The 107,580-nt window shown below is 64.8% G+C and carries 83 protein-coding genes; 40 read left to right on the top strand and 43 right to left on the bottom strand.

From position 1 onward, the window contains the following. The first annotated feature begins 180 nt into the window (after positions 1-180). On the top strand, positions 181-2,646 hold the full coding sequence (locus NCCP691_RS18900) for a sensor domain-containing protein (RefSeq protein WP_220810120.1): 2,466 nt from the start codon (positions 181-183) through the stop codon (positions 2,644-2,646). Positions 2,647-2,713: 67 nt separating this feature from the next. On the opposite strand, the gene NCCP691_RS18895 is transcribed toward NCCP691_RS18900, so the two are convergent. Then, a complete protein-coding gene (locus NCCP691_RS18895; RefSeq protein WP_220810119.1) occupies positions 2,714-4,192 on the bottom strand; it encodes a sensor domain-containing diguanylate cyclase in 1,479 nt (492 codons plus the stop codon). A gap of 345 nt (positions 4,193-4,537) precedes the next feature. Between NCCP691_RS18895 and NCCP691_RS18890 the strand changes: the two genes are divergently transcribed. After that, positions 4,538-7,231, top strand: coding sequence for a bifunctional diguanylate cyclase/phosphodiesterase (locus tag NCCP691_RS18890; RefSeq protein WP_220810118.1), 2,694 nt, complete (start codon positions 4,538-4,540; stop codon positions 7,229-7,231). A gap of 20 nt (positions 7,232-7,251) precedes the next feature. Here the strand turns inward: NCCP691_RS18890 and NCCP691_RS18885 are convergent, their stop codons facing one another. Next, on the bottom strand, positions 7,252-7,722 hold the full coding sequence (locus NCCP691_RS18885; RefSeq protein WP_220810117.1) for a response regulator: 471 nt from the start codon (positions 7,720-7,722) through the stop codon (positions 7,252-7,254). Positions 7,723-7,765: 43 nt separating this feature from the next. Then, on the bottom strand, positions 7,766-9,331 hold the full coding sequence (locus tag NCCP691_RS18880; RefSeq protein WP_220810116.1) for a hybrid sensor histidine kinase/response regulator: 1,566 nt from the start codon (positions 9,329-9,331) through the stop codon (positions 7,766-7,768). Between the two features lie 119 nt (positions 9,332-9,450). Here NCCP691_RS18880 and NCCP691_RS18875 point away from each other — a divergent pair, with 119 nt between their 5' ends. Then, positions 9,451-9,822 (top strand): DNA-binding transcriptional response regulator, encoded by a 372-nt coding sequence (locus NCCP691_RS18875; protein WP_220810115.1) that lies wholly within the window; start codon positions 9,451-9,453, stop codon positions 9,820-9,822. A 364-nt stretch (positions 9,823-10,186) separates the two neighbouring features. On the opposite strand, the gene NCCP691_RS18870 is transcribed toward NCCP691_RS18875, so the two are convergent. Further along, the gene (locus tag NCCP691_RS18870) at positions 10,187-10,465 is read right to left on the bottom strand and encodes a hypothetical protein (RefSeq protein WP_220810114.1); all 279 of its coding nucleotides are present in this window, start codon (positions 10,463-10,465) and stop codon (positions 10,187-10,189) included. A gap of 361 nt (positions 10,466-10,826) precedes the next feature. Here NCCP691_RS18870 and NCCP691_RS18865 point away from each other — a divergent pair, with 361 nt between their 5' ends. The 4 genes from NCCP691_RS18865 to NCCP691_RS18850 all read left to right on the top strand — a co-directional run bounded on the left by NCCP691_RS18865 (position 10,827) and on the right by NCCP691_RS18850 (position 22,925). Next, entirely contained in the window at positions 10,827-13,184 is a 2,358-nt protein-coding gene (locus tag NCCP691_RS18865) for a hybrid sensor histidine kinase/response regulator (RefSeq protein WP_220810113.1), read from the top strand. A 165-nt stretch (positions 13,185-13,349) separates the two neighbouring features. Beyond that, complete coding sequence (gene proA / locus NCCP691_RS18860) at positions 13,350-19,340, top strand: anti-phage protein ProA (protein WP_220810112.1); 5,991 nt, start codon at positions 13,350-13,352, stop codon at positions 19,338-19,340. Between the two features lie 269 nt (positions 19,341-19,609). Beyond that, positions 19,610-22,687, top strand: coding sequence for an anti-phage protein (locus NCCP691_RS18855; protein ID WP_220810111.1), 3,078 nt, complete (start codon positions 19,610-19,612; stop codon positions 22,685-22,687). A gap of 40 nt (positions 22,688-22,727) precedes the next feature. Continuing rightward, positions 22,728-22,925: a hypothetical protein gene (locus tag NCCP691_RS18850; RefSeq protein WP_220810110.1), complete on the top strand. Its 198-nt coding sequence runs from the start codon at positions 22,728-22,730 to the stop codon at positions 22,923-22,925. Between the two features lie 261 nt (positions 22,926-23,186). Here NCCP691_RS18850 and NCCP691_RS21640 read toward each other — a convergent pair whose 3' ends face one another. Then, positions 23,187-23,636, bottom strand: coding sequence for an HAD domain-containing protein (locus NCCP691_RS21640; protein ID WP_220810109.1), 450 nt, complete (start codon positions 23,634-23,636; stop codon positions 23,187-23,189). 380 nt (positions 23,637-24,016) lie between these two features. Between NCCP691_RS21640 and NCCP691_RS18840 the strand changes: the two genes are divergently transcribed. Next, positions 24,017-24,466: an HAD domain-containing protein gene (locus tag NCCP691_RS18840; RefSeq protein WP_220810108.1), complete on the top strand. Its 450-nt coding sequence runs from the start codon at positions 24,017-24,019 to the stop codon at positions 24,464-24,466. Positions 24,467-25,032: 566 nt separating this feature from the next. Beyond that, positions 25,033-25,932 (top strand): YihY/virulence factor BrkB family protein, encoded by a 900-nt coding sequence (locus tag NCCP691_RS18835; protein WP_220810107.1) that lies wholly within the window; start codon positions 25,033-25,035, stop codon positions 25,930-25,932. Between the two features lie 33 nt (positions 25,933-25,965). Here the strand turns inward: NCCP691_RS18835 and NCCP691_RS18830 are convergent, their stop codons facing one another. Next, positions 25,966-26,571, bottom strand: a complete 606-nt coding sequence (locus NCCP691_RS18830; RefSeq protein ID WP_220810106.1) for a hypothetical protein — start codon at positions 26,569-26,571, stop codon at positions 25,966-25,968. A gap of 35 nt (positions 26,572-26,606) precedes the next feature. Then, positions 26,607-27,776, bottom strand: coding sequence for a zinc-dependent alcohol dehydrogenase (locus NCCP691_RS18825; protein ID WP_220810105.1), 1,170 nt, complete (start codon positions 27,774-27,776; stop codon positions 26,607-26,609). Between the two features lie 264 nt (positions 27,777-28,040). On the opposite strand from NCCP691_RS18825, the gene recC reads away from it, so the two are divergent. Genes recC through recD form a run of 3 tightly spaced genes read left to right on the top strand, consistent with a single transcriptional unit; the run spans position 28,041 to position 37,095 of the window. Beyond that, entirely contained in the window at positions 28,041-31,517 is a 3,477-nt protein-coding gene (gene recC, locus NCCP691_RS18820; RefSeq protein WP_309295128.1) for an exodeoxyribonuclease V subunit gamma, read from the top strand. Continuing rightward, on the top strand, positions 31,514-35,149 hold the full coding sequence (gene recB, locus NCCP691_RS18815) for an exodeoxyribonuclease V subunit beta (protein ID WP_220810104.1): 3,636 nt from the start codon (positions 31,514-31,516) through the stop codon (positions 35,147-35,149). Before recC ends, recB begins: the two co-directional genes overlap by 4 nt. Further along, positions 35,146-37,095, top strand: a complete 1,950-nt coding sequence (gene recD, locus NCCP691_RS18810; protein WP_220810103.1) for an exodeoxyribonuclease V subunit alpha — start codon at positions 35,146-35,148, stop codon at positions 37,093-37,095. Before recB ends, recD begins: the two co-directional genes overlap by 4 nt. 46 nt (positions 37,096-37,141) lie before the next feature. Here the strand turns inward: recD and NCCP691_RS18805 are convergent, their stop codons facing one another. The 7 genes from NCCP691_RS18805 to NCCP691_RS18775 form a co-directional block, all read right to left on the bottom strand. After that, entirely contained in the window at positions 37,142-39,676 is a 2,535-nt protein-coding gene (locus NCCP691_RS18805) for a serine/threonine-protein kinase (protein ID WP_220810102.1), read from the bottom strand. Between the two features lie 191 nt (positions 39,677-39,867). Beyond that, positions 39,868-40,659 carry a PP2C family protein-serine/threonine phosphatase gene (locus NCCP691_RS18800; protein WP_220810101.1) on the bottom strand — a complete coding sequence of 264 codons (792 nt, stop codon included), beginning with the start codon at positions 40,657-40,659 and terminating at the stop codon, positions 39,868-39,870. A 68-nt stretch (positions 40,660-40,727) separates the two neighbouring features. Continuing rightward, positions 40,728-41,009, bottom strand: coding sequence for a hypothetical protein (locus tag NCCP691_RS18795; RefSeq protein WP_220810100.1), 282 nt, complete (start codon positions 41,007-41,009; stop codon positions 40,728-40,730). A 265-nt stretch (positions 41,010-41,274) separates the two neighbouring features. Continuing rightward, the gene (locus NCCP691_RS18790) at positions 41,275-41,484 is read right to left on the bottom strand and encodes a hypothetical protein (protein WP_220810127.1); all 210 of its coding nucleotides are present in this window, start codon (positions 41,482-41,484) and stop codon (positions 41,275-41,277) included. Between the two features lie 138 nt (positions 41,485-41,622). Continuing rightward, a complete protein-coding gene (locus NCCP691_RS18785; protein ID WP_220810099.1) occupies positions 41,623-41,886 on the bottom strand; it encodes a hypothetical protein in 264 nt (87 codons plus the stop codon). A gap of 56 nt (positions 41,887-41,942) precedes the next feature. Continuing rightward, positions 41,943-42,236 (bottom strand): hypothetical protein, encoded by a 294-nt coding sequence (locus NCCP691_RS18780; RefSeq protein WP_220810098.1) that lies wholly within the window; start codon positions 42,234-42,236, stop codon positions 41,943-41,945. Between the two features lie 42 nt (positions 42,237-42,278). Beyond that, complete coding sequence (locus NCCP691_RS18775) at positions 42,279-42,569, bottom strand: hypothetical protein (RefSeq protein WP_220810097.1); 291 nt, start codon at positions 42,567-42,569, stop codon at positions 42,279-42,281. A 348-nt stretch (positions 42,570-42,917) separates the two neighbouring features. Here NCCP691_RS18775 and NCCP691_RS18770 point away from each other — a divergent pair, with 348 nt between their 5' ends. The 3 genes from NCCP691_RS18770 to NCCP691_RS18760 all read left to right on the top strand — a co-directional run bounded on the left by NCCP691_RS18770 (position 42,918) and on the right by NCCP691_RS18760 (position 50,241). Beyond that, a complete protein-coding gene (locus NCCP691_RS18770; protein ID WP_220810096.1) occupies positions 42,918-45,170 on the top strand; it encodes an F-box protein in 2,253 nt (750 codons plus the stop codon). Between the two features lie 239 nt (positions 45,171-45,409). Beyond that, positions 45,410-47,530 carry an F-box protein gene (locus NCCP691_RS18765; protein ID WP_220810095.1) on the top strand — a complete coding sequence of 707 codons (2,121 nt, stop codon included), beginning with the start codon at positions 45,410-45,412 and terminating at the stop codon, positions 47,528-47,530. Positions 47,531-47,814: 284 nt separating this feature from the next. Next, entirely contained in the window at positions 47,815-50,241 is a 2,427-nt protein-coding gene (locus NCCP691_RS18760) for a hypothetical protein (protein WP_220810094.1), read from the top strand. A gap of 215 nt (positions 50,242-50,456) precedes the next feature. On the opposite strand, the gene NCCP691_RS18755 is transcribed toward NCCP691_RS18760, so the two are convergent. The 4 genes from NCCP691_RS18755 to NCCP691_RS18740 form a co-directional block, all read right to left on the bottom strand. Further along, complete coding sequence (locus NCCP691_RS18755) at positions 50,457-50,720, bottom strand: hypothetical protein (RefSeq protein WP_220810093.1); 264 nt, start codon at positions 50,718-50,720, stop codon at positions 50,457-50,459. Between the two features lie 37 nt (positions 50,721-50,757). Beyond that, complete coding sequence (locus NCCP691_RS18750) at positions 50,758-51,039, bottom strand: hypothetical protein (RefSeq protein ID WP_220810092.1); 282 nt, start codon at positions 51,037-51,039, stop codon at positions 50,758-50,760. 36 nt (positions 51,040-51,075) lie between these two features. Then, positions 51,076-51,366, bottom strand: a complete 291-nt coding sequence (locus tag NCCP691_RS18745; protein ID WP_220810091.1) for a hypothetical protein — start codon at positions 51,364-51,366, stop codon at positions 51,076-51,078. A 507-nt stretch (positions 51,367-51,873) separates the two neighbouring features. Then, the gene (locus NCCP691_RS18740) at positions 51,874-52,176 is read right to left on the bottom strand and encodes a hypothetical protein (protein ID WP_220810090.1); all 303 of its coding nucleotides are present in this window, start codon (positions 52,174-52,176) and stop codon (positions 51,874-51,876) included. A gap of 326 nt (positions 52,177-52,502) precedes the next feature. Here NCCP691_RS18740 and NCCP691_RS18735 point away from each other — a divergent pair, with 326 nt between their 5' ends. Beyond that, a complete protein-coding gene (locus NCCP691_RS18735; protein WP_309295127.1) occupies positions 52,503-54,500 on the top strand; it encodes a serine/threonine protein kinase in 1,998 nt (665 codons plus the stop codon). Between the two features lie 197 nt (positions 54,501-54,697). Here NCCP691_RS18735 and NCCP691_RS18730 read toward each other — a convergent pair whose 3' ends face one another. Continuing rightward, positions 54,698-55,870 (bottom strand): formylglycine-generating enzyme family protein, encoded by a 1,173-nt coding sequence (locus NCCP691_RS18730; RefSeq protein ID WP_220810089.1) that lies wholly within the window; start codon positions 55,868-55,870, stop codon positions 54,698-54,700. Between the two features lie 168 nt (positions 55,871-56,038). Between NCCP691_RS18730 and NCCP691_RS18725 the strand changes: the two genes are divergently transcribed. Genes NCCP691_RS18725 through NCCP691_RS18700 form a run of 6 tightly spaced genes read left to right on the top strand, consistent with a single transcriptional unit; the run spans position 56,039 to position 64,175 of the window. Continuing rightward, a complete protein-coding gene (locus tag NCCP691_RS18725) occupies positions 56,039-56,473 on the top strand; it encodes a DUF4399 domain-containing protein (RefSeq protein ID WP_220810088.1) in 435 nt (144 codons plus the stop codon). 14 nt (positions 56,474-56,487) lie between these two features. After that, the gene (locus NCCP691_RS18720) at positions 56,488-56,904 is read left to right on the top strand and encodes a DUF4399 domain-containing protein (protein WP_220810087.1); all 417 of its coding nucleotides are present in this window, start codon (positions 56,488-56,490) and stop codon (positions 56,902-56,904) included. A 5-nt stretch (positions 56,905-56,909) separates the two neighbouring features. Beyond that, positions 56,910-58,844, top strand: coding sequence for an HD domain-containing phosphohydrolase (locus NCCP691_RS18715; RefSeq protein WP_220810086.1), 1,935 nt, complete (start codon positions 56,910-56,912; stop codon positions 58,842-58,844). Between the two features lie 23 nt (positions 58,845-58,867). Beyond that, complete coding sequence (locus tag NCCP691_RS18710) at positions 58,868-60,271, top strand: efflux transporter outer membrane subunit (RefSeq protein ID WP_238482501.1); 1,404 nt, start codon at positions 58,868-58,870, stop codon at positions 60,269-60,271. A 12-nt stretch (positions 60,272-60,283) separates the two neighbouring features. Continuing rightward, a complete protein-coding gene (locus tag NCCP691_RS18705; protein WP_220810085.1) occupies positions 60,284-62,815 on the top strand; it encodes an FHA domain-containing protein in 2,532 nt (843 codons plus the stop codon). Then, positions 62,805-64,175, top strand: coding sequence for a beta-barrel domain-containing protein (locus NCCP691_RS18700; protein WP_220810084.1), 1,371 nt, complete (start codon positions 62,805-62,807; stop codon positions 64,173-64,175). The genes NCCP691_RS18705 and NCCP691_RS18700 overlap by 11 nt, the downstream gene beginning before the upstream one ends. An 86-nt stretch (positions 64,176-64,261) precedes the next feature. On the opposite strand, the gene NCCP691_RS18695 is transcribed toward NCCP691_RS18700, so the two are convergent. The 4 genes from NCCP691_RS18695 to NCCP691_RS18680 form a co-directional block, all read right to left on the bottom strand. Beyond that, a complete protein-coding gene (locus NCCP691_RS18695; protein ID WP_238482500.1) occupies positions 64,262-66,262 on the bottom strand; it encodes a methyl-accepting chemotaxis protein in 2,001 nt (666 codons plus the stop codon). A 131-nt stretch (positions 66,263-66,393) separates the two neighbouring features. Next, complete coding sequence (locus NCCP691_RS18690; RefSeq protein ID WP_220810083.1) at positions 66,394-66,594, bottom strand: hypothetical protein; 201 nt, start codon at positions 66,592-66,594, stop codon at positions 66,394-66,396. Between the two features lie 80 nt (positions 66,595-66,674). Continuing rightward, on the bottom strand, positions 66,675-67,376 hold the full coding sequence (locus NCCP691_RS18685; RefSeq protein WP_220810082.1) for a type 1 glutamine amidotransferase domain-containing protein: 702 nt from the start codon (positions 67,374-67,376) through the stop codon (positions 66,675-66,677). 59 nt (positions 67,377-67,435) lie between these two features. Continuing rightward, positions 67,436-69,607 carry a sensor histidine kinase gene (locus NCCP691_RS18680; protein WP_220810081.1) on the bottom strand — a complete coding sequence of 724 codons (2,172 nt, stop codon included), beginning with the start codon at positions 69,605-69,607 and terminating at the stop codon, positions 67,436-67,438. 210 nt (positions 69,608-69,817) lie between these two features. Between NCCP691_RS18680 and NCCP691_RS18675 the strand changes: the two genes are divergently transcribed. Then, positions 69,818-71,083 (top strand): glycerate kinase type-2 family protein, encoded by a 1,266-nt coding sequence (locus NCCP691_RS18675; RefSeq protein WP_220810080.1) that lies wholly within the window; start codon positions 69,818-69,820, stop codon positions 71,081-71,083. 9 nt (positions 71,084-71,092) lie between these two features. On the opposite strand, the gene NCCP691_RS18670 is transcribed toward NCCP691_RS18675, so the two are convergent. From NCCP691_RS18670 to NCCP691_RS18650, 5 genes are all read right to left on the bottom strand, one after another. Next, positions 71,093-71,335, bottom strand: coding sequence for a hypothetical protein (locus NCCP691_RS18670; RefSeq protein WP_220810079.1), 243 nt, complete (start codon positions 71,333-71,335; stop codon positions 71,093-71,095). A gap of 79 nt (positions 71,336-71,414) precedes the next feature. Then, entirely contained in the window at positions 71,415-72,767 is a 1,353-nt protein-coding gene (locus tag NCCP691_RS18665) for an 8-oxoguanine deaminase (RefSeq protein WP_220810078.1), read from the bottom strand. Beyond that, entirely contained in the window at positions 72,767-74,521 is a 1,755-nt protein-coding gene (locus tag NCCP691_RS18660; RefSeq protein ID WP_220810077.1) for an allantoate amidohydrolase, read from the bottom strand. The genes NCCP691_RS18665 and NCCP691_RS18660 overlap by 1 nt, the downstream gene beginning before the upstream one ends. Beyond that, complete coding sequence (gene puuE / locus NCCP691_RS18655; RefSeq protein ID WP_220810076.1) at positions 74,518-75,483, bottom strand: allantoinase PuuE; 966 nt, start codon at positions 75,481-75,483, stop codon at positions 74,518-74,520. Before puuE ends, NCCP691_RS18660 begins: the two co-directional genes overlap by 4 nt. A 125-nt stretch (positions 75,484-75,608) precedes the next feature. Continuing rightward, a complete protein-coding gene (locus tag NCCP691_RS18650) occupies positions 75,609-76,547 on the bottom strand; it encodes a LysR family transcriptional regulator (protein WP_220810075.1) in 939 nt (312 codons plus the stop codon). Positions 76,548-76,753: 206 nt separating this feature from the next. Between NCCP691_RS18650 and NCCP691_RS18645 the strand changes: the two genes are divergently transcribed. The 4 genes from NCCP691_RS18645 to NCCP691_RS18630 all read left to right on the top strand — a co-directional run bounded on the left by NCCP691_RS18645 (position 76,754) and on the right by NCCP691_RS18630 (position 80,680). Next, positions 76,754-77,959, top strand: a complete 1,206-nt coding sequence (locus NCCP691_RS18645; RefSeq protein ID WP_220810074.1) for a urate hydroxylase PuuD — start codon at positions 76,754-76,756, stop codon at positions 77,957-77,959. A 21-nt stretch (positions 77,960-77,980) separates the two neighbouring features. After that, on the top strand, positions 77,981-79,606 hold the full coding sequence (locus tag NCCP691_RS18640; RefSeq protein WP_220810122.1) for an HAL/PAL/TAL family ammonia-lyase: 1,626 nt from the start codon (positions 77,981-77,983) through the stop codon (positions 79,604-79,606). 76 nt (positions 79,607-79,682) lie between these two features. Then, a complete protein-coding gene (locus NCCP691_RS18635) occupies positions 79,683-80,219 on the top strand; it encodes an Xre family toxin-antitoxin system antitoxin (protein ID WP_220810073.1) in 537 nt (178 codons plus the stop codon). Further along, positions 80,219-80,680 (top strand): RES family NAD+ phosphorylase, encoded by a 462-nt coding sequence (locus NCCP691_RS18630; RefSeq protein WP_220810072.1) that lies wholly within the window; start codon positions 80,219-80,221, stop codon positions 80,678-80,680. The genes NCCP691_RS18635 and NCCP691_RS18630 overlap by 1 nt, the downstream gene beginning before the upstream one ends. A 64-nt stretch (positions 80,681-80,744) precedes the next feature. Here the strand turns inward: NCCP691_RS18630 and NCCP691_RS18625 are convergent, their stop codons facing one another. From NCCP691_RS18625 to NCCP691_RS18615, 3 genes are all read right to left on the bottom strand, one after another. Beyond that, positions 80,745-81,449: a glutathione S-transferase N-terminal domain-containing protein gene (locus NCCP691_RS18625; protein WP_220810071.1), complete on the bottom strand. Its 705-nt coding sequence runs from the start codon at positions 81,447-81,449 to the stop codon at positions 80,745-80,747. 72 nt (positions 81,450-81,521) lie between these two features. Beyond that, entirely contained in the window at positions 81,522-81,896 is a 375-nt protein-coding gene (locus NCCP691_RS18620; protein WP_220810070.1) for a tautomerase family protein, read from the bottom strand. Positions 81,897-81,918: 22 nt separating this feature from the next. Beyond that, positions 81,919-82,077, bottom strand: coding sequence for a hypothetical protein (locus NCCP691_RS18615; protein WP_220810069.1), 159 nt, complete (start codon positions 82,075-82,077; stop codon positions 81,919-81,921). Positions 82,078-82,175: 98 nt separating this feature from the next. On the opposite strand from NCCP691_RS18615, the gene NCCP691_RS18610 reads away from it, so the two are divergent. Continuing rightward, positions 82,176-83,084, top strand: coding sequence for a LysR substrate-binding domain-containing protein (locus NCCP691_RS18610; RefSeq protein WP_220810068.1), 909 nt, complete (start codon positions 82,176-82,178; stop codon positions 83,082-83,084). 102 nt (positions 83,085-83,186) lie between these two features. On the opposite strand, the gene NCCP691_RS18605 is transcribed toward NCCP691_RS18610, so the two are convergent. Next, on the bottom strand, positions 83,187-83,870 hold the full coding sequence (locus NCCP691_RS18605; protein ID WP_220810067.1) for an intradiol ring-cleavage dioxygenase: 684 nt from the start codon (positions 83,868-83,870) through the stop codon (positions 83,187-83,189). A 30-nt stretch (positions 83,871-83,900) separates the two neighbouring features. Further along, on the bottom strand, positions 83,901-84,368 hold the full coding sequence (locus tag NCCP691_RS18600; protein WP_220810066.1) for a hypothetical protein: 468 nt from the start codon (positions 84,366-84,368) through the stop codon (positions 83,901-83,903). Positions 84,369-84,488: 120 nt separating this feature from the next. Here NCCP691_RS18600 and NCCP691_RS18595 point away from each other — a divergent pair, with 120 nt between their 5' ends. Both NCCP691_RS18595 and NCCP691_RS18590 read left to right on the top strand, forming a co-directional pair. Further along, positions 84,489-85,772 carry an NAD(P)H-binding protein gene (locus tag NCCP691_RS18595; protein ID WP_220810065.1) on the top strand — a complete coding sequence of 428 codons (1,284 nt, stop codon included), beginning with the start codon at positions 84,489-84,491 and terminating at the stop codon, positions 85,770-85,772. Beyond that, positions 85,772-86,236 carry a DUF2269 family protein gene (locus NCCP691_RS18590; RefSeq protein WP_220810064.1) on the top strand — a complete coding sequence of 155 codons (465 nt, stop codon included), beginning with the start codon at positions 85,772-85,774 and terminating at the stop codon, positions 86,234-86,236. The genes NCCP691_RS18595 and NCCP691_RS18590 overlap by 1 nt, the downstream gene beginning before the upstream one ends. A gap of 8 nt (positions 86,237-86,244) precedes the next feature. Here NCCP691_RS18590 and NCCP691_RS18585 read toward each other — a convergent pair whose 3' ends face one another. Then, the gene (locus NCCP691_RS18585) at positions 86,245-86,565 is read right to left on the bottom strand and encodes a Dabb family protein (RefSeq protein ID WP_220810063.1); all 321 of its coding nucleotides are present in this window, start codon (positions 86,563-86,565) and stop codon (positions 86,245-86,247) included. 182 nt (positions 86,566-86,747) lie between these two features. On the opposite strand from NCCP691_RS18585, the gene NCCP691_RS18580 reads away from it, so the two are divergent. After that, on the top strand, positions 86,748-87,377 hold the full coding sequence (locus NCCP691_RS18580; protein ID WP_220810062.1) for an FABP family protein: 630 nt from the start codon (positions 86,748-86,750) through the stop codon (positions 87,375-87,377). Between the two features lie 11 nt (positions 87,378-87,388). Beyond that, positions 87,389-87,784, top strand: coding sequence for a hypothetical protein (locus NCCP691_RS18575; protein WP_220810061.1), 396 nt, complete (start codon positions 87,389-87,391; stop codon positions 87,782-87,784). On the opposite strand, the gene NCCP691_RS18570 is transcribed toward NCCP691_RS18575, so the two are convergent. The 5 genes from NCCP691_RS18570 to xdhA form a co-directional block, all read right to left on the bottom strand. Continuing rightward, positions 87,765-88,427 carry a hypothetical protein gene (locus tag NCCP691_RS18570; RefSeq protein WP_220810060.1) on the bottom strand — a complete coding sequence of 221 codons (663 nt, stop codon included), beginning with the start codon at positions 88,425-88,427 and terminating at the stop codon, positions 87,765-87,767. The two genes, NCCP691_RS18575 and NCCP691_RS18570, sit on opposite strands and share 20 nt — an antisense overlap. Positions 88,428-88,553: 126 nt before the next feature. Further along, positions 88,554-89,870 (bottom strand): guanine deaminase, encoded by a 1,317-nt coding sequence (gene guaD / locus NCCP691_RS18565; protein ID WP_220810059.1) that lies wholly within the window; start codon positions 89,868-89,870, stop codon positions 88,554-88,556. A gap of 22 nt (positions 89,871-89,892) precedes the next feature. Further along, on the bottom strand, positions 89,893-90,927 hold the full coding sequence (gene xdhC, locus NCCP691_RS18560; RefSeq protein WP_220810058.1) for a xanthine dehydrogenase accessory protein XdhC: 1,035 nt from the start codon (positions 90,925-90,927) through the stop codon (positions 89,893-89,895). Next, on the bottom strand, positions 90,924-93,272 hold the full coding sequence (gene xdhB / locus NCCP691_RS18555) for a xanthine dehydrogenase molybdopterin binding subunit (RefSeq protein ID WP_220810057.1): 2,349 nt from the start codon (positions 93,270-93,272) through the stop codon (positions 90,924-90,926). The genes xdhC and xdhB overlap by 4 nt, the downstream gene beginning before the upstream one ends. Before the next feature lie 10 nt (positions 93,273-93,282). Continuing rightward, positions 93,283-94,749 (bottom strand): xanthine dehydrogenase small subunit, encoded by a 1,467-nt coding sequence (xdhA, locus tag NCCP691_RS18550; protein WP_220810056.1) that lies wholly within the window; start codon positions 94,747-94,749, stop codon positions 93,283-93,285. 306 nt (positions 94,750-95,055) lie between these two features. Between xdhA and uraH the strand changes: the two genes are divergently transcribed. Together uraH and NCCP691_RS18540 are read left to right on the top strand one after the other, a co-directional pair. Next, the gene (uraH, locus tag NCCP691_RS18545) at positions 95,056-95,409 is read left to right on the top strand and encodes a hydroxyisourate hydrolase (protein WP_220810055.1); all 354 of its coding nucleotides are present in this window, start codon (positions 95,056-95,058) and stop codon (positions 95,407-95,409) included. A gap of 294 nt (positions 95,410-95,703) precedes the next feature. After that, a complete protein-coding gene (locus tag NCCP691_RS18540) occupies positions 95,704-95,976 on the top strand; it encodes a hypothetical protein (protein WP_220810054.1) in 273 nt (90 codons plus the stop codon). A 58-nt stretch (positions 95,977-96,034) separates the two neighbouring features. Here NCCP691_RS18540 and NCCP691_RS18535 read toward each other — a convergent pair whose 3' ends face one another. The 3 genes from NCCP691_RS18535 to NCCP691_RS18525 form a co-directional block, all read right to left on the bottom strand. Then, positions 96,035-98,164, bottom strand: coding sequence for a peptidase domain-containing ABC transporter (locus tag NCCP691_RS18535; protein ID WP_238482499.1), 2,130 nt, complete (start codon positions 98,162-98,164; stop codon positions 96,035-96,037). A gap of 8 nt (positions 98,165-98,172) precedes the next feature. After that, complete coding sequence (locus tag NCCP691_RS18530) at positions 98,173-99,432, bottom strand: HlyD family secretion protein (protein WP_220810052.1); 1,260 nt, start codon at positions 99,430-99,432, stop codon at positions 98,173-98,175. A 109-nt stretch (positions 99,433-99,541) separates the two neighbouring features. Continuing rightward, entirely contained in the window at positions 99,542-100,171 is a 630-nt protein-coding gene (locus NCCP691_RS18525) for a response regulator transcription factor (protein ID WP_220810051.1), read from the bottom strand. 377 nt (positions 100,172-100,548) lie between these two features. On the opposite strand from NCCP691_RS18525, the gene NCCP691_RS18520 reads away from it, so the two are divergent. Beyond that, entirely contained in the window at positions 100,549-100,782 is a 234-nt protein-coding gene (locus tag NCCP691_RS18520) for a hypothetical protein (protein ID WP_220810050.1), read from the top strand. 86 nt (positions 100,783-100,868) lie between these two features. Further along, a complete protein-coding gene (locus NCCP691_RS18515; protein WP_220810049.1) occupies positions 100,869-101,066 on the top strand; it encodes a hypothetical protein in 198 nt (65 codons plus the stop codon). Positions 101,067-101,134: 68 nt separating this feature from the next. Here NCCP691_RS18515 and NCCP691_RS18510 read toward each other — a convergent pair whose 3' ends face one another. Continuing rightward, the gene (locus NCCP691_RS18510; RefSeq protein WP_220810048.1) at positions 101,135-102,436 is read right to left on the bottom strand and encodes an NCS2 family permease; all 1,302 of its coding nucleotides are present in this window, start codon (positions 102,434-102,436) and stop codon (positions 101,135-101,137) included. A gap of 318 nt (positions 102,437-102,754) precedes the next feature. Here NCCP691_RS18510 and NCCP691_RS18505 point away from each other — a divergent pair, with 318 nt between their 5' ends. From NCCP691_RS18505 to NCCP691_RS18490, 4 genes are all read left to right on the top strand, one after another. Further along, positions 102,755-104,281 (top strand): ABC transporter ATP-binding protein, encoded by a 1,527-nt coding sequence (locus NCCP691_RS18505; protein WP_220810047.1) that lies wholly within the window; start codon positions 102,755-102,757, stop codon positions 104,279-104,281. Continuing rightward, positions 104,274-105,335, top strand: coding sequence for an ABC transporter permease (locus NCCP691_RS18500; protein WP_220810046.1), 1,062 nt, complete (start codon positions 104,274-104,276; stop codon positions 105,333-105,335). Before NCCP691_RS18505 ends, NCCP691_RS18500 begins: the two co-directional genes overlap by 8 nt. Then, complete coding sequence (locus NCCP691_RS18495) at positions 105,335-106,249, top strand: ABC transporter permease (RefSeq protein ID WP_220810045.1); 915 nt, start codon at positions 105,335-105,337, stop codon at positions 106,247-106,249. Before NCCP691_RS18500 ends, NCCP691_RS18495 begins: the two co-directional genes overlap by 1 nt. 112 nt (positions 106,250-106,361) lie before the next feature. Next, the gene (locus tag NCCP691_RS18490; RefSeq protein WP_238482497.1) at positions 106,362-107,444 is read left to right on the top strand and encodes a BMP family ABC transporter substrate-binding protein; all 1,083 of its coding nucleotides are present in this window, start codon (positions 106,362-106,364) and stop codon (positions 107,442-107,444) included. Positions 107,445-107,580: the final 136 nt, after the last annotated feature.

Genomic DNA, 107,580 nt, shown 5'->3' with positions numbered 1-107,580 from the left:
CCTTCGCGCCTGCCTCGGCTTCCTTCAGGATGCCTATGATTTGTTCTTCTGTGAAACGCTTCTTCATGCTACCTCCCACGGAGGCAGACTCTACATCATTGCCGTACTAATCTCGGGGAGCAGGTCAAAGCAATATTCGCCATTCGGGTGCAATTCTCTTTGTGCCCTTCCTGTTTTGCCATGCCCTCCAATTGCCCGTCCTGCAATCACTGCACCCTGCGCGACCTCGCCGATACAGCAACGATGCTAGTTTGGATGTCGGATGAGTCTGGAACATGTACGTATGTCAGTGCCTGCGATACCTCATCGAGAGATACGACAGGCTTCAAGATATCCGATTGGCTCAATTTTGTTCATCCGGACGACAGACTCCGGCTAGGTAAGCATTTTACTGCTGCCTACCAACAACGCGAAAAATACGAGTTCGAATACCGCCTTGTCCGTCAGGACGGTTCGGTCCGCTGGATGCGAAGTTCAGCCGCCCCCCGTTTTTCAGAATCGGGAGAGTTTGTCGGATACGTGGGAGCCATAGCTGAAGCATCGCCATACCATGAGGTGCAGATAAGCCTAGCAAGAAGTGAGGCAGTGCTTCGAATGATGATGGAGCACAGCTCAGACCTCATCACGCATCACGCGCCGGACTCCGGCGTTTACTTGTACGTATCCCCGTCCTCCGAGCTGCTCCTGGGTTACAAGCCAGAAGAGCTTTTGGGGAGAAGCTGCTACGAAGACTTTCATCCTGATGACCGAGCTTTAGTACGCTCCGAAATCCAGCGCCAGGCGCAAGGAGATATGAGCAGCAGGCTACTCGAGTTTCGTGTTCGAAATAAAGAGGGCCACTATATTTGGGTAGGCGCCAACATACGGGTGCTTATTGACCCATTGACAGGTGAAAAGCTTGGCTCAGTCGTCGTCTCGCGAGATATCCAGGCGCAACGCGATGCACGCGAAGAGCTTATTAGGAGCGAGGCACGCTTTCGTAGCCTAACTAACCTATCGTCGGATTGGTTCTGGGAAACCGATGAACAGGGGCGCTTTACGTATGTCTCTGACGGCCTTTACAGGCTATTTGGCATTCGACCGGAAGAAGTGATTGGAAGAACCAGAACGGAACGCGCAGCGGACAGAACGGAGCCAGGACTGCTTGAGTACCTCGCGAAAGTCGAACGACGTGAGCCGTTTCGCGACTTACCGTACTCCGTCTTCGTGCCCGAGAAAGGCACTATAGGTTGCGCAGCGCTTTCGGGTGAACCTATTTACGATGGCAATCGCTTTATTGGATATCGTGGCGTCGGGCGGGATATCACCGATAGCATGCAGGCTCAGAAGCGTTTGCAGGACTTGGCGAATCACGACGCGTTAACTGGCCTGCCGAATCGTGCTCACTTATCGGAGCGTCTCAGGACTTTGTTGGATAACTGTGGCAGTGATGACCGAGTAGCCGTTCTCTTCATTGACCTCGACCGCTTTAAGGAGGTCAATGACACGCTTGGCCACGCGAGAGGCGATGAACTTTTAAGCGAAGTAGCGCAACGCTTGAGGCAAAGTATCGCCGCGTCCGACATTGTCGCACGCTTAGGAGGAGATGAATTCGTAGTTGTATCTCAATGTATCAACGGTGCGCAGTCCGCAATGCAGCTTGTGGAGAAACTGAGATACGCGCTAGACGCTCCAATAGAGTTAGCGGCACACGAAGTTTTCGTACGTTCGTCAATCGGGATTAGCATGTTCCCTCAGGACGGACGCTCGGAAGAGGATTTACTCCAACATGCCGACATAGCAATGTATCGTGCAAAAGAGGAGGGGCGAAACGGATACCGGTTCTACACGGAGGAGATGGGGATACAGGTCCGGGAGCGAATGACCATTGATAATTCGCTGCACCGGGCACTCGAGAGGAATGAGTTCGAGCTGTACTATCAGCCCAAGTTCGACTTAAGCTCTCTGCGTGTCGTCGGAATGGAAGCCCTTATCCGATGGAACCACCCGCAATTAGGGCGTGTGTCACCACTCGATTTCATCCCTATGGCAGAGGAGCGAGGCTTTATCTCTGAAATCGGAAAATGGGTACTAGAAGAGGCGTGTCGGTTCACAGCGCGGCTGATGGCGGCACAAGGTCAAGAACTTAAGGTTTCCGTGAATTTGTCGGCAAGGCAAGTGCAGGAAGGCCTGCTGATTCGACACGTGGTTGAGGCACTTGAACGTTCGGCTCTAACACCGGGCAGCTTGGAGCTCGAGCTGACAGAGACGGCGATGATTGCAAACTTGGCCGCTTCGGCCGATGTCTTCACTGAGTTGAAATCCCTGGGTGTGTCACTGGCTGTGGACGACTTTGGCACAGGGTATTCTGGTCTCGCCTATCTCGGACAACTTCCTTTCGACGTACTCAAGCTTGACCGTTCCTTTATCAACCAAAAGGAGAAGAATGGTCTGGGTAACCGAAAGATAATCCGCGCCTTTATTCGGATGGCCCAGAGCCTGAATTTATCGGTTGTTGCTGAAGGTGTAGAGACGTCAGAGATACTGAGCTTCTTACGCGAGGTTGGCTGCAATGAAGCTCAGGGCTACCTCTTTTCTCGGCCACTCCCCGCCGACGAGTTCGAAACGTTTATTGCGACGCACGAAGCGCGATTGCTGGTCTTATAAGTTGAACGTCCGCTACTCAAAACCAAAAAAAGGTCAACTACCGGACGCAGTAAACGGTAATGACGTTTCAAAACGTCTTTTTGTTCTCGTCTAAGCTCAGTTTACTCGCGGCAACGACACGGTGTTTTCCTCGTGCTTTAGCAACATACATGGCTGTATCTGCTTTCTGTAGTAGTGCTTCAGTCGTTATACCGTCGAGGGGATAAGTTGCTACACCAATGCTTGCCGACACCAAGCATGATTGACCACTGATGCGATAGGGGAAAGAGATGGCGTCCAGCAGTCCTTCCGCGACTTGCACGCCATCGTCCGAACCGGCACCAAAAAGCAAGACTGCAAATTCGTCACCGCCATGTCTCGATACAGCGTCTGCGGCCCGTGTTTGGGTCCGCATACGCTGCGCCACTTGTATCAGGAGTTCGTCGCCTGCTTGGTGGCCTAGCGAATCGTTCACTTTTTTGAAGCCGTCCAAATCAATAAAAAGCACAGAAAAGGGTGCGTTGGTCCGCTGGGCGACTGCAAGCTGCTGGTCGGTCAAATGCTTGAAAAGAACACGATTTGGTAGGCCAGTGAGGGCGTCATGGTTTGCGCGATGTTGGGCACTCTGTAGTAAGTCCGCTGCGCGCAATAATTCGCTTCCAACTTCCTCGGCTTCCTTGAAGTAAAACTGCGGTAGCGCCGGAGTCTCCCCTCGTCCTAAAGCAAGAGCAGGTGTCCGTAACTCACGGACAGTCAGTGCAATCTTCCGAGCCACTACCCACACCGCGACCACGGCAACTGCTGTTGCAAGCAATAAGGCGATACTCGACAGTACGAGTCGCAGGCGCAGTTCGGTCGCTAGGTCTTCTGCAGGTATTCCGATGGCCACAACCCACCGGGAAGACGCTGCTCGACTGAAGACACCGAGTACACGTCGCCCGTCCACGGTTGCCCCGTTGAACAAACCTTCATCACTGCCACCCATTGCACTCAGAAGGCTTGCATTTCCGGGCATGCGGAAGTACTGAGGAAGATTCGTCGTTCTACTAATGATGTGCCCGTGCTCGTCCACAATGGAGACCAACCAGGAATCCGGCACCGGCAAGGCAAGGTGCAGCTTCGTAAATTCCTGCACGCGAACCAGTCCCGTCAAGTTCAGCACATGCTCCCCTCTGACTTCTACAGGCACCGTCACGGCGACTACCGGCTCTTGTGCAAAGCCTCCGAGGTAGGGTTCTGAAATCTTCGGCACCGTAGGTACATCAACGTAGTATTTGCGGTCCCAAGATGCCCACTCGTAATTTCGGTGGGTCGAGTCGTACAAAACCCTGCCCTTCAAATCGGTTACAGCGAGGCCGGCGAGCCACTCCGGGGGCCCCCCATGAATACTATCCAACAAGAAATTGTCTAGGTTCCCGCTGCGTAGAGAGGGTAAAACGGCGAGGGCCTCAAGTACCGCCACGGCCGTCTGGAGTTTGGCATCTACTAGCTGAGCTAAGTGGCGAGTCGTGGAAATGGTGCCTTGCACTAATGAGCGTCGTTCTAGCGTGTAGTTGTGCCAGTACATGCCACCTGATACAAGGAGCGTCGGCAGAGTGCACAAGACGACGAGCAAGCCCAGGCGCCTTCGAATGGAGGGAGAATGGGAAAATCTCATTCCAGAGGTAAAAGAGTGTGAAAACGAATGATGCATGACATTATGGCTAGAAAACTGGAATGTTGTTACCTCACAACAATAGCCACACGAGGAGCATGGGAGTTGGCTGGCCCGAAGTTCTCGAATTCGCGCCTGATTCCACACGGCACAGGGTGTCATTGAGCTAGGACACGACATCGCGCTACCAAGTTGTAACATCGCGTTCTCCCGGCAGTCCAATAGGAACGGCACTGCGAAACCCTTCCGGGAGAAAGAATGCGGCCCGCCTACTCAGGCCTGTCTCGACATCACAACTTACACGAGCCAAAGCGCTTCGTCGTCTTTTGCATTCCCTATTTTGTCGTCGCTTGTATCGCGGTAGCTGTGCTGTCGACAGTGGCGTGGTCGGTTTTTTTGGCGGAATTGGACAAGGACCACGACAGCACAGAGGCCAGTGCATTTCGAACCACACGTGCAGTATCTGAAGCATACGCGGGCCACCTATACCGGATGCTTGAGAGCGTTGACCAGTTGACGATGCATGTACGGCACGGATGGCAGGCCGGGCAAAGCAACTACCGACTCAACCAAGACGGAGCAGTAAATATCTTCCCTACACGTTCGGGCTTTGACGCGACTATCCTCGACAGAGATGGAAATGTAGTCACGAGCACTATCTCCAACATAGAAGGACCGAGTGCGAAAGGCGAGCCATTTTTTCTAGCACACAAGCAGGACGCCGGTGACTTCCTATACATTGGGCCGCCTAGAGAAGGAATCTTCAAGAAAGCCACAGTAGTTCAATTTTCAAGGAAGCTGAATACTGGTGAGCAGTCCTTTTCCGGTATTGTCCTAGTCAGTGTAATCCCCGATTACTTCATCGCAGGGTTCGGCGAGGGGGTCTTGGGCCAGAAGGGACTACTGGCCATCCTGGATTCAGATATGGTTACTCGGATTACCCGAGTTGGGGCCGACGTACAGCCTCCTGATGCCCCAGCCATTCGAGCCCGTGTGCCGTTACCCGAGCTCAGTGGTACTCAGATAGTTCGCGGCGAAGATATTTTTGTGGACAAACGCACGCGATACGTCAGTTGGCACCCGACCGACAATTACTCAATGGTGGTCTTAGCAGGCCTTGACCAGGAAGAAGTGCTGGCTCCCTTCCTGGCTTATCGGGCTACAGCTCTGCGAAACGGACAGATGTTGACGTTAGTCGTTCTAGCCGCGGCTCTTCTGTCCGCACTTGCAGTGTCGCGACTAGCGTGGAGAAAGACACAAGTCGATGCTCTTCAAATGACCTACAGGACAGCGACAGAAAGCGGAGCGGACGGTTTCATCATTGCTAGACCACTGCTAATGAATGATGGTACACCTGCAGACTTCCTGGTGTTGGACTGCAATCAAAAAGCTGCTGAGCTGTTGGGACGCAACCGTAAGGACTTACTGGGACAGTCGGTAACGAATGCCTACAAAGGTAGTGCACTTAGCCGCATTATCGAAGTATTTCGTCATGCTACTAAGTCTGGGTTCCATGAAGGAGAGCTTGAGATTGAAGACTGCAGCAGAGGCGGTTCCAAGTGGTTAGAGCTGAAGATAGCAAGGCCAGATGGCGACCTTGCTATCACAGTTCGAGATATCACCCATCACAAGATGCACCTAAAAGAACTGGAGCGGCTTGGTAGCGAGGATGCTTTAACCGGCTTGCTTAATCGCCATTGGCTCAATCAGAACTTGCCACTGGCTGTTATGCGTGCAAGGAAAAACCAACAGAGGCTGAGTCTCCTTTTCATAGATTTGGATGGATTCAAAGCCGTGAATGACACTCTTGGGCATGAGGCGGGAGACGAGTTGTTACGTACTGCAGGCAAAAGACTGAAAGAAGCGGTACGGCCACAGGACAGCGTGGTGCGAATTGGGGGTGATGAATTTGTCATTCTCCTCGAAAATGTTCAATCCACTGCGGACTCAGCACAGGTCGCAGAACGAATTCTGTATGCATTCCAACAGCCCTTTCGTTTGCAAAAAGGAATACGGTCAATTGCCACGTCGATTGGAATAAGTTTGTTCCCCGATGATGCTGATGCCGCTGACGTACTGATACAAAACGCAGACATGGCGATGTACGCGGTGAAGACGAGTGGCAAGAACGACTATCGTTTTTTTGATGCAGGCTTCGCTCAAGAGGTCCAGAGCAAGCATCAGCGCGAGCTGGAACTAAAGCACGCTCTACAACACGGCGAGATTGGGATTCACTTCCAGCCCCGTGTATCCCTTCAAACCGGAGAGACGTGCAGTATGGAGGCTTTAGCACGCTGGCACCACCCCTCCAGGGGTCTTGTTCAGCCAGATGAGTTCATACCGCTCGCCGAGGAAACGGGCCTCATAGTGCAGGTGGGAGAGATAGTCCTGCAGCAGGTATGCGCTCAGTTGGCGACGTGGACCCGTGCAGGGCAGAAGGTCGTACCTGTGTCAATCAACATCGCAGCAAGACATTTCAAAGATGCTGACGTAGTAGCCCTTATTGAGGCCGCGCTCGAGCGCTATGACTTGTGTCCGGGTTTGCTGGAGGTAGAGATTACAGAGTCGACAATGATGAGCAATCTGGAAAACGTGTACGCCGCGTTAGATAAGTTGCAGAAGTTGGGCGTTACGTTGCTAGTGGACGATTTTGGCACTGGTTACTCGTCTCTTTCACTTCTTCAGGAACTTGACTTCGATGTCCTCAAGGTAGACATGGCATTTACGCGACAGCTAGGCCAGAAGGAGTCGGGAGTGACGCTTTTCAGCACCATCATCGCCATGGCTCATTCCTTGGGGATGAAGGTCGTTGCGGAGGGTGTTGAGACCCAAGAACAGGCCAGGCGACTACGGGATATGAAGTGTGACGAGATTCAAGGCTTCCTCATTTCTCCCGCAGTTCAAGCAGAAGCATGCGAGCCTTTCGTGTCAAAGGTATTCCACCTTCACTAACGTCGGTGTTATGCCAAAGCTCAGTTCAACTTGGAGAGCACGCGCAGGACTTCCGTGATTCGGTAAGGTTTTTTCAGGAACTCAAATTCGTGTACGTCACGTTTGCCATCCTCGTCTGCGGAGTTCGGATACCCCGAAACCAAAACTATTTTGAGACCTGGGAGTATCTTTCGCGCCTCCGTACCCAACTCTATTCCGCTCATTCCTGGCATAACGACGTCTGTTAGCATCGCGGAAATGTCGGTTTGACTCGTGAGGATACGCAGAGCTTCTTCTCCACTTTCAGCAGTAATGACTTCAAACCCGATGTCCTGGAGTAGCGCCTCGGCCATCTCCAATAGGTCGACGTTGTCGTCCACAAGCAGAACCTTGCCTATAACGCTGGTCTGCTTCTGAGCAGTACTTAAGAGCGTCTCGCCTAGCTCTTGTCCTAGGGGCTTCGGGTCCTCGTTGCTAAGACGTCTGTGGGGTGAAGGACAGGAGCTAGACATTACTGTTGATGAACGGCAAGTGCAGTCTGCACGGCTTATTATTTTACTCCGCTTTCCCACTTTCGAGACTATTGTCGACGGGAAGATATACGGAAATTGACGTACCTTGGCCGGGGGCAGAGTGAATCGTAAGGTCACCGTCTGATTGCTTAACGAAGCCAAATACTTGGCTAAGTCCCATCCCGGTTCCTTCGCCAACCGGTTTCGTGGTGAAGAAGGGTTCGAAGGCCCTGGCAGCCACCTCTGCTGTCATTCCATCGCCATCGTCGGATACTGTGACCTTCGCGTATCGGCCTGCAGGCAGACTTGGTATTTCTCCTGGACGCAAGATTACCTCCTCAGTGCTGACGGTGAGGTTTCCGCCCTTTGGCATCGCATCGCGCGAGTTTGTCATCAGGTTCAGTATGGCGACTTCAAATTGGGTGGCGTCGACCATTACTTCGCCCAGGGTAGCCGCGAGATTGAAGTGCACTCGTACGGTGCGGTCAGTAACCTGTTGGAGAACCGGGTCGAACGTTCGGAGCAGCTCGTTGAGATTATGTCTCTCGCGCTTCAGTGGTTGCTTTCGCGCGAACGCTAGTAGTTGCTCTGTCAAACTTGATGCGCGGTTAGCAGCCCGCTCCATACTTGCCAAAACCTTGGGGTTTGGTGCGTCATCTGGCCTGGATTTTAGTCTTTCGAGCCCACTCACGATAACCGCCAACAAATTGTTGAAGTCGTGAGCGATTCCTCCTGTTAGCTTGCCAATGGCATCCATTTTTTGCGCCTGGAAGAGAGCTTCACGAGCTTGTTCGAGAGCGCGCGCCGTCTCCATCCTCTCGGTGATATCTCTCGTAATTTTCGCGAAGCCTATCAGGTCGCCCATGTCGTTGCGTATGGCGTCGATAATGACGTGCGCCCAGAAACGAGTTCCGTCCTTTCTTACTCGCCATCCCTCCATTTCAGTCCGGCCATCATCAGCTGCTTTCCTGAGAGCAGCTGCTGGGATGCCCGCCTCTTGGTCTTCTGGCGTGTAAAACCGGGAGAAACTGGTGCCTAGAACCTCATTCTCTGTATAGCCCTTTATGCGTTGCGCCCCCTGGTTCCAGTTTGTGACCTGGCCGGATGGCGACAACATGTAAATGGCGTAATCAGTGACACCTTGGACAAGCAGGCGGAACCGCTCTTCACTTGCTCGCAAAGCCTCCTGTGCCTGCCGACGTTCTGTCACATCCCTGGTGATTTTTGCGAAGCCAATCAACTGGCCGGCGTCGTCTCTGATAGGGTCAAGGACCACACTCGCCCAGAACCTCCGACCGTTCTTGTGAACACGCCAGCCTTCCTCTTCGTATTTGCCCTGCTCGGCCGCTATGCGTAACGCTCGGGACGGTTTTCCGCTCTCTTGGTCTTCCGCCGGATAGAATTTGGAAAAATGTTGCCCGATAATCTCTTCTGCTGTGTAGCCCTTGAAGCGTTGGGCGCCTGCGTTCCAGCTATTGACAATCCCCTCTGGGGATAGCATGTACACGGCGTAGTCCGTGACACTGGAGAGAAAAAGTCGAAACTGTTCCGTGGAAACATTGCTCCAGGGATTGGTGGTAATCGGTGCAACAGTACTCGAGGTGCTCATGCGCGCAGTTTAACAGCCAGCCCAGATTTAGGTTCGAGTGATTACAGATAGAAAATAAAAGAAAAGCTTGGTGTATTTCCCGCATACAATGAATTCTTGCTCTTCACAGGTGCCCGGAAATGCTCCAAAACCAAGTTGCACTTGTCGCCGACCCCGACCCGCAAATTTCGGAACTGCTTTCCGAAATGCTTCGAATAATGAAGTGCACGGCCATTCCCGTCATGAATGCACATGAGGCTTCACGCATTACGAATGGCGTGATATTCGACTTCGCGGTAATGTCAGTCGACCCGCATAGCTCTCAGTTGGACCTTTCGCTCATCGTCTCAACCAGGGCCAAACAGCCGCACGTGAAGGTCATTGGGATTAGCAGCGATATCAACGAACCGACAAACGCTACAAAAACCCAAGTGGACATCTTCTTGAGGAAACCTTTCAATTTCGAACAGCTCGACAGTGCCATTCGCTCAGTCATTGATGTGGGAAGCTAGTGGGAGGCGAGTGCTTGCCGAAGAATCGGCTCGCCTCAGGAAGAATCGGCTCACTACAGCGGAGAATCGGCTCACCGGCTGAACCAAGAGAGACCAGAGATGACGACTGAACAAATGCAGCGCTGAATTATCAGACTGGTGTCGTCTCCTCAGCCCTGCTAAGTTAGCCCGCGTAAAGCGGACTTTTTCACATATTCTGCTGGGACGCCCGTTGTCGTTCGTTGTCGTAAAAACGACAATTGCCGTTTTTACGACAATAAGTGCGGTCGCAATTCCCTCGCTCGTAGACACTGATGCCATCAGTGTCGTCGGCGAGTGCCAGCGTACCGCCGGCCGCGCAAACTGCTTGGCCGGCCGTTCTAAGTCACTTCTTGTCAGCCGGAGTAACGTCGACGTCAGGTACTCGCACAGTCCGTTCTTCTTTTTTCACTGTCGGCACCTCAACCTTCTTCTCCTTGCTGTTCACAGCCACGTCAGGAGTCTTTACGTCGTATTCCGGCATTCTGGCGCTACCTTCTTGGGTCTTCTCGACGTTGTATTTAGGCAGATTGACGCTTCCCTCTTGCGTCTTATCGACGTCGCAACCAGCCAGTCCAGCGGCAAAAAAAGCTGCAGTACCAATTTGTACGAGTATTTTCGCCATGTCATGGTCCTTTCAAAATTTAGCTTCTGAAGTATTGACGCGAATGTCTGAGCTGAGTTGTTGGCAATTTGTTAAATTAAGTGACTTTTCGTTAACGGAAATAGTAAAGGTCCTCATTGAGGAGCTACGGATAGCCCGCGCTGTACGTGCAAGACCGGCAAAAAGACTATGTCCGGCGGGATATTACTCTTCAGTAACTATTGCAAGCCTTGGGGTGCGCTACGATACGAAGTATTTGCGTGACGAACTGCACGGCAGCAGTTTCCCGGGAGTAGCTGGTGAACACTGCCGCAAGTGTCACTCCATAAGGTGTTAAACGCGGCGTCGGGGTCACCGAGTGCTCACACCATCACGAACGAGAATGGAACGATACGTGAAGTTTTGGCAATATGTTGACGACTTACTTGCAGTTCTAGAACCAACCGGAGTCATACGACAAATCAATCCGGCGTGGGAGAACCTGCTGGGTTTCTCTGCAGAGGAGATTGTCGGGCGAGGTCTTTCGGAGCTGATTCACGAGGAAGATAGGAAGAAACTCGCCAACGAACTCTCCGCACTTCTAGTCGACCATCCGAGGAAGCTTGAGATTAGAGTTCTGCGCAAGGACGGCTCGTATTGCTTGGTTGCATGGCAATTCACCTCCGATGGGGAGAGGTTTTATGGGGTGGGTCGCGATGTCACCCGGGAAAAGAAGCAAGAAGAACAACTTAAGCAAGCTGACCAAGTACGTCTGCACCTAGCGCTGGCCGCAGGGGAAATGGGCGCCTGGGAGTGGGACTTAAAGACTAGCGAGGTGTCTTGGCTGGAAGGGGCCGCTCAGGTACATGGCACTAGCGGCAAATGGTCACCATTTTCCGTTGAGGAGTACATGACCTATGTGCACCCGGAGGATAGGGACGCACTTGGAGATGTAATGGCTGAGGTGGCGAGAGAGGGAAAGAACCACCATGCCGAGTACCGTGTTGTCTGGGAAGATGGCACTGTGCACTGGATTGAAGCGCGCGGAGAGATGTTCTTCGATGAACTCGGCGAGCCCTCCTATATGGCGGGCGTGAGCATAGACATTACGCGACGCAAGCGCGCAGAAAAAGACAAAGAATTCCTGGTTCGGGCTACGGCAGAACTTGCGGCCTTAGTCGAGCCGCAAAGCACGCTCGACCGCTTGGCACGTCTTGCCGTGCCCGCTTTTGCCGACTGGTGTGCAATCGATATGCTTGCTGACGACGGGAGTTTGACACGCGTGTCAGTTGCACACGCAGACCCGGGAAAAGTAAAGCTTGCCGAAGAAATTCACAGGCGGTTCCCTCCTGACCCAAACATCGATGAGGGAACTTGGGGAGTAATTAGGTCTGGCCGTTCACGGTTCATTAGTGAGATTACGGACGCCATGGTCAATGCAATCATAAAAGACCCGGACCGACGCGCAATGCTGAAGGAACTTGGCATGCGTTCGTACCTTGCTGTTCCATTGTCAGCTCACGGGAAAACTACGGGAGTCATTACGTTCTTTGCGGCGGAGTCGGGCCGCTTGTACGCTGAAGATGATTTATTACTCGCCGAGGAGCTGGCACACCGGGCAGCGGTTGCAATTGAAAACGCAGAACTGTATCGAGAGCTGAAAGCGGCAGACCGAGCCAAGAATATTTTTCTTGCCACGCTGGCTCATGAGCTAAGGAATCCTCTCGCAGCCATTGTCAGCGGTCTTGCATTGGTAAAACTCACGTCGAACGACCCTGAGCGAGTTGAGCAAACTGCCGCTGTCATGACGCGGCAATCCGACTATCTCACTCGCCTAGTGGACGACCTGATGGACATTGCCCGGATTACGAGCGGAAAAATGGAGCTCAAGAAGGAGCAGGCCAGCCTTGTTTCGATTCTTAACGGTGCAATCGAGGCTTCGCGGTCGGCCATTGAGGCAGCTGGGCACCGTTTGTCCGTATCTTTGCCAGGTCAGCCTACTCCTGTTCTGGCTGATACGGTTCGCCTTGCCCAGGTATTCTCCAATCTGTTGACCAACGCCGCCAAATACACGCCTCATGGCGGGCAAATCGATGTTTCGGTTGAATGCCCTGGACCAGAGTATGTGGTACGTGTCCGTGATAACGGTGCCGGGATATCGTCAGATATGCTTGAGCATGTGTTTAAACTGTTCACTCAGGTAAAGCACCCAATCGAGACTGGCGATGGTGGCTTGGGCATTGGTCTCGCCATTGTCGAAGGTTTGGTATCCGGGCACGGCGGAAGCGTGGAAGCGCACAGCGCAGGCCCGGGCAAGGGCAGTGAATTCGTTGTTCGGCTGCCTCGCGCAACGGCAGCCGAAGTACCTGGAGTCACTTCGGAAACTGCAGTAATACAAGCTAGCACCACCAGAGCACTCAGTGTCCTCGTGGTGGATGACAACATCGACGCTGCGTCTACCCTCGCCGAAATCTTACGGATTCTTGGTCACAAAGTACTGCTCGAGAACGACGGATTGAGCGCGGTGATTACGGCGCTGGATTCTCGGCCGGAAGTCATTCTCATGGACCTTGGGCTGCCTGGAATTGACGGCTATGAGGCTGCCAGGAGAATACGTGCGGATGAACGTGGCAAGCGCAGCCGTTTAATAGCTGTCAGTGGATGGGGACAAGAAGAGGACAAGCTACGCTCCCGGGAAGCCGGATTTGATGAGCACTGGGTGAAACCAATTGGACTAGATAGGCTGAAAAACCTCTTGTAGCTAATGGTTGGCCGCAAGTGGCGGAAGCGGTTCCCATGGATATGGGGGGGCCCGCCACTGTCCTTGAGGTTTGTTGCGTCATCCGGTTACGTTTCTAGACACCCTCCCAAGGTCTCGGCTACATTTGTCGGTCTTCCTCGCCGTCCTAGAATTGCCGAGACCAGTATGAGCACAGAACAGACCGCCATTCCAAATATCGACGTGCAGGCTGTCGAGGTGTCCCTGGAGAACCTTGACCAAAACGAGCCGCCGCTACTGCTAAAGCTTGAAGCAGACACCACAATCGGATACGCGGCTATCCAAAACAATGTTCCGGTTGTTCGCGGGCTCACAATAACGAACACTAGCGGTACGTCTCTAGAGAATGTTGATGTTGCTGTCTCCTGCTCGCCGGCATTCGCTGCTCCCACGAGACTTCGCTTCGAGCGCCTAGGGCCTGGCGAAAGCCGTAAGATTGCTCCTCTGGACCTGCAGCCAGACCATTTGTATCTCGCGCAATTGGACGAGTCTGAGCGAGCGACCATCTCGGCAAAGGCTGTCGCTGAAGACAGCGAACTAGGCGACGCCTCGTATACCATCGACGTGCTCGCCTACGAGCAGTGGGCCGGCACTCGTTCGCTGCCAGAGCTGCTCGCTGCCTTCTGCATGCCAAATTCGCGCGTCGTCGACCAACTGATTAGCAAGGCTTCGTCGCTTTTGCGAGAGACGAATGCCGAGCTGCAGATGAGCGGGTACCAGGCCAAGAATCGCGAGAAGGTCTGGAAGCAGATTTCCGCGCTCTATAGTGCAATCGTCGCCGAAAACCTGCATTACTCGAACCCGCCGGCTTCATTTGGAACGGACGGCCAGAAGATTCGCACGCCGGAGCGGATTCTCGACGGTCGTGTCGCCACGTGTCTTGACCTCACCATGCTTTTCGCGTCCTGCCTGGAACAGGCCGGCATAAACCCTGTTGTGCTAGTTAAGGACGGGCATTCCTGGGTCGGGGCGTGGCTGGTCGAAAATTGCTTTCCGACGGCGCTCGTCGACGACGTACAGGCAGTCCGCAAGCGCGTAAAGTCTGGTGAGTTTATTGTTTTTGAGACAACGGGAGTCGCAACCGGGCAGAAGCCGTCTCTGCGCTGGGCGTGCTCCAAGGGAGAGGAATATCTCCATGAGGATTCCAAGTTCCTGTACGCGGTCGATATCCGCCGCGCCCGCGAGGTTCAGATTCGCCCGCTCCCGTCTCGTTCGGCGAAGGTAGACGAGCCGGTGCAGATTGCGGACTCGGCGCCTCCGGCAATCGAGGACATGCCTGCGCTGCCGCCGCTGGACCCTCTCGCAGTACCGGTCATTGAGGTCAGTATTCCTGATACTCCCGAGGGGCGTTTGGCGAAGTGGAAGAGCAAGCTGCTCGATTTGACGCTGCGGAACAAGCTGCTCAACTTCAAGCCGACGAAGACTTCGTTGCGGGTCATTTGCCCTGACCCGAATGCTCTTGAAGACAGCCTCTCGGAAGGCAAAGAATTCAAGATTCGGCCGATGCCGCAACTGATGAGTGGCTCTGACACCCGTGAAGCAGCAGTTTTCACTGCCCGCAACGGTGCATCGCCGCTGGATGCTCTGGCGCTCGATGCCCTCGGCCGCCGCGAAATCATTGTCGATGTGCCCGAAGAGAGCCTAGAGGGACGACTAGTCGAAATCTTCCGTGCAGCTGGAACGGGTTTGGAGGAAGGCGGTGCAAACACACTATTCCTGGCATTTGGCCTCCTCCAGTGGCAAGAGGACAAGGATGCGGAAGCGCAGCATCTGGCGCCCATTCTTCTCGTGCCGGTGACGTTGTCCAGACAGTCAGTGCGCAGTGGTTTCCGCCTCATCCGCCATGACGATGACGCCCTAGTCAATCCGACGCTTATACAGAAGCTCTGGCAGGACTTCAACCTGAAGCTCCCGTCGTTCGACATCCTACCCTCTGACGAGAAGGGCATCGACGTCGGCAAGGTGTTGCAGACGTTCCGGCTACATGTCGGCGAGTTGACGGGTTGGGAGGTCAAAGACCAGGTCCATCTAGGTATTTTTTCGTTCACCAAGTACTTGATGTGGAAGGACCTCCAGGACCGCCATCAACAGCTCCAGGCGAACCGTGTTGTTTCCCACCTCATCAATAATCCTGGGGAAGCATTTGCTTCCTCGGATATAGGATTTGAGCCGAGCACACTTGACGAAACCCACCGTCCACAGGACTTGTTCGCCCCCTTGTTGTCCGATTCCTCGCAGCTTCGGGCGATTTGCGTGGCCAGCGACGGCAAAAATCTAGTTGTTGAAGGCCCGCCAGGGACCGGTAAGAGCCAGACGATTACCAACCTCATCTCACACTTGCTAGCCACTGGGAAGACCGTCCTGTTCGTCTCGGAGAAGATGGCGGCGCTGGAGGTCGTGCACCGCCGGCTGAACTCGTTGGGGCTCGGTGCATTCTGCCTCGAGCTTCACTCTTCTAAGGCCAAGAAAGCCGAGGTCCTCAAGCAATTGGGCACGGCACTCGAGGCGGCCACCTCCAAGACGGTCAAAGAATGGGAGATGGAGGCCGAGCGGTTGGGAGTGCTCCGCCAGGAGCTCAACGGCGTCGCAGGCGCACTGCATCGAATTTACCCGAACGACCTCACCGTTTTCGAAGCCATCGGTACCTGCATCAAGTATGGAACCATGCGTCCGGCCCCAGTGACCTGGGCGGACGCAAACGCCCATACCCGCTCCGAGCTCGAAGCATTACGCGAGACGTCACGTCAAATGGCCGCACTCGCAAGCCAACTTTCTGACTTGCGGACACACCCACTATCCGCCGTGCGGCGAGGTGATTGGACTCCCAGCTGGCAACAGGAACTGCTGGACGCGGCTGACGCCTTGGAAAAGGCGGCAGCCAACCTTCAGTCCGGCGCTGCTGAGACGGCAAGGCTGTTCGGGCTTGATGCGTCGCTGTTCTCGCTGCGCGACTTCGAATCGTTTGACCGGCTCGCAGATACTCTCATTCGTTCCCCGCGGGTCCCGGCCGGAGTGGCCAAAGCGGCGCACGATGAGGCCGCGCGTGCCCGACTGAAAATCCTGCGTCAACATGGCCTTGCCCGTAAAGCTGCTTGGGATTCGCTTGGAGGCGCATACCGCGAAGACGTAGCGGCGCTCAATGCATCGGAGCTGAAGCTGCAGTGGGCTGAGGCGCAATCGACCTGGTGGCCGAAAAGTTGGTTTGCGAAACGTTCCCTTACTGGCCGCTTGCGCCTATTCCGGAACGACCAGGCAAGACCGAACGAAAAGGACGTCCTTCCGGTGCTCGAAGCACTGGCCAAGGTCAATGCGGAAGACAAGGCGCTAGAGTCGATGGCAGCCGAGGCGACAGTCCTACTGCAAGAGCAATATGCATCGTCGAAGACCGACTGGGACGCGGTCTCCGAAGGTGCGAAGTGGGCAGAGGAGTTTGCCGAGGCTGTAGTCCGAATGGCTGGCAGCGACCCCGAGGCAGCCCGCAGCTTGCGAGAGAAGCTGGAGCCCTTCGTGACAGAGAACCGCTCGATGCTAAAAGGCGACGGTGCCTTGGGCGCGAACCTCGTTCGCTATCGGGACGGTTATCGAGATTTGTGGTCAAAGATGCAATCTGTCGGCGAACTCGGGAACTGCGAGCAGAACCTTGGGCTCGACCCGGCGGCACCAGGTGTCATCACCCGACTCCTAGGTATGCTCCAGGGTTGGAGCCGGGCCCATCGTCAGTTACAGCCGTGGTGCTTGTGGCAGCGCTCGCGAAGCAAAGCCATTGCGCAGGGCTTGCAGGGGCTGGTTACAGCTGTCGAAGCCGGTGATGTCGGCCTTGCCGAGGTGGCGGAATACTTCGAGTACAGCTACCGCAGCTGGTGGGTCAAGAAGGCTATCGATAGAGAGCCGGCGCTGTGTACATTCTCCAGCGCCGACCACGAGAGAAAAATAGCCGAGTTCCAGGCCGTGGACGCACGATTCCAGAAGCTAACTCAGCAGTACGTTTCGGCACGACTTGCTGGGCAAATTCCGTCAATGGGTTTGCTCGTGCCGGGGGTGGAATCGGAGATGGGCAGACTGCGTCGAGAGCTCCAAAAGCAGCGCCGACACATGCCTATTCGCCAACTCGTGCAGAACCTCCCGACGCTGCTCCCGAAGCTGAAACCATGCTTGCTGATGTCGCCGCTCTCCGTCGCTCAATATCTGGACGCAGCTCATGCGCAGTTCGACGTTGTCGTCTTCGACGAAGCCTCGCAGATACCCGTCTGGGATGCCGTGGGTGCCATCGCGCGGGGCAAGCAACTCATCTGCGTTGGCGACCCGAAACAGCTCCCGCCGACCAACTTCTTCAACCGAGTGGATGACTCGGGTGACGGGGACGGCGACGGGGACGTCCAGGACCTGGAAAGCATTCTGGACGAGTGCCTGAGCATCGGCATGCCCAAGCTTGGGCTGAACTGGCACTACCGAAGCAAGCATGAGAGCCTCATCACCTTCAGTAACGTCACTTACTATGAAAACAGACTGGTCACGTTCCCGTCTCCGGTCACCGAGGACCGTGGAGTTCATTTCGAGCACGTGAAGGGGGTGTATGACCGCGGTGGTTCGAGAACGAACCGCGCCGAAGCAGACGCTATCGTCAAGGCAATCGAAAAGCACTATCTAGACCCTGCAAAGCGTAACCAGACGCTTGGCGTGGTGACGTTCAACCAGGCTCAGCAGAGCCTCATCGAGCGACTGCTTGACGAGCGCCGACGTGCTTCCGCTGCTCTAGACCAGGCGATTGCCCAGGCGACGAACGAGCCGTTGTTTGTCAAGAACCTGGAGAATGTCCAAGGCGATGAACGTGATGTTATCTATTTTTCAATCACCTACGGTCCTGACTCTGCCGGCAAGGTCAGCCTGAATTTCGGACCGCTCAATCTGGAGGGAGGCCACCGACGCCTAAACGTTGCCGTTTCCAGAGCCCGTCAAGGCGTGGTCATCTTCAGCACCTTGCTCCCAGAGCACATCGACCTGTCTAAAGTTCGCGCCGCAGGCGTACGGGACCTGAAGAACTACCTCGAATTCGCGATTCGCGGACCGAGAGCACTGGTAGAGCAGAGCTTCCCCACCGGAATGGAACCAGATAGCCCGTTTGAACGGGAGGTTATCTCGGCACTACGCGAGAAGGGTTGGGAAGTCCATCCACAGGTCGGTGTCTCCGGATACCGCATTGATATCGGCGTCGTAGACCCTCGAGCGGCCGGCCGTTACCTGCTAGGTGTTGAGTGTGACGGTCGGACGTATCACTCGGGCGCGACTGCCCGTGACCGCGACAGGTTGCGGCAGCATGTGCTGGAAGGCTTGGGGTGGCACCTGCATCGGATTTGGTCCACCGACTGGTGGCTGAACCCGGAAGAGCCAATGCGCAAGCTGTTGGCGAGGCTGGAGCAGCTCGTTGTTGCGGAGCCAGTGCAGCCTGAGCCGAGCGAGCCAAGCGGGCAGTCTGCTGAGGCAACGGAGGCTGTAGTGGAGTCCGACGATGTTGACCAGGCTAAGCTGAGGGACGCGCCGGGCGAGAACGTACAGACGTCGCCGGGTGCACTTCCTCGCTACTCTCCTGCTGTGCTGGAGAAGAGCAAACCTGAGTTGTTCTACGAGGAGCGCTCGAATGACAAGCTCCGCAACCAGCTTTTGTATGTCATCAATCACGAAGGACCCGTGGCGGAGTCGGTGCTCTTCCGACGCGTCGCTCGCGCCTGGGATTTGTCTCGCACAGGACGGCGAATCGAGGAACGATTGAGACTTCTGGCGCCGGCGAAACTTGGCTGTAGCGCTGGTGGGCTTACTGTGTACTGGCCAGAGAACACTGCGCCGGAGACATGGGATGGATTCCGGCTACCGGGCGATGACCCGGAGTCAAAGCGTGGGCTGGACGAGATTCCACGGGAGGAACTCGGCAATATTGCGCTGTTTATCCTCTCACAGCAGGGCGGAATGCGGACAGCCGACTTGCAGCGTGCTGTTTGCAAGCTGCTTGCGATTTCCAGACTGAGCGCCGATGCTGAGGCTAGGCTGAACAGGGCGTTCAGCTGTGGTCGCGCCGGAAGAATGATTGCGGCCGAGAGCCGAGAATGGAGTGGCGGAAGTGGCACTAAGGACATCAGGCCCTAGCTAAATTACCAACACTGATAACGTAAATGAAATCATATGTGCGTTTTGTTGTTCTCAGAGCTTGAGTGACAAGAAGTTGCAGAACTTTAACTGTTTCGGCGAGAATAGGCTTTAGTTGCGATGAATTGCAAAAATGAAGCCGAGCGGACAGTCTAGTTGATATTGAAGTAGCTCTCCTCAGCGCCTTCCTCATTCCAACTCGTACACTTCGACGTTCTTCCTTATTACATGGAAGGACAAATGTCTCCATTTGTTTAGCGGGATTTTGAATGACTGCTGTAATTCTACATCTCAGTGACATACATGTTCGCACACGCACGGACTGGATATTGGACAAGAGTGAAGCGGTTGCATCATGTGTTTACAGCGCGCTTCCAGATGCATCGGTAGTCTTCATTGTGATTTCTGGCGACATTGCATGGAGCGGGAAGTCTGACGAATACAAGATTGCAAAAGCATTCCTTGAAAAGGTGCGGGATGCAATCCAATCAGAGCGACCTATTCCTGTTCACTTCGTAACTGCTCCCGGCAACCACGACTGCGACTTTGACCTTAACACAAAGACGCGGACGCTTACACTTAGAAGTGTTCGCGCAGCACCGAGCGAGATAGATGAAAGCGTCATCGATACAGGGTGCCTGGTTCAGCTTCCGTACCGAGCTTTCGCAGAGGATTTGTGTACGCCCGATGAAACGAGAGTCGGCGACCAGCTATGGACGTCGCATCGCTTCACAGTGGAGGGTAAAGAGCTGATTTTCGACACGTTAAATGTCTCATGGTGCTCACAAATTCGGGAAGAGCCTGGTTCCCTGGTATTTCCCCTTGAACGTTACGCTAGGCAATCCGAGGATTATTCAGACCTTCGAGTTGTCGTTCTTCACCACCCTCTCAACTGGTTCAGCCAGTCAATCTACCATCCGTTCAGACGGTTAGTCCGCACAATCGCCAACGTCGTAATTTCGGGGCACGAACACGTTGGAGGCGTCGGTGAAGACTTCCATGCGGAAAGCGGACACAGCGCCTACATCGAGGGATGCGTGCTCCAAGACGACAAACGTCCCAATAACTCTTCATTTAACGTTGCAGAACTTAGTCTTCTAGACGGCACCTATCGGTCAACGCGGTACGCCTGGGACCCCTCCCATGGTTTCTACAGAAGTACAGAGGAAGGCTCCTGGTCAGATTTTCGCTCGTTGCCGCGCAAGAGTGTTGCGCGTTTTCAGGTAACTGAACCGTTCGAACAACTGATTACCGACGCGGGAGCAGCGTTCCAGACCCTAAAAGGTTCATCAATCAAGCTGCAGGACCTCTATGTTTTCCCCGACATGCAGGAGCCATTGGATAAGGCAGAAGTCAAACGTATTCTTAGCACGTCAATCTTGCGAGATTTGTCGCGACTTGAAAACGGCGTACTAATTTCCGGAGAAGAGAAAGTTGGAGCAACGAGCCTTCTCTATATCTTGTTTGCCCATTTCCATGAGCAAGGACTTCTTCCCGTCTACGTACGTGGGGCAGACATTCGAAGCGCCACAGAACGTGACGTAGATGCAGCCATTCGGAAGGCCGCGATTGAGCAGTACGGAGAGCTGCAGTTGGAGAAGTTCTTCCAGACTTCTTCGGCAAAAAAGGTACTTCTCCTTGATGACCTTGACGACGGACCTGTGAAGGCGGGGACGCATCGTGCCCGCTTGCTCGAGACTATCGCGGCGCGGTTCCAATATTTCGTGGTAACTGTCAGCGAGCTCTTCGATTACAAATCTACGGTCGCTCCTCATACGAGCGAAAGCATGTCTGCTCTGAAAGAGTATAACCTGCTTCAATTCGGGTACACGCTCCGCGCTCAGCTTGTTCGTCGCTGGTTTCAGCGCACGTCCGACGACGGCTCCTTGGATGAAGCAAATTTGCTAGCTATTTGCGACCGGGCCGAGCGACTGCTCGACGCCGTAATGGCCCGAAATATCGTTCCAGCGCTGCCTTTGTACCTTCTTACTCTATTGCAGAGTATGGATGCCGGTGTGTCAGGCGGCTTGGAGGAGAGCGGCCTAGGTGAGTACTATGACTTCCTAATCAAGGAAGGCTTGCGGGCAGCAGAAGTGCCGAAAAAAGACTGGGGTAAGGTTATCGAGTACTGCTCTCATTTAGCGTGGCAGATGCATGCCACAGAACACAAGGAACTGTCCAAAGAAGAAATGCGGCTCTTCACGGACCGATACTCAAAAGAAGAGCATCGAGTAGACCTCGACCACAGGCTGAACCAGCTAGTGCGTGCCCGAGTTCTTTCTCGTAGTGGCGACTATATCCGGTTCCGCTATCACTACATCTATTATTTCCTAAAGGGACGCTTCCTATCTGCGAAGCTGGACGACCTGGCTGTGCAAGCCCATATTAAGGAGTGCTGCGCTCACCTTTACGTACGCGAGAACGCTAACACTATCCTTTTTCTGGCGCACCACGCTTTCGACAATTCGGTATTCCTGTCATGTGTCGTTGAAGCGGTCAATGCACCTTTCCGGGATAGCACCCCAATTCGCTTCGTCGGGACGGACACTGAGGCCGTCGTGGAGTTCGTACGTGACCTTCCAGCTCTCAAGTACACGGGCGAGGAGCCAGAAAAGGTTCGGGAAAGGGCGAACCGCCACAAGGACGAGTTGGACAACGATTTCGACGGCATGTCCGAGACAAAGCGCGAAAACGCTGAGACCGATTTTATTGCCCAGATGGTCTCGCTGTTCAAGACAGTCGAAATACTTGGGCAGATTCTCAAGAACCAAATAGCAAACGTAGGTAGGCAAAAGCGGGTCGAGCTTTTGCAGTTGCTGATGAATGGCCCTCTTCGTGCCATTCGGGCGTATTTCGACCTATTTATGCAGGATAAGGAGCAGGCTCAGCGTGAGCTGGCGGACATCATTGCACGAAATAAGCTGGTCGACGGGGCTGAACAATGTCAGGAAGCGGCGCGGCGATTCATGGCCCAAATGGCTCAATTTACTGCATTTGGATTTATTGCCAAGGCGGTGAGCTCTGTAAGTTCCGACGACCTGCTTGAAGATATTGATTCTGCTGCCAAGACGATTGATTCGCCAGCTGCTCGGCTTATAGCGACAGGAGTTCGGCTCGACTCGCCTCGAGACTTACCTCGGCCAGAAATGCGCCGCCTGCTAGATGATATTGACACTGATTTCATTGCAACACGCGTATTGCAGATGCTGACGCTTCGCCGTCTTTACATGTTCCGTACTAGTGAACGTGACAAGCAATGGCTGGACAGTCAAGGCATTCTGGGAATACGAATGCAACACGCAGTGGATTACGGGACGAACAGGCGGAAGCAGCTGAAGCGCGCGTAGCGCCTTCAACAAAATTGCTTGGCAACTCTAGGATATAAGTATGTCTGCACTCAAACAGCTCTTTGGAATTGCCTCGTTTGCTACTAGTACCCGTCGGCCGGGAATCTCGAATGCAGACGCAGGCATTACCGAAATCAAGAGCATTGTGGACGAGGTTAAGCTCACTGATACGCTGGACCAGACCACGGAGAGTGCGCAAAGAAGCTCAGAGCAGCCTTTAGATGGCGCAGAATCGTGATGACCTTTGCATCTGGCTAATGCAAGCCAAACGATGGCCGCCATCTGCGGTCATTATCATCGAGCGTGGCGGAGGCGTGCGGAGCCGGCCGGCGGCCTACGTCCTGTGCAATCTGCTCTTTGCGGGATATCAGCAAGAATTCGTCTAGCCGAATCTAGCAATGGTCGAAAGTCGCAACGATGAATCCGGCAGGAAGAGAGGCAGGCAGCTTGGTCTTCGCTGATTGCTGCGACCCAATATGCTAACAAGACGATACTGATGTCAGAAAGAGGGCGAAGTGGGACCAAAGCCGACGATTTGACTAAGCCGGATTACTTCGGCGTGGCTGAAACCGACAGCCGGGTCTACCAAGATTAGCTGCGTACAGTGCGGCGAGAACATCCAATCGGAGTCGTCCAATGCCAGCCAGGGTTCGCTCTCTCGACAGAATTGCTGAAGCCAAGCTCGTGCTTCGGACTCTCTACCGTACCGCTCCGCAGTGAAGCCATCTGTATGGTATGGCGTAACTCCGACGATTTGAGCAGCTATATCGGCCGAAAAAATAGCACGCAGCTCTTCCAGCGAGTGGTCTACCCGCCACGAGGAACTTACGACGATGTCTAGCGGCGGGAGCTGTCTGACGGTTTGCTCGAAGAGAGGTAGGCAACTGAACAGCCCGTCGCCTCTGTCGATAGGATGAAGAACACCATCGAAATCTAAGAAAAGGACCATTCTTCTCCCGTTTGGTAGAAGGATTCCAGCGCTTGAAGCTGGCTGAGTCCCTCTGTGCCTCAACCACCTGGGCATGTTGCCACTACCTACAATGCGCCTACCGCTTGCATGCAAGAGCCATCGCTCGCCATATTTCCAAAGTACGTCACCGTCTCATCGCGGTCAACGACCCGCTCGAAACGCAGGGCTATCCTAGTTTGCCGGTGCGACGGCCTAATTCATAGTAGGTGGCGCTGCAAGTTCCTATAGCATTTGTAAGGCCATACTGAAGCTCGCTGCTCGATACGGCTCGTATCAATGGTAGGTCACCGAGATACAGTGACAGTTCCGAGACTGAGCGGTAGCATAGCTGTACACACATTGAATCTGCTCACCCACGCATGAGACGTGTTCTGTTCACAGACTATGACGGTGTATTCCACCCGGTAAGCGACCTTAAATGGTTCGAGATGCGTCTGCCGTTGGATGAATGTATCAAGCGCGGGCGGCTTTTCAGGTGGACATACGTGCTCGCGGAAATTCTCGTGCAACACCCGGAGGTCGAAATTGTCGTCCATTCAAGTTGGCGCCTTCTGCACCCTGAAAGCAAAGTGAGAGAGTTGCTCGGCCCCTTGAGTGACCGGTTTGCCGGTATTGTTCCTCGCGAGTATGACCGGGTGGACGGGATTGCAAGGTACATCCTGACCCAAGGTGTAGCCGACTACCGCATTTTGGATGACCATCCCGAATGTTTCCCCGCTAGCCCTCCCGAGCTCATTGTTTGCGACTCCGAAGAAGGGGTTTTTGACCACGCGGTCCGAGAGCGCCTTCGGGAATGGCTTGAAGGCTAGCAGCCAAGTCACCTTATGTGGTTACTTCTGCAAGAAGTAACCACATATAGGTACTTCTCTGGCAGAAAAGATTCTGACAAGCAAACACAGGTGAAGGGCATTACCCATGGCTCGGCAGAGTGTGGGAGCACATGGCGTTTGCGACTGCACGGGAGTTCAGATGCCAATGTGGGTGCTAGAGAATGTGTTCAGTTTTTAATGTCAATCTCGTTGCTAAGTCCTTGATTTCTTCAGGGGGGCACTCGCCGACCACATCGGGTAGGAACGTTGGCGCCGTGCATTCGCGGTGTCCGGCCCCGGCCTCTGCTTACAACAGAAACCCGAAAAGTCCAAATGTCGTAAGCAGTTATGTCCCCGTCGCCCAGAATCGAACGGGGGCTAGTTCAGAACTTTTTGTCGCAAAGGATGAGTTCACGTTTTATTGGCCCAGTTCAGGTTTCTATTGAAGAGAACCAGCGCAAGAGGGGTCAGCCCGTCCCTTACGAAGCTTGATTCTGATCCAAAACTAATTCCTCGCACCACCCTCTGACATGTGGCGGCGGTCGCCCACACCAGCGAGGACGGCAATGAACATTCCCGGGTTTCATGGCATGCGCGCCGGATCGGTCCTGTGGTCCGCGGCGCGCAATTTTCTGAACAACGACATGCTGACCTACGCCGCCGCGCTCGCGTACCAGCTGCTTTTTTCGCTGTTCCCGCTGTTCATTTTCCTGATTGCCCTGGTCGGCGCCTTTCATCTGCCGGATTTCATGCCCTGGCTGCTGGAGCAGGCGTCGCTCTTTCTGCCGCAACAGGCGCTGGAGCAGGTCAGGAATGTGCTCGACCAGTTGCGCCAGCCGCCCGGCGGCATCATGTCGGTCGGCGCGCTGCTGGCCCTGTGGACCGCGTCGGCCGGGATGCGGGCGACGATGAATGCGTTCAACAAGGCCTACCGCATCGAGGAGAGCCGGCCGCTCTGGGTGCTGTATCCGCTGTCCATCGTCTACACGCTGGCGATCGCTGCCCTGCTGGTCGCGTCGGCGGCGCTGCTGCTGATCGGGCCGCGCGCGATGGCGTGGCTGGAAGCCTATATCGGTTTCAGCGAGATGCTGGTGCTGGTGTGGACATGGCTGCGCTGGCCGGTGGCGGTGGTCCTGCTCAGCCTGTGCGCGGCGCTCGTCTATTACTCGGCGCCGGCGGCCCAGCCGCGGTTTCCCTATGTGACGCCCGGGGCGGTGCTGGCGGTGGTGATCTGGGTGCTCGCGTCCATCGCGTTCGAGTGGTATGTGGCCAGCTTCGCCGACTACAACGCGACCTACGGCAGCCTGGCGTCGGTGGTGCTGCTGCTGCTCTACTTCTACATTTCCGCGGCGGTGCTGCTGTTCGGCGCGGAGATCAATGCCGTCATCGCGCGCCGGGGCGGGCCGGACGCGATGGCGGCCGCCGGCAAGCCGGGCGCGCGTCAGCCGGCCGCCGCGCGCGCCTGACCCGGGTGGCAGCGCAACGGCGGCGTGCTCCGCTCAGTCGAAGTCGTACATCCTGTCGTCCCGTGAGCGTCGCCTCAGCAGATACCAGGCGCCGCCGACGATCGCGGTCGCGACCAGCGCCTTGGTCACGAAGCCTTTCGGGTTGTGCCGCAGCTCGGCGCGCGCGCCCATCTCGCCGAAGATGTTGGGAATGTGGCCGCGCATGAGGTCCTGTCCGATGCCTTCCACCATGTTGACCCGGTCGGCGAAGAGCAGCAGCAGCCAGTGGCGGATGTCGTTCTCGCTGAGCTTGTAGGCGACGTCGCGGATCTTGCCGCTCAGCCCGGAGGGCGGCGCGCTGGTGCCGAATACCGGCGTGACGCCGGGGCGCTCGGTGGAGTGGTAGACCTTCATCCTGATCGGCTGGTCCTGCGGCCGGTCCCAGTGCAGGCCCTCGAGGCGCGGCGGTGTGCGCTCCATCGGGTAGGCGGGACGGTTCCTGTGGTCGAGATCGACGCCCCAACCCTGTATGTGCGAGTAGTCGCGCTGCATCCGCTGGCCGGGCGCGACCGAAGGCGAATGCTGGCCGCTGCGGTCGCGCTCCATGTCGGGCGGCGGAGACTGCTGGCCGGTGGCCGTGTTGATGTGCTGTGTAGGCATGATGAGTCGCTCCTTGATTGGCTGATGCGGCTGCGTCAGTGGACCAGTTGCAGGCCGGCCGCGGCCGGCGGGATGAGGATGGTCTTGATGCAGTTGTCGAGCTTGCTGGAGAAGATGTGATAGGCGTCCGACACTTCTTCCAGCGGCACCCGGTGGGTGATGATCTGCTTCGGATCGATGTGGCCGGCCTGGATGTGCTCGATCAGCCGCGGCAGGTGGCGCTTGACGCTCGCCTGGTTCATGCGCAGCGTGAGGCCCTTGTTGAGCGCATTGCCGATCGGGACCGCGTTGAAGGTCGGGCCGTAGACGCCGACGATCGAGACCGTGCCGCCCTTGCGCACCGAGTTGATCGCCCAGTGCAGCGCGGTGGCGGCGCCGGCCTGGATCGGGATGTAGCGGCCGGTCAGGCTCTGCACCGCGTTGCCGGCGGCCTCGCAGCCGACGGCGTCGATGCAGACGTCGGCGCCCAGCCAGTCGGTCATCTTCTTGATGTGCTCCGCCATGTCGCGCACGTCCTTGAAGTTGACCACTTCGCACTGCGCGAAGGTCTTCACGAAATCGAGCCGGTAGTCCACGTGGTCGACCACGATCACGCGGCCGGCGCCGAACATCCAGGCGCACTTGGCGGCGAAGATGCCGACCGGGCCGGCGCCGAACACCACCACCGTGTCGCCCTGCTCGATCTCGCCCATCTCGGCGGCCTGGTAGCCGGTCGGGTAGGCATCGGTGAGCAGCACCGCGTCCTCCACGTGCAGGTCTTTCGGTATCACCGTCGGGCCGATGTCCGCCATCGGCACGCGCACGTACTCGGCCTGGCCGCCCTCGTAGCCGCCGGCGGTGTGGGAATACCCGTAGATGGCGCCGACCGCGGAGGCTTCCGGATTGGTGTTGTGGCAGTTACCGTACAGCTCCTTCTGGCAGAAGAAGCAGGTGCCGCAGAAGATGTTGAAAGGCACGAGCACATGGTCGCCGACCTTGAGGTTCTGTACCGAGGGGCCGACCTCCTCCACCACGCCGGTGAATTCATGGCCGAAGGTCATGCCCACGCGGGTGTCGGGCACCAGCCCGTGATACAGGTGCAGGTCGGACCCGCAGATGCAGGATCGGGTGACGCGGATGATGGCGTCGTTCGGATGCTCGATGACGGGGTCGGGCTTTTGCTCGGCGCGAACCCGGAAGGGGCCTCGGTAATTCATGGCTAGCATGCTGCGCTCCTCGTGAAGACTACGATCAATGCGGCGACGTGCACGATGCGGGTGCGCGCGTGCGGCGGGCGCGGGTGTTCCCTGTGCGACTGTGCCGGGGTTCCTGATATGACCCGGGAAGTGATGAAAGTTTCATGAATGGCGGCCGCGCGCGCCGGCGGACGGTTTTCGCCGCGCGCAGGGGCAAAAAAATTTGCAGGCTTTCCGCTCGCCGTGGTTCAATTTCCGCCCGATATTGAAGGCTGGACAATCGGTCTTGCCGCCGTGACAACCCGGCTCTTCCACGCACAGTTCATTCCGACCATGCCCGACACCCTGCAACCCGGCTTCATCACCCTGCACGGCAACCAGCTCGAGCAGCTGCGCGCCGCGGTTTTCGACTGGCTGCGGATGCATCCGCTCGGCCCGCTCGAACAGGAGACCTTCCTCGTGCAGTCGAACGGCGTGGCGGAATGGCTGAAGATCGCGCTGGCGCAGGAGAACGGCGTGTGCGCGGCGACCGAGGTAACGCTGCCCGGCCGCTTCCTGTGGCAGGCCTATCGCAAGGTGCTGGGGAGCGACGCGGTCGCGCGGCGCTCGGCCTTCGACCGCGCGCCGCTGACCTGGCGCCTGATGCGGCTGCTGCCGGCGCTGGCCGCGCAGCCGGGCTTCGCGCCGCTGCGGCACTTTCTGCGCGACGGCGACCCGGAGCGGCGGCTGCAGCTGGCGCAGCGGCTGGCCGACCTGTTCGACCAGTACCAGGTGTACCGGGCGGACTGGCTCGGCGACTGGGCGCGCGGCGCGGATGTGCTGCGTCCGGCGCGGGGAGAGCCGGTCGCGCTCGGCGAGGACCAGCGCTGGCAGGCGCTGCTGTGGCGGGCCGTCATGGACAGCGTGGACCACGGCGAACGCGAGCAGGGACGCGCCGCGGTGCATCTGCGGTTCGTCGACATGCTGCGCAACGGGAAGCCCTCGCTCGCCGGGCTGCCGCGCCGGGTGGTGGTGTTCGGCATCTCGGCGCTGCCGTACCAGAACCTGGAGGCGCTGGCCGCGCTGTCGACCCGCATGCAGGTGCTCGTCGCCGTGCCCAATCCCTGCCGTTTCCACTGGGGCGACATCATCAGCGGGCGCGAACTGCTCGGCGCGCAGCGCCGCCGCCAGGCGCTGCGCGACGGCCGCGACCTCGCCGGAGTGCCGCCGGAGGAGCTGCATGCCTACAGCCACCCGCTGCTGGCGGCATGGGGCCGCCTCGGGCGCGACTTCATCCGCATGCTCGACGAGTTCGACGACGACGCGCAGACGGCGCTGAACCATCCCGCGCTGCGCGTGGACCTGTTCAGCGACGACGAGGGCGACTGCCTGCTGGCGCAGGTGCAGGCCGCGGTGCGCGACATGACGCCGGTGCGCGAACATGCGCGCACGCGCCCGGCGGAGGATGACCGCTCGATCGAATTCCATGTCGCCCACAGCGCGCAGCGCGAGGTCGAGGTGCTGCACGACCGCCTGCTGAGCCTGCTGGCCGAGCCCGGCTCGACGCCCCTGCGCCCGCGCGACATCATCGTCATGGTGCCCGACATCGACGTCTTTTCGCCCGCCATCCGCGCGGTATTCGGCCAGTACGGCGAACGCGACAGGCGCCACATCCCGTTCGCGATCGCCGATACCAGCGAGCGCCAGGGCAACCCGCTGCTGGTGGCGCTCGACTGGCTGCTGCGCCTGCCGGAACAGCGCTGCCTGCAGAGCGAAGTGCGCGACCTGCTCGACGTGCCGGCGATCGCCGCGCGCTTCGGCGTGGACGAGGCGGACCTGCCGCGGCTGGCGCAATGGATCGCCGAATCGGGCGTGCGCTGGGGGCTGGACCATGCGCACCGCGAGAGCCTCGGCCTCGGGCCGGCGGGCGAGCACAATGCCTGGATCTTCGGCATGCGCCGCATGCTGCTCGGATATGCCAGCGGCAACGGCGGTCCCTGGGCCGGCATCGAGCCCTACGGCGAGGTGGGCGGCCTCGATGCCGGTCTGGCCGGCTGCCTGGCCGCGCTGGTCTCTTCGCTGCTGGAATGGCGGCAGGTGCTGAATACGCCCGCGCCGCCGGCGCAATGGGGCGAGCGCGCGCGCAGGCTGCTGTCGGCATTCTTCCTTGCCGGGGACGAAGCCGGCCGGCTGCTGCTGTCGCGCCTCGATCAGTGCCTGCAAGCCTGGCTGGACGACTGCGACAGCGCCGGCTTCGCGGAAGAGATTCCGCTGGCGGTCGCGCGCGAGGCCTGGCTCGGCGGCATCGACGAGCAGTCGCTGACGCAGCGTTTCGTCTCCGGCGGCGTGACCTTCTGCACGCTGCTGCCGATGCGCGCCGTGCCGTTCCGCGTGGTCTGCCTGCTCGGCATGAACGACGGCGACTTTCCGCGGCGCGCCCAGCGCGCCGACTTCGACCTGCTCGCCGCGCCGCAGATGGCCCGGCCCGGCGACCGCGCGCGGCGCGAGGACGACCGCTACCTGATGCTGGAGGCGCTGCTGTCGGCGCGCGACAAGCTTTACATCAGCTGGTGCGGCCGCAATGTGCGCGACAACACCGAGCAGCCGCCCTCGGTGCTGGTGGCCCAGCTGCGGGATTATCTCGCGGCGGGCTGGGATCTCGATCCCGCCGGCCTGACCGTCGAACATCCGCTGCAGCCTTTCTCGCGCCGCTATTTCGAGGAAGGCGGCCTGCACACCTGGGCGCGCGAATGGCTGGCCGCGCACGAGGCGCGCGACAGCGGGAGCGCCGCGCCGCTGCCCGAGTTCCGCCCCGAGCCGGGTTTCACGCTGCAGCTCGCCGCGCTCGCGCGCTTCATCCGCCACCCGGTGCGGCAGTTCTTCCGCCAGCGGCTGCAGGTGGTGTTCGAGGCCGACGACGGCGGCGCGCAGGACGACGAACCGCTGGCCATCGACGGGCTGCAGCATTACCAGCTGTGCCAGCAGATGCTCGACGACGAAGGCCAGCCGGAGGCGCCCGACGACGCCGAGGCCGCGCTGCGCGAGCGCGCCGCCCGCCTCGCCAGGCGCGGCCTGCTGCCGCTCGGCGCCGCCGGCGCGCGCATGCAGGAGGAGCTGGCGCGGGAACTGCTGCCGGCGCGGCGCGCCTGGCTGACGCTGTGCGCGCGCTACCCCGGCGCGGCCGCCAAGCTGCGCGTCTCGGTGCCGCTCGACGACGAGCTGCGGCTGGAGGACTGGGTGGACAGGATGCGCGGCGACGGCAGCGAGGAAGTGTGGCTGATGCAGACCGCCTCCACCCTGCTCGACAAGCACGCGAAGACGCCGGCGCCGAAACGGCCGGCGCTGATCGACGGCTGGCTGCGGCAGCTGGCCGCCGCCGCGATGGGCAGGCCGGTGACCGGTTACCTGGTGGGACGCGATGCGGTGGTCGTGCTGTCGCCGCTGGAGCCGGCCGAGGCGCAGGTGACGCTGAGCGGCCTGCTGCACGCGTGGAAGCAGGGCATGCGGCAGCCGCTGCCCACCGCCTGCAGGACCGGCCTGACGCTGGTCGACGGCGGCAGCGCCGCGCAGTGCGCGCAGTGTTACGACGGCGGTTACGACAACCGGCCGCCGGCGGAAGCCGGTGAAGACGCCTGTCTCGCCCGCCTGTGGCCCGACTTCGACAGCCTGGCGGCCGATCCCGGCTGGGAAAGCGCGAGCCGGCAGTTGTACGGACCGCTCGCGGACTGGGCCGGCCGCGCATTGCAGGTGATGCCATTCGATCAGATTTCCGGCGCGAAGGAGGCCGCATGAGCCAGGACCTGGATCCGCTACGTTTTCCGTTGCATGGCAGCCGCCTGATCGAGGCGAGCGCGGGCACCGGCAAGACATGGACCATCGCCGCGCTCTACGTGCGCCTGGTGCTCGGCCACGGCGGCGGGGACGGCTTCTGCCGGCCGCTGCTGCCGTCCGAGATCCTGGTCATGACCTTCACGCGCGCCGCCACCCGCGAGCTGTCGGACCGCATCCGCCAGCGCCTGGTGCAGGCCGCGCGCTGCTTCCGCGGCGAATCGGAGGCCGACGATTGCTTCCTGCGCGCGCTGCTGGTCGACTACCCCGATACCGCCCGGCGCAGCGAGGCCGCGCACCGGCTGGCGCTGGCGGCGGAAGCGATGGACGACGCCGGCATCTTCACCATCGATGCCTGGTGCCAGCGCATGCTGCGCGAGCATGCCTTCGACAGCGGCAGCCTGTTCAACGAAGAGCTCGTCGGCAGCGAGGACGCGGTGTTCGCCGAGGCGGTGCGCGATTACTGGCGGCGCCATGTCTACGCGCTCGACGACGGTGGGCTGCGGCGCCTGCAGGAGTGCTGGCCGGATTTCCACGCGCTCGAGTCCACGATACGGCCGCTGGTGGAGCGCGTCCATCTGCTCGGCGATGCCGGAGAGGAGAGCCTCGCCGCGCTCATCCGCCGCGCCTGGTCCGAGCAGCAGCAGGCGGCGGCGGCCCTGAAGGCCGGCTGGGCGGACCGCATCGCCGACATGGAAGCCTGGATTCTCGCCAACCGCAAGGCGCTCGACGGCAACAAGCTGCGCAACGCCACGGTGGAAAAATGCATGGCCGCGCTGCGCGCCTGGGCGGAGGATGAACAGGCCCTGCAGCCGGGGCCGGTGCCCGACGGCGCCTGGGCGCGGCTCACGCCGTCCGGGCTGGCGCAGGTGTGCAAGGACAAGTCGCTCGTGCCGCCGGCGGTATTCGCCGAGCATGAAGCACTGCATGCGGCGCTGGCGGAGATACAGCCGCCGGGCCCGCGCCTGATGCAGCATGCGGCGTGCGCGATCGCCCGCCGCATCGCCCAGATCAAGCAGCGGCGGCGCCAGTTCGGCTTCGCCGACATGCTGGCGCGCCTGCGCGCGGCGCTCGAGGGCGCCAATCGCGACGCCCTGCGCGCGCGCATCGTCGCGCAATATCCGGTCGCGCTGATCGACGAATTCCAGGACACCTCACCCGACCAGTACCGGATCTTCGACCTGCTCTATCGGGTGCGCGACAACGAGCCGCGCTGCGGCCTGTTCCTGATCGGCGATCCGAAGCAGGCCATCTATGGTTTCCGCGGCGCCGACATCCACAGCTATCTCGACGCGCGCCGCGCGACCGAGGGACGGCATTACCGTCTCGGCACCAACTTCCGCTCCACCGGGGCGCTGGTGCGCGCGGTCAACCATGTCTTCCTGCATGCGGAGGGCGACGGCGACGGCCGCCCGGGCCATCCGGCAGGCGCCTTCCGCTTCCGCCGCGGCGGCGACAATCCGCTGCCGTTCGAGCCGGTCGGCGCGCAGGGCAGGAAGGAGCGGTTGGTGCGCGGGGCGGTGCCGGCGCCGGCGCTGACGATGTGGTGCAACCGCACCGACGGCCTCAATGCCGAATCCTACCGGGCCCACTTCGCCGCGCTGTGCGCGGAAGAAATCGTCGCGCTGTTGTCCGACCCGGACGCCGGCTTCGAGAGCGAGGAGGGCTTCCGCCGCCTGCGCCCGGCCGACATCGCGATCCTGGTGCGCAGCCGCAGCGAGGCGGCCGCGGTGCGGCTGGCCCTGCGCCGGCGCGAAGTCAAGAGCGTCTACCTGTCGGACAAGGATTCGGTCTACCGCACCGAAGAGGCCGCCGACGTGCTGCGCTGGCTCAGGGCCGTCGCCAGCCCGGTCGACAGCGGCCTCGCGCGCGCCGCCTTCGCCACCCGCAGCGCGGGCCTGTCGCTGGCGGCGCTGGCGGAACTGGCCGCCGACGATCTGGCCTGGGAAGCGCGGGTGGAGCAGCTCAAGGGGCTGCGCCTGGTCTGGCAGCGCCAGGGCGTGCTCGCCATGCTCAGGCGCTTCATCCACGAACTCGACCTGCCGGCGCGCCTGCTCGGCGGCGCCGACGGCAGCGGCGGCGAACGCCGCCTCACCGACTTGCTGCACCTGGCCGAACTGCTGCAGGCCGCCAGCCAGAAGCTCGATGGGGAGCAGGCACTGATCCGCTGGCTGGCGGACCAGATCGAACACGACAGCGAAGGCGGCGACGAGCGCATCCTGCGACTGGAGAGCGATGCCGAACTGGTCAAGGTCGTCACCGTGCACAAGTCCAAGGGGCTGGAGTATCCGCTGGTCTTCCTGCCCTTCGGCGTCACCGCGACCCGGGTGGAGAAGCGCCGCCACAGCTTTTATGAATTCGTCGACGCCGACGGCCGCCGCCACCTGGATTTCGCGCTCACCGAGGAAGCGCGCCAGAAGATGGACGATGCGCGCCTCGACGAAGACCTGCGGCTGTTCTATGTCGCGCTGACTCGCGCGCGCCACGCGCTCTGGATAGGCGTGGCGTCGCTGCGCAAGGAATTGCATCGCGCGGCGCTCGGCTACCTGATGCAGGGCGGCGAAGAAATCGGCGAAGGCGCCCTGATGTCCGCGCTCGAGACCCTGTGCCGGGGCTGCGATGCGATCGCGCTCGAGGACAGGAGCGAGATGCCCGGCATCAGCCTGCTCGCCGCGCGCGGCGAAGAGAACCTCCTGCGTGCCGCCCTGCCGCGCTACGACGCGGGTTTCGAGCGCAACTGGGGCATCGCCAGCTATACCTCGATCACGCGGGACGTGGGCGCCATGCCGGCGCCCGTGTCCGCCGCCGAGGAAAAGCTGATCGACCAGGATGACAGCGAGCTGTCATCCGCGCCGGAGGATACGCCCTGGCATCGCTTCCCGCGCGGCTCGCTGCCCGGACAGTTCCTGCACGCCCAGATGGAGTGGATGGCGGCGGAGGGCTTTGTCTGCGCGCGCGACGACGGCTTCGCCGACATGCTGCTGCGGCGCTGCGAGCGCGCGGGCTGGGCGCACCGCGGCGAGGATGCGGTGACATGGCTGCGCGCGGTCGCCACCACCGCGCTGCCGCCGCTCGGCACCGCGCTCGCCGATCTCGGTACCGCATGGCCGGAGATGGAGTTCTGGCTGCCGGCGGACGGCCTGGACACCGGCGCGCTCGATGCGCTGTGCCGCGAGCACCTGCTCGGCGGCCGTGCCCGGCCGGCGCTGCAGCAGCGCGCATTGCAGGGCATGCTGCGCGGCTTCCAGGATCTGGTGTTCGAGCATGACGGGCGATACTGGGTGCTGGACTACAAGTCGAACGCGCTCGGCCGCGGCGATGCCGCCTATCATGCCGGCGCGCTGGAAGAAGCCATCGCCGTGCATCGCTACGACGTGCAGGGCCTGATCTATCTGCTCGCGCTGCACCGCCTGCTGCGCGCCCGTCTCGGCGCCGGCTACGATCCCGCCGCCTGCCTCGGCGGCGCGGTGTTCTTTTTCATGCGCGGCATAGGCAACGCGGCGACACGCGGCTGCAGCCTGCTGGCGCCGGCGCCCGACCTGCTGGAGCAGGCCGACGCGCTGTTTGCCGACGCCCTGGCCGGAGTGAGCGAATGACACAGTTGTCCGATATCCAGAACGAACTGCACGCGCTGGCCGAGCAGGGCCTGCTGCGGCGGCTCAGCCCGGCGTTCTCCGCCTTCATTGCCTCGCTCGACACCGCGCCGGCGCCGGACGCGCTGCTGCTGTGCTCGGCGCTGGTCTGCGAACTCGAGGGCCGCGGCCACAGCTGCCTCGACCTCAACGATCTGCATCCGCACCCGGGACGCCTGCTGTCGTGGGAGGCGGATACCTGGCGCGCGCTGCAGGCGCGCGGCGAACTGCCGCACGACGCCCGGGCATGGCGGCAGGCGCTGTCCGGGTGCAGGCAGGTGAGGGTGACGCCGGCGCCGGACCAGCAGCAGCCGCTGGTGCTCGACGGCGACCGTCTCTATCTGCGCCGCTACTGGTGCGATGAAACGCTGGTGGCGGAATCGGTGACCTCCCGCGCGCGCGCCGCAGGCTCGCCCGACACCGCCGCGCTGCGCGACTGGCTCGACCGCCTGTTCGGCGCCGCCGCCGGGAGCGACGAGCCGGACTGGCAGAAGGCCGCGTGCGCGCTCGCCTTGCGCAGCCATTTTTCGATCATCACCGGCGGTCCCGGCACCGGCAAGACCTATACCGCGGCGCGCCTGCTGGCGCTGCTGTATGCGCTGGCGCCGGACGCGCGCGAGTTGCGCGTCGCGCTCGCGGCGCCCACCGGCAAGGCGGCCACCCGTCTCAAGCAATCGATCGACGGCGCGCTCGCCGACCTCGCCGGCAAGGTCGGCGAGCTGCCGCTGGCCGAGCTGACCGCCGGCATGCCCGCCACCACCCTGCACAGCCTGCTCGGCGCCCGGCCCGATACCCGCAGGCCGCGCCACCATCGCGGCAATCCGCTCGACATCGACGTTCTGATCGTCGATGAAGCCTCGATGGTGCATCTCGAAATGATGGCCGCCCTGCTCGACGCGCTGCCGGCCCCGGCGCGGCTGATCCTGCTCGGCGACAAGGACCAGCTGGCGTCGGTCGAGGCGGGCGCGGTGCTCGGCGACCTGTGCCGCGACGCGGAGGAGGGCGCGTGGTCGGACGAGACCATGGCCTATCTGCATGCGGCGACCGGACATGCGATCCCCGGCCGCTATCGCGGTAACGGCGGACCGGTGGCCCAGCAGACGGTGATGCTGCGCGTGAGCCGCCGCTTCGGCGGCCCGATCGGCGCGCTCGCGCGGGCGGTCAACGACGGCGAGGTGGAGGCCGCGCAGGCGGTGCTGCGTGCGCGGGAGCGGGGCGTGCTGGCGTGGAACGAACATGCGCGCCAGAGCGAGGTGCTCGACCTGGCGCTGCATGGCAGGGAGGGCGCGCCCGCCAGCCTCGCGCGCTATCTCGCGCTGCTGCGCGCCGGTCCGCCGCATGAAGGCGGACACGAGCAGTGGGTGCGCGAGGTGCTCGCCGCGTTCGACGAATTCCGCATCCTGTGCGCGGTGCGCGCCGGCGACTGGGGCGTGGCCGGCATCAATGCCGCGATCGAGGCGCGCCTGACGGAGACCGGCGTGCTCGCCTGCCGCGGCGAATGGTATCCCGGGCGCCCGGTGATGGTCACCCGCAACGATCCGGGGCTGGGCGTCTACAACGGCGATGTCGGCATCACGCTGCCGGATCCGGGCAGGCGCGGCTCGCTGCGGGTGTATTTCGGCGCGGGCGACACGGTGCGCAGCGTGCTCGCGACCCGCCTGCCCCAGGTGGAGACGGCGTTCGCGATGACGGTGCACAAGGTGCAGGGATCGGAATTCCTGCATGCGGCGCTGGTCCTGCCGCCGGTCGCGCCCCAGCTGATCGCGCGCGAACTGATCTATACCGGCATCACGCGGGCCAGGGAATACTTCACGCTGCTGTCGCCGGAGCCGGCGGTGGCGGCGGAAGCGATCGCGCGGCGCACGACGCGCGCCAGCGGACTGGAGGCGAGGGTGGGGGGCGAATCCTAACGCGGCCAGGCCGCACCCGACCGGGGAACGCGCCGCGCGGCGGGGCTCAGCGCTTCGCCTGCGCCGCCTTCAGCGCCTCCTCGGAAAACACCATCTTGCCGTTGTCCGTGCGCCGGTCGTCCCGGAACTCGCCTTCCCAGTAGCTGCCGTTGCGCCAGGTATAGCGTCCCTGGCCATGGCTCTTGCCGCGCAGCCAGTCGCCCTTGTAGGTATCGCCGTCGGCATAGCGGATGGTGCCGTCGCCGTGCGGGAAGCCGTCGCGTATCTCGCCCTCGTAGCGGTTGCCGTTGGGGTAGGTGATGGTGCCGCGCCCGTTGGGCACGTCGCGCGCCCAGTCGCCGACATAGCGCTGGCCATTCTTCCAGGTGAAGCTGCCCTTGCCCTGCTTGATGCCCCGCACCAGCGTGCCCTCGAACTGGTTGCCGTCCTTCCAGACGATCCTGCCGGTGCCGGAAATCGTGCCGGTGGCGGGGTCGGTGCTGAAGTCGCCGCTCAGGGTCTGGTCGGCGAGCACCAGTGTTCTTCTTTCGCCCTGCGGCGCCGGCGCCGGCGCCTCGGGCTCGGTGCGGGGCGGCGCCGCCACCGGCGGCGTATCCATCCTGATGCTGGCCTGGCGCTCCATCGGCAGTGCCGGAGGCGCGGGCCTGCTTTGGGGCGCCGGGGTCGGCGCGACCGCTTCCTCGCTCGCCGGTCCGCTGTCGCCGGAGGTCTGCGCCGCGGAAGGATTCAGGCTGGCCAGCCGGTCGCGCGCGAGCGCGGCGAAACGGCCTCTCGGATAACGCTCGAGATAGGACTCGAAGGCCGGCGCCGCGTTGAGCGCGACCGCGAGGTCCCACAGCGATTCTTCCGCCGATGGCGCCGGTCGCGGGTCGGCCGGCCTCTGGCGCGCGGCCTGTCGCGGTTCGGGCGTCGCGGCGGTCTCCGTCTCCGCTTCCCGTCTGGCCCGGGGAGGTTCGGCCGCGCGGCGGGACGGCGGCGCGATCGTTTCGGGTTCGCGCAAGGGAGGCGTATCGGCCGCCGCGGCAGGCGCCGGGACGGGTTTTTCCGCCTGCGCCGCGCGCACTGCGGGGGCCGGCTTTTCTTCCTGCGGCGCACGCACGACGGGCGCGGGCTTTTCTTCCTGCAATACGCGCGCGGCGGCCGCCGGTCTGTGCTCGGCAGGCTGAGGTGTGGACTGAGCCGAGGACCTGGCTGCGGGCGGAGGTGGTGGCGCCGGCCGGGCCGATTCGGCGCGGCGCTGCGGCGACTCGCGCGGCACCGCGGGCGGCGCGATCGCGCCCGGCGCCACCGGCGCCGACGGCTCCGACATGGCCGCGATCGCCGGCGCGCGGTCTTCGTGCACCGACTGCGCCAGCCAGTTGCCTACCGCGAGGCCGGAGCCGATGCCCGCCGCCAGCATCGCGCCGCCGAGCATCCATTTCGTCAGCGGCCGCCGCGGCGTCACCGGCTCCGGCGGCGCCCGCCAGGTCTGCGATACCGGCGACGCCGGCACGACCCGGCGCGGCCGGGCGGCGGACGTGTCGTCTTCGGCACCCGGCGCCTTCATCGTGCGCTGGCCGCCGGCTTCATCGATCCACGGTTCGCGGCGCACCGGCTGCTGGGCGGCAGTGCGCAGCCGGGTCGCGGTGGGCGGCACCTGCGCGACCGCGTCGAGCGCGGCACGCAGTTCGGCGATCGACTGGTGACGTTGTTCGGGCTTGACCGACAGCGCCTTGTCGATCACTTCGAGGAAGCCGTCGCTGAACCTGCCCTTGCCCGCCTTGCGCGCGGGCAGCATCTCGTCATGCACCACCCGCGCCACCGCCGGCGGCGGCGCCACGCCGCAGATCAGGAAATAGACCACGGCCGCCAGCGCGTAGATGTCCGTCCACGGGCCCTGGCGCAGGCCGGCGATGTCCGCATACTGTTCGATCGGCGCGAAGCCCGGCTTGAGGATCACCGTCAGGCACTGCGTCAGATCGCCGATCACCCGGCGCGCGGCGCCGAAGTCGAGCAGCAGCGGACGGCCGTCCTTAAGCAGCAGGATGTTGTCCGGGGCGATGTCGCGGTGATAGCAGTTGGCGCGGTGGATGGTGTCGATCGCGTCGAAGAGGTCGGCCAGCAGCATGCGCAGCCACGGCTCGTCGGGACGGATGCGGCGGTCGCGCAGCGCCTGCTTGAGCGTCTGTCCCTCGTAGTAGGGCATCACCATGTAGGCGGTGCCGTTGGCTTCCCAGAAGCGATGCACCTTGACCAGCGACGGCGAGTCGAAGCGGGCCAGCATCTTGGCTTCGTTGATGAAGCTCTTCAGCCCGGCGTTGAAGGTGGCGGCGTTGGCCTGCGAGCGCACGGTCACGCAGTAGTTGGTGGTGCGGGTCGCCAGCCCGGTCGGCATGTATTCCTTCAGCGCCACCTGGCGGTCGAGCGAATGGTCGTAGGCGAGATAGACGGCGCCGAAGCCGCCTTCTCCGATCAGGTCGATGACTTCGAACTCGCCGAGACGGGTGCCCTTGGGCAGCACATGAATCGCCTGCGCCTCCGGCCCCGGGCCGAGTCCCTGCGTCTGGCTGAGCATCATCGTCTTGTCGCTGTCGTGATTCATGGTCGGTCCCTGTCGTGTCCTGGTCTGGCCGCTCCGGCCGCTTTCGCAACTTGCGCCGCCGCCTCCCGCGTGCAATCAAGAAGCCTGCCAGCCGGCAGGCGCGCGCCGCCGCGGACTGGATGGGAAGATGTCGGAGCGGGCATGACAGCAAGGGTGGAAAGAGTGGGTGGAAGGCCGACAGCGGAACAGCCTCAGGCCGGGCGCGAGGCTTCGCCGAAGCCGGGATTGAGCACGGTCTGCTCGCTGCCGAACAGATCCCTGGCACGGGTGGCGACCACCGAGATGTTGTCGCGCCCGCCGCGCCGCAGCGCGAGGTCGAGCAGCTCGCCGGCGGCCTGCGCGCAGTTGCCGCCGCCGAGGGCGTCGCCGATTTCCGTCTCGCTCACTTCATTGCTCAGGCCGTCGCTGCAGAGCAGGAACATGTCGCCGTCCTGCAGCGCCAGGGTGTCCTCGTCGAGTTCGAGGCTGTCGGCGACGCCGACCGCGCGCGTGATCAGGTTGCGCGCCACCTGCGCCAGCGCGGCGTCGCCGCCGAAGCCGCCGCGCGCCCTGAGTTCTTCCAGCTGGCTGTGGTCGCGCGTCAGGCGCCGCAGCTCGCCGCCGCGATACAGATAGATGCGGCTGTCGCCGGCCCACAGATAGCCGCAGCGGCGGCCGTGCGCCAGCAGCACGACCGCGGTGCTGCCGATGATCCGCACGTTGCGCGCCGCCGCCTCCGCGCGCAGCTGCCGGTTGACGGTCTGCAGCCTGTCGCGCGCATCCACCATGAAGCGTTCGAGACTGGGCGCCGGCGGCATCTGCCTGAGGCTCTCCACCACCAGGCGGCTGGCAAGGTCGCCGAGCGTGTGTCCGCCCATGCCGTCGGCCACCGCCCACAGGCCGTGCTCGGCCAGATCGAGGCAGGCGTCCTCATTGAGCTCGCGGACCAGGCCCACATGCGAACAGGACGCCGACGTCCACTGGAATTGCAACGCGTCAGTCATGGCAACCTCACGTCTCGGTGCGGACCGCATCCGGACCGCAGATAACCACCATAGTCCAGCAAATCGCATCAATGCTTGATATTGGTACTGGTTTCGGCGAGATCGATCGTGATGGCCGCGTTGTTGCCGCTGTTGTTCACATCCACCAGCTGGACCTGGTTGATCATCTGGTCCGCGTAGTTGTTGATCTGATAGAAGTTGAAGACGGCGCCGCCGGCCGCGGGTGCGCTGTCCACATAGGGGCGTATCCAGCCGAATACCCAGGGCGCGCCGCCGCCGCGTATCGATGCGAGCGCGCGGCAGTCGAGCAGGCGGCTGCCGGGCAAGTCCTTGATGACGATGGTAGACATGTTGGTTCTCCGAATGCGGCGCACTGTCGCGCCATGACCGGCATTTGCAGGGACCGTGCCAGCGACCCGTGCGCGACGATCGGACGGCGCATGGCCGACGCCGCCTGGGTTACGCGCGGGTTCCGCGCGCGGCGGCGCCAATATGCCTGCGGGGATGGTGGTTCGCGCCCGACAGTCGCGCGGCGCGGCGTCGGTGCGCGGCGAACAGCGGACACGGGCGGAAGGGAAAGAAAGCCCGCCGCGAGCGGCGGCGGGCGGGAGAGGTTCAGCGGGAGGGGGTCCCGGTCTTGCCGCCGCGCCGGTCCTGCGGCGCGGAGATGCCGATGTCCCACGGGAACTGTGTGAGGCGTCGCGCGCCGGCCGGCGAGGGCAGCGGCTGTTGCCGCGCGATGCGGGCGCCGCCGCTGATTGCCGTCATCGCCTCGTGGTCGAGCTCCACGCTGTCGGCGAGGTCCTTGATTGCGATCCTGGTCATGATGAACCGTCCTTTCTGCATCGTTGCAAGAGTCGATGGCGGCATGCGTGCAGACACTGTAGCCGATGCCGCCGGCTGCACCAAGCGGAAAATCCCCTCGTTCCGAAGAAGGAGGGGATGGTGCGGGGAAAGTGCCGCTTACAGGCTGATGCCCGCATTGGCCCACTGCGACGGGCTGACATCGAGCTTCAGCGGCCCGAAGCCCGCGCCGATGACGCCGACGTTGTTGAGCGCGTTGACTTCGACGTTCTGCATCTGCGCGATGTTCTGATCGATGTCGATGTTGACGTTGGCGAGCGGGCCGAGGCCGGCCAGCCAGCTGTTGCCGCCCCTGACCGCCGACATTTCCCCGTCGCCCAGCTCGCGGGAAGCCTGCAGGTCGTGGATAGCGATGTTTGCCATGATGTTGCTCCTTGTATGGGGCGGGCGGGCATTGCCCCGCCCGCGCGTGAAGGCGATCAGCCGAAGTTGATGGTGTTGGCGCCGTGCTGGCTCGGGTTGACGTTGGCGCTGATGCCGTGGGCGAAGGCAATGTTGTTGCCGTTGTTGACCGTGGTGTTCTGGCTCTGGCTCAGCATCTGGGAGGCGTTGAAGTCGATGTCGCCGGCCTTGCCGTATCCCGGTTTGGGCCAGGACGGCGAGCAGTCCACCGGCAGGCGGTAGCCTCCCCAGCAGCCGCCGCGCACGGCGGCGAGGGCGGCATCGTCGAGTTCGGCGGCGCGGGGCAGGTCGGTGATGGTCAGGGTGTTCATGTCGTTTCTCCTAAGGGCGATGGTTGTATGGATGACTGCGGATTACTTGCCGAAGTTGATGGTGTTGGCGCCGTGCTGGCTTGGGTTCACATGCGCGCTGATGCCGCTGGCGAAGGCGACGTTGTTGCCGTTGTTGACCATGGTGTTCTGGGTCTGGCCGAGCATTTGCGAGGCGTTGAAGTCGATGTCGCCGGCCTTGCCGTACTCGAATTTCGGCAGCGAGGGGAAGCAGTCCTTCGGCATGTAGTAGCCGCTGCCGCCCTGGATGGCGGACAGTGCGGCGTCGTCGAGTTCGGCGGCGAGGGACAGGTCTTTGACGAGCAGTGCTTGCATTTCAGTTCTCCTTGAATGGGATGGGGTTGGTTGGCGAGTGACGCTTGTTTCGCACTCGAGAGCTATACAGCATGCGGTGTGCCAGCTCGGCCCGGCCGCGCGCAGGATCGCGCAAGCCCTTGTAAACAAAGGAGAAAACGCAGGTGAGGCCGGTGGGTCGAGGCAGGGCGGCCGCGGGCCCGGAACGGGATGGCGGGACGGACCCGACACCGGCACGCGCGAGATGTCGGGCGGGGAGAAACAGTGGCGGCGCAAGGGACGGGGAGCGGGACCGGTGTTCGTCAGGAGGAACCGGAAAGGCAGCGGCGGCAACCTACCCGCATTGCGCTCACATCAGGATATGCAGCCATGGTTACTCCCGTATCGTCGCGCTCGTCGACGCCCGCCCCCAGCCGATCCGCTCACGCGGCGCAGGCATCGTCATCGCCCGCACCGCCTCCACTGAGCGCGCGGGACGCGGGGGCATCGGGCGGCACACCCCGGGGAGAGGTAAGGCTCTACGCGGACCGCCGGCCGACGCTGATGCGCCTGCCGCTGGATGTGCTCAAGGAAGTCGTCCAATGGCTTCCGGCCGACAAGAGCGAGCTGCGCAACGCGGCGCTGACCTCGCGCACCATGCATGGCATCGTCCACGCTTTCGCAAAGCCGAATATCCAGGTCGCGGATCTGAAGGGCATCGCCAGGCGGGCCTTCATGCCCGGCCGCCCCGACCAGTCCGCGGCACTGCGAGACATCCTGGCGCGCGTGGAACACGAGCCGGGCAAGCCGGTCCTGACGGGTTCCTTCCGGCACGAGGTGCTCGACCATGCGCTGACGCTGTACGTGCGCATGAACCGGAACGCCGTCCCCGACGAGCAGGCCGGCGCGCTGTTCAGGCGAGCGGTCGACGTCGCGGTCAACGATCGTGCGCCCGCCGACAGGGTCAAGGGCTTTTGCATCGTCGCGGGACATATCGACCATCTCCCGCCGGATATGCTGAAGTCCGTTCTCGAACATGCGGGCGACAGGGTCAGGCGCATGGCGCCGCGTGAATCGGCGCGACTGAGAGAGCTGCTCGGTCTGCTGCTTGACGCCGCGAATCTGCGGGAACTGCCGGATGCCGCACGGTACGCCGGCGCGCGGAAATTGCTGACCGACGCCGCCGCCGAACCCCACATGCTGCACGGCGCCGCGCGCCACCTGCTGCTGAAGTACCTGTTGCTGCATGCTACGCCGCTCGCTGGCGAGGAAGGACTGGAAACCTTCAGGCACGCCACGGCCCTTGCAATGGGCGACGCCGGCGAGGACGGGAAGATCGAGGGCCTGCGGATCGTGTTCGATGCCTTGCCCTCGCTCGATGGCGATCGCAGGCTCGACGCGCTCGAACATGCGCTCGGCCTGGTGTCGCGGGAAACGAAGAGCGACGCTGCCAGGGCCAGGGGCCTGGCTTGCCTCATGGAGGCCTATGGCCGTGCGTCGCCCGCCGACGGCAAGGACTTTGCGGGACGGGTCCTGCAACAGCTGCGGCGGATTACCGATCCGCGGCTTGAATTCGACGGCCTGCTTCATGCGCTGCGACATGCGCGCCGCTTGGTCGGCGACGAGCCGGCGACGCAGGCCGTATCACGCGCGCTCGACCTCGCCCTGTCCGCGCCCTCGCATGCCGGCAGGCTGTCGGCTTTCCTCGAGCTGGCGAAGGTGTTCGATCACCTGCCGCCCGGCGCGCGCGCGGTGGTTTTCGGGCAGGCCCTGGACGGTTTCTGGGCGGCGGTTACGGACGACTCGGCAAGGAGCCGGGCGGTGCAGGCGCTCATGGACGTCTTTCAGAGCCGGCCGGACGAAATCGGTCCGGGTTTCACTGCCGACGCAGTCGGCAGGATCGGCGAGATCCAGGACCCGGCGCGCCGGCTCGAGGCCCTGTCGTGCGTCCTCGACAAGGCGCGGCATTGCATCCCGCCGGAACGCGCGGCCGAGGCGATGACAAGCGCATTCGGGCTGCTCGGGCAGGCGAGGATCAGCGAGGCGGGCAGGCTCGGCCTTCTCAGGAAGATCATGCAGCCCCTCGGCCTGCTGTCTGCGGAACAGAGCGAGGCGCTCTTCGATTGCGCGCTGAGCCTCGGCCGCGAGATGCTCGAGCGGGGCCAGGCGAGCCCGACTGCCGGGGTGCTGATCAGGGCCGCGCGCGAGAGTGCCGATCCGGACGGGGCGTTGCGCAAGCTGTTGTCCCTGATCCGCGGACTCGCGTCGCCGGACGCGCGGCTGAAGGCGGCCACCGCCCTGGCGGCGCACCCCGGCCTGAATCCCGCCGAGGGGGAGAGCGTGACCCGATTTGTCTTCGGGATCATCTATGGCAAGCCGGACCAGTCCTACATCGGCGCCATCCGGGACCTGGTTGCGGTCGCCTCCCGCGCTTCGCAGCAACAGGCGGTCGCATTCCTCGGCGGCGCCCTCGATATCCTGGAGCAAACGCAGAATCAGGCCGAGTTCATCGAGGGCGTGCGCTGCGTCGGCGATGAGCGCCAATGCGCCCTGATCCTTCAGACGCACCCCGCGCTCGGCATGCGCTTGCAGGAGATGGTGGCGGTCCGAACCGGCACGCCGGGAGCGGAGCCGCAGCCGTGATCCGGTCCGGAGAACGGCCGTTGCCCCGCATGAAAATCGCCCGGCCATGGCCGAGGAGGGCTTCTATCCCACGGCGAATGACCGGTCGGCTTGCACCGCCCGGCGTCTGAGCAGGAACCGGCAAGGGGCATGTGCAACGTATGCCTGCCTACCACCATCACTCAAAGGAATCAGTCGTGTTCACTCCAGTCGCCCCACGTTCGCCCTCGCCCACGACGTCTCATGCCACCTCACCTCGTATGGAACGGGCGCCGGACCAAGCGCCGTCCGCCGGCGGCGTATCCCACCCCGACAGGTCGGCCAAACCGCTCTATGCCGACAAGCGATCCTCGCTTGAGCGGCTGCCGGTCGACGTGCTGAAGGAGTGCCTGAAATTCCTGCCCAACAGCACCCGCGACCTGGTCCGGTTCGCGCATGCGTCGCGGACCACGCACAACCTGGTCTCGCAGTATGCACAGCACAAGTTCAAGGCGGCCGATCTGATTCTCCGGGCACGTCGCGCGCTTATCGGCCCGCCGGCTGAACGGGTCGGGTCCTTCCGCGGTATCGTCGATGAGGCGAACGATTCCCGCCTGCCGCTGCCGGCCCGCGAGCGCCACGAGGTCGCCGCGGCACTCCTGCCGCTTTTCCATGCGATCGCGGAAGGCGAAAGCGAGGAGCACCCGGAAAACCTCGCCGCGCCCGGTACCGAATCGCGGAAATTGCTCGACAGTGTGATCGATTTCGTCCTCGGCGCCCGCCTGGCGGCGGACAAGCTAGCGGGGTTCTGCACGGTGGCGGAGAGCATCGAGCAACTGCCCCCGGATGCGCTGCGACATGTTCTTCAGGATGTGAATGCCAGGTCGGCCGACAATGTCTTCGACAAGTCGCCGGCGCATGCGCTCTCGCGGATGCTGTCCGCCGCGGCCGACATTTCCTCGCTGCCGGAGGAGCAGCGACCGGAGGCGGCGGGACGTATTCTCGCCGCGGCCCGGTCGGGTTTGCGCGCGCCGGGCGGCGCGGAGCGTCGCGTGCTCGGCCGGTACATCCTGCAGCATTCGTCGCCGCATTCCGGGACAGCGGGATTGCAGACATTCAAGGGAGCGACCAGCCTGGTACTCGACGGCCAGGAGGAAGAGGCAAAGCTCCACGGCCTTGCGCACGTGCTGCGCGCATACGATCTTCCGCCCGGCCGCGACGCATTGCCTGCGCTCTCTCACGTGCTCGATGCCTTCTGGCAGGGCACGATGAGCGAGCGCGGCAAGGCGAAAGGCATTGAATACATCGCGAATGCGTGTTCGCACGCGCCGGAGGACGTGCGGCCCATTGTGAAAGGTCTCCTCGATCGGGCGCAGCAGATCGCCGATCCCACGCTGGCGTTCGATGCCATCATTCACGTTCTGAGCGCCGCCGGGGACGCAGTCGACGCCCCGCATGCCGAGCAGGCGGTATTTCGCGCGCTCGGGCTGGCGGCGGCATCCGCGGAAAGGCATGGCGACCTCTCGCCGTTCTTCGAAGTGGTATCGCTGTTCGATAAACTGCCGGCCGATGCATGCAAGGCGGCCTTCGGGAGCGCCCTGGAAAAGATCTGGCACGCTGCCCAGGGCGACGAGAGCAAGATGGCATGCCTGGACGCCCTGATGAGGGCTTTCGATGTCCGCGCTGACGACGTCGGGCCCGCCATTCTGGAGAAGATGCTGGACAGGCAGGGCGAACTCTCGGAACCGGCGAACCGGCTGCTCGTTCTGGCCCGCCTGCTGGGCGACGCATCGCACCGTATTCCAGCGCAGCGCCTGGCCCCGGCAATGGAAGAAGCCCTTTCCCTGCTCGACAGCGATGGACCAGGCGAGGTCGAGAAATCCGAAGCCCTCCTCGATATCCTGCGGCCGCTTGAGCGCGTCCCCGGAGACCGGATGGGGCCGATATTCAGGCAGGCACTGGGCGGTGTGGCGCTGTACTCGGACGCAAGGGCGGCGGCCGGATGCATCAAGACGCTCGCCGCCGCGGCCACCGCGATATCGGATCCGGTGGTTCTGGCGCAGGCCCTGAACACGCATGAAATCGCGGTCCGGGCTTCCCATGGACCGGCGGAGCAGGAAAGAAGCAAGCGCCTGGTCACAAGGCTCGCCGGCAACCTGCTGTTCAACGCGCCGCTCCTCGGCGTACGGATACTGGCTGCACGCGCGCCCGATGCACCGCCGGCAGATCGGGAACGCATGCTGTCCGACATCATCGGAAGCCTCGGTTTCATTCAGGATCGCGCCATCCTGGCGGAGGCAACCGCAACCGTCACGGGCACCCCCGAATTCCGCGACGCGCTGGCGGCGCGTCCCGACATGGCGGGACACCTCGGGACCCTGGTCTCTCCCCGCGTCGGATAAGAAGCCTCCCTCCGCGCAGGGCGATCGGACAGGAAGAAAGCCTACGGCAGCGACCCTTCGGGGCCGCCCGAAGCGCTTCTGCCAGGGTGACGGGCACGGCCGACCGCCGGCCGGGCGGTTCGTCGGACGCGGGCAAGCGGCGATGAAGCAACGATGGGCGGAACCGAAATGCGAGGGCTGCCGACAGATGCCGGTCATCCTCATTACAGACAACGATCATGGTTACTCCCATCGCTTCGCGTTCGCCTTCGCCCGTTCAGCAGCCGACCGTCCAGCCGTCGCCCGTGCGCGCCCACGAGGTGCGGGCACAACCGGAGACGTCGCCGCCGCCGGCGCCCGTCACCCGCAGGTCGGACCTGCCGCTCTACGCGAGGCGGCGGCAACACTCGCTGCAGCAGCTGCCGAACGTCGTGCTCAAGGAAATCTTCACAAGCGTGTCCGAGGATAGAAAGCAACTGCTCAGTCCCATGCTCACGTCGCGGCATATGCACGCGCTCGTGCAAGAGATGGCCGGACATGAGGTCAAGGCGGGCAAGCTGCTTCACCAGGCGCACAGCCTCGCTTCGGCCCGGCCCGCCGAGCTGGCGGCCCGGCTCGGGCAGATACTCGCTGCAATGAAGCAGCCCTCTCCCCGGCTGCGCGGGGATGGCCTGATGGAACTGCTGGACGTCCTGGCGCCCCGCATCATGCAGGCGCCCGCGAGGCCGGACGCGGACGGGGGCGTCGCGCACGATCCCCGGCCGGCCATGCTGAACGATCTTGTCGACTGCGTGCTCGACGCTCCCAGGCCGCAGGAACGTATTGCGGGATTCCGAAGAATCGCCGCGCATTTCGCGAGCATGCCACCGGAGATCCTCGCACCCGTCCTTCAGCATGCCGTCCACCAGCCGCGGCTGGACGAGATGCTCCGCAAGACCTGCATGCTGATGCACAAGGCCCTGATGATCGAGAGCCAACCGGCGGACGACAGGGCGCCGGCCGCGCAGCGCATTTTCGAGGAAGCCCGACAAGCACCTCCGCTCCAGGGCCATGAGCGCCGTCAGCTGGCGGTGCACGCCTTGCACTGTTGCGCATCCCTTCCCGTTGCGGACCGCACGGCCCTGTTCCTGGACGCCATCGAGCTGGTCATCGTCGACCGCCATGAAGAGGACGCACTGCGAGGCCTGGGCGAGGTGATGCGAACCTTCGGGCAATTGCCGGAAGAAGTCAGGAAAGCATCGCTGGAAAACGCGGTGGACCGCGTCTGGCAATACGCGCAGTCGGAGCCGGTCAGGGCCAGGGCGCTGTCAAGCCTGATGAGCGCCTATCACGGATCTCACGCGGAGATCGGCGAGGACTTCCCCGTGCAGATCCTGGCCCGCGTCGGGCAATTCGCCGACACGGCAAACGAGCTGGAGGGCCTGCGGCATGTGATGCGCCATGCGGCACGCCAGCTGGGCCGCGACGAGGCGCTCGACATGCTGTCGCGCGCGCTCGATCTTTCCCTGGGCGGCGACGACGAGGACAAGGCGACGGCGCGATTCAAATCCCTGGCGCCTGTGCTCGCGGGGCTGCCCGACGATGTCCGCGGCGACGCGTTCACGGTGGCGCTTGACCGCGCCTGGGGTTCGGGCCTGAGTGAAAGCGGGAAAGCCGCGTGCCTGCGGTCCATCATGAAGTGCGTCTCCCGCCGCGCGAGCGGTCACGCCGCGTTCGTCGCGCATGCGCTCGACGAGGCGTCGAGGCTCGCCGGCGACGCGGAGCGGCTGGAGGCCATCCGGCAGGTGCTGCAGCACGGCGCATCGCTGCTCGATGAGCGCCGCGCACTGACTAGCTTTTCGGATGCGCTGGATCTTGCATTCATGGGCAAGGACGAAGCCACCGCGACGGCGCGGTTCGTATCGGTGACGCGGGTGCTGCCTGGCCTGCCGCGCGGCGTTCGCGGCAAAGCCTTCGAAACCGCGCTCGACGCCGCCTGGCGCGTGGGCCTGAGCGAGCAAGGGCGGCTCGCATGCCTGGATGCGCTCATGAAATATGCCTCTTCGGCCGGCGGCAGCGGCGGCAGGCGATTCATCGAGGTCGCGCTGGCAAGGGCCGGGGAGTTTTCGGATGAGCACAACAGGCTGGCCACCCTTGCCGCCGTACTCGGCAATTCACGCGAGGGGATGCCGGAGCGCCGTGCGATCACGGCGATGGAAGACGCGCTCGATTTGCTGTCGCGGGCAGTACCCGACCGGGACGTGGCGGAAAGACTTGTCAGGATTCTGACACCGGCCCGCAAGCTGTCGGCCGGGCGGAACGACACACTGTTCAGGAAGGCGGCGGAGGTCCTTCGCTCCGTGGACGACGAGAACGCCGCCGCATGCATCGGGACGCTGCTGGTGGCGGCCCGCTTCGCCAGCGACAGGGATGCCGCGATCGAGGAGACTGCCGGCATCGTGCGTCGCCTGACCCGGCCCGGGGCGGTGCTGCTTGCAGCGGGCAGGGAAGGGCTGCCCGCGCGCATCGGCGGAGATCAGGGCACGTCCATGAAGCTCGCGCGTGCTGCCGCGGAGGCGATCGTGGGTGTGCTGGGGGACGCGTCGCCCGCCGCGGTGGAAGCGCTGACCGGCCTGATCGGCCACCATCGCCGCAACGAGGCGTTCTGGCCGGCGCGGCGATCGATGTCCTCGCGCGGGTGGACGACGACGGGCAGTTCCAGGCGGCGCGCGAACACATCGGCCTCTGCCTGACGTTCGTCAGATCATCGGCGGAGCGCGGCGCGCTCGCCACACGTCTGGAAGAACTCGCGGCGCCACGCGGTGAAGCCGGGAATGGATGAGCCAGGCGGCGCGCCATGAGCCGCGTCCGGATGACGCAATGATGAACAGGCCAGCCTGCGCCGGCAGCAAAAAAGCCCTCCCTCCGCGCACGGCGGAAAAGAGGGCAAGGGGGAGACAATCGTTGCTTACAGCGCGATGGCGGCGCCCGCCCACTGAGCCGGGCTGACGTCGAGCCTGAGCGGTCCGAAGCCCGCGCCGATGACGCCGACGTTGTTGAGCGCGTTCACCTGGACGTTCTGCATCTGCGCGATGTTCTGGTCGATGCCGATATTGACGTTGGCGACGGGGCCGAGGCCGGCGAGCCAGCTGTTGCCGCCCTTTACCGTCGACATTTCCCTGTCACCCAGTTCGCGGGAAGCCTGCAGGTCGTGGATAGCGATGTTTGCCATGATGGTTCTCCTAGTGGTGGTCCTCGGCGCGCGCCGATCAGCCGAAGTTGATGGTGTTGGCGCCGTGCTGGCTCGGGTTGACGCTGCTGGTGATGCCGCATACGAAAGCCGCGTTGTTGCCGTTGTTGACCATGGTGTTCTGCGCCTGGCCGAGCGACTGCATTGCGTCGAAGCTGATGGCCGGCTTCTCGGGCGCCTTCGGCATCGAGCTCAGATACTGCGCGTAGACTTCCTTGCCGTAACCGCCCTGGACGGCGGCCATTTCGGCGCGATCGAGTTCGGTGGTGAGGGACAGGTCGGCGATGATCAGGGTTTTCATGTCGGTTCTCCTTTGGGACGATGTGGGCAAGCGGGATTACTTGGCGAAGTTGATGGTGTTGGCGCCGTGCTGCGTCGGGTTCACATGCGCGCTGATGCCGGAAGAAAAGGCGACGTTGTTGCCGTTGTTGACCACCGTGTCCTGAGTCTGGCCGAGCATCTGCGAGGCGTTGAAGCTGACATCGCCGGCCTTCGGGTAGTCGAACTTCGGGTACGAGGGGAAGCAGCCGACGGGCATGCAGTAGCCGGTGCCGCCGGCAACGGCGGACATCGCGGCGTCGTCGAGCTCGGAGGCGAGGGACAGGTCTTTGATCAGCAGTGCTTTCATGTCGAATCTCCTTGAGAGTGGTTGGGTCGGTTGGCGAGTGACGCTTTGTTTCGCACTCGATCCCCTTTCAGCAGGGACCGTGCCAGGCCGGGACCGCGCCGCCGGAATCGCTGCAAGCCATTGAAAAGAAAGGATTTTTCATGCGCCGCAGGGCCGAGGTGGGCAATCTGTCATCCGGCGCGCGTCTTCGCATGGCGGCTCCCGCCCAACAGCTGCCGCTACGGATTGTGTGGCGCGACCGAACACTTGCCGGCAGCATCGCCGCGGGCATGGACAGGGACGCGCACCGGCCGCCGCGAACGGCACGGTGCGCGCGTGCGACGGCGGACGACATGGATTTGTGCGGAGTCAAAAGGCCGGGTTTTTTCAGCGCCGCGCGCGGGCGCTGCCCCTAAGGTGAAGGGAGCATGCGGAACGCCCGCGACGCAAGGATGCGCGGCGGGCGCAATGCAAGACGGCGCCGCCCGTGGAAACGGGCGGCGCCGGCGGGATGGGTGAAGCAGTCGGTCAGCCGAAGTTGATGGTGTTGGCGCCGTGCTGGCTCGGGTTGACGCTGGCGCTGATGCCCGAGGCGAAGGCGACGTTGTTGCCGTTGTTGACCGTCGTGTTCTGGCTCTGGCCGAGCATCTGCGAGGCGTTGAAGTCGATGTTGCCGGACTTGCCGGGCATCGGGTAGTCCCACTTCGGCCAGGACGGCGTGCACGCGGCGGGCATGCAGTAGCCGTAGCCGGTGCCGCCGGAAACGGCGGACATGGCGGACGCGTCGAGGTCGGCGGCGATGGACAGGTCTTTGATGAGCAGGGCTTGCATTTGCGGTTCTCCTTGATGAATGGTGGCGTGATGGTCGAGTGACGCTTTGTTTCGCACTCGATCGCCATTCAGCAGGGAGCGTGCCAGGGCCTGGCGCGAATCGCCGGAATCCACGGAAGGCCCTGCCGTACAAGGGTTTGCGGTAAATGCCGCGGTGCCGGGCGCCGCCGGCGCGCCGGACGGGGTGACGGCACCGGGCCGACAGGTTGGAGGCGTGGTTGTGGGGCGCGGCCCGACATCGGGGCCGCAAGCCGTGCCCGCGCGTGCCGCGGCGGCGGGCATGCTTGATGCGTGACCCCCGTCGGCGGTGCTTGCCCGCTATTCAGATGAATAAGGACACCATGGCCAGCCTCGAACATACGCTCCTTCGTTTCCAGCACGGTGGGCTCAGCCGCGAGCAGCTGCTCGCGCAGGTCGACCAGCTGCTGGCCAGCGACCGCACCGGAAGCGCGCAGCTGACGGAAATCCTGAATGAGGAGCGTACCCGCACCATGCTCGCGCCGGACGTGATCGATGCCCTGCGCCAGCGCGCGGCACTTGCCAGCCCCGCCGTGGCCGGCGGCGACACCAGTCCCTCCCTGCGCGGAGAAGGGCGGCACGCGTCGACATTCTCGCAGCCGTCGATGCCGCTTCCGCTGGAAGGGGCCGGCAGCGAGCCGATGAAGGGCGTCGGCGACACGCTCAACAACCGTTTCGTGCTGGAGGAGTGCATCGGCTTCGGCGGCATGGGCATGGTCTACAAGGCGCTCGACCTGCGCAAGCTCGAGGCATCCGACCGCAAGCCCTACATCGCGATCAAGGTGCTCAACGTGCAGTTCCGCGCGCATCCGAAATCGCTGATCGCGCTGCAGCGGGAAGCGAAGAAGGCACAGACGCTGGCGCATCCGAACATCGTCGCGGTCTATGATTTCGACCGCGACGGCAATACGGTTTACCTGACGATGGAATACCTGCAGGGCAAGCCGCTCTCGCAGGTCCTGCGCGACCCGGAGTTCCGCGGCATGCCTTTCGCCGACGCGATGCGCATCGTCGACGGCATGGGACGCGCGCTCGCCTACGCGCACGAGCGCGGCTTCGTGCACTGCGATTTCAAGCCGGCCAACGTCATCCTCACCGACCGCGGCGAGGTCAAGGTGATCGACTTCGGCATCGCGCGCGCGATCAACAAGCCGACCGAGGACAGCGAGGCCACGGTGTTCGATCCCGGCAGCCTCGGCGGCCTCACGCCCGCCTATGCCAGCGCCGAGATGCTCGAGCATCGCGATCCGGATCCGCGCGATGACATCTATGCGCTGGCCTGCATCGCCTATGAGCTGCTGACCGGTCGCCACCCGTTCGAGCGCCAGACGGCGGCGCAGGCGCGCAACGCCGCGCTGACACCAAGGCGCCCTCCCGGCCTGGGGCTCGGTCCATGGCGCGCGCTGCGGCGCGGACTCGCCTTCAGCCGCGACGCGCGCACGCCGAGCGTGCAGCAGTTCCTGCACGAGATGGGCACGCACGAGCGCCGCGGCCGGCCGCTTGCCGCCATCGCCGGCGGCACCGCAATCGCGGCGCTGCTGTCCGCGGGCGGGGCCTACTGGTGGGCCTCGTCGCCACGGCCAGCGCAGGCGCCCGTCGCCACCGCGCCGGCCGCAGCGCCGCCGGCGAAGAAACCCGACCTTGCGGACATCGAACGTCTGCTGGCGCAAGTGCCCTGCGCCGCGCTGCAGCCCGCCTTCCGGGGCGATGCGCTGACCGTCGACGGACTGCTGCCCGCCAGTTACGGAGCGGGGCGGCTGAAGGACACCCTCGCCGCCGCCGGTGTCGCCGAGGTGCGATTGCAGGTGCAGGAGATCGGCGAGGCCAAGTGCGGCATCGTCACGCTGCTCGCGCCTTACTGGAAGCAGAACCGTCAGGCCGGCGACCCGGCGAGCATCCGGACCCGGCCGGCCGGTGCGAGGCTGCAGGAGGGCGACAAGCTGGTGCTCGACCTGAAGACGCCCGGTTATGAGAGCTACGTCAACGTCGATTATTTTTCATTCGACGGCAGCGTGGTGCATCTGCTGCCGGGTCCCCGCCTGCGGGCGAACCAGGCACCCCCGAATCACGAGGCCGCGCTCGGCACGCTCGGCAACTGGGTGATCGGCGCGCCATTCGGCACCGACCTCATCGTGCTCCTCGTCACGCCATCGCCGCTGTTCGACGGCATGCGCAAGGAGAGCGAAAAAGGAGCGGATTACCTCGCCGCCCTGGAGCGGCAGTTGAAGCAGATGAAGGCCGGCAAGGGCGCGGACAGGGTGCGGGTGGATTTCTTGCAGATTACGACGAGTGCGCGGAAGGAGTAGGGGGCGCGGGTCTCAGCGTGAGCAGGGCCGGCCTCCGTGCCGGCCCGGCGGAGGTGGCACAACCCGCGTCGCACCGCACGACCAGCGCATGGAATGCTCTCCGGACCACGGTAGTCCGGGCCGGCAGGGACGCCGGCCCCACCTGGAAGCACCGTGCTCCTTGGCGGCCCTTCGGGGCGCACAACATGCAATCCCAGCTACTCCCCACTCCGCACCACCCTGAACCCGTTCTGCGACTGCCGCACGCTGCCCTCGTACTTGAAGCGGGTCGCGGCCGTCATGTAGCTTTCGCCGTCGCGCCAGGAGCCGCCGCGGATGACCCGGGTGCGGCAGTTGGGCGCGTCGCGTGCGCGGGCGTCGGAAGGGCCGCCGGCGTGGGAGGCGTTCCAGCAATCGGCGACCCATTCCCAGACGCTGCCGCTCATGTCGTGCAGGCCGAATGCGTTGGCGGCGAACGAACCGGCGTCGGCCGGTCCTTCCTTGCGCCAGGGCTCGCCGCAGTCCTTGCAGTTGGCCATCTTCGGGCGCATCTGCTCGCCCCACCAGTAACGGCTGCCGTTGCCGGCGCGTGCCGCGTATTCCCATTCGGCCTCGGTCGGCAGGCGGTAGGACTTGCCGGTGAGCGTGGACAGCCATTTCAGGTATTGCTGCGCATCTTCCCAACTGACGTCGCGCACCGGTGCCGCGGGCCCGTCCGCGGTGGTGAGCCGCTGGCAGGCGCCGGCCTCGACGCAGGTATTCCACTGCGCGACCGTGACTTCATACTTCCCGATCGCAAAGCCCTGGGCGATGCTCACCTTGCGCGGCGGCCGCTCGCTCGGGTCGCCGCTGGCGCTGCCCATGGTGAAGCTGCCGGGAGGCAGCGACACCAGCACCGGGCAGGTGGGGCAGTCGCGGATTTCCTTGACATTGCCCGCCGCCGGCGCGGCAGCAGCGGCAGCAGCGGCGGCAGCGGGCGCGGCCGGCGTTTTCTCGGGCGGCGTCTCGGCCCTGGCCGGCGGGCGCGGCGGCTCCGGCTTTTTCTCCGCGCGCGGCGCTTCCGGTTTCTTTTCCGTGCGCGGCGGCTCGGTCTTCGGCGCCTCCGGCCGGGCGGTCTCGGTCTTCTGCTCCGGCTTGCTCTCCGTCTTCGGCGCCGCGGCCTTCAGGCGTGCGATGCGGGCCTTGGCGAGCGCGGAGAAGCGGCCGTTCGGATAGGTGTTCAGATAGGCCTCGTAATCGCCGACATGATTGCTGTCCTTGATCGACTCCCAGAAGGTCAGCTCGTACTGTTCGTCGCTGTCCTTGGGCAGGATCGCGGCATCCGGCGGAACGGACAGGGCGGCAAGCATGACTGGCAGCAGTAGGCGCAGCAACTGGCGGCGAGGTTGCATGATCAGTCTCCGGGCGGCGTCGGCTGTTCATCTTTGTGCCGTCTCGCAAGGCGCACTCTGTCCAATATCAAAGCGGCGCGGGTATTCCGCTGCCGCCGCGCGAACCGTGTTCTATGGTGAAGAGCGGCGACGCAAGTGCCCATCCTCTCAGCAAGAAAGGACGATCACATGGCAAGATTCTTTCCTCTTTGCGTCCTTTCCCTCACCGCACTGTGGCTGCCGGCCGGCCCGGCATCCTCCGCCGAAGTCAGTCCGGCGCCGCCCGGCGCGCGCGTCTATTTCATCTGGCCGCAGGACGGGGCCGTGATTTCAGGCGGCAAGTTCTGGGTCCGCATGGGTCTGCAGAACATGGGCGTGACGCCCAAGGGCATACGCCATCCGAAGGCAGGCCATCACCATCTGCTCATCGACACGCCGCTGCCGCCCGCCGGAGAGCCGATTCCATCCGACCGCAACCATCTGCATTTCGGTGCCGGCGAGACCGAGGCGAGGGTGGAACTGCCGCCCGGAAAACACACGCTGCAGTTGCTGCTCGGCGACCACGACCACGTGCCGCACGATCCGCCGGTGCATTCAAAGAAAATCACGGTGACGGTGAAATAGCGAGAGGAGACGATATGAAAACACTGTTCGCCGCGAGCCTGCTGCTCATGTTTTCCGCGTCGCTGCCGGCCGCCACGCCGGCGCCGAAGAACGCGCATCTGTATATCGGCTGGCCCAACAACGGTGAAGTGATCGCCGCCGGCAAGCCGTTCAAGGTCTGGTTCGGCCTGCGCGACATGGGCGTGGCGCCGGCCAAGGTGCAGTATCCGAACACCGGCCATCACCACCTGCTGATCGATACCGAACTGACGCCGCCGGGACAGGAGATTCCGTCGGACCGCAATCACCTGCATTTCGGCGCCGGCGAGACCGAGACCATGATCGAGCTGCCGCCGGGCAGGCATACGCTGCAGCTGCTGATGGGCGACGAGAACCACGTGCCGCACGATCCGCCGGTGTACTCGAAGAAGATCACGATCACCGTCAAGTGACTGCAATGGACACGGGAAGACCCAGCGCATCAGCCTCCCCCGGCGTGGCGGCGTATCTCGAGCTGGCCGTGGGCGGCGGCGCGCAGAATTTCTTCCCGCTGCAGGACGAGATCGTCATCGGACGCGAGCCGCAGGACTCGCTCGGGCCCGACCGCTTCCTCTGCATCCCCGAGCACACGATCAGCCGCCGCCACGCACGCATCCGGCGCCGCGATGACGAATACTTCATCGAGGATCTGCATTCCTTCAACGGCACCTTCGTGCTCGGCCAGCGGCTCGCGCCCGGCGCATGGCACCGGCTGCGGGATGGCGAGGAAGTGTCGCTGGCGGGCGTGCCGCTGGTGTTCCACTCGCTGATCGCGCCGTCGCCGGCGCAGATGCCGTCCATCATCGCGGCCTCGGTCGATGCCAGCGACGTCACCCGCTTCGTGCCGCCGGCGGCGGACGCGAGCCGCGACGAGATGCGGCGCGCGGTGCAGAAGCTGCACGCGATGGCGCAGGTCAGCATCGCGCTCGGCGCGGTCAAGGACAGGGAGACCCTGACCGCGAAGATCATGAACTTCATCTTCGACCTGTTCCCGCTGGCCGAGCGCGCCTTCATCCTGCTGCGCAAGTCCAAGGGCGAGGAGCCCGAGCCCGTCGCGGCGCGCCATCGCGACGGCCGCATCGAAGACCTGAGCCAGGTGCGGCTGTCGCGCACGCTGCTGCGCGAAGTGCTGGAGAAGAAGCGCGCGATCCTGTCGGTCGATACCCTGTCGGACCGCCATTTCGGCAGCCAGCACTCCATCATCGCGCAGGCCATCCGCAGCGTGATGTGCGTGCCGCTGCTGCTCGAGGACGAATGCCTCGGCCTGATCCAGGTCGATACCTCGAGCGATCCGTATGCCTTCCGCGCCGAGGACCTGGAACTGCTCAACGGCGTGTGCGCCGAGACCGCGGTGGCGCTCAAGAATTTTCAGCTGTATTCGGATATCGAGCAGCTGCTCGACGGCTTCGTGCGGGCCTCGGTGCAGGCGATCGAGGAACGCGATCCGGTGACGGCCGGGCATTCGTTCCGCGTGGCTGGGTATGCGGAGAGCCTGGCGCGCGCGCTCGAGCGCGATGCCGATCCGGCCTATGCCCGCTTCGCGTTCAGCCGCGACCAGCTGCGCGAGATCCGCTATGCCGCGCTGCTGCATGATTTCGGCAAGGTGGGCGTGGCCGAGCATGTGCTGCGCAAGGAGAAGAAGCTCTATCCGCAGGACCTGCGGCTGCTCGAACAGCGCTTCGCGCATGTGCGCGCCTGCCTCGAGCGCGAAGCCTGGCGCCGGCTGGTGGATGCGCAGATGCGGGGCGGGCTGGACATGGCGGCGCTGGAAGCGGCGCGGCGCGAGGCGGAAGACACGCTGCACAGCGAATTCGCCCGGCTCGACGCCTTCCTGGAGGCGATCCGCGCCGCCAACGAGCCGTCGGTCTCGCATCGCGAGGGAGAGCACGACCTGCGGGCGATACTCGAGTACGGCTGCGGCGCCGCGGCGCTGCCCGACCTGAGCCTGCTCGAAGAGGCGGAGTACCAGGCGCTGTCGCTGACCAAGGGCTGCCTGACCGAGCAGGAGCGCAGGCAGATCGAATCGCATGTCGCCGACTCCTATTCCTTCCTGATCCTGATCCCGTGGACGCGCGATCTCGCCAGCGTGCCGAGCATCGCCCATGGCCATCATGAAAAGCTCGACGGCTCGGGCTACCCGATGGGACTGCAGGGCAACCAGATCAGCATCCAGACCCGCATCCTCACCATCTGCGATATCTACGACGCGCTCACCGCCGCCGACCGTCCTTACAAAAAAGCCATCCCCGCCGAGCAGGCACTGGACTTGCTGTCTGCCGAGTGCCGGGCAGGCAAGCTCGACGCGAGCCTGTTCCGCATTTTTGTGGAATCGAAAGCATGGACGGCCGTCTGACGCGCGCCATGCATGGAGGGGATATGAGCAAGACTTCAGGTATGAAAGCGGTCGCCTCGCTGCTGCTGTGCGCGGGTGCGGCCGGTTGCGCGGATGTGTCGATGCCGGCCTATCAGCGGCCCGAGGCGCCGATGAAGACCGCGTTTTCCGAGCGCGAACAGGCGCGGGTGGCGCCGGGCGAGGCGATACAGCCGGACTGGTGGAAGGGCTTCCGCGATCCGCAGCTCAATCAGCTGGTCGACCGTGCGATCGACAACAACATCGACCTGCGCATACTCGCCGCCCGCATCCGCCAGGCCGAGACGCAGATCGGCGAAGCGCGGGCGGGCGCGCTGCCCACGCTCGACGCCGGCGCCGGCGCGAGCTTCGAAAAGAGCACCGGCCAGAAATTCTCGAAGCAGTTCAACCTCGGCACCCAGGTCAACTGGGACATCGACATCTGGGGCAGGGTGGAAAAAGGCGTGCAGGCCCAGACCTCGAGCTTCCGCGCCTCGGAGGCCGACTGGCGCGCCGGCTATCTCAACCTGGTGTCGGGCCTGGCGACCACGTACTTCCAGATCCTGCAGCTCGACCAGCAGATCGACCAGCAGAAGCAGACGCTGGCGAAGAACCGCGACATCCTCGCCACCTACGAGGCGATGCATCAGAACGGCCTGATTCCGAACACGCGGGTGCTGCAGCAGCGCGCGGAAATCAACCGGCTCACCACCGACATGCTGGAGCTGTCGCGGGCGCGCGAGCTGGCGGGCAATGCGCTGGCGACGCTGCTCGGCACGCCGGCGGGCGAGTTCAGGGTGCCGCACGGCTACCTGCAGGACAGGGTGAGCCTGCCGCCGGTGCCGGCGGGACTGCCCGCCGAGCTGCTGCGCCGGCGTCCGGACATCGTCGCCGCGGAATACCGGGTGCTTGAGGCCTACGACCTGGTCGGCCAGGCCAAGCTGGCCCAGCTGCCGTCAATCAGCCTCACCGGGCGCGGCGGCACCTCCAGCCTGGCGCTGACCGATCTGCTGCGCTCGTTCACCTTCGGCCTGATGCCGAGCATTAATTTCCCGATCTTCGATCCGTCCGTGAAGGCCCGCATCCGGAGCGCGCAGGCGGGGTCGGGCGTGGCCGAAGAGCAGTACCGGAAGACCGTGATCGCGGCGCTGGAAGAAGTCGAGAACGCGCTGGTCAATCTCGATGCCCATCGCAAGCAGCGTGCCGAGCTGCAGCAGCAGGTCGACCACCTGCAGGTGGTGTCGGCGCAGATCGAGGCCCAGCTCAAGGAAGGCCTGGTCTCGCAGCTCGAACTGTTCGAGACGCAACGTTCGCTGCTGTCGGCGCAGCTGGCCCTGTTGGCCAACCACCAACAGATACTGTCGGATACGGTCACACTTTACAAGGCGCTCGGCGGCGGCTGGCCGCCGGTCGAAGTCGCCAACCGTTGAGCCGGAGCATACATGGCAGCCAACCCATCCGCCCATCCGATAGAAGCAAGCGCCGTGACGACGCTGGAGCCGAAAAGCGGCGGCGCCGAGTACGACATCGTGCTCAAGCCGCTGTCGCATCCCGAGCTGGACGATATCTGCATCGAGGACGAGCTGTTCGCGGTGGGCCGCAACGAAAGGCCGTTCGACAGTTATCCGCCGGAGATCGTGGCCGACCTGTCGCGCCGCCATGCGCGCATCTTCTGCGAGTACGGCGCGGTCTTCATCGCCGACCTCGACAGCAAGAACGGCACGACCGTCAACGGCGTCGACATCCAGCAAAAGATCAGCCGCCTCAATGACGGCGATGAAATCTGCTTCGGCCGCAGCCTGTCCTGGCGCGTGCATCTCGGGCGCAGCGGCCGCACCGAGCGCGGCGCGCCGCGCGTGGCCGCTCTGACGCTGATGCCGCACGATCCGGCCGCGGGACTGCAGCCGCTGGTGATCAGCCGCTTTCCCTTCCTGGTCAGCAAGGCCGACGACGCCTTCGCGCGTTACAAGGAAGCGTTCCCGCACCAGGTCCATTATCTGTCGCGCCGTCACGCGCACATCTTCCTCAAGGGCGGCACGCCCTTCGTCGAGGACCTCGGCAGCACCAACGGCACCTTCGTCAACGAGCGCAGGCTGGATGAGCACGCGGTCGCGCTCAAGGACGGCGACACGCTCGCCTTCGGCGGCCATCACTTCGTCTACCAGGTCGTGCTGCAGGCGCCGGAGGTCACGCTCGACCCCACCGTCACCCGGGTCGGCCCGGCTGCCGCGCCGGCCGCCGCCATCGCGCGCGCGCTGCCGCCCGAGGTGGCCGAGAAGACCACCTTCGTCGCCGCCGCCGATTCCTTTCTCGATATCTTCTGCATCGATCCCTCGGTGCCGGGCGAGGCCGATGCGCCCGACGGCGAACCGCCCGAGGCCGAGGCGGCGCGCGCCGACGAGGGCGGACCGCGGCGCGGGCGCCGGGCGACCCTGCTGGCGGAATTCCGCAAGGCGTTCCACGGCGAGAGCCGGAGCGCGCGAGGCAGCAACCGGCGCTGGTGGCTGGCCGCGCTCGCCGCGCTGCTGGCGGTGGCATTCGCGGCCTGGTGGAGCGGGCACGAGGGACGGTATCTCAAGCAGCTGATGGCCGACGGCGACTATGCGCAAGCCTCCCAGGCGGCGGCGGAGGCGCTGGCGGAGCGGCCGGGCGATGTCGGCCTGCAGTCGCTCGCCACCGAAGCGCTGCTCAAGGCCCATCTGCCGCAATGGCTCGCGGCGCAGAAGGCAGGCAACTTCGACGAAGGCAGCCGCGTGCTGGCGCGGATGTCGCAGCAGGGCGCGGGCAATCCGGAACTCCAGCCTCTGCTGCGCGAACTCTCGTGGCTGGGCGGCCTGCAGGCCTTCGCCGCGCGCCGGCCGCAGGCCGACGCGCCGTTGCGCATCTTCTCGGACGAGGAAACCATCAAGTCGCTGCTCGCCTGGTGGGATCGCGACACCGCCGCCCACCAGCGCGCGCTTGCGCGCATCGCCGCGCATGTGCCGGAATTCTCCGGGCCCTATGCCGCCGCCCTGAGCTACCTGCGCGGTCTGCAGGCGGAGAACGCGGTCTACCTGGCGGCCATTGAACGTCTCAAGAGCGGCATCGCGAACGAGCTCGCGCGCGGGCGGCCGGAAGCGGTGTCGGGCCTGCTCGACGAGGCTGCGCAGAAGTACCCGCGCATCCAGGGTCTGGACGAGATCCGCCGCGACCTGGCGCAGTACCTGCCGCTGGCCGATGCACTGCGCGAACGCCGGCTCGGCGCCCTTGCGGCGGCGGCCGAGCGCGCCCGCTTCGCCACGCCGCCGTTCCAGGAGCGGATGCGGCAGCTGGCGGCCCGCGAACTGCCGCCGCCCGACCTGATGCGCGATTACGCCGCGGTGACCGCCGCCTGGCGGCGCGGCGAGGCGCAGCAGGCGCTGTCGGCACTGCAGGCGATGCAGAAATCCGGCCCGTGGCGCGACGGCGTGGCGCAGGATGCCGCGCGCAGGCAGGCGCTGCTCGCGCGCTATGAGGCGGCGCTGAAGGGCCGCGACGCGCGCGGGCAGGAAGAGCGCCTGCTCGCCTTCTACGGCAGCGCCGATCCGCTGCAGGATGCCTGGTTCATCGAACGTCTCGGCGCCGAACTGGCCGCGCGCCGCGAACCGGTGCTCAGGGCGGCGCAGCAGCGCATCGCCCGCGCCGAATCGCTGTGGAGCGAATACCAGGTCAACGGCGGCATAGAACAGGGCCAGCGCATCGAGCCCGGGGTCTCCACCCGCTTCCGGTCGCAGGCCGGCCTGCTGTCCGCCGCCGCGGAGGCGCAGCGCCAGGGCCTGCGGGTATACCGGCAGCTGCAGGCGGATTACCCGGCGCAGTGGAATCAGCTGCAGCGCGACATCGAATCCGAACTCGCGCTGCAGCGGCGCGCGCTGATCGACGCGCGTGCCGGCACGCTGGCGCCGGCGCTGGTCAAGACCAAGCTCGACATGCTGGGAGGCGGCGATGAACGATAGAAACCTGCGTCCGCTTTCCGAGGCGCTGGAAGACCACAGCTCGGAAGGCATCGCGCTGCTGTCCGAAACGCCGTCGCGCTTCATGCAGGCCGGCGTGCTGGTCATGCTGTGCCTGGTGCTGGCGGCGCTGCTGTGGTCCTTCTTCGGCCGCGCCGATGTGCTGGTCAGCGCGCCGGGCACGCTGATGCCCGACACCGAAGTGCGGCGCCTGTACGCGCCGATCGACGGCGAACTGGCCAATGTCTACATCGCCGAGGGACAGCCGGTGTCGCAGGGCGACGTGGTGGCGCGGCTCTATGCGCGCGGCGCGATAGAAGCCGCCACCCGCGCGCTGGAAGCCCAGCTCAAGCTGGAAGATGCGGAACGCGAATGGCGGGAGTTTCCCGAAAAGCAGGCCATGCTCGAACGCCGCGTCAACACGTTGCGGCAGCAGATGGAAACCGAAGAGCGCCTGCATGAGAAACGGATTGCCGACGGCACCAGCCTGCTCACCGAGGGCCAGCGGGCGCAGATGCAGGAAGCGCGCACCAATCTCGAGGATGCGCGCCGGGCGCGCGACGCCGCCCGCGAGGAAGCCGACAAGTACGCGCGCCTGTTCAAGCTGCCCGGCGGCGGCGGCGTCTCCCAGCTGCAGGTCGAATCCAAGCGCAACAGCCTGCTCGCCGCCGAAAACGCCTTCCGCGTCGCGCAGTCCCGCCTGAGCGAACTCGGCGCGCGGCAGAGCCTGGAATCCAGCCAGGCGCGGGAGCGGCTGGAGACCAGCGGCCAGGAACTGCAGCGCCTGCGCCTGCAGTACGAGGCCGCGGTGCGCGAGGTCGCCAATACCGAGGACAAGCTGCGGCTGCAGGTGCAGACCGCGCGGCTGGTCGCCGACGCTGCGGCGCGCATCCGCTTCGAGAACATCGACAAGGACAACTTCCTGCTGGTGGTCGCGCCGGTCGACGGCGTCGTCACCGAAGTGACCTCCACCCAGACCGGCGACAAGATCCAGGCCAATACTCCGCTCGGCGGCATCGCGCCGCGTGACGCCCGGCCGATGCTGCGCGTCGAGATCGCCGAGCACGACCGCGCCTTTCTGCGCGAGGGGCTGCCGGTCAAGCTCAAGTTCAACGCCTTTCCCTATCAGCGGCACGGGCTGATCAACGGCACGCTGGAATCCATCTCGCCGGCCACCAAGCCGGGCAGCAAGGACAAGCAGCCGGTGTACGAGGGACGCATCAGGCTGGAACGCGACCACTATCTGGTCGGCGACCAGAAGTACCCGCTGCGCTACGGGATGACGGCGGTGTCGGAAGTGGTGGTGCGGGAAAGAAGGCTGATCGACCTGGCGCTCGATCCGTTCAGGCAGGTCGGGGGATAGCGCCGCGGGAGAAGAAGGCGGCGCCGCCCGAAGACGGCGATGCGGGCGCGGAGCCTGCACCGCCTGGACGGCGGCAGTGAGCCGGATCAGCCCAGCCTGAACACGCTGACCGCCTCCGCCAGCCGGGCCGCCTGCTGCTGCATGGCCTGCGCCGCCGCCGCCGCTTCCTCGACCATGGCGGCATTCTGGCGCGTCACCTGCTCCATGCCGATCATCGCATCGTTGACCTGGCCGATGCCCTGGCGCTGTTCCGCGGTGGCGGAGGTGATCTCGGCCATGATGGCGGACACCTTGCGCACGCTCTCCACCACGTCCTCCATGGTGCGGCCGGCATCGCCGACCAGCTTGCTGCCGGTATCGACCTTGCCCGCCGAGTCGTCGATCAGGGCCTTGATTTCCCTGGCCGCCGCCGCCGAACGCTGCGCCAGCGAGCGCACCTCCGACGCCACCACCGCGAAGCCGCGGCCGAGTTCGCCGGCGCGCGCCGCTTCCACCGCCGCGTTCAGCGCGAGGATATTGGTCTGGAAGGCGATGCCGTCGATGACGCCGATGATGTCGACGATGCGGCGCGAGGAATCCGCGATCGAGCCCATGGTGTCGACCACCTGCGACACGACTTCGCCGCCTTGCTCGGCGATGGACGAGGCGGAGGCGGCGAGGTCGTTTGCCTGGCGAGCATGGTCCGCGTTCTGCGCGACCGATGCCGTCAGCTCTTCCATCGAGGCGGCGGTCTGCGCCAGCGCCGAGGATTGCTGCTCGGTGCGGGCGGAAAGGTCCTGGTTGCCGGTCGCGATCTGCGCCGAGGCGCTGCTGACGTCCTCGGTGCCGCGGCGGATGGTCGCCACCATCGACGACAGGCCCTGGCTGATGCCATTCATCGCGCCCATCAGCCGGCCGATCTCGTCGTGGCGCGCGATCTCGAGGCGCACGGTGAGGTCGCCGGCGGCCAGCCTTTCCGCCGCCTCGGTGGCCGCCGCCAGCGGCCGCGACACGGTGCGGCGCACGATCAGCAGCAGCGCGGCGGCGAATCCCAGCAGCGCGAGCGCGCCGGTCGCGATCGCTATCGCGCGCAGGCGGTCCACTTCCGCCGCGATTTCGTCGTCGTAGGCCACGCCCGCGATGGTCCATTGCCAGTCCTTGCTGGTCTGGTAGGCGACCCGCTGCGCGCGCGCCGCCCCGTTCTCGCCGTCCGCCAGCGTCAGCCGCATCGTGCCCTGGCCGGCTTCCAGCATCCCGCGGATGTATTCGCCGCCGTCGGCGTCGCGCAAGGCCAGTCCCTTCTGCCCCTGCAGCGACGGATGCACCAGGAAGGTGCCCAGGCCGTCGCCGCGCCTGGCGTCGAGGATGAAGAAGTAGCCCGACTCGCCCACCCGCAATTGCTTCACCCTGTCCTTGAGCAGGGCGACATCGGCCGAAATGTCGATGCCGACGTACAGGATGCCGATCACCTTGCCCGCGCCGTCCCGGATGGGCATGTACTCGGTCACGTGGGGCTTGCCGAACAGGACCGCCATGCCGCGGTAGGTCTGCCCCTGCAGGATCGCGGCATGGGCCGGGTGCGTGCTGCCGAGGCTGGTGCCGACCGCGCGGTTGCCGTCCGCCTTCTTGACCGAGGTGCTGACGCGGATGAAGTCGTCGCCCTTGCGCGCGAACACGGTCGCATTGCCGCCGGTGAGCTGGGTGAACCTGTCCACCGCGCTGAAGTCGAGGTTGAGCGGCGCGCCATCATGCGCGAGCACCGGCGCCATGGTGCCGCCGGTATCGATCTCGTTGGCGCCGTCGAGGCTGAAGCTGCCCGGCAGCTGCTGCGCGAAAATCTGCGCATAGCGCGCCACCACCGCGAGCTGGGTCCGGCTGGACGTCTCGAGCATCTGCGTCACGCCCGCCGCCTGGGCCTCGACCAGCTCCTGCGAGCGCTTTTCCAGCGCCGTCGAAGCGGTATGGGCGATGAAGACGATGAACAGCACGAACAGCAGGGCCGCGAGCGCAATGGTGAAGGCTGTGAGGCGGGCGCCGACGGTCCAGGCGGCGGCAGGGCGGGAGATGACGCCGGCGATGCCGGCGGACGAGCTGCGAAGGTTTTGCACGGTACTCTGGAACGGAATTGCGGACCGTGCAAGGTAGCGCAAAGATTGCGGTTAGGCAATACGACAAAATGCGTATCCGGAAATGCAAAACGGGCAGCCTGGGCTGCCCGTCTTCCTGGTCAGGCCGTGGACTACGGCGTAGCCGGATCATCCGGATCCGCATCCGCCGGCCGCAGCTTCTGCATGTCTTCCCGGCTGATGCGGTGCGGACGGTGCGGATCCTCGTCCGGCTCGTCCGCCGGCAGGATGTGCTGGTCGCCGGACTGTTTCTGCTGCATCTCGAATCGGTCCGCCGCCTGTTGCCGGTCGCGGTTGGGATGGTTCATTCTCATTGCATGCTCCTATGTTGCTGCGCTCCGTCGGGGAGCGCGGGACAGGTTAGAGAACTGGCAAGAGAGGGAGTTCGGCCGATTCAGATTTTCTTGTCCTGCTTCTGCTCGGCGATCAGTTTGATCACGGCCTGCGCCGCTTCCACCGAGGAAGCCGGATTCTGGCCGGTGACCAGGAGGCCGTCGACCTGCACGTAGGAAGCCCAGTCGGGACCGCGCGAGAAGATGCCGCCGCATTGCTTGAGCGCGTCTTCCACCAGGAAGGGAACCACCTTGGTCAGCTGCACCGCCTCTTCCTCGGTGTTGGTGAAGCCGGTGACCCGCCTGCCTTCCACGAGCGGCTTGCCGTTGTGCAGCCGCGCATTGCGCAGCACCCCAGGCGCGTGGCAGACCGCGGCGACCGGCTTGCCGGCGGCGAACATGCTCTGGATCATGGTCAGCGAATCGGCGTCCTCCGACAGGTCCCACAAGGGGCCGTGGCCGCCGGGATAGAACACGGCGTCGAACTCCTCGTGCGAGACGCTCGACAGCAGCACGGTATTGGCCAGCGCCTGCTGTGCTTCCTTGTCTTCGCGGAAGCGGCGGGTGGCTTCGGTCTGGGCGTCGGGTTCATCGCTCTTGGGGTCGAGCGGCGGCTGGCCGCCCCTGGGCGAGGCGAGCGTGATGTGGGCGCCGGCATCCTTGAACACATAGTAGGGCGCGGCGAATTCCTCCAGCCAGAAGCCGGTTTTCTTGCCGGTGTCGCCGAGCTTGTCGTGCGATGTGAGGACGAACAGGATATTCATTCTCTTTCCTTGTCGGGTTGTCAATGCGACTGGTCAGATTGCGCGCGCGGCGGGAAAGTTCAGCCCTGGGCCGCTCCCACGCCCAGCCTGGCCGGCGCCTGCGTCTCGGGGGAGACGAGCGGGATCTGGATGATCAGTGTCGTGCCCTTGCCCGGCGCGCTGCTGATCCTGAATTCGCCGTTGAGCGCATGCACCCGCTCCTCCACGCCGATCAGGCCAAAGGAATTGCCGCGCTTGCGCGGGCCGGGCAGCAGGCCGATGCCGTTGTCGGTGATCTTGAGCACCAGCCGCCCTTCGTCCTGGTAGAGGTCGACCAGGACATAGCTGGCGTTGGCGTGCCGTATCACGTTGGTCAGCGATTCCTGCAGGATGCGGAACAGCGAGGTGGCGAGGGTGTCGTCGACCTCGAGTTCCTGGCCGCTCATGCGCAGTTCGCAGCCGATGCCGCTGCGCCGGCGGAATTCGTTCACCTGCCATTCGAAGGCGGCGGTCAGACCGAGATCGAGCACCGCCGGACGCAGGTTGTTGATGATGGTGCGGATGGTCTTGACGGTGGCGTCGATCTGCCCGAGCGCGCTGCGCACCTTGTCGTGCAGGCGAGGATGGCTGCGCGCGGTGCGCGCCTCGAGCATCGAGACGTCGATGCGCAGCGCCAGCAGCGTCTGTCCCAGCTCGTCGTGGATCTCGCGCGCGATGCGCTTGCGCTCTTCTTCCTTGACCCGGTCCTGGTAGGCCGTCAGCTCCCGCAGCAGCTCGCGCGAGCGGTGGAGGGCCTCCACCGTCTCCTTGCGGTCGTTGATATCCATGATGGTGCCGCGCAGGAGCGGCGTCCGTTCATCGCTGCCCAGCCGGGCGATGAGCTGCACCCAGCGCACCGCGCCGTCGAGCCGGCAGATGCGCAGCTCGGCATTGAACTCTTCCTCGCCCGCCAGCGCGCGGTTCAGCCCGGCGCGCGCGAACTGCCGGTCATCCGCATGCACGCGACGCAGGAAGTCGTCGTACTGCTGTTCGGCGCGGTAATGGCTCATGCCGAAGATGCGTCCGGTCTCCGCGGACCAGTTCATGACCCGGGTATTCGGCTCCAGCGTCCAGCTGCCGAGGTGCGCCATGTGCTGCGCCTCGGCCAGGCTGGCTTCGCTGTTGCGCAGATCGCGCGTCATCTCGCGCGCCAGATCGACGGCGCGCCCGCGCGCCGAGCGCATCGAGTAGTAGATGCAGTAGAGCAGCGTGGTGCCGAGCAGGCCGGCGATGAGCATGATCCACGGCAGCCAGGTATCGAAGCGGGTGGCGAAGGCGTCGCGCGGCGCGCTGAACTCGGCTTCCCAGACGCGCGGGCCGATGTTCATCGAGACGCGCTTGACATGCATGCCGGCGCCGGGCGCCGGCCGCGAGGGCGTGCTGTCGAACAGCATGCGATGGTCGTCGCCCGCCCCGCCTGCCTCGGGCCTGCCGGCGTGGCCGTTGAAGAGCCGGATGCGCATCTTGCGCCAGGTCTGCTGGTCCACGGCCCCCGCCATCAGCAGGTTGAGATTGATGCCGGCGCCGACCGAACCGTAGTAGGCCGCGCGCCGCTCGGCCACGCTGCCGGTCGGCATGTCGCCCCGGTAGACCGGCATGCGGATCGCGATGCCGGCGTAATTGTCGGGTCCGCCGATGCGGATCAGGCGGACGGATGACGCCGGCTGTCCGGAATCGCGCGACACGGCGAGCGTATTCCCGACCGCGGCGGTGGCGCCCAGGTCCAGCCCGAAGGCCTGCTCGTTGCCTTCCATCGGCTCGAGATAGGTCAGCACATGGTATTCATCGCGTTCGCCGGGAGGCAGGATGTCGAAGCCGGGATGTCCCTCGGCGCGGACGCTGCGGTCACTGCGCACGGCGTCGATGAAGGCATCCTTGTCCGCGGCGCTCACCCGCGCTGCGAAATTGAGGTTCTCGATGCCGGGAAAGCTCTGCTTCAGGTCGAGCTGGGCGACGTAGGCGCGGAAGGTATCGCGGCCGACAGGATGGCCCGAGGAAAACACGGCGCTGGCGCCCCGCAGCAGGTCGACATAAGCGCGCACCCGGGTCTGTACCGCGAGCCGCGAATTATCGGCCTGCAAGTCGAACTGCGCCTGATTCTTGTCCTCCACCACGCGCGCGACGACGAGATAGAGGACGAGGGAGACCGCAACGCCGGACCACCATGCGGTGGACGTCAGCAGTGACGAGAAAAAACGTTTCCAGTTGCCCATTGACCCGGTCCGGCTTCGAATGTTGGAGAAAGTTTATACGCATTCTGCCACCGGTCGCCCCGAAGATGCGGCAGGGCAGGAGATTCATCGGCATCATTGACGTTACGCAATATGTAGCGCACGGGGGAGTGCGCGGACGGCGCGAGGGGCGCGCGCGCTTACCCCGGGGCATGAGTACAATGTGGCATCCCCGGCCACCAGACCACACAGATGACGAACATCGATCCCCGGCGTCTCCTGCTCGACATGTATGCCGCCGCCGTCGGCGCGGTCAGCCCGCAGCGCTGCCTGCCGCCTTACCTGCCGCCGCCGCCGCGGGGCCGCACGCTGGTCATCGGCGCCGGCAAGGCGGCCGCCTCGATGGCGAAAACCGTCGAGGAGCACTGGCGCGGCGAGCTCTCCGGTCTCGTGGTCACCCGCTACGGACACGGCAGCGACTGCCGGCGCATCGAAGTGGTGGAAGCCGCGCATCCGGTGCCGGACGCGGCGGGCAGGCAGGCGGCGCAGCGCATCATGGACATGGTGCGGGGCCTCGGCGAGGACGATCTGGTGCTGTGCCTGATCTCCGGCGGCGGTTCCGCGCTGCTGGCGCTGCCGGCGCCGGGCATCACGCTGGAACAGAAACAGGCGATCAACCGCGCGCTGCTCAGGAGCGGCGCCAACATCGGCGAGATGAATTGCGTGCGCAAGCATCTGTCTGCGATCAAGGGCGGGCGGCTCGCGCTGGCCTGTGCGCCGGCGCGGGTCGTCACGTTGCTGATATCGGACGTGCCGGGGGACGATCCCGGCGTGATCGCCAGCGGCCCCACGCTGCCCGACCCGGGTACCAGCACCGACGCGCTAGCCATTCTCCGCAAGTACGCCATCGAGGTGCCTTCCGAGGTGCTGCAGCACCTGCAATCGCTCGCGGCCGAGACGCCCAAGCCCGGCGATCCGCGTTTCGCCGGCCATGAACACCATGTGATCGCCAGTGCCCAGCAGGCACTGGAGGCGGCGGCGCAGGTCGCGCGCGAAGCCGGCATCGCCGCGCACATTCTCTCGGACGACATCGAGGGCGAGGCGCGCGACGTCGGCCGGGTGCATGCGGCGATCGCGCGCCAGGTCGCGCTGCGCGCACAGCCGTTCGCCAAACCCTGCGTGCTGATTTCCGGCGGCGAGACCACGGTCACGGTGCGCGGCAAGGGGCGCGGCGGACGCAATGCGGAATTCCTGCTGAGTCTGGCCGCCGCGCTCGACGGCATGCCGGGGGTGCATGCGATTGCCTGCGATACCGACGGCATCGACGGCTCGGAAGACAACGCGGGCGCGCTGTATGCGCCCGATTCGGGGGAGAGGGCGCGCGCGCTCGGCTTACGCGCACGCGCGATGCTGGACGATAACGACGGCTACGGCTACTTCGAGGCGCTCGGCGATCTGGTGGTCAGCGGTCCGACGCGGACCAACGTCAACGATTTCCGCGCGCTGCTGATTCTCTGACCGGCCTTGTCAGGCCCAGACGTCGATGCTGCCGCGTGCGCGCGTCTGCACGCCGGCTTCCTTGACTTCCTGGACCAGTTGCGCCTGCTTGGTGATGGCCGCCATGCTCTGGTCGACCGCCTGGTCGCGCACGCGCCGGGTCGATTCGGATACCTGCAGGTGGAGGTCGATCTGCTGGCGGCGCTGCTGGTCAAGCTGCAAAAGGTCGCCGGCGATCTTGCTGATGGAGGAGGAGGGCCCGATGCTGCTCACGTTCTCGTTCGGAAGAAGATGTCACTTCCGCCATTTTATCGATTCGGCATAAAAATTCCTACAGGAAAATCTGCCCCGGTCAGCCGCTGGCCAGCGCCATCGCGCAGTGCTGATGCTGTTCCAGCAGGACGCCGGTCTCGACCGTCACGCAGCGGCCCTCCCGCACCACGACCCTGCCGTTGACGATACTGCAATCCACGTTCGCCGGCGGGCAGAAAACCAGCGCCGCGACCGGGTCGTGCAGGGCGCCCGCGAAGCCGATGCCGTCGAGGCTGAACATCACGAGATCGGCCGACATGCCGGGTGCGAGCGCGCCGATGTCGTCGCGGCCGAGCACCCGGGCGCCGCCGAGGGTCGCCAGCTCCAGCGCCTGCCGCGCGCTCATCGCGTCGGGCCCGAAACCGACCCGCTGCAGCAGCATCGCCTGCCGCGCTTCGCCGAGCATGTGCGCGCCGTCGTTGGAGGCGGACCCGTCGACGCCGAGGCCGACCGCCACGCCGCGCTCGTGCATGCGGCGCACCGGCGCGATGCCCGAGGCGAGACGCATGTTGGAGCAGGGGCAGTGGGCGACGCCGGTGCCGGTGCGGGCGAACAAGTCGATCCCATGCTCGTCGAGCTGCACGCAGTGCGCATGCCAGACGTCCGGGCCGACCCAGCCGCAGGATTCCGCATACTCGGCCGGCGTCATGTTGAATTTTTCGCGGCTGTAGGCGACGTCGCTCGCGTTTTCCGCGAGATGCGTGTGCAGGCCGACGCCATAGTGGCGCGCCATCGCCGCCGCCTCGCGCATCAGGTCCCGCGACACCGAGAACGGTGAGCAGGGGGCGAGCGCGATGCGCAGCATCGCGTGGCGGCGCGAATCGTGCCAGGTTTCGATCAGGCGCTGGCTGTCCTTCAGGATAGCCGCTTCATCCTCGACCAGGCTGTCGGGCGGCAGGCCGCCCTGAGAGCGGCCGACGCTCATTGCGCCGCGCGTGGCATGGAAGCGCATGCCGATCCGCTGCGCGGCCTCGATGCTGTCCTCGAGCCGGCAGCCGTTCGGAAAGAGATAGAGATGATCGCTGCTGGTGGTGCAGCCCGACAGCAGCAGTTCGGTCATCGCGGTCAGCGTCGCCACCCTGAGCATCTCGGGCCGCAGGCCGGCCCACACCGGGTAGAGCGCCTGCAGCCAGTCGAACAGTTCGGCATCCTGCGCGGCGGGCAATGCACGCGTCAGGCTCTGGTACATGTGATGATGGGTATTGACCAGGCCCGGCAGCACGACGTGCCGGCCGGCGTCGATCACCTCGTCCGCCTGCTGCGGCAGGTTGGCGCTGGCGCCCACCTGCTCGATCACGTTATCGCGGATGAAGACCGCGCCGTCGGCGATTTCGCGCCGCTGCGCATCCATCGTCACCAGCACCCGCGCATTGCGGACCAGCAGCGTCCCCATCAATCCGCCCGAAGATGGCGCAGGAAATCGAGGAAGACCCGGGCCGACAGTTCGGCATCGTCGGCGGTCATCGTCTCCAGCGGATTGTGACTGATGCCGCCGTTGCCGCAGCGGGTGAACAGCATCGCCACGTCGGTGATCGCCGCCATCGCCATCGCATCATGGCCGGCGCCCGAACTCAGCTGCAGCACCTCGACGCCGGCGCGGCGGGTGGACTCCGCCAGCTGCGTCATCAGCCGGGGCGCGCAGGGCACGGCCGCGGCGCGCAGCAGCAGTTCGCGCTGCATGCCGACGCCGCGCCGCGTGCAGATCGCTTCGGCGTCGCGCAGGATGTCCGCGACCGCAGCGTCGCGCGCGGCGTCGTCGGCCGCGCGCACGTCGAGCGAAAACCGGCAGGCGCCCGGCACCACGTTGACCGAGCCGCCCGGCACCTGCAGCTGCCCGACGGTGCCGACCAGCGAAGGCGTGCCGCTGCAGCGGCGCTCGACGGCAAGAATGATTTCCGCCGCCGCTGTCGCGGCGTCGCGGCGCATGCCCATCGGCGTGGTGCCGGCATGGCTGGCGACGCCCGTCAGCTCGATCAGGTAGCGGCAGCTGCCCGCGATCGAACTGACGACGCCGACAGGCAGGCCGCGCTCGAGCAGCACCGGTCCCTGTTCGATATGCACTTCGACGAAGCCGAGCAGGTCCTCCGGGCGGCGCGCGGCGAACGGTATCTCGTCCGGGTCATGGCCGGCATCGAGCAGCGCCGCGCGCATGGTGACACCGTCGGCATCCTTCTGTTCCAGCAGCGACATGTCGAAGCGGCCGGCGATAGCATTGCTGCCGAGGAAAGTGCTGCGGAAGCGCACGCCTTCCTCCTCGGCGAAACCGACGATCTCCAGGTGGAAGGGCAGGCGCTCGCCGCGTTCATGCAGATGCTTCACGACGGCGATCGGCAGCAGGATGCCTTCGCGGCCGTCGTACTTGCCGCCGTTGCGCACCGTGTCGTAGTGGGAGCCGGTCATCAGGGTTTTCGCCGCCGGGTCTTCCGCCGCGTAGCGGCCGGTCACATTGCCGACGGCATCGATGCGCACGTCCATGCCGGCCTCGCGCATCCAGGTCGCGAGCTGCGCGGCGGTCTTGCGGTGAGCGGCCGTCATGTAGGCGCAGGTCAGGCCGTCGAGGTCGTCGCTCCAGGCGCCGATGATCTCGGCCCACTCCATGATCTGGTTGCCGAGCGCGGGCACGTGGCCGAGCAGGTCGTTGAGCCGGATTTCGGCGATGCGGTGGACCTGGCGCAGCGCTTCGGCCAGTTCGTTGGCGCGGCCGTTGTCCAGCCGCCGCGAAAACGTGTCGATAATCTGCTGCCGCGTCAGTCCGCGCCCGAGCGGACCCTTGACCGCGAGGATGAAGGGAAAGCCGAATTTCTCGTTGTAGGCGGCGTTCAGGCGGTGCAGGGTGGCGTACTCCTCCGGACTGCAGAGATTGAGTCCGGCCCTGGCCTGCTCGCCGGTCGACTCGCGGGTGAGTTCGCCGGCAATCGCCGCCTTGCCCGCCAGCTCCGGGTGCGCCCGCAGCAGCGCGAGCTGCGCTTCCTCGCCGGCATCCGTCACCGCCTGCTGCAGCGCCTGTTTGAGCGCGGTCAGGGTGGCGAAGGGCCGCCGCGCCGCCGCCCGCTGTGGAATCCACGGCGAGTGTTCATAGATGCCATGCAGTGCCGCGGCGAATTCGTCCGGCGCGCAGCGATTGAGCTGGTCGAGGGTGAGGCTCATGCGGACGGCTCCGTGTACGGGTGGGTGTCGCGCCAGTGGCGGGCGATGTCGATGCGGCGCGCGACCCAGACCTTGTCGTGCGACTGCACATAATCGAGAAAGCGCGCCAGCGCCGCGGCGCGTCCGGGACGGCCGACGAGGCGGCAATGCAGGCCGACCGACATCATCTTCGGCCGGTCGAGGCCGTCGGGGTCGCCTTCCTCGTACAGCACGTCGAAGGCATCCTTCAGATAGTCGAAGAACTGCGTCCCGGAATTGAAGCCCTGCGCGGCGGCGAAGCGCATGTCGTTGGCGTCCAGCGTATAGGGCACGATCAGCTGCGGTTCGCTGCGCTGCCGGCCATCGGCATCGGTGAAGTCCACTTTTTCCCAGAACGGCAGGTCGTCGCCGTAATAGTCGGCGTCGTACAGGAAGCCGCCGTGCTCCATCACCAGCCGCCGGGTATTGGGCGAGTCGCGTCCGGTGTACCAGCCGAGCGGGGCCTCGCCGGTCAGCTCGCGAATGATCTGCACCGCCTCGCGCATGTGGGCGCGCTCGGTTTCCTCGTCCACCTGCTGGTAGCTGATCCAGCGCAGGCCGTGGCAGGCGATCTCGTGGCCGAGACGGACAAAGGCGTCGACCGCTTCCGGATTGCGCCTGAGCGCCATCGCCACGCCGAAGACGGTGAGCGGCATGCCGCGTTCCTCGAACATGCGCAGCAGCCGCCACAGCCCGGCGCGCGAGCCGTATTCATAGATCGACTCCATGCTCATGTGCCGCATCTCGAAGGCCTGCGCGCCGATGATTTCGGACAGGAAGGTCTCGGATGCGCGGTCGCCGTGCAGCACGCAGTTCTCGCCGCCTTCCTCGTAGTTGAGCACGAACTGGACGGCGACGCGGGCGCCGCCCGGCCAGCGGGCATGCGGCGGATTGGGGCCGTAGCCCTTGAGATCGCGGGGATAGTTGCGGTAGGTGTCGGACAAGGTCGGGCCTCGTGCTGGATGGGACGCAGGGTCGATGTTGGATGGTAAGGCCTGGCGGCGCCCCGGATATATGAAACGGCTGATAATGCTTTTCGGGGCGCCGATATAGGGCGCCTGGTGGAGTGCTATCTTGTCAATATGCTGCGTGCGGTGGCGCCGACCAGTTCGCGCAGCCACTTGTGCTCCGGCGCCTGGTGCACCCGCTGGTGCCACAGCTGGTAGAAGCGCATCGGCGGCAGCTTGAGCGGCACCTTGAAAATCTTCAGCGGCAGGCTTTTTTCATAGAAGCGCATGAACTGGCGGCCAGTGGTCAGTACCAGGTCGCTGCGGGTGAGCATGTAGGGGATCATGCCGAAATATGCGCACTCGATCACCACGTTGCGCTGCATGCCCTGTCGTTCCAGCCAGGTCTCGATCACGCCGGAGTAGCCGGGCAGGATCTGCGACGGCGCCACATGCGGCAGCGACAGATAGTCCTGCAGGCTCATCTTGTCGGAGTCGGTGCGCAGCGCATAGGCGCAGTCGGCCCGCATCATGCAGGCGATCTCGTCCTCGAACAGCTTGGACATGTGCAGGTGTGCCGGCGGCTCGTCCCAGTTGGCGATGACGATGTCGAGGTCGCCGTCGGACAGCAGCTTGAGATAGTTGATTTCCGGTCCGAGGCTGTGGATCACCACCCGGCTCTTCGGCGACTCGCGCCGCACCGCCGCCACCACGCTCGGCAGGAACTGGGTGTCGAGATAGTCGGGCGCGGCGATATGGAAGGTGCGGGCCTGCTGCTGGGGCGCAAAGGCCACCTTCTGCGTGAACAGCCGTTCGGCCTCGTCGAGGATGCGCTTGGCCGGCTTCATCAGGCTCTCGCCGTGCTGGGTCGGCACCATGCCGCGCGCGCCGCGCACCAGCAGCGGGTCGCCGGTCAGCTCGCGCAGCTTGCGCAGTGAAGCCGAGATCGAAGGCTGCGGCTGGTTCAGCTTGAGCGCGACGCGGGAGACATTCTTTTCAGACAACAGCAGGTACAGAATTCGTATCAGGTGGATGTCCAGGTGATCCGGCAGACCTGCCATTGCTTTTCCTCTTATATCGGCTCGCGTATTTGAAATATACTTGAAGGCCGATGTCGCGAGCTAGAGGGAAACGCTATCTTTCCGACATCGTCATCATGGTCGCAGCGGAGCTTTCAAAGTTCGCGACCGCACGGGAATCTCCTTCCCCCTCGTCTGAAGCGCCCGCGGAGGCAGACGAGCTTTCACACCTTTCGCAAGAGGAATGCATGGAAGCTTTGCTGCTCAATTACGGCATTGACTGGCTCAATCTGCTGGTGCGCTGGCTGCACCTGATCACCGGCATCGCCTGGATCGGCGCTTCCTTCTATTTCGTCTGGCTCGACAATTCCATCCGCCCGCCCCGGCCCGGCTCCGACCTGGAAAAGGCCGGTGTCTCGGGCGAACTCTGGGCGGTCCACGGCGGCGGCTTCTACAACCCGCAGAAATACCTGGTCGCGCCCAGGCACCTGCCGCAGGAACTGCACTGGTTCAAGTGGGAGGCCTACAGCACCTGGCTGTCGGGCTTTGCGCTGCTGTTCATCGTCTATTACTTCAATGCCTCGGCGATGATGATCGACCGCTCGGTCGCCGATCTCGCGCCGTGGCAGGCGATCGCCATCGGCCTCGGCACCCTGGTCGTCGGCTGGACCGTGTACGACCTGCTGTGCCGCTCGCCGCTCGGCAAGCGGGAAGGGCTGCTCGGCATCGTCATGTATGCGCTGATCGTGCTGGCCGCCTTCGTGCTGTCCAAGCTGCTGTCGGGCCGCGCCGCCTATCTGCACGTGGGCGCGATGATCGGCACCATCATGGTCGCCAACGTGCTGATGGTGATCATCCCCGGCCAGCGCAGGATGGTCGATGCGATGAAGGCGGGGAAGTCGCCCGATCCCGTCTACGGCCAGCGCGGCAAGCAGCGCAGCGTGCACAACAACTACTTCACGCTGCCGGTGCTGTTCATCATGATCAGCAACCACTATGCGATGACCTACAACCACCCGTACAACTGGCTGGTGCTGGCGGTGATCATGGCGGCCGGCGTGCTGATCCGTCATTTCTTCAACCTGAAGCACAAGGGCCGCATCGCCTGGGGCTATCCGGCGGCAGGCGTGGCGCTGCTGCTCGGCCTGGCCATTGCGATCGCGCCCAGGCCGGCACTGCAGTCTGCCGGCGCGCAGCCGGTGGACACCGCCAGGCTGCAGCAGGTGATCGCGCAGCGCTGCGCGGTCTGCCATTCGGACAAGCCGACCCAGCCGGGATTTGCCTCCGCCCCGGCCGGCGTCATGCTGCACACGCCCGAACTGTTGCGCCAGCATGCGCAAAAGGTCTACCAGCAGACGGTGCAGCTCAAGGCCATGCCGATCGGGAACCTGACCGGCATGACCGATGACGAACGCGCGCTGGTTGCACAATGGTTCGAGACCGGCGCCAAATAATCTGATCCCCGATACCTGATGATGAACACACTACTGATCGACGGCTTCACCCTCACCCCGGAACAGGTCGTCGCGGTCGCCCGCGACCCCTCCATCCGCGTCGGCCTCGCCGATTCCTCCCGCGCCGCCCTCAAGGAAAGCCGCGACTACATCGAAGCGACCTGGATGCACGACGAGGCGCCGATGATGTACAGCTTCAATACCGGCGTCGGCCTGCTCAAGGACACCCGCATCAAGGTGGAGAACATCGGCCTGTTCCAGATCCAGATGATCAAGGCGCACGCCGCCGGCATGGGCGAGCCGTTTTCGGAAGAGGTCAGCCGCGCCACCATGCTGCTGCGCGCCAATGCCTTCGCCTCCAATTACTCGGCGCCGCGGGTGGAAGTGGTCGACCGGCTGCTGGCCTTCCTCAACGCCGGCATCCACCCGGTGATGCCGCAGAAGGGCTCGGTCGGGGCGTCCGGCGACCTCGCGCCGCTGGCCTATCTGGGCGCGGCCATCGCCGGCTTCCCGCAGGCGGAAGTGATCTACCAGGGCAAGCGCATGAGCGCGCCGGAAGCGATCGCGCAGGCCGGCATCGCGCCGGTGGAATTCGAACTCAAGGCCAAGGACGCCTCGGCCCTGATCAACGGCTGCACGGTGTCGCTCGCGGTGGCCGCGCTCGCGGCGCATGACGCGCGCGCGCTGCTGGCCGACGCCTGCATCTCGCTCGGCCTGACGCTGGAAGCGATGCGCGCGGAAATGTCCGGCTTCGACGAACGCATCCACCTCGCGCGTCCGCATCCGGGCCAGATCAGGACGGCGGCCATCATCCGCCGCCTGCTGCAGGGCTCGACCCGTACCTCGCACGAGGCACGTTCGGTGCAGTTCCCGGAAGAGCTGCGCCGCTCCGACATCCCGTACACCCCGCGCATACAGGATGTGTATTCGCTGCGCTGCGCGCCGCAGGTCTACGGCCCGGTGTTCGATGCGCTCGACTACATCGACGGCATCATTGCGAAGGAAACCAACTCCGCCACCGACAACCCGCTGATCTTCGGCAAGGACGGCGGCGGCTTCGAGATCATCTCCGGCGGCAATTTCCACGGCCAGTACCTGGCGCAGGCGATGGACCTGCTGGCGATGGCGGTGGCCGACCTCGGCAGCATCTGCGAGCGCCGCATCGCGAGGCTGATCGACCCGACCCTCTCATGGGGACTGCCGCGCAACCTGATGACCGGCATCCGCGGCGTCAACACCGGCTACCCGGTGGTGCAGTGCTCGATGAGCGCGCTGGTGATGGAAAACCGCACGCTGTGCATGCCCGGCAGCGTCGACAGCATCCCCGCCAAGGGCAACAGCGAAGACCACATCTCCAACTCCACCTGGTGCGCGCGCAAGGCGGCGACGGTCGTGGCCAACACCCAGTACATCGTCGGCGTGGAAATGCTGCTGGCGGCGCAGGGCCTGACCATGACCGAGTCGCTGCTGCCCGGCTTCGTGCTGGGGCAGGGGACGCAGGCGGCGTATGAGGAAATCCGCCGGCAGATCCCGGCCTGCCTCGATGGCGACCGCTGGTTCCATGACGACATCGCCACCGCGCGTTCCTTCGTGCTCGAGGGGACGGTGCGGGCGGCGGTGGAGAAGGCGGTGGGGCGGGTGGCGTAGTCTTCGGACAGCTCTGCGCGGGTTCCTTCAAATGGTAGAATCAAAACCATCAAATGGAACAACGCGCGAGGGACCCATGCCGCCACGCAAAACGTCTGAAGCCATAGCCAGGCCGGCCGCTAAAAATGCCGGCAAGCGGCCGGCTGCCGCCGCGCCCGCCACCGGAGGGCGGCCGGATTCGGCCGCAAAAACCGTGCGACAGCCGGAGAAGTTTGACGAACTGGTGCACGGCAAGCCGCTGATGGGAACCGCTGCCATTGAAGCCATCCGGCGCGGCTACCCGGCCGCCATCATGAAATCCGCCAGCGCCTTTCTGGGCGTGTCGGAAGCACGGATCCAGCGCGTCATGCATGTCTCGCCCTCCACTGCCAGCCGGCTCATTAAGCAGAAGGAGGCGGTCGACGCGGCGGCCACCGAACGCGTGCTCCGCATCTCCGACGTGACGCGTTTCGCCATCGAGGTGTTTGAAGACGAGAGTGCGGCCAAGGACTGGCTGCGCATGCCGAACGAGTCGTTGGGGCAGAACGCGCCGCTCGATCTGCTCGATACGGAGCCCGGCGCGGTGACGGTCAGGCAGGTCCTCAACGCGATCGCCACCGGCGCGCCTCTCTGATGCGGCTCTGGCGGATCGCGGCCCGCAAGTGGGCGGAGGACAAATCATGCGATGGCGCACGCCTGCACGGCGGCCGCTGGAATCCGGCAGGTGTGGCGGCGTTCTACGCGGCGCTCACGCCCGAGCTGGCGGCTCTCGAAAAGCGCGTCCACCTGTCCCGCGCCCAGGCTCACCCGCCCCTCAAACTGGTCGCCGTCGACCTGCCGGACGACCGAAGGCTCCCCTACAAGCCAGCGCTCAACGACCTGCCTCCGAACTGGGCCGACATGACGAACTTCGCCGGTGCCCAGGAATTCGGCGGCAGATGGCTCCTCGGTGGGCGGCAACTGATCATGCTGGTGCCGTCGGTCATCCTGCCCGAGGCCTTCAATGCCGTCGTCAATCCGCTGCATCCCCGCTATGCGGAAATGAAGCTGACGGTGGTGCGGGACTTCGCGTTCGACGCGCGTCTCTTTCATTAAGTCCGCGAAGCGCGGTCGCAAAGGGAAGGCCGGCCCCGTTGCAGCCCACGCAGAACCCGACCCCTCAACCCCGCTTCGGAATCTCCAGCCCGCGCGCCACCGCCGGCCGCGCGACAAAGGCATCCAGCACGCGTTTCACCTCCGCAAAATCGTCGAAGCCGACGAGATCCCCGGCGGCATAAAAGCCGACCAGGTTGCGCACCCACGGGAAGGTGGCGATATCGGCGATGCTGTACTCGTCGCCCATGATCCAGCCGCGCCCGGCAAGACGCTTGTCGAGCACGCCGAGCAGCCGGCGCGATTCGGCGACGTAGCGGTCGCGCGGACGCTTGTCTTCATAGTCCTTGCCCGCGAACTTGTGGAAGAAGCCGAGCTGCCCGAACATCGGGCCGATGCCGCCCATCTGGAACATCAGCCACTGTATCGTCTCGTAGCGGGCGGCCGGATCGGCCGGCAGGAAGCGGCCGCTCTTGTCGGCCAGGTAGATCAGGATCGCGCCGGACTCGAACAGGGCGAGGGGCTTGCCGCCCGGGCCCTGCGGGTCGAGTATCGCCGGGATCTTGTTGTTCGGATTGAGCGACAGGAATTCCGGCGACATCTGGTCGTTGGTGTCGAAGCTCACCAGGTGCGGCTCGTACGGCAGGCCGGTTTCTTCCAGCATGATCGACGCCTTCACGCCGTTCGGCGTGGGCAGCGAGTAGAGCTGGATGCGGTCGGGATGGCGGGCGGGCCACTTGCGGGTGATCGGGAATGCGCTCAGATCGGTCATGACGGCTCCTGTGTTCGGGAATGAACCGGTCATCATAGCAACAGCGCCCGATCGCTGCCGGGCGCGTCCGTCTCAGGCGTACTGGGCGAGACCGTTGCCGAACGACCAGTTCTCCTTCTGCACTTCCACCAGGTGGACGATCAGGTCCTCGCGCCGCCAGCCGGCACGCTCGGCACCCAGCGCCGCGATGCGCGCGAACAGCGCCCGCTTCTGCGCAAGGTCGCGCCCGACGCTGCAGACGATCTGCACGAAGGCGGGCCGCTCATGGCGCACGCCCAGGTAGGACGGCGTGCAGACCAGGGCGCCAGGGCCGAGTTCTTCGACGACCTGAAAGCGGTCGTCAGGGGGAACGCTGAAGGTATCGACGAGCGCCTGGTGGACGGCATCGGCCAGCGCGGCTCCCGCTGCTGCGCTGCCGGCCGGTATGGATATGCGAACGAATGGCATGAGTGTTCTCCTTTGCGTGATGTCAGAGCGGCCGGTTGTCGGCTTCCCCGACGTGCACCGCGGCGGCCGGGGCGGCATTTGGGAAGTGGCTGGACGAGGATGCTTCCGGCGGCAGGGCATCGACGGCGAGCGCAAGAAACAGGCTGGTGAACGAGACGGCGATGGCGGCGAGGATTTTCATGGCGCTTCCTTTCTGGTGGTTGACAGCCGTACTTTAGGCGCGGAAGATGTATTTGAAAATTTGGAAGTTTTCGAAAAACACTTAAGGAAAACTCAAACATGTCCCGACCCGTCCTCGACCTCGATCTGCTGCGCACGCTGGTCATCGGCGTGGAAAGCGGCAGTTTCGCGGGCGCCTCCGCCCGTATCGGCCGCACCCAGTCGGCGGTCAGCCTGCAGATGAAAAAGCTGGAGGATGCCCTCGGCGTGGGGCTGTTCGAGAAGCGCGGCCGCCTGCTGGCGCTTACGCCGGCGGGCGAGCGGCTGTACGACTATGCGCAGCGCCTGCTGCAGCTGCAGGATGAGGCGGTGGAGGCGGTGCGCGGAGAGGGGCTGAGCGGACAGGTGCGGTTCGGCATGTCGGTGGATTTCGAGAACACCTGGCTGCCGGAGATGCTGGCGCGGTTTTCGCGCTCGCATCCCGGGGTGTCGATAGAAGTCGTCATGGACCGCAATTCCGCGCTGGCCGCGCAGGCCAGGCGGGGCGCGGTCGATATCGCGCTGGTGTTCGGCCCGCCCGGCCATGAGAATGCCGAGCGGCTCGCAAGGGCGGGCATGATCTGGATCGGCCGTCCCGGCTTCTCGCTGCGGGAAGGCGAGCCGCTCCCCCTGCTGCTGCTGGAGCGGCCCTGCATATTCCACGAGGCGGCGGTCGCCGCGCTCGACGCGGCGGGCATCCGGTGGCGGCTTGCGGTCACCAGTCCCACCCAGGGCGGGTTGTGGGCGGCCGCGCGGGCGGGGATAGGCGTGACGGTGCGCACCGAAATCTCGATGCCGCCCGACCTCGTCAACCTGGCGCGCGCGCAGCGGCTGCCGAGGCTGCCGGGAGCCGAGCTGAGCCTGCTGCGGTCGGGGAAACGGCAGGGCCCGGCGCTGCAGCGGCTGGAGCAGACGGTGATCGAGGTGATGAAGGAACGCCTGGGGAGCAGCAGGATGAGCGTCGACACGACACCGGGCGTAGCCGCATGAGCCCGCGCGCCCGGTTTCCGCGACGCCGGTCCGTGCCCGTGCCGCCGGGCCCGCCCGACGAGGAAATGGCGCGGTGAGCCTTCAGGCCCACGCTACCGGCAATCAGCCGAAGGCCACGCCTGCATCGAACTCCGCCGCATATCCCTTGCCGTCTTCAGCCAGCCGCAGCATCAGCTCCCGCCCGCTGCGCCGGTAGAGGCCGTCCGAGCGGTTGATGCGGTCGCGCTGGCCGCGCGCGGCGTAGGGAGGCTGAGCCATCACCTTGTCGGTGATCGCGTCGTCGAAGTAAAGCTGGGACGTCAGTTCATACGGCTTGCGGTCCCGGCCCTCGGCGCGCACCTTGAAGTGGATGTGCACGGTGCGTCCCGGATACCAGCCGGGATAGATGGTGCGGAATCGCACGACGCCGTTCTTGTCGCTGACCTGGTACCCGCGCAGGAATTGCGACTTGCTGCCGTCGATGCCGGAGTAGTCGCCGTTGGCGTCGCAATGCCAGACATGCACGGTGGCGCCGGCCAGCGGCGCGCACTGGTCGCCGTCGACCCGCTGCAGGCGCAGCGTCAGCCGCAGCGGTACGCCTTCGCGCAGGCTGCCGGTCGCAGGGTCCTTGCGCAGGTCGGCACGGTTGAGGCGGGTGTCGAGGAAGTAGGGGCCTTCGGTCTGCTCCGCCGTGACGACGCAGGCCGGGCGGCCGGGCGCGGACTGCGCGCGCAGCGCGGGACTGACGACGGCGGCGCCGAGCGCGATGAGGGTGCGGCGGCGGACGGGATCGGTGGAGTGTGTCATCTCGGGCTCCGGTAACGCGGGAGCGAAATTTTAGCGCGGCCGCCGCGTCATGCTGTGCAGCAGCAGGCCGGCGCCGAAGGATGCATAGACCAGGAACAGCGAGGGTCTGGAGAGGTGGGCTTCGTAACCCGGCTGCAGCCGGTAGGGCGCCACCTTGTAGTCGACGAAGCAGGCGAGCGCGGAGACGGCGGCAGCGCCGGCCAGCGCGGTACCGAGTTCGCGCCGCTCGGCGCGCTCGCCGAACCATTTCTCGTAGAAAACCGCCCAGAAGGTCGCCGATGCATGGTGGATCGCATAGCCGAGTAGGGTGTGCTCCGTGCTGGCCTCATGATGCCGCTTGGCGCGGTCGCCCCAGACCCAGTGGCTGATCGCATTCACCGGCGCTTCCGGCGAGCTGCCTTCCTGCCTGCCGCACCCGCTGATCGCAATCGTGGACAATATGCTTGCCGTGCTGCCGCTTGGAATGGCGTCGCGCAGGGCGTGGCCCCAGGTTTTCATGCTTGTTCTCCATGTTGTCGATCTATGAACTCCGGGTACCACGCGGTAGTCACACCGGTATCTTTGTGACGCAGAAACAGGGGAAGCGGTTCCCGTCCGAACAACAACAGGGAGATCGACTTGGTTGTACTGCTCACCGGCGCAAGCGGGTTCATCGGAAGCCACCTGGCGCAGGCGCTGCTGGCCGCCGGCCACCAGGTGGTGTGCGCGGTGCGCGACCCGGACCGCATGCGGGACAAGCGGATGCGCTACGTGCGGGCCGACTTCACGCGGGACTTCGAGCCCGGGGCATGGCTGCCGCGGCTGGCGGGCGTCGATGCCGTCATCAATGCGGTCGGCATCATCCGGGAGACCGGAACCCAGACCTTCGATGCCATCCATGCGCGCGCGCCCTGCGCGCTGTTCGCCGCCTGTGCCGCCAGCCGGGTGCGCAAGGTGATCCAGATTTCCGCGCTCGGCGCCGACGAGCAGGCGCGGAGCAGCTACCACCTGAGCAAGAAAAAGGCCGACGATTACCTGCGCAGCCTGCCGCTCGACTCCGTCATCATCCAGCCGTCCCTGGTGTTCGGGCGCGGCGGCACCAGTGCCCGGCTCTTCACGACGCTTGCCGGCCTGCCGCTCATCGGCCTGCCGGGCGACGGCCGCCAGCAGGTGCAGCCGGTGCATCTCGACGACGTGGTGGCGGCGGTGATGGGCGCGCTCGAGCATCCGCTGGACCGCGGCACGATCCTGCCGGTGGTGGGGCCGGAGCCGATGACGATGCGCGATTTCCTCGGCGGCCTGCGGCGGCTGATGGGCATGGGCCGCGCGCATTTCATGCCGGTGCCGATGCCCTTCATGCGCCTCGGCGCGGCGGCGGGCAAGCTGCTGCCCTCCAGCCTGCTTGATCCCGAAACCCTGGCGATGCTCGAGCGCGGCAACACCGGCAGCGCCGCGCGCCTGAGCGCGTTGCTCGGACGCTCGCCGCGCCCGCTGGCGCAATTCATTCCCCCGGAGGAAGCCGACACCGCCCGGCTCAAGGCGAGGCTGAACTGGCTGCTGCCGCTGTTGCGGATTGCCATCGCACTGGTCTGGATCGTCACCGGCATCGTCTCGCTCGGCCTCTACCCGGTGCAGGAAAGCTATGCGCTGCTGGGACGCACCGGCATCCCGCCGCTGCTGCAGCCGCTGATGCTGTACGGCGCCGCGCTGCTGGATTTCGCCTTCGGCATCGGCACGCTCGCCCTGCGCGGCCGCTGGCGACGGCGCCTGTGGCTGGCGCAGCTGGCGCTGATCCTGTTCTACACGGTGATCATCACTTTCCGGCTTCCCGAATTCTGGCTGCATCCCTACGGGCCCTTGCTCAAGAACCTGCCCATGCTCGCCGCGATCTGGCTGCTCTATGAAATGGAGGAAAAGGACTGATGGACTACGTCACGCTCAAATGGCTGCACATCATGTCGTCCACCTTCCTGTTCGGCACCGGGGTCGGCTCGGCCTTCTACATGCTGTTCGCCGGCATCGCGCGCGACGTGCGCGTGGTGGCCTTCGTCAACCGCTACGTGGTGATCGCCGACTGGCTGTTCACCGCCACCACCGCCGTCATCCAGCCGCTGACCGGCTGGCTGCTGATCCGCACCGCCGGCTTCCCGATGAACAGCAAGTGGATCGTCTGGTCGGTCATCCTGTACGCGGTCGCGATCGCCTGCTGGCTGCCGGTGGTGTGGCTGCAGATGCGGCTGCGCGACCTGTCCGCGCAGGCGGCGCGCGAAGGCAAGGACCTGCCCCCGCTGTACTGGCGCTACTTCAGGTTCTGGGTGCTGCTCGGCATTCCCGCCTTCTTTGCGTTCGTGATCATCTTTTACCTGATGGTCGCCAAGCCGAGCTAGGCAAGGCCTCATCTGGCCCAGTAGTCCAGCACTAGCGAGCGTTCCAGGCAGGCGCCGAGCGTGGCGACGAAACGCTGGTGCGCCGGATGGTTCAGGTAGACGTCGCGGTCTTCCGCCGAACCGAACGTCAGCGTGAAGCAATGGGTGAAGCCGTCGTTCAATCCCTCCGGGCTCACATTGGTGCCCCACTCGAAGGCGGTGATGCCGGGGATGGCGTCCTTGAGCTTGCGGAAGTCGGCGACCACCGTATCGATATCCTCGGCGGCGGCATTGTTCCTGAAGGAGAAGAGCACGACGTGGCGCAGACTGGCGGATGATGTGGATGGCATGGGCAGAGCGTGCGGAAGCGGTGGTTGACGGAGCCGTCATGCTACCCGCGGCCGGGCGCCGCCGCCCTGTGCTGGCACAAGCAATCGCTCCCGGGTGCGCGGATGATGTTGCCTAACGGAAGCGCCGCCGGACCCAAGTTCGCGTAAGATGTCGGCCGTAGCAATTTCAGGGACAGCCCGCCATGAGCGAATTCGCCACCGACATCTATACCGAACCGACGCTGGACGTCGATACGCTTGCCAACCTCGGCCCGCTGCGCGCGCTGGCCGGCGTCTGGGAAGGCACCCGCGGACTGGACGTCAAGCCCAAGGCCGACGGTCCGCGCAAGCAGGCCTATGTCGAGCGCTTCGAACTGCAGCCGATCGACCCGCAGACCAACGGTCCGCAACTGTTCTACGGCCTGCGCTACCACCAGCATGCGCGCAAGCCGGACCAGGTGAAGACCTACCACGACCAGATCGGCTACTTCCTGTGGGAGCCGGCGACGGGAACCATCATCCAGACACTGGCGATTCCGCGCGGGATGATCGCGATGGCGGTCGGCCAGGCCGCGCCCGACGCCACCAGCTTCGAACTCGCGGCGGTCAAGGGCAAGAACGACTACGGCATCTGTTCCAACCCCTTCCTCCTGCATGCGTTCGATACCACCGAGTACCGGATCAAGGTGAGCGTCAACCCGGACGGCAGCTGGACCTACGACGAAGACACGGTGATGACGGTGCGCGGCCGCGACGAACCTTTCCACCACACCGATCGCAATACCCTGCACAAGGTGGGCGAGCCGGTGCCCAATCCGCTGGCGAGGAAGTAGGCGAAGGGCCGATGATGGAAAGGGAAGAGGCGCAGCAGCCGGAACGGCCGTGGATCGCGCTGCATACCACCTATGACGTGGAAGCCTGGATCGACAGCTACAACCGCGACCTGCAGCGCGCGGCGGGCAAGAACCCCGGTCCCGGCTGCGGCATCTGTTTCATCCTCGCCCATGGCGGCGAGGTCTACCTGCATACCGACAGCGAAGGCGAGATCCTGCTGGATGTCACACCCGACGCCGACTGGGTCGCGCCGCTGATCACGGCGGCCACCGGCGTGCCCGCGCCGGGCCGGCAGATCTGGTCCCTGCCCGGACATGCGCTCACCCAGCTGGTGCTGGGCCTGAGTCCGCTGATCGCCGCCACCAGGCTGGTGTTGCGGCATGATTTCAGGTTGAGGAAGTATTGACCGGCGCCTGTTGCGGGGCATCGGTTTCTTCCGGTTCCTCCTCGATGGCGGTCAGTTGCGTTGATACGAACGGTGCGTTTCCGGGCGCCCGGACATGGCGCGAAGCGGGTGGCGTCGCGCGACTGTTGGTCCGATCCTCTCTTGTACCGGGTCCTGATGCGACACGGCTGCCTGCTTCCGTCCCGACGATACCGAGTTCGAGATCCGCGTTGCGATTCGCTTCGCCGCGCGCGCGGACTCTGTTTGCCGCCACCGCATACGCGCCGGCCAGCAGGCCGGTACCCCCCAGGGTCAGCAGCGTGCCGCCGGCCGCGAGCTTTCCCGCGTTGCGGTGTTCAGCCGTGAGGACCGTGCCGAACATCGCCATCGCGCCACCGCCGACCATTGCCGCCAGCGTGCTGCCCGGATGCCGTCCGGCCAGATCCAGCGCGCCCGTATGAGCGCGGGCCAGTAGCGACAACAGCGCCCGCGAGCCTTGCCGGGGATGGTTCGTCGACCGCGCCGGGATGGCGGCCGGGTCATTGCCGGAACCGGGGCCATGCGAGGCATGCTCTGCAGCGGTCGCCGGCCCGGTCGTACCGGTGGAAATCTGATCGAGGCGGGCGGCGGGGGCGGGGAGGTGCGGCGGGATGGAACGGCTCATGGCTAGGGTCCTGACCTTCAGAAATACCCATCTGTGTGCCCGGCCGCGAAACGGTTCCCACTGACGGGGACAGCTCGTGCGTTTTCTCCGCGCCGCACTTTTCTCCGCGCCGCACGAGCGAAACGCTTATCCCGCCTGATGCACGCGCGCCCCGGCGCTGTACGTCGCCGCCACGCAGCGGTCATCCCCCAGCAGCGCCAGCGCGAACAGCAATTCCTCCAGGCTGTCGCAGCGCTCCGTGCGTCGCGCCAGCAGCGGCGTGGCGCGCGGATCGAGCAGCACGAAGTCCGCTTCCGTGCCCGCCGCGAAATTCCCGATCGTGCCTTCCAGCTGCATGCTGCGCGCGCCGCCCAAGGTGGCGAGGTAGAACATGCGCAGCGCCGGCAGGTAGGTGCCGCCCATGCGCGCCACCTTGTAGACCCCGTTCATCGTGCGCAGCATCGAGAACGAGGTGCCGCCGCCGACGTCGGTGGCGAGCGAGAGCGGCACCTTCGCTTCGTCGGCGCGCGCGAAGTCGAACAGGCCGCTGCCGAGGAACATGTTCGAGGTGGGGCAGATCGAGGCGGCCGACTGCGTCTCGCGCATGCGCGCGCGGTCGTGGTCGTCGAGCCAGATGCAGTGCGCGTACATCGCGCGCGGCCGCATCATGCCGTAGCTGTCGTAGACGTCGAGGTAGCTGCGCGAGCCGGGGAACAGCGACTTCACCCACGCGACTTCGTCGGTGTTTTCCGCCACGTGGGTCTGCAGGAAGGTGTCGGGATACTGCGCCGCCAGCTCGCCCGACAGCCGCAGCTGCGCCTCGGTCGAGGTCGGCGCGAAGCGCGGCGTGATCGCATACAGCTGCCGGCCCTTGTTGTGCCAGCGGCGGATCAGTTCTTCGCTGTCGCGCACGCCGCCCTCGGCGGTGTCGCGCAGGAAGTCCGGGCAGTTGCGGTCCATCAGGATCTTGCCTGCGACCATGCGCAGATTGCGCCGCTCGCTCTCAGCAAAGAAGGCATCCACCGATTCCTTGTGCACGGTGCAGTAGACCATCGCGGTGGTGGTGCCGTTGCGCAGCAGTTCATCGAGGAAGAAGCGCGCCACGTCCGACGCATGCGCCGGGTCCTGGAACTTGCGCTCGTTGGGGAAGGTGTAAGTCTCCAGCCAGGGCAGCAGGCCCTCGGCCGGCGAGGCGATCATGTCGGTCTGCGGATAGTGGATGTGGGTGTCGATGAAGCCGGGCACGATCAGCCTGCCGCGGCAGTCGTGAACCACCGCATCCGCCGGCAGCGCGGATTGCAGCGAGGCGAAATCGCCGGCGGCGAGCACGCGCCCGTTCGCCACCACCAGCAGGCCGTCTTCATGCCATGCGTGGGCGCGTTCGCTGAAGGCGGGATCGTCGTGGAAATGCAGGATGCTGGCGCGCCAGGCCTGGCAGCCCGGGGGGAAAGTCTGTGAATTCATGTTGCTTGCCGGCGTAACCGGTTCAGTGTTGCATGGTGTTCAGGAGAGTCGTGTCGCCGGCGCGCGTATGCTGCGCCTCCCAGATCTGCAGCAGCTGTGCCGCCACCGAGGCCGCGATCACCGCCGGCTGTTTGCCGCGGATGCCCGGCAGGCCGATCGGGCAGGTCATTTCGGCGAGCCGCTGCGGGTCGATGCCGCGCTCGCGCAGCCGGTGCTCGAACTGCAGCCGCTTGGTGCGCGAACCGATCAGGCCGAACCAGCCGGCGTCGCCGCGCCGCAGAATCGCTTCGCACAGTCGCTGGTCGAGCGCGTGGCTGTGCGTCATCACCAGGTAGCTCGCGCCCGGCGCCGCCGCCGAGATCACGGCTTCCGGCGTATCGGTCGCCTCGAGCAGCGTGTTGGCCGGCGTCGCGGGCGGGAACAGATCTTCGCGCTCGTCCACCCAGGTCACATGGCAGGGCAGATCGGCCAGCGCCCGTACGATGGCGGCGCCGACATGACCGGCCCCGAAGAGTAGCAGATGCGGCCGGTGCGCGCGACAGGCGTCGGCCAGCCAGCGGCGGCCGTGTTCGTCGCGCAGCAGATGCGTGGCCCGGGCGGCATCCGGCCGCAGCGGGGGCATTGCCATTCCTTCCAGCGGCCTGCCGGCGCCGCCGAGCATGAGCGGCGCCCGTTCCTGGTCCAGCGCCACCAGGCGCCAGGTATCGTCGCGCTGCCGCCAGCGCGCCTGCAGGAGACGGAACGCCGGCAGCACCCGCGCGTCGATGCGCTCGAAGGCGAGATGCACGACGCCGCCGCAGCACTGGCCGAGTCCGGGTCCGAGCGGAAAGCGCTCCAGCCGCCGCGACTCGCCCGAGGCGAGCATTTCGCGCGCCAGCTCGCAGGCACGCAGCTCGAGATGGCCGCCGCCGATGGTATCGAACTGACCGTGTCCGGCCACCAGCATCTTCGCGCCGGGTTCGCGCGGCGCGGAGCCGGCGACTTCGGCCACGGTCACGAGCACCGCGGGCTGCCGGCGATCGCCGAGCGCGAGCAGGGCGTGCAGCCAGTCGTTCATGGCGCCGCCCGCACCGCCTCGACCGCATCGAGGATGGCCTCACAGGTGGCCGGCGCCTGCAGCGGCGGGTTGTGCCGGTAGTCGCCGACGGCCGCGATCGCATCGCGGATCGCGAAAAACACCGAGAACGGCAGCAGCAGCGGCGGTTCGCCCACCGCCTTGGAACGGTGGATGCTGTCGGCGGGATTGACGTTCTCGAACAGCTTCACGTGGAATTGCTCCGGACAGTCCGAGATCGCCGGGATCTTGTAGGTCGAGGGGGCGTGCGTCATCAGCTTGCCGCTCGCGTTCCACCACAACTCTTCGGTGGTGAGCCAGCCCATCCCCTGGATGAAGGCGCCTTCCACCTGGCCGATGTCGATCGCGGGATTGAGCGACTTGCCGGCGTCGTAAAGCGCGTCGGCGCGCAGCAGTTTCCACTCGCCGGTCAGCGTGTCCACCACCACCTCCGCCACCGCCGCGCCGTAGGCGAAGTAGTAGAACGGGTTGCCGGACATGGTCGCCGCGTCCCAGGACAGGCCGGGCGTCGCGTAGAAGCCGTCGGACCAGAGCTGCACCCGCGCGTTGTAGGCGTGCCGGATGAAGGCAGGGAAGGGCTCGGCGCGGTCGCCGAAGAATACCTGGTTGTCGGCGAAGCGCACCTGCTCGGGCGCGACCTGGTAGTGCGCGCTGGCGAATCCGGTCAGCCGCTCGCGGATGCGGCGCGCGGCGTCCTGCGCCGCCTTGCCGTTGAGGTCGGCGCCGGTGGAGGCGGCGGTGGCCGAGGTGTTGGCGACCTTGCTGGTGTCGGTGGCGGTGGCCCGCACCCGCGACAGGTCCAGGCCCAGCTCATGCGCGACCACCTGCGCCACCTTGGTGTTGATGCCCTGTCCCATCTCGGTGCCGCCGTGGTTGACCAGCACCGAGCCGTCCACATACACATGCACCAGCGCGCCCGCCTGGTTCAGGTGCGGCAGGTTGAAGGAGATGCCGAACTTCACCGGCGTGATCGCGATGCCTTTCTTCAGCACCGGGCTGGCGGCGTTGAAGGCGCGCGTCGCGGCACGACGTTCGCGGTAGCCGCTGTCGGCTTCCAGCTGCGCGACCAGTTCATGGATCACATTGTCGATGACCTTCTGGCCGTAGGGCGTGACGTTGCGGCCCTCTTCGTCGCTGCGGCCGTAGAAGTTGGCGCGCCGTACATCCAGCGGGTCCATGCTCAGATTGCGCGCAATCTCGTCGATCACATACTCGATCGCGATCGCGCCCTGCGGGCCGCCGAAGCCGCGGAAGGCGGTATTGGACTGGGTATTCGTCTTGCCGCACATGGCCAGGATGTCCACGTCCGACAGGTAGTAGGCATTGTCGAAATGGCAGACCGCGCGGGTCGCGACCGGTCCGGAGAGATCGGCCGAGAAGCCGGCGCGCGACACCATTTCCACTTTCGCCGCCAGAATCCGGCCGTCGTCGCCGTAGCCGATTTCATATTCATAGTGGAAGCAATGGCGCTTGCCGGTGACCAGCATGTCGTCGTCGCGGTCGGGCCGCAGCTTGACCGGGCGCTTCAGTCGCGCGGCGCTGATCGCCGCGCAGGCCGCCCACAGCGCCGACTGCGATTCCTTGCCGCCGAAGCCGCCGCCCATGCGCCGGCATTCCACCGTCACATGATGCGAATGCAGGCCGAGCGCATGCGCGACCACATGCTGCATTTCCGACGGATGCTGGGTCGAGCACCAGACGTGCATGCCATTGTCTTCCTTCGGCACCGCGTAGGAAATCTGGCCCTCAAGATAAAACTGTTCCTGTCCGCCGACATGCAGCTCCCCGCGCAACCGGTGCGGCGCCTGCTCGAAGGCACGGCGGAAGTCGCCGCGGGCGAGGTGCATCGGCGGCAGCACGAAGGACTGGGCGCGCTTTGCTTCCTGCGGCGTCAGGATGGCCGGCAATTCCTCGTAGTCGATCTTCGCCAGGCGGGCGGCGCGGCGCGCATGGTCATGCGTGTCGGCCACCACGATGAACACCGGCTGGCCGACATACTGCACGACGCCATCGGCCAGGATAGGGTCGTCATGAATGATCGGACCGCAGTCGTTCATGCCGGGGATGTCGCGCGCGGTATAGACCGCGACCACGCCCTCGGCCTGCGATACCGCCGACAGATCAATGCCGCGCAGTTTCGCATGCGCCTTCTGCGACAAACCGAGCGCCGCATGCAGCGTGCCGTGCAGCTCGGGAATGTCGTCGGTGTAGGTCGCCTCGCCTAGCACGTGCAGACGCGCCGACTCGTGCGGATGCGGCTTGCCGACTTCCGCCCAGGTATCGGGGACGGCGGGAGCGATGGCGGTGATCGGTTCGGGCTTGTTCATGCTTGCCTCCTCATGCCGCGAAAGCGCTGACCGACTGCGCGGGCAGCGGATTGTCGGGGCGGGTCTCCAGCCAGAAACGGCGCAACAGGTTTTGCGCGGCCTTCATCCGGTATCCGGCGCTGGCGCGCATGTCGGCCAGCGGCGTGTAATCGGCGGCGAGCGCGGCGACCGCGTCCTCCAGCGCCGCCTCGTTCCATTCGCGTCCGCGCAGCGCGGCTTCGGCGCCGGGCGCACGGCGAGAGGTGGCGGCCATGCCGCCGAACGCGATCCTCGCCTCCCGCACCACGCGGCCATCGAGCGTCAGCGCAAAGGCGGCGCAGACCGCGGAAATGTCCTGGTCAAAGCGCTTGGCCAGCTTGTAGGTGCGCAGGCGCAGGCCGTCGTCGCGGCGCAGCGGCACGCGCACCGCCTCGACGATCTCGTCGGCGCGCAGGTCCTTCTTCTGATAATCGAGATAGAAATCCTCCAATGCCAGCACCCGCTGCCCGGACGGTCCGCGCAGCACGACCTGGCTGCCGAGCGCGATCATCCACGGCGCGGAATCGCCGATCGGCGAACCGTTGGCGATATTGCCGGCCAGCGTGCCGGCATTGCGGATCGGCAGCGAGGCAAAGCGCTGCCACAGCTCGCCCAGTTCGTCCGGGTAGTGGCGGCAGACCGACGCGTAGGCATCGTTGAGGCTGACCGCGGCACCGATCTCCAGCATGCCGTCCTGCTCGGCGACCTGCTGCAGTTCCCGCACCTGATTCAGGTAAATGATGTCGCCCAGGTCCCGCATCTGCTTGGTCACCCAGAGGCCGACGTCGGTCGAGCCGGACAACAGCGTCGCCCGCGGGTATTGCGCGCGCAGCGCCACCGCCTGTTCCAGCGTGCGCGGCACGTGGAATGAGCGGCCTTCATGCGTATAGCTGAAGCTGTCGTCGCGGCGGATCGCGTGCAGCGCGGCGCCCAGCGCCTCGCGGTCGAAGGCCACCTTCGGCAATTCCTGCATGCGGCGAGCGGCGTCGATGATCGGACGGTAGCCGGTGCAGCGGCACAGATTGCCGGACAGCGCGTCGTCGATTTCCTTGCGCGCCGGCGCCCGGCCGTCGGCTTCATGTTTCAGGTACAGACCCCAGAGCGACATCACGAAGCCCGGCGTGCAAAAGCCGCACTGCGAACCGTGGCACTCCACCATCGCCTGCTGCACCGGGTGCAGGCCATCGGGCTGCTTCAGGTCTTCCACCGTGAACAGGGCCTTGCCATCGAGCGTCGGCAGGAACTGTATGCAGGAATTCACGGTTTTGAGTTCGACGCCGCCGTCCTTCAGTTCGCCGACCACCACCGTGCAGGCGCCGCAGTCGCCCTCGGCGCAGCCCTCCTTGGTGCCGGTGCAGCGCCGGTCCTCGCGCAGATGCTGCAGGACGGTGCGGGTCGGCTCCGCATCCGTCACTTGATGCAGCTGGCCGCGGTGCAGATATCGAATGGCTTGGGACATGCTCTCTCCGTGTGGTGCGCCGGACGCTTGTCATCCTGACATGAATGCGTGCGTCGGCGCGCGTCTGTCTGCCGGACTCCGGCACGCCCCGATGATGCGGGATGGCAGTGCCGGCGTGCGGTCGATACCAGCATAGTAGGTATACAAGCTGCCATATATGAAGCCCCGTGAATTGCGTCGGGGCAAAGCAGCTATCCGTGGCCGCCGATGGCGCGTATATGCAGCACCGCATGGCCCCGCCGGGCCCGGAGGGTATGATCGCCAGGTTTGTTTATCAATCCTCAACGAGCCGCAAGGAGAACACGGATGGGAAAACTCAGCACCCATGTACTGGACATCACCCGGGGCAAGCCGGGCGCCGGCGTCGCGGTCGAACTCTACCGCTGCGAAGGCCAGGGCCGCACCCTGGTCAGGGAAGCCGTCACCAACAGCGACGGCCGCTGCGACGCTCCGCTGCTGCAGGGCGACGAGATGCAGGCGGGGCAGTATGAACTGGTGTTCGCCGCCGGCGACTACTTCGCCGGGCAGGGCGTCACCCTGCCGGAACCCCGCTTCATCGACCGGGTGATCATCGCCTTCGGGATTGCCGACCCTGCGCAGAACTACCATGTGCCGCTGGTCGTGTCGCCCTGGGCGTATTCGACGTATCGGGGGAGTTGACCGGACAGGGGCGGGGATGAGGGAGAGGTCCGCAGGGGCCGTTGGGATTTCTGCAACATCGTGAGGAATGGCATAGGTGCGGCCGTACCGTGTCGTCTACCATTTCACGTGCACCGACTGGCGACGCTCTTCCCAAGCTCAAGGAACAGACATGTCCGAAAATCCTGCCCTGCCATCTTTGGTTCTTATAACAGCCTCCGGGATCCGCCGGACGCGCGCTCCCCACAGCAAGGCTTTCCGGGTTTCCTTCGGCAGGCATAACGGGACGGCGGTCTCCGTCGCGTCTTCCAGTCGATGACTGCGCTCGAAGCGGTCCTCCACGGCGTCGGCCTGTTCGCCCTCTTCAGGATCTATCCGTCGGTGGAGAAGGGGACGATGCGCGCGGCATTCGCCTGGGCCGCTCTCTCATGGGCGGCATTTAGTGCCCGCGTCATCTTCTTCGGCGAGAATGTCAGCTGGTTCGAAAAACCCGGGTGGATCGCTGCGCACACGGCGCTTTGCTTCGGCGTCATTCCCCTGGTGCGCTGGGAGGCCGGACGGAGGAATCGACGGAAGCAGCGCGAATGAGGTGGCGGGCGTTCGCGATGCGACGCGAAGGCCGCACCCCTTCGTCTGCCCGCCGCCCTCAGCTATAGCGCAACATCTCCCCATCCTGCCTCACCTTCCCGTCCACCAGCACCACCACCCGGTCCGCGCTCGCAATCGTCTCCGGCCTGTGAGCGACGATCACTCGCGTGATCGCGAGCGACTTCACCGCCGCGTTGACCGCGTGTTCCCGCGTCAGGTCGAGATGGCTGGTCGCCTCGTCGAGGATGAGGATCTTCGGCCGCTTGTAGAGCGCGCGCGCAAGCAGGATGCGCTGTTTCTGTCCGCCCGACAGCACCGTGCCCATGTCGCCGATCAGCGTGTTCCAGGCCATCGGCATCGCCTCGATATCCTCGGCCACCGCCGCCATGCGCGCGCATGCCACGATATGGGCGAAATCGGCATGCGGATCGAAGAAGCTGATATTTTCCGCGATCGATCCGGCGAACAGCGCATCGTCCTGCAGCACCGTGCCGACCGTCGTGCGCAGGCGCGCCAGCCCGGCGCCCGTCACCGGCTGGCCGCCGACGCGCACGCTGCCTTCGGTCGGCGCGAGTATGCCGAGCATGATGTTGATCAGCGTGCTCTTGCCGCCGCCCGACGGGCCGATGATGGCGACCGACTCGCCGGCGCGGATGCGCAGGTCGACGCCGTCGAGCACGTAGGCTTCCTGCTCGGCGTAGCGGAACCTGAGACCGGTGATCTCGATGTCGGCCGCACTGGCGGGCACGACGTCCGGTTCCGTCCCGCATGCGGTGTCCTCCGGTTCGCTGAGCACGATGTCGGCGAGCCGGGCGCCGTGCAGGCGCAGCATCCTGACTTCCACCAGCCTGTCGATCAAGCCGCCCACCCGGCTGTCGAACTGTCCCTTCCAGGACTGGAAGGCCATCAGCGCGCCCACGGTGAAATGGCCGTCGATCACCAGGTGGGCGCCGAGCCAGATGACGAGGATGTTCTCCAGGCCGAACAGCAGCCCGTGTATCAGCCGCAGCAGCAGCTGCAGCTTTTGCGTGCGCAGGTCGGCATTGATCTGGTCGACCAGCAGGGACAGCCATGCCGCGCGGCGTTCGTCCTGGCGCTGGAACAGCTTGATCGCCTTGATGCCGCGTACCGACTCCAGGAAATGGCTCTGCTGCTTGGCCGCATGGATGATCTGCTCCTCGGTGGCGGCGCGCAGCGGCCGGTACCAGGCAAGCCTCGACAGCGCGTAGAGCAGCATCGCGCCGAGCGCGATCCAGCCGAGCGCGGCGCTGTACAGGAACATCATCGCCAGCGTCGCGATCGTCATGATGCCGTCGAGCACCGCCTCGATGAAGGAGGTGGTCATGGTGCGCTGTATCTGGTCGATCGCGCCGAAACGCGACACCACGTCCCCGAGATGGCGCTTCTCGAAATACTGCACCGGCAGCCGGGTGAGGTGGGCGAATGCGTTGGCGCGCCACTGGATGTTGAGCGTGGTGCCGAGGTACATGATGACCCAGGCCCGGATCGTGGCGATCGCCTGCTGCAGCAGCATCAGCAGCCCGAAGCCGAGCGCCAGCGTGGTGAGCAGATCGCGGTCGGCGGAGACGATCACGTTGTCGACCACCCACTGCAGGAAGAACGGGCTGATCAGGGAGACCACCTCCAGCGACAGCGCCAGCAGCACCTGGACCAGCGACGCGGACAGTCCCCGTATGCTGCCGGTGAGCGCCCCCAGGCGGACCGGCCGCTGTTCATCCATGGGCCGGAAGTCGGTGTCGGGCCAGAGTTCGAGCGCGACGCCGGTGAAGGAACGCGATGCCTCCGCCAATGGCAGCCTGCGCATGCCGAAGGCCGGATCGTGGACGATGAGATGCCGCGGCCCGACCGCCCTGAGGACGACGAAGTGGTTGAAATCCCAGTGCAGGATGCAGGGCAGGCGCAGCTGGTGCAGTTCGTTCAGATCCAGCTTGACTGCGCGCGAGGCGAGTTTCATGCGGCCGGCGACACGCTGGAGATGCGCGAGCGTCGCGCCTTTCTGCGAGATCTGAAAGCGGTGCCGCAGGGTCGACAAGTCGGTGCGGTGGCCGTGGTAGGCGGCGATCATGCCGAGGCAGGCCAGCCCGCATTCGGCCGCCTCGGTCTGCAGCATCACCGGCAGCTTGCCGGCGAAACCGAAGGACAGCGCGTCGAGGGCGGATGCGATCATGCCGCCGCTCACAGCCTGCGCCCCATGCTGTAGAGCGGTTCCAGCACCCATTCATAGAGCCGGCGGGTCTCCTGCAGCAGATCCGCTTCGACCAGCATGCCGGACTGCAGCGGCTGCGGCCTGCCGTATGCCATCATGGTCTGCGAGGCGAGGCTGACGGTGATGCGGTAGACCGGTTCGGCGGCCTCATGCGGCGCGTCGTTGTTGAGTTCGTCGCCGGGCAGCGCGGTGCGGGCGACCGCGGCGACCACGCCGTCCGCGTGACCGAATTTCTGGTACGGATAGGCGGTGTAGCGCAGCAGCACCCGGTCGCCCGGCCTGATGAAGCCGACCGCGCGGCTGCGGGCGTGGAGCTGTGCCTGCAGCCGGGCATGACGCGGAACGATGCTGACCAGCGGGCGCGCGGCGTCCACCGCCTGCCCGGGCTCCGCCTGCGCCGCGGTGGCAATCCCGGCTTCGGGCGCCTGGATCACGATGCGGCGGCGTGCGTCGTTCTCGGTCATCTCCTGTTCTATGCCGGCGACCGCGCGATCGATCTGGGCCAGCTGATTCTCCAGCCTGGGGGCGAGGCTGCCGAGTTCATGGCGGCGCGCCGCAAGCTCCCGCTCGATCGCGAGGCTTTCGCGTTCCAGGTTCTGCAGGCGGGCCCGCTGGTCCAGCACGTCCGCCTGCTTCTGCTGCACCGATTCGCGCGACACATAGGCCTGCGCGAGCAAATCCCGGTAGCGATGGTGCGTCTCCTCGGCGATGCGCAGCCGGCTCTTCTGGTCTTCCTTCTGCGCCGCGAGCCGGTCGGCCTCGCGCTGCAGGCTGTCCATGCGCTTGCCGAGGGCGATCTTCTCCTCGCGGTACAGCAGCCGGTGCTTGTCGGCTTCATCGCGCAGCGAACGGCGGCGGGCGGCAAGCTGGGCCGCGACCAGGTCCTGGGTGCTGCCGAGGCTGCCGCTGTGGCGCTCGCCGGAAATCGTGTAGAGGATGTCGCCGCGACTGACCGGCTGACCTTCGGCGACGTGTTTCCCGATCACGATGCCCGCCTGCGGCGTGTGCACCTTCAGCAGGCCGGTGGCGGGCAGCAGCTGTCCGGACACCGTCGCGCGCCTCGTGTAGCTCCCGAATGCGAGGAAGAGCACGACGACGACGGCCGCCAGGACCGCGGCCCCGCTCAGGAATGCGAACGACAGCGGCCGGACGAGGATGATGTCGCCCATCCATTGCCCGCTTCTCGCGGCCAGGGCTTCCGCGCGGAATATCGTGCTGCGTCTCGTCATGCGCTTGCTTGCCACGCGGGCGTGATGAACAGACCGGCGATGCTAGCGCGCGCGGCGCGTCGCGCATATATGCAATTTCTCATGGGTGGGCGGAAATGAGACACGCCGTCTAGTTCGACTGCCATCGCAGATAGCCCAGTTCGATCGCGCGGGCAATGGCCTGGGTCCGATTGGAGACGCCGAACTGGCGGATCAGCGAGGCGACATGATTGTTGACGGTGCCTTCGCTGATCTTCAGCCGTGCGGCGATTTCCTTCGACGAGCAGCCGCGGCGCAGCAGCGCAAGCACTTCCTGCTGCCTCGGCGTGAGCCGGATGAGCGCGGGCGGCATATGCGCCGGCGGGAATACGCGGCGCCCTTCCAGCACCGCGCGCAGGTCCGACTCGAAGCGTTCGACCGGCACGCTGCAGAGTATGTAGCCGAGCAGTCCCGACGCCCTCGCTTCGTGTATCCACGCCGGGTTGGCCGACTGCGCGACCAGCGTGCAGCGGCCCGCGAAGTCGAGATCGCACAGCCTCCGCACGAGCGACATGCCTTCCGCTCCCGGCATGTCGGGTGCGAGGAAGACGCGGTGCCAGTCTTCGCGCTGCCGCAGCGCACGCAGCGCGCTGCCGGCACAGCCGCAGGTCGTCATTGCAATGGCGCCGTCTATCCTGTGCATGAGCCTCTGCATCGCAAAGGCAATCAGGGGTTGGTCCTCGATGATCAGGACCCGCTTGCTATCGGAGCCGCTCTGCACTTGTGCTCTCCCAAGGCCGATGGTTTCGAAATGCCAAGCCGACGATTCTAAATACACCTTTAAATTATTTGCAACCCGTTATTCATCCTTGAATTCAAGGAGCGTTAAAAGTCCGGGCCGGAGGATGGAGGACGCGAGAGTGAAACGCGAGCGCATGAGGACGCGCACCCATGAGAAATTACATGTGTACGGATTGCCTCATTCCTGGCGACCCATGAGAAATTGCATATATCGGGCCCGACTGCTTCTTGCTACGATGGTTCTCGCCTGTCGGGACGATCGACTTTCATCAACCGACGGCAGTTCGCTTCGGCCGAAGCACAAGGGCCCATCACGTTCGGATGGATTCACATGATTCGATTTGAAAAGGAGCAGGCATGGCGATTCAGGAACTGACAGCAAACGAAATAGGGCAGATTAGTGGCGGAGGAATGCTTTCGGACAGTATCGGCATAGGAAGCGGCCTTGGCGCTCTCGGCGGAGTCGTGCTGACGAACACTTTGACTGGCGCGGCTATGGGCGGCGCGCTCGGCGCCGCAGCAGGTGCCTCGTTCGGGATCGGATACGGCATAGGCTCGTTCATCTACGACAGCTACGTAAGCGGGTGGTGACACTCTCCCGTCCAAAGCCGCAATAGACTCATTGCTGTCAGGTCGCACTTCGCACGGGTGCGACCCTGCGGCACGAGGAGGACAACATGAAACAGAGAAAGCACCTCGTCTGGGCATCGGCCTGCGTCAGTTTCTTCGTTGCCGTGACGGCCCAGTTCTACTTCTCGGAGACCATGCGGCGGGGAGAGCCTTTCGGACCGGCGTGGGTCCTGATCGCGCTGGTCGCGACCGTGATGGTCGCTCCGCTGATCTGGCGCTACGTGAAGACCCGCGTGCGCGACTGAGGGGAAGAGGCCTTCGCAGCCCCAGCGGGCCGCGAGGCTTGCCGGGCGTCCCCGCCCGGCCGGCGGGACTACTCCGCGCCCAGGTACACGTACCGGATCACGAAGATGCCGGCGATGATCCATACGATGACGGGAACCTGCCTCGCCTTCCCGGTCAGCAGCTTGAGCGCCGCATAAGAGATGAAGCCGAACGCCACCCCGTTGGCGATCGAATAGGTGAACGGCATCATCAGTGCGGTGATCACCGCAGGCACGCTTTCCGTCACGTCATCCCATTCCAGGTCGGCCAGCTCGCGCAGCATCAGGCAGGACACGTAGAACAGCGCCGGCGCGGTCGCATAGGCCGGCACCGCGCCGGCCAGCGGCGCGATGAACAGGCAGGCGAGGAACAGCACCGCCACCGCGACCGCCGCCAGGCCGGTACGGGCGCCCGCCTGGACGCCGGAGGCGCTCTCGATGTACGCGGTGGTGCTCGAGGTGCCCAGCAGCGCGCCGGCGGCGATCGCCGAGCTGTCGGCGAGCAGGGCCTTGTTCAGCCTTTCCATCTTGCCCTGCCTGATCAGTCCCGCGCGGCTGGCCACGCCCATCAGGGTGCCGGTAGCATCGAACAGCTCGACCAGGAAGAACACCAGCACCACGTTGAGGATGCCGACCGACAGCGCGGCCGACACATCCAGCTTGAGCAGCGTCGGCGCCAGCGATGGCGGGGCGGAGAAGATGCCCTGGAACTGGTTGCCGCCGAAGAGGAAGCTGAGGAAGGTCACGAGCACGATGCCGATCAGGATGGCGCCCTTGACCCGCAGCTTTTCCATCGCGACGATGGCGAAGAAGCCGAGGATGGCCAGCAGTGCCGGCGCCGCGTGCAGGTTGCCGAGGGTGATCAGCGTCGCCGGGTGGGCGGCGACGATGCCGGCGTTCTTGAGCGAGATGATGGCGAGGAACAGGCCGATGCCGGCGGTGATGGCGATGCGTACCGAGCGCGGAATGCCGTTGACGATCATTTCCCGCACCCTGATCACGCTGATGAAGATGAACAGCAGGCCGGAAATGAAGACCGCGCCGAGCGCCGCTTCCCAGCTGTAGCCCATGCCCTTGACCACTCCGTAGGCGAAGTAGGCGTTGAGCCCCATTCCCGGGGCCATCGCGATCGGGTAGTTGGCGTACAGCCCCATGATCAGCGAGCCGAGCGCCGCGGCCACGCAGGTGGCGACGAAGACGGCGTCCTTCGGCATGCCGGCGTCGCCGAGGATGGACGGGTTAACGAAGATGATGTAGGCCATCGTCAGAAAGGTGGTGAGGCCGCCCAGCAATTCCGTCCGCAGGTCGGTGCCGTGTTCCTTCAGTTTGAATAAACGCTCGATCGCGTTCATGCGCGCTCCTCGTGATGTTCTTGCAATTATTAAATTGTCATGCAGGTGTTGTTTGCCCTGCTTGTCTCCTGATGACTTGCGCTTGGACGGGAAGTTGCTCTTCCTATATGCCGGCGCTGACTCTACAATTCCTGTCCCGCAACTCGCGGGCACGAGGGTACAGGCGAAAACCGGCGTCCGCATAGCGGAGCGGCTATATTTGCCATAAAGGCAAACCTATATGGCGACCGCCGGTTTCCTGTAATTTTTGCCAGGAACGAGAATGATCAACGACCGAACTGCCGGCGGCATTTGCGGCAGCTCCATGCACAGCGAGATATGGACAGCCGCCTGACCCTCCGCAGCATCACCAAGCGCTACCCCTCGGTGGTGGCCAACGACGGCATCGACCTCGACGTGGCCCCGGGAGAGATCCATTCCATCCTCGGCGAAAACGGCGCGGGCAAGTCGACCCTGATGAAAATCATCTACGGCGCGGTCAAGCCCGATGCCGGCCAGGTGCTGTGGAACGGCAGGGAAGTGCAGATCGCCAACCCGGCCGAGGCTCGCAAGCTCGGCATCGCCATGGTGTTCCAGCACTTTTCCCTGTTCGACACGCTGACCGTCGCCGAAAACATCGCGCTCGGCCTGCCCGCCGATACCGACCTGGACGAACTGAGCCGCCGCATCGACACCACCGCCCGCCAGTATGGCCTCGACCTCGAGCCGCAGCGCCATGTGCACACCCTGTCGGTGGGCGAATGCCAGCGGGTCGAGATCGTGCGCGCGCTGCTGGCCAGGCCGCAGCTGCTGATCCTGGACGAGCCGACCTCGGTGCTGACGCCGCAGGCGGTGGAAAAGCTCTTCGACACGCTTCGCCAGCTCGCGGCCGAGGGCTGCAGCATCCTCTACATCAGCCACAAGCTCGACGAAATCCGCGCGCTCTGCCACAAATGCACCGTCATGCGCGCCGGGAAGGTCACCGGCGTGTGCGATCCGACGCAGGAAAGCTCGGCCAGCCTGTCGCGCATGATGATCGGCGCCGAGCCGCCGGCGATCCACGCCACCCCCCGCGAACCGGGAGAAACCCGCCTGGTGGTCAGCCATCTGTCGCTGCCGAAAAGCCATCCCTTCGGCACCGAACTGTCGGACATCAACCTCGAGCTGCGCGCCGGCGAGATCGTCGGCGTCGCCGGCGTCTCCGGCAACGGCCAGCAGGAATTGCTGGCCGCGCTGTCCGGCGAGGATACCCGCGCCGCGCCGGAGGCCATCCTGCTGCGCGGCGAAGCGGTCGGCCGCCTGAACGCCGCCCGCCGGCGCCGGCGCGGCCTCGGCTTCGTGCCGGAAGAGCGCCTCGGCCGCGGCGCGGTGCCCGACCTGTCGCTGGCGCAGAACATCCTGCTCTCGCACCAGGACAGCAGCATGATCCGCGGCGGCATGATCCGCTTCGGCGCGATCGGCCATCTCGCGGCGGCCGTGATCAAGCGTTTCAAGGTCAAGGCGCCGGGACCGCAGGCGACCGCCGGCAGCCTGTCGGGCGGCAATCTGCAGAAATACATCGTCGGCCGCGAAGTCATGCGCGATCCCAGGGTGCTGATCGTGGCCCAGCCCACCTGGGGCGTGGACGTCGGCGCGGCGGCGCAGATCCGGGCCGAGCTGGTGGCGCTGCGCGACGCCGGCTGCGCGCTGCTGGTGGTGTCGGAAGAACTGGACGAGCTGTTCGAGATTTCGGACCGGCTGGTGGTGATCGCCAAGGGCCGGCTGTCGCCCTCGATACCGCGCGGGGAGGCGACGGTGGACATGATAGGACTATGGATGAGCGGCCTGTGGGACCAGGCCGGCAAGGGGGAGACGGGGCATGCTTAAGCTGGAAAAAAGGCCCGCCCCGTCGGCGCTGATGTCGTGGACCTCGCCGCTGCTGGCGGTGCTGCTGACCGCGCTGTGCGGCGCCATCCTCTTCGTCGCGCTCGGCAAGGACCCGGTGAGCGGGCTGGCGGTGTTCTTCATCGAGCCGATCCGCGACCTGCAGGGCTGGTCGGAAGTCGGCGTCAAGGTCGCGCCGCTGCTGCTGATCGCGGTCGGCCTGGCGATCTGCTTCCGCGCCAACGTCTTCAATATCGGCGCCGAGGGCCAGCTGGTGCTGGGCGCGATCACCGGCGGCGCCGTCGGCCTGTATTTCGACGACGGCGAAGGCGGCGGCGCGCTGATGATCGCCGTGGTGCTGATCGCCGGCGCGCTCGGCGGCATGGCCTGGGCGGCGCTCACCGCCTTCCTGCGCGACCGCTTCAATGCCAGCGAAATCCTGGTCTCGCTGATGCTGGTCTACGTCGCCCAGCTGCTGCTGTCGGTACTGGTGCACGGCGTGCTGCGCGATCCGCAGGGCTTCAATTTCCCGCAGTCGCGCATGCTGTCGGACGGGTTTCTGCTGCCGATGATCGTCGAAGGCACGCGCCTGCATCTCGGCCTGCTGCTGGCGCTGGGCGCCTCGCTGCTGGCCTGGGTCTACCTGTCGCGCAGCTTTGCCGGCTTCCGCCTGCAGGTCGGCGGCATGGCGCCGGCGGCGGCGCGCTATGCCGGCTTTTCCTCGCGCCGCGCGCTCTGGAGTTCCATGCTCGCCTGCGGCGCGCTCGCCGGCATGGCGGGCGTGGGAGAGGTGATCGGCCCGATCGGGCAGCTCACGCCCTCGGTCTCGCCCGGCTACGGCTTCGCCGCCATCATCGTCGCCTATGTCGGGCGCCTGCATCCGATCGGCGTGGTGTTTTCCAGCTTCATCATGGCGCTGTTCTACATCGGCGGCGAACTGTCGCAGTCGCGCCTCGGCATGCCCAGCGCGATCACCGGCGTGTTCCAGGGCATCCTGCTGTTCGCGCTGCTCGCCTGCGACGTGCTGATCCACTACAAACTCAGCTGGAGGAAATAATGGAATCGATCGCTCCGCTGATCGCCGCCTCGATCAATGCCGGCACGCCGCTGATGCTGGCCGCCCTCGGCCTGCTGATCAACGAGAAATCCGGCATGGTCAATCTCGGCGCGGAAGGCATGATGCTGGTCGCCGCCATCGTCGGCTTCGCGGTCGCCGTCACCACCCGGAGCGTCACCCTCGGCTTCATCGCCGCCGCCGTGGCCGGCATGCTGCTTGGCGGCTTCTTCGCGCTGATGACGGTCTGGCTCGGGACCAACCAGTATGCCACCGGCCTGGCGCTGTCGCTGTTCGGCGGCGGCGCCTCCGCCTACATCGGCATCAGCTACGTGGGCCAGAGCCTGGAAAATCCGAAATTCGCGCTGCCCTTCCTGTCGGACATTCCCTTCCTCGGCACTGCGCTGTTCCGCCAGCATCCGATGGTCTACCTGTCGCTGCTGCTGTGCGCCGCGATCATCTGGTTCCTGTACCGCACCCGCGCCGGCCTGGTACTGCGCGCGGTGGGCGAGTCGCCATCGTCGGCCCACGCGCTCGGCTACAACGTGCGCGCCATCCGCCTGGCGGCGCTGCTGTTCGGCGGCGCCTGCTGCGGGCTGGCCGGCGCCTTCATGTCGCTGGTGTACACGCCGCTGTGGGTGGAGGGCATGGTGGCCGGCCGCGGCTGGATCGCATTGGCGCTGACCACCTTCGCCACCTGGCGCCCGGCGCGGGTGCTGGTCGGCGCCTATCTGTTCGGCGGCGTCACCATCCTGGCCTTCCATGTGCAGGGCCTGGGCGTGCCGATCGCGTCGCAGTGGCTGTCGATGCTGCCGTATCTGGCGACCATCCTGGTACTGGTGCTGATTTCATCCAATGCAAGCTGGATCAAGCTGAACATGCCGGCCTCGCTGGGCAAGAATTTCAACCCGCACTGACGGTCGAATAGCTCAAACAGGCCGAATGGCCCGAATAACCATTCGCGTCCCGCCGCCGTCCCGCCGGCGGGACGCGCGATATCCAACAGCGGGCAGATCTTCAGAGGAAAACATGCCGAAAAGCTTCATGCGCACCGCCCTGGCCGCGCTCGCCATCCTGCCCGCGGTCGCCGCCGCCCCCGCCTTCGCCGCCGACCCGCTCGGCGTCGGTTTCGTCTACGTGAGCCCGATCGGCGAAGCCGGCTGGACCTTCCAGCACGACATCGCGCGCAAGGAAATGGAAAAGGCACTGGCCGGCAAGCTCACCACCCGCTACGTGGAAAGCGTGCCCGAGGGCGCCGACGCCGAGCGCGTGATCCGCGACCTCGCGCAACAGGGCAACAAGCTGATCTTCACCACCTCGTTCGGCTACATGAATCCGACGCTGAAGGTCGCCAAGCAATTCCCCAACGTCAAGTTCGTCCACCTGACCGGCTACAAGACCGCCCCCAACGTCGCCACCGCCAACGCCCGCTTCTACGAGGCGCGCTACCTGGCCGGCGTCCTCGCGGGCAAGATGAGCAAGACCAACGTCGCCGGTTATGTCGGCGCCTTCCCGATCCCCGAAGTCCTGCAGGGCATCAACGCCTTCACGCGCGGCATGAAGAGCGTCAATCCCAAGGCCGAGGTGCGCGTGGTCTGGGTCAACAGCTGGTTCGACCCGGGCAAGGAGCGCGATGCCGCCATCACGCTGATGGGCCAGGGCGCGGACGTCGTCACCCACCACACCGATTCCCACGCCGCCGTCCAGGCCGCCGAGGAAAAGGGCAAGTACGCGGTCGGCTATCACTCCGACATGAAGAAGTTCGGACCCAAGGCCCAGCTCGCCGCGGTCACCCACCACTGGGGCAACTACTACACCCAGGCCGCGCAGCAGGTCATCGACGGCAAGTGGAAGTCCACCGGCGTCTGGGGCGGCATCAAGGACGGCTTCGTCAAGCTCGAAGCGATCAATCCTGCCGTGCCCGCCGACGTGAAGCAGCTGGTCGCCAGCGTCGAGAAAGACCTCGTGTCCGGCAAGATCACCCCCTTCGACGCACCGGTCAAGGACAACGAAGGCAAGGTCCGCCTCGACAAGGGCGCGCTCAACGACGACGCGCTCAACAAGATGGACTACTACGTGGAAGGCGTGGTCGGCAAGCTGCCGACGAAGTAAGCGTTCCGGCATGACCCGTCCTGCTATAGGTTGACGGTTAAGCAGGGTAAATTATCTGCCTGATCGCTCCTTTGAAACGCCCGATGCACTGCATCGGGCGTTTTGTATTGGAGGGCCAGGTGCGGACGTTCCCGGT

The sequence above is a fragment of the Noviherbaspirillum aridicola genome, from assembly GCF_019656455.1.
GTDB classification, from domain to species: domain Bacteria; phylum Pseudomonadota; class Gammaproteobacteria; order Burkholderiales; family Burkholderiaceae_D; genus Noviherbaspirillum; species Noviherbaspirillum aridicola.
The sequence above is the reverse complement of the archived record's forward strand: the minus strand, read 5'-3'. Positions and strand labels throughout refer to the sequence as shown.

What these genes read in the sequence shown, in the direction of transcription:
- NCCP691_RS18805 (WP_220810102.1), bottom strand. Translation starts at nt 39,676, where the DNA reads ATGAATCACGACAGCGACAAGACGATGATGCTCAGCCAGACGCAGGGA.
- NCCP691_RS18800 (WP_220810101.1), bottom strand. Translation starts at nt 40,659, where the DNA reads ATGACTGACGCGTTGCAATTCCAGTGGACGTCGGCGTCCTGTTCGCAT.
- NCCP691_RS18835 (WP_220810107.1), top strand. Translation starts at nt 25,033, where the DNA reads ATGAACATTCCCGGGTTTCATGGCATGCGCGCCGGATCGGTCCTGTGG.
- NCCP691_RS18630 (WP_220810072.1), top strand. Translation starts at nt 80,219, where the DNA reads ATGCGGCTCTGGCGGATCGCGGCCCGCAAGTGGGCGGAGGACAAATCA.
- NCCP691_RS18795 (WP_220810100.1), bottom strand. Translation starts at nt 41,009, where the DNA reads ATGTCTACCATCGTCATCAAGGACTTGCCCGGCAGCCGCCTGCTCGAC.
- NCCP691_RS18730 (WP_220810089.1), bottom strand. Translation starts at nt 55,870, where the DNA reads ATGCAACCTCGCCGCCAGTTGCTGCGCCTACTGCTGCCAGTCATGCTT.
- NCCP691_RS18575 (WP_220810061.1), top strand. Translation starts at nt 87,389, where the DNA reads ATGATGGAAAGGGAAGAGGCGCAGCAGCCGGAACGGCCGTGGATCGCG.
- NCCP691_RS18705 (WP_220810085.1), top strand. Translation starts at nt 60,284, where the DNA reads ATGGCAGCCAACCCATCCGCCCATCCGATAGAAGCAAGCGCCGTGACG.
- NCCP691_RS18505 (WP_220810047.1), top strand. Translation starts at nt 102,755, where the DNA reads ATGGACAGCCGCCTGACCCTCCGCAGCATCACCAAGCGCTACCCCTCG.
- NCCP691_RS18880 (WP_220810116.1), bottom strand. Translation starts at nt 9,331, where the DNA reads ATGAGCACCTCGAGTACTGTTGCACCGATTACCACCAATCCCTGGAGC.
- NCCP691_RS18660 (WP_220810077.1), bottom strand. Translation starts at nt 74,521, where the DNA reads ATGAGCCTCACCCTCGACCAGCTCAATCGCTGCGCGCCGGACGAATTC.
- NCCP691_RS18780 (WP_220810098.1), bottom strand. Translation starts at nt 42,236, where the DNA reads ATGAACACCCTGACCATCACCGACCTGCCCCGCGCCGCCGAACTCGAC.
- NCCP691_RS18720 (WP_220810087.1), top strand. Translation starts at nt 56,488, where the DNA reads ATGAAAACACTGTTCGCCGCGAGCCTGCTGCTCATGTTTTCCGCGTCG.
- NCCP691_RS18725 (WP_220810088.1), top strand. Translation starts at nt 56,039, where the DNA reads ATGGCAAGATTCTTTCCTCTTTGCGTCCTTTCCCTCACCGCACTGTGG.
- NCCP691_RS18710 (WP_238482501.1), top strand. Translation starts at nt 58,868, where the DNA reads ATGAGCAAGACTTCAGGTATGAAAGCGGTCGCCTCGCTGCTGCTGTGC.
- recB (WP_220810104.1), top strand. Translation starts at nt 31,514, where the DNA reads ATGAGCCAGGACCTGGATCCGCTACGTTTTCCGTTGCATGGCAGCCGC.
- NCCP691_RS18685 (WP_220810082.1), bottom strand. Translation starts at nt 67,376, where the DNA reads ATGAATATCCTGTTCGTCCTCACATCGCACGACAAGCTCGGCGACACC.
- NCCP691_RS18585 (WP_220810063.1), bottom strand. Translation starts at nt 86,565, where the DNA reads ATGCCATCCACATCATCCGCCAGTCTGCGCCACGTCGTGCTCTTCTCC.
- NCCP691_RS18625 (WP_220810071.1), bottom strand. Translation starts at nt 81,449, where the DNA reads ATGACCGATCTGAGCGCATTCCCGATCACCCGCAAGTGGCCCGCCCGC.
- NCCP691_RS18870 (WP_220810114.1), bottom strand. Translation starts at nt 10,465, where the DNA reads ATGGCGAAAATACTCGTACAAATTGGTACTGCAGCTTTTTTTGCCGCT.
- NCCP691_RS18645 (WP_220810074.1), top strand. Translation starts at nt 76,754, where the DNA reads ATGGAAGCTTTGCTGCTCAATTACGGCATTGACTGGCTCAATCTGCTG.
- NCCP691_RS18490 (WP_238482497.1), top strand. Translation starts at nt 106,362, where the DNA reads ATGCCGAAAAGCTTCATGCGCACCGCCCTGGCCGCGCTCGCCATCCTG.
- NCCP691_RS18865 (WP_220810113.1), top strand. Translation starts at nt 10,827, where the DNA reads ATGGAACGATACGTGAAGTTTTGGCAATATGTTGACGACTTACTTGCA.
- NCCP691_RS18535 (WP_238482499.1), bottom strand. Translation starts at nt 98,164, where the DNA reads ATGATCGCATCCGCCCTCGACGCGCTGTCCTTCGGTTTCGCCGGCAAG.
- NCCP691_RS18605 (WP_220810067.1), bottom strand. Translation starts at nt 83,870, where the DNA reads ATGACACACTCCACCGATCCCGTCCGCCGCCGCACCCTCATCGCGCTC.
- NCCP691_RS18770 (WP_220810096.1), top strand. Translation starts at nt 42,918, where the DNA reads ATGGTTACTCCCGTATCGTCGCGCTCGTCGACGCCCGCCCCCAGCCGA.
- NCCP691_RS18790 (WP_220810127.1), bottom strand. Translation starts at nt 41,484, where the DNA reads ATGACCAGGATCGCAATCAAGGACCTCGCCGACAGCGTGGAGCTCGAC.
- xdhB (WP_220810057.1), bottom strand. Translation starts at nt 93,272, where the DNA reads ATGAACAAGCCCGAACCGATCACCGCCATCGCTCCCGCCGTCCCCGAT.
- NCCP691_RS18830 (WP_220810106.1), bottom strand. Translation starts at nt 26,571, where the DNA reads ATGCCTACACAGCACATCAACACGGCCACCGGCCAGCAGTCTCCGCCG.
- NCCP691_RS18495 (WP_220810045.1), top strand. Translation starts at nt 105,335, where the DNA reads ATGGAATCGATCGCTCCGCTGATCGCCGCCTCGATCAATGCCGGCACG.
- NCCP691_RS18650 (WP_220810075.1), bottom strand. Translation starts at nt 76,547, where the DNA reads ATGGCAGGTCTGCCGGATCACCTGGACATCCACCTGATACGAATTCTG.
- recD (WP_220810103.1), top strand. Translation starts at nt 35,146, where the DNA reads ATGACACAGTTGTCCGATATCCAGAACGAACTGCACGCGCTGGCCGAG.
- NCCP691_RS18635 (WP_220810073.1), top strand. Translation starts at nt 79,683, where the DNA reads ATGCCGCCACGCAAAACGTCTGAAGCCATAGCCAGGCCGGCCGCTAAA.
- NCCP691_RS18825 (WP_220810105.1), bottom strand. Translation starts at nt 27,776, where the DNA reads ATGCTAGCCATGAATTACCGAGGCCCCTTCCGGGTTCGCGCCGAGCAA.
- xdhC (WP_220810058.1), bottom strand. Translation starts at nt 90,927, where the DNA reads ATGAACGACTGGCTGCACGCCCTGCTCGCGCTCGGCGATCGCCGGCAG.
- NCCP691_RS18530 (WP_220810052.1), bottom strand. Translation starts at nt 99,432, where the DNA reads ATGACGAGACGCAGCACGATATTCCGCGCGGAAGCCCTGGCCGCGAGA.
- NCCP691_RS18510 (WP_220810048.1), bottom strand. Translation starts at nt 102,436, where the DNA reads ATGAACGCGATCGAGCGTTTATTCAAACTGAAGGAACACGGCACCGAC.
- NCCP691_RS18600 (WP_220810066.1), bottom strand. Translation starts at nt 84,368, where the DNA reads ATGAAAACCTGGGGCCACGCCCTGCGCGACGCCATTCCAAGCGGCAGC.
- NCCP691_RS18900 (WP_220810120.1), top strand. Translation starts at nt 181, where the DNA reads ATGCCCTCCAATTGCCCGTCCTGCAATCACTGCACCCTGCGCGACCTC.
- NCCP691_RS18775 (WP_220810097.1), bottom strand. Translation starts at nt 42,569, where the DNA reads ATGCAAGCACTGCTCGTCAAAGACCTGTCCCTCGCCGCCGAACTCGAC.
- NCCP691_RS18895 (WP_220810119.1), bottom strand. Translation starts at nt 4,192, where the DNA reads ATGTACTGGCACAACTACACGCTAGAACGACGCTCATTAGTGCAAGGC.
- NCCP691_RS18615 (WP_220810069.1), bottom strand. Translation starts at nt 82,077, where the DNA reads ATGAAAATCCTCGCCGCCATCGCCGTCTCGTTCACCAGCCTGTTTCTT.
- NCCP691_RS18675 (WP_220810080.1), top strand. Translation starts at nt 69,818, where the DNA reads ATGACGAACATCGATCCCCGGCGTCTCCTGCTCGACATGTATGCCGCC.
- NCCP691_RS18735 (WP_309295127.1), top strand. Translation starts at nt 52,503, where the DNA reads ATGAATAAGGACACCATGGCCAGCCTCGAACATACGCTCCTTCGTTTC.
- NCCP691_RS18690 (WP_220810083.1), bottom strand. Translation starts at nt 66,594, where the DNA reads ATGAGAATGAACCATCCCAACCGCGACCGGCAACAGGCGGCGGACCGA.
- NCCP691_RS18570 (WP_220810060.1), bottom strand. Translation starts at nt 88,427, where the DNA reads ATGAGCCGTTCCATCCCGCCGCACCTCCCCGCCCCCGCCGCCCGCCTC.
- xdhA (WP_220810056.1), bottom strand. Translation starts at nt 94,749, where the DNA reads ATGTCCCAAGCCATTCGATATCTGCACCGCGGCCAGCTGCATCAAGTG.
- NCCP691_RS18590 (WP_220810064.1), top strand. Translation starts at nt 85,772, where the DNA reads ATGGACTACGTCACGCTCAAATGGCTGCACATCATGTCGTCCACCTTC.
- NCCP691_RS18765 (WP_220810095.1), top strand. Translation starts at nt 45,410, where the DNA reads ATGGAACGGGCGCCGGACCAAGCGCCGTCCGCCGGCGGCGTATCCCAC.
- NCCP691_RS18610 (WP_220810068.1), top strand. Translation starts at nt 82,176, where the DNA reads ATGTCCCGACCCGTCCTCGACCTCGATCTGCTGCGCACGCTGGTCATC.
- NCCP691_RS18640 (WP_220810122.1), top strand. Translation starts at nt 77,981, where the DNA reads ATGAACACACTACTGATCGACGGCTTCACCCTCACCCCGGAACAGGTC.
- NCCP691_RS18885 (WP_220810117.1), bottom strand. Translation starts at nt 7,722, where the DNA reads ATGTCTAGCTCCTGTCCTTCACCCCACAGACGTCTTAGCAACGAGGAC.
- NCCP691_RS21640 (WP_220810109.1), bottom strand. Translation starts at nt 23,636, where the DNA reads ATGGTCCTTTTCTTAGATTTCGATGGTGTTCTTCATCCTATCGACAGA.
- NCCP691_RS18740 (WP_220810090.1), bottom strand. Translation starts at nt 52,176, where the DNA reads ATGCAAGCCCTGCTCATCAAAGACCTGTCCATCGCCGCCGACCTCGAC.
- NCCP691_RS18700 (WP_220810084.1), top strand. Translation starts at nt 62,805, where the DNA reads ATGAACGATAGAAACCTGCGTCCGCTTTCCGAGGCGCTGGAAGACCAC.
- NCCP691_RS18540 (WP_220810054.1), top strand. Translation starts at nt 95,704, where the DNA reads ATGACTGCGCTCGAAGCGGTCCTCCACGGCGTCGGCCTGTTCGCCCTC.
- NCCP691_RS18840 (WP_220810108.1), top strand. Translation starts at nt 24,017, where the DNA reads ATGAGACGTGTTCTGTTCACAGACTATGACGGTGTATTCCACCCGGTA.
- NCCP691_RS18515 (WP_220810049.1), top strand. Translation starts at nt 100,869, where the DNA reads ATGAAACAGAGAAAGCACCTCGTCTGGGCATCGGCCTGCGTCAGTTTC.
- uraH (WP_220810055.1), top strand. Translation starts at nt 95,056, where the DNA reads ATGGGAAAACTCAGCACCCATGTACTGGACATCACCCGGGGCAAGCCG.
- NCCP691_RS18500 (WP_220810046.1), top strand. Translation starts at nt 104,274, where the DNA reads ATGCTTAAGCTGGAAAAAAGGCCCGCCCCGTCGGCGCTGATGTCGTGG.
- NCCP691_RS18890 (WP_220810118.1), top strand. Translation starts at nt 4,538, where the DNA reads ATGCGGCCCGCCTACTCAGGCCTGTCTCGACATCACAACTTACACGAG.
- NCCP691_RS18875 (WP_220810115.1), top strand. Translation starts at nt 9,451, where the DNA reads ATGCTCCAAAACCAAGTTGCACTTGTCGCCGACCCCGACCCGCAAATT.
- NCCP691_RS18750 (WP_220810092.1), bottom strand. Translation starts at nt 51,039, where the DNA reads ATGAAAACCCTGATCATCGCCGACCTGTCCCTCACCACCGAACTCGAT.
- NCCP691_RS18680 (WP_220810081.1), bottom strand. Translation starts at nt 69,607, where the DNA reads ATGGGCAACTGGAAACGTTTTTTCTCGTCACTGCTGACGTCCACCGCA.
- NCCP691_RS18715 (WP_220810086.1), top strand. Translation starts at nt 56,910, where the DNA reads ATGGACACGGGAAGACCCAGCGCATCAGCCTCCCCCGGCGTGGCGGCG.
- NCCP691_RS18850 (WP_220810110.1), top strand. Translation starts at nt 22,728, where the DNA reads ATGTCTGCACTCAAACAGCTCTTTGGAATTGCCTCGTTTGCTACTAGT.
- NCCP691_RS18755 (WP_220810093.1), bottom strand. Translation starts at nt 50,720, where the DNA reads ATGGCAAACATCGCTATCCACGACCTGCAGGCTTCCCGCGAACTGGGT.
- NCCP691_RS18520 (WP_220810050.1), top strand. Translation starts at nt 100,549, where the DNA reads ATGGCGATTCAGGAACTGACAGCAAACGAAATAGGGCAGATTAGTGGC.
- NCCP691_RS18745 (WP_220810091.1), bottom strand. Translation starts at nt 51,366, where the DNA reads ATGAAAGCACTGCTGATCAAAGACCTGTCCCTCGCCTCCGAGCTCGAC.
- NCCP691_RS18855 (WP_220810111.1), top strand. Translation starts at nt 19,610, where the DNA reads ATGACTGCTGTAATTCTACATCTCAGTGACATACATGTTCGCACACGC.
- proA (WP_220810112.1), top strand. Translation starts at nt 13,350, where the DNA reads ATGAGCACAGAACAGACCGCCATTCCAAATATCGACGTGCAGGCTGTC.
- NCCP691_RS18665 (WP_220810078.1), bottom strand. Translation starts at nt 72,767, where the DNA reads ATGGGGACGCTGCTGGTCCGCAATGCGCGGGTGCTGGTGACGATGGAT.
- NCCP691_RS18785 (WP_220810099.1), bottom strand. Translation starts at nt 41,886, where the DNA reads ATGGCAAACATCGCTATCCACGACCTGCAGGCTTCCCGCGAGCTGGGC.
- NCCP691_RS18620 (WP_220810070.1), bottom strand. Translation starts at nt 81,896, where the DNA reads ATGCCATTCGTTCGCATATCCATACCGGCCGGCAGCGCAGCAGCGGGA.
- NCCP691_RS18580 (WP_220810062.1), top strand. Translation starts at nt 86,748, where the DNA reads ATGAGCGAATTCGCCACCGACATCTATACCGAACCGACGCTGGACGTC.
- guaD (WP_220810059.1), bottom strand. Translation starts at nt 89,870, where the DNA reads ATGAATTCACAGACTTTCCCCCCGGGCTGCCAGGCCTGGCGCGCCAGC.